This is a genomic window from Bacillus sp. BR3(2024) (assembly GCF_039134555.1).
Classification (GTDB): Bacteria; Bacillota; Bacilli; order Bacillales; family Bacillaceae_G; genus Bacillus_A; species Bacillus_A cereus.
In genome coordinates, this window is the sequence record NZ_CP152433.1 from 1,832,186 (window position 1) to 1,947,528 (window position 115,343).

Consider the following 115,343-nt stretch of genomic DNA (forward strand, 5'->3'; position numbering starts at 1 on the left):
TATAATGAATTTAAGCAAAAGTTGCAGCAACAGTTTGCAGCCAAACCAGAAAAAGTAGAAGTGCGATATAAGCAGTCCATGGATGGGACGATGCAAGATATAAAGAAAGTATTAAATGAAATAAATTGGCCAAAAGGTGCAAAGCGTGTGTCTTATCAAGTAGCGCCTTATAGTGCATTGGCGGGTTATTCATTAGCGACAATTACATTTACGTATTAAGCAATGGGAAAAAGCACCTGTAAAAGGTGCTTTTTTTATTTATTGATTGATTATTTTTGAATATTAAGAATTATGTGATAAAATAAAGTGATAAGGATGTGAATGTGGAATGAACTTGTTCGAAAGCGATATTTTTACATTGATATATACTTGTTTAGTAATCGGACTTATCGTTTTGTTTTTCATATCATTTGCTTTGTTTATTAGAAGAGTATTACAAAGCAGTGCTGCAAAGAAACACCACGTGATTAATATGAACCAGAAGCTAGATCGAATCATTGAATTGCTTGAAAAAGATAAGAAATAGCGATAGAAGAGGTATGAAAAGGGGAATGAGAATGGCGAATTATATAAAAGAATTACGTGAAAAAGTAGGACATGATTATGTTTTCTTAAACTTTGCCGGTGGTTGTGTATTTAATAAAGAAGGAGAAGTATTACTGCAAAAAAGAGGAGACTTTAACGCTTGGGGCTTTCCAGGTGGTGCAATGGAGATAGGAGAATCAGCTGCGGAAACTGCAATCCGGGAAATAAAAGAAGAAACCGGGTATGATGTAGAAATAAATGAGCTTATTGGAGTGTATACAAAATATTTTCAATCATATCCAAATGGAGACAAGGCCCAGTCAATTGTGATCTTCTTTTCATTCTCAATAGTTGGAGGTGACAAAAAAGTAGATGGTGATGAAACGTTGGATTTGAAGTTTTTCCCGTTAGACGACATGCCACCGTTATTTTGTAAACAACATGAAGATTGCTTGCAAGATTTATTGGAGAAAAGAGTAGGGGTATATCGTTAACATATAAAAAAGAAGCTAAATGAAGATTAGCTTCTTTTTTATGTTTTATTTATTTCCACCAATCATCAAACATTGACGCTGGTACTTGTCTTTTATGCTCACTCACTGTGTAACGTTTTTCAATTTTCTCTGCAACGTCAGCTGGAACTGCTTTACCTTCTAAATAATCATCTAATTGATCATAAGTAATACCTAACTCTGTTTCGTCAGCTTGACCTGGTTTTTCATCTAATAAATCAGCTGTTGGCATTTTTAAGTAAAGTCGCTCGTCTGCACCTAACTCTTGTAATAATGCACGTCCTTGGCGCTTCGTTAATCCCGTTAATGGTAATAAATCTGCACCACCATCTCCGAATTTTGTAAAGAACCCTGTTACAGCTTCTGCAGCGTGATCTGTTCCGATAACAAGTAACCCTTTTTGTCCACCAATTGCATATTGAGTAACCATACGGATACGTGCTTTCACGTTACCTTTATTAAAATCTGTTAATGACTCACCCAATAAGTTTTCATATTGATTTGAAAAAGCATCAACAGTTGAAGCAATATCAAATGCAACAGATTGATCTGCTTGAATGAATTGTAATGCTAATTGTGCATCATCTTCATCTTTTTGTACTTTATAAGGAAGACGCACGGCGATAAACGTTACATTACCACCTTCGTTACGAATTTCTTCAACTGCAAGTTGTGCTAAGCGTCCTGCTAATGTAGAGTCTTGGCCGCCGCTAATACCAAGTACAAATCCTTTTGCGCCTGTTTTTTTTACATAATCCTTTAAGAAATCAACTCGTTTACGAATTTCAACTTTTGGATCAATTACAGGCTGAACATGTAATGCTTTCATAATCTGTTCTTGTAATGTCATTATGTTTTCCTCCTATTCATATTAAAGCGGTAAATAAGTTTATATGTATAATGGTACATACTTCTATCCTTTATTATTTCGCAAAACTAACGAATATACAATAGGATGTGTGTATGAATATGAATGTAGTCATTATAAATAAAGTACTACGTATAAGCAATTTTTTTAAACCTTTCAAAAATGTAAGGTTTTTGTCATTTGAATCGATGGAAGGTATCTCCGCACTTTACTAATATAAAAACATAGATAGTAGAAGGGCGGAGAAGTAATATGAACATTAGAGAACTAGCATATCGGAATGTAACCCGAAATAGACGGACATACTCAGCCTATTTTTTGAGTAGTGCATTTGCAATTATGGCCTTTTTTGTGTATTCATTTTTTGCGTTTCATCCGGCATTAAGTGCAGGAGAATTAGGTCAGTACGTATTCGTAAGTATGTCTTTTGCACAGTCTATTATTTACTTATTTACATTCTTCTTTATTTTATATTCGATGGGAATGTTTTTAAAAACGAGAAAGCGTGAACTAGGAATTTTAATGATGCTAGGTATGACGAAATATCAATTAAAGCGTCTTATCTTTTTTGAAAATATTATGATTGGAATAGGGGCAATTATTTTTGGTATTCTTTCAGGTATGTTATTTTCAGGGGTATTACTATTTGTCGCTCCGATGATATTGAAACTAGATATCTCCTTATCCTATTACATACCGATGAAAGCAATTGTTGTAACGGGTATTATGTTTTTTATTTTATTTATGATCATATCATTGTTTAGTGCAGGAATGATTCGTAAAAATAAAATTATGAAGTTGTTTAGAGGATCAGCAGAGGCGAAACCGGAACCGAAAGCATCAATCATTTCTTCAATATTAGCAGTAGTATTGCTTAGTGCTGGCTATGTAGGAGCTCTTCTATCGCATGGCGCAATGGTATTTATTATGATGATTCCTGTTACAACGGTAGTTATTATTGGGACGTATTTGTTGTACAAGCAGCTGAGTGTCTTTATTATTCGATTATGTAAAAAAAGTAAACGTTTCTATTGGACACAGACTAATATTATTACGTTATCAGATTTAGCGTATCGCATGAGAGATAACGCAAGAATGTTCTTTATTGTAACCATTATTTCTACTGTAGCATTTTCCGCAATAGGGACATTAGTCGGCTTCGCATCCATGACGAAAGGGATAATGGAGAGACCAATTGCGTTTCATTACCATTCTAAGCAAGGGAATAGTAACGAATCACAACATATACAAATGATTGACAAAGGATTAAAGAAACATAATATAGCAGCTTCAAAAACTAATATTTCGACAAAGAAAACGGAGGAACAGTCGTTAAGAAGCGCCACTTTTATAAAAGAATCAGATTATAAGGAATATGCAAAGTTAACAGGAGAACCATTTAATACTGTAGCAAATAAAGAGGTTGTATTTTTGTCAGCTGATATACCAGGGCCAGCGATGAAAGAAAGAAAAGAAATTACTTTACCCAATATGAATGAAAGTTTAAAGGTGAAAAAAGTTACTTCATCTTCATTGGGGAAAATATTAAGAGGAAATGTTTATGTAATCTCTAATAATCGATATGATTCATTACAAGATGGATTTATAGAGACAAAAGATTATATGTATAAAACTGAAAGAACGAAAGATGAGATTGAAATTGGTAAAGAGCTTACTCATCAAATTAAACCGTATCAAGAACAGTCAACGTTTAGTGCGGAAGAGTACGAACAAAACCAAAGTTTACAAATTGCAGGACCGATTTTATTTGTAGGTTTCTTTATTGGTATAGTATTTTTCGTTTGCGCAGGAAGTTTCCTTTACTTCCGTTTATTCTCCGATTTGGAGGATGATGTTCGCTTGTTCGAAATGATTCGAAAAGTTGGATTGACGAGTAGGGAATTATCGAAGGTAGTTACAATTCGATTGGCGCTTTTATTCTTCGTTCCAATTGGTGTTGCAACATTACATGGGGCAGTAGCCTTAACGGCGTTAGGGCAAATGTTTGAGTACTCATTGTTTAAAGAAAATACAGTTGTATTAAGTATTTTCATAGGTATTCAAGTTGTATACTTCTTACTTATAAGATCCCGTTATGTAAAACAATTGAAAGAGAGATTACGTATGCATTAAATGTGTTTTTTTAACTCGAGTACAAAATTTTCTAAAAAGAGGCAAGTATTGCCAAAAAGTGATAAAATGGAAAAAGCGAGGTGAAAAAAATTAATAGAGAGAAAGGGGGGAGAAATATGAAAGCAACAGGAGTTATTCGAAAAGTAGACGAATTAGGACGAATTGTTATCCCTAAAGAATTACGCGATGTATTGGGAATACAAATCAAATCACCGCTTGAAATTTTTGTAGAAGCAGATAAAATCATTTTACAAAAATATCAACCTTACAATGCTTGCCAAATCACAGGTGATGTTTCAGAGCAGAACATATCATTAGCAAATGGAAATATTACTGTTGGGATAGAGGGAGCGGAATATTTAGTAAAAGAAATAGAAAAGTTTTTAAACAAGAGTGAGGTTTAGTCTTAATTTATATTATTTTTCAAATTACATATCATTCTTTTAAAAGACTGTAAGAGGACCATTAATTGGTCCTTTTATTTTGGTTATTAGTTGAATGACCCAGGCTGTTATTTCCTATAAATCATAGGGGAAATACAAAAGTAGTATAGAGTTAGTAAATGATGTTGAGAAATATTTGAAAAGAAGGAAAACAAAAAGAATAAAACGAATGTTACATTTACACGTATTCAAAAGTGGTCTGAAATGAAAATAATACATTTTCAGGAGGGATTACGATGAGTAGTACAGTGAATAAACAAAAAGGTATACAATTGATTCCATTTACCGTAAATAAGGTTGTAGAACAAGTAAATGAAATTCCACCAGGTGTACAACTGATTCACGCTCCGCAAGTATGGGGAAAGAGTGTGAAGGGGCAAGATGTAGTCGTTGCCGTATTAGATACAGGGTGTGATACTAATCATATAGATTTAAAAGATCGTATTATCGGCGGAAGAAATTTCACAAAAGATTATGAAGCTGATCCAAATGTGTATCTTGATAATAACGGACATGGTACTCATGTCGCGGGGACGATTGCAGCAACTGAAAATGGTGTCGGTGTATTAGGAGTTGCACCACTTGCTAAAATGTTAGTATTAAAAGTTTTAGCGGGAGATGGTTCTGGAAGTTACGAGCAAATTATTGAGGCAATTCATTATGCTGTAAATTGGAGAGGGCCGAATCAAGAGAAAGTGAGAATTATTTCAATGTCACTTGGTGGTCCGCAAGATGTTCCAGAATTACATGAAGCAATTCAAAATGCGGTAAAGCAGGATGTTCTCGTCGTATGTGCTGCTGGGAATAATGGAGATTGTAATGATAATACAGAGGAACTAGATTACCCAGGTGCTTACTCGGAAGTAATTGAAGTCGGCGCTGTCAATTTAGAACGGAAAATCACATGTTTTAGTAATTCAAATCAAGAAATTGATCTAGTAGCGCCAGGTGATGAAATATTATCTACGTATCCAGATGGGAAATATGCAGTGTTAAGTGGAACTTCCATGGCGACGCCGCATGTTGCTGGAGCGCTTGCCTTGCTCATTAAACAGTGTGAGAAAGAATACGGTCGAAAGTTATCAGAGCCGGAAATATATGCACAACTTATTAAAAGAACTGTACCTTTAGGGTATGAACGTACATCCGAAGGTAATGGATTATTAGATTTATTAAAAGAATAGAGAATACTAAAAAAACATTTCATATTCATATGAAATGTTTTTTTAGTATGGTTCTGTCGTATATAATACTTCCCTATTTAAAGAGTCTTATTTTTGTTGAATACTTTTTCTTTGTTTTATTTTTTGTGACAGGAATTTTGTTTGTATTAATGATGAGGCACTTACAAAACATATCTAGTGCAGCAAGAGGAACAGGAGCCGCGCTTGCAAATGCTTCTATGTATATTGGTCAAATGATTGGTGCGGCAATAGCAGGAATGTTATTTGCAGTATCTCACAATTTTATACTTATAGGTAGTTTTACTGCTTTACTATATATAGGAGCTTTATTTTTGTTTAGAAAAAGTGAAAAACTTACTGAAAGTAGTGAAACAGGAATTGCATCATAAAGCTTGTATAAATATTTCGCAAATCAGAATTAATAAGAGTGTGAATACATGAATGTGCTTTTAATTAAAGTAGTTACTAAAAGTATAGAAATAGTAGAAGAAATGTATTGTAACAAAGTTATGAGGAATCAAAAAATAAAAATCCCTATAAAGATAGGGATTTATATATCGGCATATAGTTCCTTGGAAAAGGATATACTTAGTTTAGCATATCGGACTACTTATATTTGTGAAATAGATGTGAAAGTAATGTGAAAAATGCCGAAGGAAAAAACTATTTAAATAGAGGGCAATTTAGATGGGGATATGGATTTTACATAAATGTTGTGTTATATTTCTACTTATCTGTTAATAATTACATATTTTAATTTTATTGGGGATAAAAGGGAGAGGTTTAAATGCAATGGTATTTGAAAGCTCTAAAGAATTATGGGAATTTTAGTGGTAGAGCTACGCGAAAAGAGTACTGGATTTTTAGTTTATCCAATATCGTAATTTTTTGGCTACTGTTATTTTTATCATCATTTTCAGAGGTGTTAGTTGCTATTATTGCGTTGCTATTTATGTTAGTAATGATTATACCAAGTTTTTCGGTTGGTGCACGACGATTACATGATATTGGGAAAACGGGATGGTGGCAACTATTAAATTTTGTACCGTTTGGTAGCGTTGTTTTACTTGTATTTTTTATCATTGAAAGTGAAGAAAATGACAATCAATACGGACCAAATCCGCATTCAGATTTAAAAGAAGCGATTTAATAAACTTATTTAGTTTGTAGCATTACTAGTTCAATTATTTTATCTATTATTAAAATGGTTTGCGTGGGCTAATATTATTAGGTTGATCTTTAGGTCTAGATGATTTTTGAAACTGTAAAAATGGAAAGATAAAGGCAGAGAGAATATAGCATGGAAAGAAAAAAAAATCTAAATAAAAAGCACTGTTTTAGCTAATGTAGCTAAAACAGTGCTTTTCTCTTTGATTGAACAGTTGCAGCATTTTCATCATGTATACCTGCATCTTTAATAATTCGTTGTTTTGCTTTATTTAATAGATGGTTTACTGCTTCACCAAAATAGTTAGCTTCGCTTTTTGTGCGGGCTTCTCGTAAACATTTATAGTTTTCTAGCAGTTCCTCTTTTTCGGAGTTTGTTAAGAAATCTTCTATTTTCTTTTTTGTCATACGAAACACCCTTTCTCCTGACAAACGACGCAATAGAAAATATTTATTTCTCATTATAACAATAATTTTAAAAGAAAGTATACACTAACGTCGCAATAATTTGTCAATTTCTTGAATCTTCTCATCAGCTTTCCCAATTTGCGTATTTTTAGCCTGTTCGCCACCAAGAGCTTGATGTAGTAAAAAAGTTTGACCGGAAATAGCAGTTACAATGGATACTTTTATAATTTCTTTTATCGCGGTGACATCGAATAAAACGAGCCCAAGAAGTGCGGCTAGGCTACCAGTAAAAATATCAGTTAAAAATCCAAAATGAAAAAATGTTTTCAAACGGCGTGGAAGCAATAACTTACCTTGGTTATTGATTAGATGGGAAACGAAGCCGGTAATGCCACCAACGAGAACAGCGGTTAGCCATTGATACATTTCCATCGAATCCACTCCTTTTAGTGAATAAGATTCGATTATTTTATATTGATTCCTTTTAATATTTCATATAAGCATATTGAGAAAGTTTGTTTGGGTATATTTTGTATTCAATTTAATTATAACAGAAAATTTCGAAAGGTTTCAGTCTATTATATGAATCATTTTTACAATAATATGAATGCAGAAAGGGGTGCGTGATATGAAGATAGATTATCGAATAAGAAGTGTAGATGGTTATACAAAAACTATAGGGGAATTAGTAAGCATGCTGGAGCATACGAGGGCTGTAACATTAGGCGAAGTAAAAAATTTATCAGTTGAGCAATTAGATTTAATTATGCAGAGCAGCGGAAATTCAATTGGCGCCTTATTAAAGCATATAGCAGCTATTGAAAAAGTTCATCAGCTTATTTCATTTCAAAATCGTGACTTTACAAAAGAAGAATTAGAAATATGGGAAGATGCACTGTATTTAGGGGAAGCAGGTAGAGCGATCCGTGGTCATGAAATACAGTATTATGTACAACTTCTACAAAGTGTTCGAGAAGAATCTCTGAAGTATTTAAGTGAACAAAGTGATGAGTGGCTCATGTCAGAAAGAAAGTGGCCTAACGGTGTAATATATAACCAGCACTATCTTTGGTATCATGTGCTAGAAGATGAAATTAGTCACCGAGGACAAATTAGAATGCTCAAAAGAAAGTTGTTTGAAAATTACGTTAAATAATGTAGCTTTTTATAGGAGAATTCCATATAATGAGAGTAATTAAAAGAAGAACGGGGTGATGTATTATGGCGAAAATAACTTATATGAATAATAAACCAAATACAAAGGTGGATGGAAAGGGCGAGACTATATAAGTGAGCGCACGATCCTTCCGCTTAGCTTACACTAGGGAGGATATCAATTTGAATCAAAATATTTTAGAATCGTTCGGCTGGGATTCTTTTTTTGAGGAACAAGCTGTTGAGAACTTTGAAGTAGGACGAATTTTACTCGAGCATAAGCATATATATCGAATTATTTGTAATGATGGTGAGTATATGGCAGAACTGTCTGGGAAGTTTCGGCATGAAGCAGTTACGAAAGGCGATTATCCAGCAGTTGGTGATTGGGTGTATATAAAGAAAATAGAAGATGAAAAGAAAGCGATTATTCATCGTATTTTCCAGCGAAGAAGCTCTTTCTCAAGACAAGAGGCTGGAACAAGAACAGAAGAACAGATTATAGCAGCAAATGTAGATTATTTATTTTTAGTGAATGCACTTAATCATGATTTTAATGTTAGAAGGATGGAACGTTATTTATTATTAGCGTATGAAAGTGGCGCTATGCCAGTTATTGTTTTAACAAAGAGTAGTATATGTAATGATATAGAACAAAAAATTGTAGAAACGGAAGCTATAGCAATTGGTGTTCCTATTTTTGTTGTTGATAGTTTAGAGCATACAGGTATTGATTCGTTGAAACAATTCGTTTCTTCAGGGAAAACAATTGCTTTAGTTGGGTCATCAGGGGTAGGAAAGTCAACTTTGTTAAATGCGCTAATAGGAATTGAGGTAGCAAAAACGGGAGATATACGTGAGGAGGATAGTAGGGGAAGGCATACGACAACGCATCGAGAGTTATTTCAATTGCCAAGTGGCGCTCTCGTAATTGATACTCCCGGTATGAGGGAATTGCAACTTTGGGAAGGAAGCGAAGCGATTCAAACAACATTCTCTGATATTGAAGAACTTGCGACAACATGCCGTTTCCGTGATTGTAAGCATGAGAATGAACCAGGGTGCGCGGTGTATAGTGCAATTGAAAACGGACTTATTACGATAGATCGTTTGAAAAGCTATAAAAAATTACAAAGAGAACTGGCGTATTTTATAAGAAAACAAGATGCAATCCTTGCCAGAGCAGAGCGTGATAAGTGGAAAAAGCTTTCTAAACAACATAAAAAAATGTAAAAACCAAAGGGTGCCCCTTTGGTTTTTTCTATTTGTAAATTTTATAATAATATTATTTATATATATAGACAAAGGGAAATTAATTGTTTAAACTTTACAAAGTATTCATCATAATAGGTTATGAAAATAATAATTAGGGATTGGGAAATATTCATAATTAACTCAATTTAACTTTTAAATTTGAAAATTAGGAGGTTCATAATGGGTAAACTATTAAATTTGTTTCGTGATATGAAAGTAGCAAAAAAGCTATTAATTTCATTCTTTGTAATTTTAATTGCGGCTGTGTCTATTATCGGAGGCATGTCTTATCAAACAGCCAAAAAGAATTTTGAATCGCAAATTAAGAGTAGTGCCAACGACAATATAAAAATACTGGATAATTTAATCAATCAAATGATTGATGCAAAATTTAATGATGTGAATAATTTTGCACGGGTGATTCAGGGGAATATGTATCAAGGAGATAATCAGGATGAATTAAGAAAAATGTTATCTCAATATATAAATTTAAATAAAGATATTGAACAAGTATATGTTGCCGGAAATGATAAAAAATTTGTACAAGAACCAAATATACAAATGGCAGCAGACTATGATCCAACAGAGCGTTCTTGGTATAAAGATGCGGTTGCAAAACAAGGTGGTATTGTTGTTACTGAGCCATATAAGGCAAAAGGAAATGGACATATTGTCGTAACAATCGCAAAACAAACAGAAGATAAAAATGGAGTTGTTGCGCTAGATTTAAGTTTAGATAATTTATTAAAAACATCAAAGTTAATTAATATTGGTAAAAAAGGATATGCCTTCATTTTAGATGGAAAGCAAAAAATAATTGCTCATCCACAAGAAAAATCAGGGGAAAAAGCGGCTGATTCTTGGGCAAAGAAAATTTATGAAGATAATCACGGTGCTTTTTCATATTCTTATGGCGGTAGTGAAAAGAATATGGTATTTGCTACAAATGTAAAAACAGGTTGGAAAATTGGTGGGACGATGTACTCAAGTGAAGTAATTGAAGCTGCTCAACCTGTATTTTATAATATGTTAATTGTTATGCTTATCTCATTAGTAGTAGGCGGGGCACTTATTTATTTTGTAACACTTTCAATTACGAAGCCTTTAAAGAGATTAGTTGTTACCTCTAAAGAAATAAGCGAAGGGGATTTAACGCAAACAATTGAAATTCATTCTAATGATGAAATCGGCCAACTTGCTAAAGGCTTTAATGAGATGACGAATTCGTTACGGACGTTAATTGGAAGAATTAACGATTCAGCTGGGCATGTTGCAGCGGCATCAGAAGAGCTAACTGCAAGTGTAAGGCAAGCGAGTGAAGCGACTGAGCAAATCACAATCGCAATGGATGAAATATCAAGTGGGGCAACGACGCAAACAACAAGCGTAGAAAATGGCGCTATGTTACTGTTTGATGTAACGGAAGGAATTCAACATGTAGCAAATAGTTCATCATCTATTAATACGGCTTCTGCACATACTCGTGAAAAAGCAGAAGATGGTGGGAAACTAGTAGGAAGAACAGTAAACCAGATGCAGTCTATTGCAGAATCGGTTTCACAATCAGATGCAGTTATACAATTACTAAATAATAAATCAAAACAAATTGGTGATATTTTAGAAGTAATTCAAAATATTGCAGATCAAACAAACCTTCTAGCTCTAAATGCGGCGATTGAAGCCGCAAGAGCCGGTGAGCATGGAAGAGGTTTCGCAATTGTTGCAGATGAAGTGCGTAAATTGGCAGAGCAGTCTAGCGTATCTTCTAGTGAAATTAGTAAATTAATATGTGAAATACAAGATGATATGGGTAAGACAGTCAAATCTATGAATCATGTAAATGAGGAAGTTCAATCTGGACTTGTTATCGCAAATGAAACGAAGCAAAACTTTGCTGAAATCTTACAATCTACAAATGAAATAGCTAATCAAATTAAGACGATGGTTGAAACGGCTAATGGAATGTCAAAAGGGGCAAATGAAGTATCTATTTCGGTAGGACAAATTGCAATGACAGCACAAAATAATGCGACAAGCACACAAAATGTTGCGGCTTCAGCTGAAGAACAGCTAGCTTCGATGGAGGAAATTGGATCTGCAGCAGGCACGTTATCTCAAATGGCTGAAGAGTTGCAAGGACTAATTGACAGATTTAAAGTCTAATAGAGAACAGACTATCCCCTAGTAGCATTATGCCAATAGAGGGTAGTCTGTTTTATTGTGTAAAATCAAATGGAGATGTAAACTTCCTTTATGACGTTTAAAATGGTATTTTGCATAATGTTTGTCGAAAAATAGAGGTATTTGTTAGCTTTGTGTATAATTATTAACGTATAGAATACAAATAAAAGGAGAGTATTATGGGAGTGTATTGGGGGACAAAAAGACATTCTTGGCTTAGTTACGTCTCATTTTGGCTAAGTATTTCATTTTTTATTGTTTTTCTAATTGAAGTGTTTATATTAAAAACACTTTCGAATAGCTCGGTGCAAATTGTTAAATATTTTTATTTTATATTTGTACCAGTAAATATTTTTCTTAGTTTAAAGTTACTATTTAAGAAGAATGAAAAGAAAGCGTTACCTATTTTTAGTTTCATTGTCTCATTATTATTTGCAATTTTAATAATCGTATTAGTTTTAGCAGCTATAGGGAAGGTCTTTTGAGGGGAGTGGTATAAGTCACTCTCCTTTTTTATTTGTGGTAGTCTTACTATATATAAAAGTGTGAATGCTGTGAGCTAATAAAAGCAGAGAGTAGACAATATTTGCATGGATTAAAGTCTGTCGTTATTTGAACTTGTAAGAGTGTATGGAGTAATGAGGTAATATACATAATAATGGAGATAGAATTAGTTATTTTATAAGTATGTATGAAGCAAATGAATACGGTAAGAACGTTGATATATGGTACAATAGCTATGGATAGTGATAGAGATAAAGGGTATATAAAATACTCATCGTTTTTTAGTAAGAGAGGGGTTATCTTATGCTATACGAGGATTTGGAGACATTATTTCAAACAGCTCCGAAAGAAGATAGAGGCGGATGGAAATATATAATCCAAGAACAAAATAATACATTTAAAATTGTTGATGAAATACTGAAAAATCAAATGAGTGTCGAATTATATTTTAATGAATACGATGAGGTGAAAATCACTTTATATAAAGATGGAATTCCCATTACGACTATGCAAAGAATTGCGATTTCAAAAGTTGAATTAGACGAAGATGAAGAAGGTATTCAATTTGTTTTAGAGCGCATGCCTAGTCGAATGATTCGGTTGCAGTTAAAGCCATATTTAGCATTAGAAATGGGACCGTACTGGGAAGTATGTGATGATTGTGAATGAGCATAAAAAAGCATCCAATAACATGGATGCTTTTTTATGTTTTTTGAAGTTGTTTAAACGCAATGATTGGCAGTATAACAATACTTACCCATCCGATGATAGGATATAGAATGTGAAGTAAGTCACTGTAACCGATGTAGCTAAAGCAATAACTAATTAGTAAAATGAAGAAAATAATATTGTTATTTTTCCACCCAGTAATAGATTGCATCTGTTTTGTCATTCCGAACACATTACCAACTAAAGTTGTGAAAACTTCACCGAAAATAATGAGAACGAAAAAGAAGTGAAAAGTTGCATTAAATCTTCTTATGACTTCAGCCATTGGGATGTTATATTGGTAAAATTGATCGACTGATAAGATTGCTAAATGGCTGCATAATAAAATTAAAGAAAGTCCAGCACCACCCAAAATCCCACCCCAAAAAATAGCTTTTCGATCTCTTACTTCACTGGCTAATGGGACGAGAACACTTTGGGCGAGAGAAAGATTTAAGGCGACATATGTAATAGGGCTAGTAATCCATTTCATATTCCAGTTCTCTGCAGGAATAGTGTTATTAATGGAAGGTGTACCGTGAAAAAAGGTTGTAATAGCAAGTCCGATAATAAAAATCATCATAATAGGTACGACAAGTGTATTTACTTCAAAAACACCTTGTAATCCGCGGCTACTTATAATAAGACAAGCGATAACTGTAATAAGAATACCGAGTTGTCTTGGTAAGCGAAGTTGCTCTTCAAATACTGCACCAGCCCCTGATAACATAACGCTCGTTACGCCGAATAAAACGAGTAATAATAATGTGTTTACAACATTCCCAAATACATCCCCAAATAAATATTTGTTAAATTCTTGCGCTGAAAATGCCCCGATTTGTGATGAAAGTAACATCATCTTTGTGCCAAGCCAAATAAAAAAAAATCCACTTACACATATGCCAATTGTCCCGTATAATCCATTCACTGTGAAAAATTCAACAATTTCTCGTCCAGTAGCAAATCCAGCTCCAACGACAGTTCCGATATAAGTAGCGGCTACTTTCTTTGCTACTTGCCATTGTTGATTGTCCATGTTATCCCTCTTTCTACTATGATGAGCTTGATGTACTATTATGCATATGTATGAGCTTGGACAATTAGACGTATGAAGTGCTTGAAAAAATACATGAATTTAATGATATTAGGGAAGCATTAAAGGTGTTAAAACTTTGTTACATATAAGCCAATTGTTCGAAAGGAAAGGGAATGTATGGTAAAATGTAATTAGGTTATTAAAAGATAAACATTACAAAATGATAAGAGGAGTGATTGTATGAGTACGAAAACAAATGTTGTTGAAGTATTAAACAAGCAGGTAGCAAACTGGAATGTGTTATATGTTAAACTACATAATTATCACTGGTATGTGACAGGGCCACACTTCTTTACATTACATGAGAAATTTGAAGAGTTTTATAATGAGGCTGGAACGTATATTGATGAGTTAGCAGAACGTATTTTAGCTTTAGAAGGTAAACCATTAGCGACAATGAAAGAATATCTCGCAACATCTAGTGTCAGCGAAGGGACAAGCAAAGAATCTGCAGAAGAAATGGTGCAAACATTAGTGAATGATTATTCTGCACTTATTCAAGAATTAAAAGAAGGTATGGAAGTTGCAGGTGAAGCTGGCGATGAAACATCAGCTGACATGCTGTTAGCAATTCATACAACATTAGAACAGCATGTATGGATGCTAAGTGCATTCTTAAAATAACGATAAATATAATAGAAACCCATTGAAAAATTATTTCAATGGGTTTTTTTATGATTTTTCAGTTTTCTTTTATGCTATAATATAGTAAAAAGGAGGCGATGCGATGTTTCGCTTTTTCAGAACTGGAAAAGAAGAGCGGGAAATTACGAAAGATGAATTAGAACAAGCGATGGCTCAGTTTTTAGAAACGAATGCTAATATCGTTTATACAGTATTAGTAAATGAAGATTATACAGTAAATTATGATTTGTTAAAACCGTATTTACCTGCATTTCCAACAAATGATTTTCTCATAACGAAGGAAACGCTTGAGGTATTTGAACATACAGCAGAAAATTTAAGCCTAGTGAAAGAAATTGATGTCGTACAAAAAGCAGTAGACCAATACGTAACAGAAAAAGAAATGTTCCCAATTGTTGAAGGTAGCGAAGATCGCCTCATATGCGGAATGAAGCTAGGACCTTACTTAAATCGTAGCTTAAAAAGAGACTTATATATTTCAGAAAAACATTATTTAGTTTCAAGTAAACCAGATAGAAAAAAACAAAAGAGCGGGTAGATGTAATGAAAACAACAATACATATATTGTTGTCTTTTTTTGTTTGTTAAAATATTGATTTTTCAGTCTATTATTATTTATACTAAATGTATTGGACAGGGAAGAGTAACTATTAAGCATCATTTTGAGAATAAGGTATTGTTAGCGTGGGTTATACAAAGTGGTATAAAGATTCGCAAAAAATATTATAAAAGGTTTCGGGGGAATTGGTACATGAAAAATAGCATGACTTACATTCAATTATTAAATGAAACGTTACGTTGTTATGCAAATAAAGGAAGTTTTGAAGCGTACAATTATATAATGGAAAACGCTACAGGTGTAATAGGGAATGAGGCGCAAATATATAATTTTAAGTATGCACTCGCAAGTGCATCGGGACTTGAAAAAGAAGCATTACATTTAATGAGAGAGGCCATTATAGAAAAGGGATTCTGGTATGGAAATGAGTATTTAATTTCCGACGAAGATTTAAAATCACTACATAAATTTGAAGAATTTCATACAATGGTGCAATTATGTAAAGAAAGAGAAGAATTAGCACATAAAAAGGAAAGACCAGATTTGAAATATATATACAGCAAGAAAGAAGGAAATCTACTACTTACATTGCACGGTGACCAAGAAAATATTCAAATAGTAGAGCCATATTGGAAATCAGTTTTGACACAAGATTACACGTTAGCTTTACCACAGTCTTCACAAATTCAGTTTTCAGATGGATTTGTTTGGGATGATATAGAGAGAGGGAAAGAAGAATTAAAAGGGCATTACAATAAGTTTATAGAAAACCATACAGTAGAAAATGTAATCATTGGTGGTTTTTCTGCAGGGGCAAGAGTAGCTTTATATACGATTTTGCAAAAAGATATAGAGGTTGATGGTTTTGTTTTTATGGCACCATGGCTTCCCGAGATTGAAGAATGGGATGAGTTGCTAAGAGTGCTGCAGGATAAACATATAAAAGGATATATAGTATGCGGGGATCAAGATGAAGATTGTTTCGAATCCACGCAGCAATTTGTACAACTATTAAGAGAGAAGAATATAGAACATAAGTATAAAGTTGTGCCTGACTTAGATCATGATTATCCTATTAACTTTGAAGAGCTATTAAAAGAAGCTATTGAATATATAGGAAATGAAAACAATAAGTAGTAAGAAAAAGAGATGCATCATATGTGATGCATCTCTTTTTAGAATTATAAATTAAAAGCATTTGCTAATAAGCGATAAGAATTTAATTTATGTTCAAATTGATGAGTAATCGTGACAATCATAAATTCGTCAGTATTGTATGCTTTGCTTAAGTTTATTATTTTTTCTTTTACAGAAGACGGATCACCAACAATCATACGTTGACGATTTTCTTTTATACGGAATAAATCATAAGCGCTGTATGAATAATTTTGAGCAGTTTCAATAGAAGGTGTACCAGTAGTTCGTTTTCCTTGCTCTAATAATAAGATTGATAAATCTAAACTAGAAGCAATTTTTTCCGCTTCTTCATTTGTTTCTCCGCATATAACAAAAATGGCAACGATTGAATTAGGCTTATCTCCTAAAAATGAAGGCTGATATTGTTCTTGGTAAGCCCTCATAACTTCAGGGCCTCCGAAGCCATTAATAAATTGCGCAAATGCGAAAGAAGCTCCGTTGTTTGCAGCAATTTTAGCGCTCTCTCCGCTAGAACCGAGCATCCACATTTTAGGAGACGTTGGGATAACTGGAGTGGCTTTTAAGTTTGCATAGTGATGGTTTTCTGGTACTTGATCATGTAAGTACATTGCAACATCTGCAATTTGTTCTGGATATTGATCAAGTGAGACCATTTTCCCTTCTTGAAGTGCGCGAGTTGCTATTGGCATACCACCAGGAGCTCTACCAACACCGAGATCGATACGATTTGGATACAGTGCTTCTAAAACGCGGAAATTCTCAGCGACTTTATATGGGCTATAATGCGGTAACATAACACCACCTGAACCGACTCTAATACGGTCCGTTTTCGCGGCAATATGAGAAATAAGTATTTCTGGACTTGAACCAGCTAAGCTTACGGAATTATGATGTTCGGATACCCAAAAACGTGTGAATCCGAGTTTTTCAACTTCTTGTGCAAGCGTAACTGTATGTGAAAAAGCTTGGGCTGCTGTGCTACCATCTGAAATAGGTGATTGGTCTAATACACTTAACTTGATCATAGAATATACCTCTCAATCTTAATGTACATCCTATTATATATTTACTTATGAAAAATGCGTAGTGAAATGCTCAAAATGAAAAGTGGATAATCTTATTTCCGCTTTTAACGAGAAAATCCGCGTTCATAATGATTCATTTCGACCAGATTTAAAATATATTCATAGTTGTCAATTTCACATTTTAGCTGTTCACGTTCTTTTTCAGATAGTGTCATATTGCTAAGTTTTTTACATAAGTTTTGTTTCTTTAATTCTAAATGCTTTTTTGTAGCGTGATAATCATAAGTATGTTTCATTTTTTAGTCACTCCTTCGTTGCGGTTGTTATATTATACGAGGCATAAAGAAATATGAAATCTGTCTCTTATGTACTTTTAGTGAATATTCAAATTGCAATGGTGTTATGTTTATGGGGATCTATGAATAAAATGCACTAAACCACTAACGTCTATTTGATGAAGTAAGGGGTGGAATTGTGCAGAAAGATATAATGTATAACACTGAAATGGATGAAGCGTTAAAAGTTATAGATAAAGGATTGAAGAAGACGATAAGTCCAAAACAAATCATTATTGTGGGAGCTGGTATGGCTGGATTAGTTTCAGCATCTTTATTAAAGGCTGCAGGACATGATGTGAAAATTTTTGAAGCAAACAACCGGGTAGGTGGCCGTATAGAGACAGTTAGAATGGAAGATACCGGATTATATTTAGATGTTGGAGCAATGAGAATTCCGTATACACATACATTAACGATGGCATATATAAGAAAGTTTGGGCTACAGGTGAGTCCTTTTATTAATAGGAATGAGACGGATATTATCTATGTAAATGGACGGAAAACGACGTTGAAACAATATGAAAAGGATCCGAGTATTTTAAGGTATCCTGTGGAAATGAACGAAGTGGGAAAAACGTCTGAAGAACTATTGTTACTAGCAGTACAGCCGATAATAAATTTTATTAAAAGAAATCCAGAGAAAAATTGGGATGTTGTAGTGAAGGATTTTGGGAGATATTCCACAGGACAATTTTTGAAGTATCATCCTTATCAGTATAATACTTACTTTTCGCCAGTAACAATTGAGATGATCGGTGTTCTATTAGATCTAGAAGGTTTTTTAGAACGGTCGTTTGTAGAGACTTTACGCTTTCTATACATTATGCAAGAGGAGAGCGGATTTTGTGAAATTGTGGGCGGGAATGATAGATTACCAAAGTCATTTTTACCGCAATTAGAAGAAAATATTATATATAATCAAAAATTAATGAAGTTACATCAACACGATAATGGTGTGACAGCTTTCTATCGGAACGAGGAAACTTTTGAATATAGCAGTATTACAGGAGATTTAGTTATTGTTACCATTCCGTTTTCGACAATGCGTTTTGTAGAAGTAGATCCGTTTGATTCTATATCTCATGAAAAATGGAAAGCAATTCGTGAATTACATTATATGCCTGCGACGAAAATAGGAATTCAATTTAAAAGCCGATTTTGGGAAGAACAAGGACAATTAGGTGGCAGAATTATAACAGATTTGCCAATTCGTTATGCCTATTATCCAAGTTATGGAATTGGTGAGAAAGGACCGGCTATGATGTTAGGTAGCTATACATGGTCTTATGACGCATTGTTATGGGATGGTTTATCGAAAGGTGATCGTATTTATTACGCATTACACAACTTAGCAACAATATTAGGTGGTCAAGTGTATGATGAGTTTATATCTGGAATATCAAAAAGCTGGACATTGGATCCGTATGCGCTTGGAGGATTTGCACTTTTTCAAGCAGGTCAAGAATCTGAGCTGCAACCAGCGATTGTCAAACCAGAGGGGAGAATATTCTTCGCTGGAGATCATACAACGCTATATCACGGATGGATTCAAGGTGCGATTGAATCTGGAATTCGTGTAGCGGCGGAAGTGAATGAGTAAAAGGTTTTTAATTCAGAAAATTCTTTACTATATAACTTGAGATGGATATTATTATATATAAAAGAATTATGGGGAGTGTTTACAGTGAATCCGTTATTATTCGATTTTCCTTCTGAATTTTATACTGACAGGCTTTTTATTCGAATGCCGAAACCAGGAGATGGTAAAGTTGTATATGATGCAATTCAGGCTTCAATACAAGAACTGAAACCTTGGATGGTGTTTGCACAAAAAGAGCAAACAGAGCAAGAAATAGAAGAAAGTATTAGAAAATCACATATTCAATTTTTGCAACGTGAGGATTTAAGATTACTAGTATTTTCGAAAGAAACAGGTGAATTTATTGCTTCAGCCGGATTACATCGTATTAATTGGGATATACCTCAATTTGAAATCGGATATTGGATTGATACAAGGTTTAGCGGAAAAGGCTATATGGTAGAGGCTGCGAAAGGTATAACGGATTACGCTTTTTCTGAATTGAAAGCAAACCGTGTAGAAATTCGTTGTGATTCTTTAAATAAGAAGAGTAGAGCGATACCTGAGAAATTAGGCTTTAAGTTAGAAGGTACGTTAGAAAGTGCGAGTGTTGCGGTAGATGGAAATGGATTAAGGGATATGTGTGTATTTGCAATGACGAGAAATACATATAAAAAAGAAGAGCTGTAAAGAAACAGCTCTTCTTTTTGTGTATTATGGTACAGGATGTCCATTAGAGCTTTCGAAAATTGTAAACCATTGTTGACGATCTAAGTTAACGTTTGTAGCAAGAGCGGCCGTTTTTACGCGATCTAATTTACCAGAGCCAACGATTGGCATCATATTAGCTGGATGAGCAAGTAACCAAGCATACATAACCGTATCGATACTAGAAACACCTAGCTCAGTAGCAACTTTTTGCATAGTTTCGCGTACACGTACGGCACGTTCGGATTGACCAGTAAAAATTTCCCCACCAGCAAGAGGTGACCAAATCATTGGATTGATTCGTTTTTCTTGGCATAAATCAATTGTCCCTTTTTCAAAATGCTCAAGCTGCAATGCAGAAACTTCAATTTGGTTCGTAATAAGCGGGAAATCTAAGTACGAACTTAACATATTAAATTGTGAAGGTAAGAAGTTAGATACACCGAAGTGACGAACTTTTCCTTCTTGTTTTAATTGTGAAAAGGCTTTTGCCACTTCATTTGGATCCATAAAAGGATCGGGACGATGAATAAGTAATACGTCAATATAATCTGTATGTAAATTTTTAAGTGATGCTTCTACACTTTGCATAATATGCTCTGCACTAGTATTGTAGTGAGCCACATATCGCTCTGGAAATTTCGGTGATGGGGGAGCGATTCCACACTTTGTAATAATTTGCATGTTTTCTCGTAAGGAAGGCTTTAATTGTAAAGCTTCGCCAAATAACCCTTCACATGTATATGCGCCGTAAATATCAGCGTGATCAAAAGTAGTAATTCCCATATCCATACAATCTTCAATGAAAGAAAGTAATTCTTGTTTCGTCATATTCCATTCTGCTAAACGCCAAAATCCTTGAATAATACGAGAAAATTCTAGCGTTTCGGCCATTTGAACTCGTTCCATGATAAGTACCCCCTTGATGAATGATTATTATTTTGAAAAGGCTTTCTTACTACATATTATTATATAGTTAGAGGGGCGTACAAACAATAAATATGTTTTGCTATAAAAACGATTTTTTCTATCATGCCTTTCGAGAGGACTCCCACCTCTAAACGTAAATGAAGGTGGTGAGGTGAATCGAAAGAAATATTTTATTTTCAAGCAAAAAACAGAAACGTATGTTCCGTTTTTGCTATAATATCCTTAACAGGAGGTGAATAAAATGACAAAGGAAAATCCATCAAACTATAAAACTCTTCAAATCTGGATTAAAAAAGGGCATCGTATGTATTCTTATTTTCAAGAATGTTGTCATAACGCTAAGAACATGTACAACACCACAAACTTTTATATACGCCAGGTGTACACTGGATTAACGCAAGAAAAAGAGTTGCAGCCTTTGCAAAAAGAAGTTCTGGATCATATTCATAAAAATATTGGTAAGATGAATGACACACAACGTCTTGCCTATCAGAAGAAATTGGAAAAAGAGAAATTAAAGCCTAAAGAAGAACAGAAAGAGATTACATGTAATTTGTTTTCAGAACCTAATTTTGAAAAACCTTATGTAGATTACAACTTTCTAGATGCACTATTTAAGGCTATGATTCAAAATGATTATCGAGCTTTGCCTACGCAATGTAGCCAGTCAATCATGAAAGGTTTGTTCCAAAATTGGAAATCTTTTTTTGCTAGTTTAAAAGACTATAAAAAGAATCCAAACAAATATGCTGGACCGCCTAGAATTCTAAAGTATATTCGTTCTTCTGAAAAAGAGATTCTGTATACAAACCAAGATTGCATCATTAAAAACGATAGATTTTTAAAGTTTCCAAAGACGAAATTGCAATTAAATATTGGGAAACTAGGTTTCACTGAGGGTAAACTGAAACAAGTTCGTGTGATTCCAAAATACAATGAATATGTAGTGGAATTGGTAATTGATGTTCCTTCTGAACAACAAATGATTGAAGAGAATGCTCGTTATATGAGTATTGATTTAGGGATTGATAACCTTGCAACCATCGTAACAAACACAGGTATGAAACCTGTCCTTGTTAAGGGCAAACATGTCAAAAGCATAAATCAATATTACAACAAAATGAAGAGTCATTTTACAAGCGTTCTTAGAAATGGAAAACAAATAGAGCGCGGCATATATCGTTCAGCAAATAAAACTTTAATTCATGCAGATGTAAATGCTGCGGCTAACATTTTACGAAAGGTAATCCCAAATGCATGGACAAATGGGATAGAGGGGTTAGGCGTGAAACAGCTCGCTAATGTGTTAACTCCCCTGACGTTAATCGTCCGTTAGGTCGAAACGTTAGAAACCCCCACTTCAAGATTTGCTAAGTGGGGGGGTGTTCATATGCTATAATGTAGAAACATATAGCTAGAAGGAGATGTACGAAATGATTCCAGTAACAATATTAACTGGTTTTCTTGGATCTGGGAAAACGACATTATTAAATCGTATTTTATCAGAAAATCACGGTAAGAAATTAGCGGTGATTGTAAATGAAATAGGGCAAATTGGCATTGATAATCAGTTGATTATGAATGTGGAAGAAGAAATTATGGAAATGACAAATGGCTGTTTATGCTGTACTGTACGTGAAGATTTACTCGTTGCTTTAAAACAGTTACTGGACGTAAAAGCGGAAGGGAAAATGGATTTTGATGGTTTAGTAATTGAAACGACTGGCCTTGCAAATCCAGGCCCGATTATTCAAACATTCTTTTTAGATCCAGTCATTCAATCTGCTTACCAAATTAACGGTGTTGTAACGGTAGTAGATAGTTATCATATACATAAACATTTTGAAAAAGGATTAGAAGCAAAAGAGCAAATTGCGTTTGCTGATGTCGTTTTAGTAAATAAATTAGATTTAATTGAAGAGAATGAGAAAGAAAATCTCTTGCATGAAATTCAAGGAATTAACCCGACTGCAAAGTTAATTGAGGCGACTAACTGTGAGGTAGATATACCATCTTTATTACAAATCCAAACGTTTAAAACGAAAGATACGTTGCAAATTTACCCTCATAAAGAACATAACCACTTAGAAGGTGTGAAATCATTTGTATTACGTGAAGAACGTCCGCTGGATTTACAAAAGCTTAATGAGTGGATGTCAGCTGTCGTTCAAGAGCTAGGGGAATATTTATATCGTTACAAAGGAATTTTATCGATAGATGGAGTAGATAAACGTATCGTTTTCCAAGGTGTACATACGTTATTTGCTGCTTCGTACGATAGAGAGTGGCAAGAGGGAGAAGAGCGAGTAAGTGAAGTAGTTTTTATCGGAAGAGATATTAATAAAGAGTGGTTCCAAGAACATTTCGAGGAGTGTGTGAAATAAGTCTGCGTAAATTGTAGGCTTATTTTTTATGAGCACTCTATTAGATTGTAAAACAGAATTAAATAAGGGAAAGAAACTAAAAATTGATAACTGTATAATAAAAAGCCTGTTTTCACAGGCTTGTATTTTCGTCTATTAGTAACTCCATTACAACACCTACAACTGGACCTTCATCATCAATATCCCCATTTAAGCGGAAACCAAATGATTCATACAGTCCCATTGCAAGTTTGTTGTCTGGATGTAAACTTAAGTAAATTATTTTACATTCAAATTTTTCTTGTAAGAATTGAATGAGTAATCGAAGGAAACGTTTTGCGTATCCTTTTCCTTGATATTGTTGGTCAATCATAAAGCGATCGAGCCATACACTTTTATGTTTTACTGAATACCATCCATACATTGCGTATCCTACAAGTGTTTCGCCATCATATAAACCTACTGACGTTCCGTTTCCTTCATATAATGATTCTGCTAAAGAAAACGCGTTACTTTCAATAAATTGTTGCTGATCTTTTGCGACGTCTAAAGCAACTACTGAACGCCAATTTTTTGCTGTTACTTCACAAATGTGAAGATTCATAATTCCAACTCACCTTCTAAATTAATATAGCTTTCAAGCTAATATGGATAATTTTACTTGTTATTTTGGTCAAGTCAAGGATAAATACATAAAAAGGCAGCTGAATAACAGATTCAGCTGCCTAGAAAATATAATGGATTAGTTTGTTGCTTCTTTCAATGTATTTACGTTTTCTTCCATTAAAGTGAAGTAATCTTTATTATTTTTTGCATCATCTTCAGAAATAGTAGCTAAGTGATTTAAGCGTAAAACTTTTGTACCAGTTTCTTTTTGAATTACGGATGCTACTTTTGGAGTAGAGAACGTTTCGAATAAAATATATTTTAGATTATGTTCTTTTACTGTTTTTGTAATGTCAGCAAGCTGCTTTTGAGATGGTTCATCAGAAGCTGAAATTCCAGCGATAGGAATTTGTTTTAGGCCGTATCGTTGTTCCCAGTAACCATAGGCAGCATGAGAAACTAAAATTTCTTTCGTTTTTGCGTTCGCTACAGCTGCCTTAAATCCATCGTCTAAATCAGTAAATTTAGTTTGAAGTGCTGCAAAGTTTTTTTCGAATTCTTTTTTATGTTCAGGTTGTAATTCTACAAGTGCATTTTTAATTTTTTCTGCTTGTTTCATTGCTAGAGTAGGATCTAACCAAACATGTGGGTCTTTATCGTGATGATGTTCATCTTCTTTATGGCCATCTCCATGATCATGATGCTCTTCTTCAGTAGAAGCACGAAGCTCAATACCTTTAGATGCATTTACAATTTTAACATTTTCTTTTTGTAATGTTTTTTCCATTTTTTCAGCAAATGGTTCTAATTCAGCGCCGTTATAAACAAATAAATCGGCTTTTGCAACTTGTACTGTTTGTTTTTGACTTGGTTCAAATGTATGTGAATCTGCACCAGGTGGGTAAATTGCTTCAACATTTACATAGTCGCCACCAATTTTCTTTGCGAAATCAGCAAGTGGGAAAATCGTTGTATAAACTGTTAGCTTTCCATCTTTCTTGGCATTACTTTCTTTTTTATTTGAGCAGCCAGCGAAAATTAAGGTAAAAATAAGTAAGAATGAAAATATAGTCAATCTTTTAGGCATGAAGTTCTCCTCTTTTCTTTTTTACGGATATATTTTCCCCAATTATAGAAGAAAAATATCATTTTAATACAAAACGGAATAATTACGTTTTAGTTCGCGAACTTAGTATAATACATCTTTAATAAAGTTGCAATAAATAATAATCATTCCGATTTGTTTTTGTTATAAAGTTGTCAAATATAGGTGTATTATTTTTGCAAATGCATGCATATGTGACAACGCTGTTTTCATATATTGAAAAGGAGGTAAAGAGGGGGATGAGCGCTTGGGTTACTTAATGGAAGCTATTTTATTAATATTAGCGGTAGTATTGCCATTATCTTTCGTATTAATTTTTTTAAGAAGATTAATAAGTAATTTAGGGGACGCTACAACAATAACGAAATTACAAGAGAGAGATGAGAAAAAAGAGTGAGTAAAGCACTATGCGTACGCATAGTGTTTTACTTGTGGTAAAATAAGAGCAGGAAACTCCTAAAGGTTGTATTTTACTGAAGGAGAGAAAAGTAAAATAAGAGGTATATGCATATATGAATAAGCGAACAGCGTTAATACTTGGTGCAAGTGGTTTAGTTGGACAAGAGATAACGCGTCTATTACTTGAATCAGATTACTACGATTCGGTTACTATTTTTGTAAGAGAGCCAATGCAATTGCAACATGAGAAGTTACAGCAGAAACAAGTTGATTTTTCGGTATTAGAGGAATATAAAGAGTTCTTTGCTGTGGATGATGTTTTTAGTTGCTTAGGAACAACAATAAAAAAAGCAAAAACAAAAGCAAATTTTAAAAAAGTAGATTATGAATATACGTTACGAGCTGCTTGTTTAGCTGAAAAACAAGGGGTACAAAATTTCCTTGTCGTGTCTTCTATGGGAGCGAATCCTAAATCATTTTTCTTTTATTCACAAGTGAAAGGGAAAATGGAAGAAGAATTGCAAAAGTTAGTAATCGGTGGTATTCACATTTTTAGACCATCATTATTAGTAGGAAATCGACAAGAATTTCGTTTCGGCGAACAAATGGCTGAAAAGTTATCTCGTATTATTCCTTTTATATTTAAAGGGGCTTTCAAAAAGTATAAACCAATTTCAGCTAAAGATGTGGCGAAAGGGATGTATATAACCGCGCTGCGAGAAGAATCGGGTATCCATACTTATAATTCAAATGAAATTACAACGATAGAATAAATAAAACCGAGAAGAATGACTTCTCGGTTTTATTTATTCGTATGAATTTTCCCTGGTGCTCGCTTGTATTGATATGGTTCTTGCAATTCAAAGCCAAGTTCATTGGCCGCTATTCTCGGGAAGTACGGATTGCGAAGTAACTCACGTCCGATGAAAATTAAATCAGCTTCGTTATTATTTAAAATTTGCTCTGCTTGTGACCCAGTCGTAATCAATCCAACTGCACCAGTTGCAATGTTAGCATGCTCTTTAATATGTTTGGCGTATTGTACTTGATAACCGGGATACACATCAATATGTGCTGGTACAACTGCGCCAGAACTACAATCTATTAAATCTATTCCCTGTTCTTTCATCCACTTTGTATACTGAACATAATCTTGAACCGTTAGCCCGTCAGGGTGATAATCATTTGCTGAAATACGAACGAATATTGGTCCGTCCCAAACTTCATTTACAGAGTCGATAATTTCGCGTAAGAAACGATAGCGGTTTTCAGGTGAGCCGCCGTATTTATCCGTTCGTTTATTAGTAAGTGGTGATAGGAATTCATTGATAAGGTAACCGTGAGCGCCATGTAATTCGATAACATCAAATCCGGCTTGTTTTGAACGTAACGCGGCCCTCTGAAAAGCTAATATAGTCTCTTTGATTTGCTGTATATTCATTTCTACTGGTATCTTCATCTTATCATTAAAAGGAATTGCAGAAGGAGCGAAAGCATTCGTATCTAATTCAGCTTTTCTTCCGGCGTGAGCGAGTTGAATGGCAGCTTTTGCGCCGTTATCATGTATAAAAGTAGTCGTTTTATGTAAGCCTTCAATTAGGTTGTCATCCCAAATACCTAAGTCTTTGTTAGAAATTCGTCCTTCAGCTAACACCGCAGTTGCTTCAACCATAACTAAACCTACTTGGCCAGCAGCGCGAGTTCCATAATGAATGAGATGAAAATTCGTAACGCTGCCATCCTCATTCCCCGATGAATACATACACATAGGCGACATAACGATACGATTTTTTAGTGTAACGTTCTTAATTGTATAAGGTGAAAAAAGCTTGGAATTCATCAAATAGCCTCCTTGATTGAATTTTCTTATATTTTACCATTCTCTTTTTTGTTTCTCTAATAAAACGCTTATACGAAAAATTTTGTATATTCGTGTTACAATGACTAATATGAACTGAATTGGAGGATGGCATATGTACCAGGCTTATTATGAAAGCGAAGTAGGTTTGCTTGAAATTACAGCGAATCAAGAAGGAATTACGTCTGTTATATTTGTTGATGAACGACAAGAAGAAAATAAAAATGAAATGATAGAACAATGTATAAATGAGTTAGATGAATATTTTAAAGGGAAAAGAAAAGAGTTTACGGTCCCGCTGTCTGCGGAGGGAACAGCATTTCAAAAAAATGTATGGGATGCACTTTATACTATTCCATACGGCGTAAGTGCTTCATATTTAGATATTGCAGAGAAAGTTGGAAATATAAAAGCTGTACGGGCAATAGGAGGGGCAAATAGTCGGAATCCAATTTCAATAATTGTTCCATGTCACCGTGTAATAGGAAAGAGTGGAAAGCTTGTTGGATATGCTGGTGGTTTATGGAGGAAAGAGTGGTTATTAAAACACGAAGGTATTTTGAAATGACGTATGGATGGGAAGAGGGATTGTTTTGAAATGTATAAATTGTGGGCAACCTTGCGAGGAGGAACAGTTAAATTGTGCAAGTTGTCAGCGAAACTTGGATAATGAACAAGAGGAAGGTAGCTCGTTAATAGATAAAGAACTGGAAGTATATGTAGGGAGACAATATCCGTATTACAAAAGGAAATGGGATCTTGAGAATAAGCGGATTGCTAGGTGGAGCTGGAATGGTTGGGCTGCTATTTTCAATATAGGCTGGCTAGGATATCGTAAGTATTATGTACCAGCTGCTTTATTTATGTTGTTATTAGTAGCGTGTGATGCATTTTCGTATTATATGGGATTTAATGTAGCGTTGCCAATCATTAATATGGTGCCTCTTACGTTTTTATTACTCATTTTTATTCTGTTTGGAATGGGGATTTTTGCAAATGGATTATACTATCAATTTGTGGAAAGACGTATATACCGAATAAAAGCAAGAGAAATAAAAGATAAATCAGTTGAAAACTATCTAATCAATGATAGCGGCGGAACGAGCAAAATGGGAGCGACAATTGTTACTATTTTAGCAGTTGCTAGCATATTTTTTAGCCATTTCTTTTTTCCGACTGATCGAGACGTTATTCAAAAGGTTCGTACAAGCTCGCTTTATGAATATCCTTTCTTTTCAATAGGTGAATCTTTCGAAAATTATTTTCAAAATTCAGGTTGGATATATTATCGTGGAACGGAAGGGTTAGAATTAGTAGAATTCCAAGGGTATAACACCGGAACGCCAAGACAAAAGGTGAAGATTCAATTTGTTGTCGATTATAAATTAGGTGAAGTGGAACCATACTCACTTATGGTTAATGGTGAATCTAAAACTGAAGAAGAGTTTTTGAAGCTGATGGAAGAAATATTTAAAGTTCAAAATCCATTTGATATAGAGGATGGATTACAAGTAAATGCTATTCAAGAAAGCGGCTGGAAAGAAATTTCCGATCGCTTTTTTCTATGTTTGTTAAAATAAATATTTAAAATAATCAGAATTTTTTGTATAATGAAATATATTATATAGGATTTAACTTATACATATAGATTGGGGGAAGGAAGAATGAAGAGAAAGACAACAACAATTGCTGCACTTGCGTTAACGACGAGTGTATTGGTTGCAGGATGTGGGAATGGTGAGAAGGCTTCGACAACGAAGAAAGAATCGAATAAGGGAATGGCCGATAAACAAGTTTTAAATTTGCTAGAAACAGCTGAAATTCCTTCAATGGATACATCTAAATCAACAGATTCTGTATCTTTCCGTGTATTTGTAAATGCAATGGAAGGTTTATATCGTCTAGATAAAGATAATAAACCAACACCAGGTATGGCAAAAGATGTGAAGATTAGTGAAGATAAAAAGACATATACATTTGAATTACGTGATGCGAAATGGTCAAATGGTGATCCAGTTCGAGCACAAGATTTTGTATATGCATGGCAACGTACATTAGATAAAGCATTAGCGGCAGAATATGCATTCATTTTATTTGATGTGAAAAATGCACAGAAAGTAAATAAAGGTGAATTACCAGCAGATCAATTGGGTGTTAAAGCGAAGGATGATAAAACGTTGGTAGTAGAATTAGAGCAACCAGCACCTTATTTTCTTGAGCTTACGTCGTTCCCTACATTTTTCCCATTAAATGAAAAATATGTGAAAGAGCAAGGAGATAAATACGGATTAGAAGCAGATAAATTATTATATAATGGACCATTTACAATGAGTCAATGGAAACATGAACAAAATTATCAGTTGAAGAAAAATCCTAATTATTGGGATAAAGATACTGTAAAATTAGACGAAATTAATGTAAGTATTGTGAAGGAAACAAGCACGGGAGTAAATTTATATGATAGTGATCAAGCAGATCGAGTTATTTTAACTTCTGAATTTGTTGATAAATATAAAAAGAATAAGCCAGATGAATTTAAAACGAAGTTAGATCCACGCATATATTTCTTGCGTTTTAACCAAAAAAATGTAACATTTAAAAACCAAAAAGTACGTGAAGCGATTGATTTAGCATACGATAAAAAAGGAATTGCTGATGTCATTTTAAATGACGGTTCATTGCCAGCATATTTCTTAGTACCTGAAAAATTCACGACAGGTCCGGATGGAAAAGATTTCCGCTCTGTAAATAAAAACTTCCGTGATAGTAAAGATAATGCAGAGAAAGCAAAAAAATTATGGGAAGAAGCGAAGAAAGAGCTTGGTCAAGATACAATTACGGTTGAATTACTAAACGATGATAACGGTAGCCGTAAAAAAGTAGGCGACTTTATTAAGGAAGAACTAGAGAAAAACTTGCCTGGTATTAAAGTAAATTTGAAACAGCAACCATACAAGCAAAAGCTAGATTTAGAAAAGAAATTCCAATACGAATTCTCATTATCTGCATGGAGCCCTGATTATCCGGATCCAATGACTTATATTGATATGTTTGTTACTGGAAGCTCATTTAATGAAATGGATTATTCTAATCCGAAGTATGATGATTTAGTAGCGAAATCAAAAGGAGAGCTATTAAAAGATGATAAAGCACGCTGGAATGCACTTGCGGAAGCTGAAAAAATCTTAATTGGTCAAGACGCAGCAATTTCTCCTACGTACCAACAAAGTACAGCTTATTTAGAGAAGCCGTTTGTAAAAGGCATTGCTAACCATACGTTTGGCGGGGACTTCAGTTATAAATGGGCATATATTACAAAAAAATAGTATAATGAAAGGTGAGTGAATTTTCGCTCATCTTTTATTTGTATAAGGAGGAATTATAGTTGTTAAGGGGAATCAATCATATTTGTTTTTCGGTATCTAATTTAGAAAACTCTATTATGTTTTATGAAAAAGTATTAGAAGGAGAATTATTAGTTAAAGGAAGAAAATTGGCTTATTTTAACATATGTGGAGTATGGATAGCGCTTAATGAAGAGACGCATATTCCGAGAAATGAGATTCATCAATCTTATACGCACATTGCATTTTCTGTTGAACAAGAAGACTTTAAATGTCTAATACAGCGATTAGAAGAAAATGATGTTCATATTTTACAAGGAAGAGAACGTGATGTAAGAGATTGCGAATCTATATACTTTGTTGATCCTGACGGTCATAAATTTGAGTTTCACTCAGGGACACTGCAAGACCGTTTAAATTATTATAGAGATGAGAAACCTCATATGACATTTTATTAGGGAGGGATAGCATTTGCATGCACTTGTAATTGGTGGAACAGGAATGCTAAAGAAAGTTTCTATGTGGCTTTGTGAGAAAGGATTTTATGTTTCTATTATCGGGCGAGATGAAGTGAAATTAGAAAATGTTAAGCGAATGAGTTCTGCACCAGAAAATATTACATGCCTTTCGTTAGATTATCATAATGATGAAGATGTAAAGCTAGCTATTAAAAGTACAATTAAGAAAAATGGCCCAATCACATTAGTTGTTGCATGGGTACACACAAGTGCAAAGCATGCACTATCAAATATTTGTAAAGAACTAGATTTGTCGTCTAAAACATATAGTTTATTTCATATTTTAGGTAGTAAAGCATCACGTATGCCTGCACAAAAAATAGGGAGTACGCGATGTATTTATCATAGAATTATTTTAGGTTTTATTTTAGAAGATACATATGGAAGATGGCTTACTCATGAAGAGATAGCTGATGGAGTTATAAAAGGGATTGAAAGTAAACGAGCGGAGTGGATTGTAGGGAGAGTTGAACCGTGGGAATTACGACCAACATGGTGAGGGGGAGTAAGAAATGAAAACAACTATATATGTAACAAGGCATGGTGAAACAGAGTGGAATGTAGCGAAGCGAATGCAGGGACGGAAAAATTCTGCTTTAACTGAAAATGGTATAGTTCAGGCGAAACAATTAGGGAATCGAATGAAAGATTTACCAATCCATGCGATCTATAGTAGTCCGAGCGAAAGAACACTTCATACGGCAGAGTTAATAAAGGGGGAACGTGATATACCCATTATAGCGGATGAGCATTTCTATGAAATCAACATGGGTATATGGGAAGGACAAACAATCGCGGATATAGAAAAGCAATTTCCAGAAGAAGTACATCTGTTTTGGAATGAGCCACATCTTTTTCAGTCAACATCAGGCGAAAATTTTGAGGCCGTTTATGAAAGAGTAATTGAAGGGATGCAGCTTCTTTTAGAGAAGCATAAAGGACAAAACATATTGATTGTTTCTCATGCGGCAGCAGCAAAATTACTTGTAGGGCATTTCGCGGGAATTGAAATAAAAAATGTGTGGGATGATCCATTTATGCATAGTGCCAGTTTGAGCATAATAGAATTTGAAGAGGGTATTGGTAAAGTGAAACAATTTGCAGATATAAGTCACTTTCAATAAATGTAAAAAAGGCCGCAAAACGGCCTTTTTTGGGTGGTATAAAAACTAGCAGTTACGTTTTTTATACCAGAAGTGATCGAATTTCTTATTTTTGCAAGATGGGAATTTATGTCCGCCTTTGCAATCATTCCATTTGTGTCCGTTATCGTGACAGTCTTTACCATGATCACATGAATCATCGCAAGAGTGACCGTGTCTGTTAGGGAAGAATTCGCATTTTTTACAGAAACTTCGTTTTGTCCAGAAAAATTTCTTTTCAAAGCGTATGCATTTTGTAATGAATGTACAATGTTTTCTGCGAGTACGTTTTGTAACTAATACGCATTCTTTTCTACGCGTTACTTTCGTAACGAACGTCCATTTTTGAACACGTACACGTGTACATTTCGTAACAAATGTCCATTTTTTTACGTGCGTACATTTTGTAACGAACGTACAATGTTTCACTCGAGTACATCTTGTTCTTGGACATTTACCCCCAGTTGTACATTTACATCCAGTTGTACAATGATGATGAGTGAATTTATCATCATCGCATTCAAAAGTACTTGGATCTTGGTGTAAGAAATCCTCCATCCCAGCACTTTTGATTTCTTCAACAGCTTTTCTAATATCACGTTTCATAGAAATCCTCCTTATCATGTATTAAAGTGAAAAGGTATTCTTTTTCCTTAACATGATATGTATGTAGGCATCTTTCTGAACAGGACAAGAGTGTAATTTTATATAAATAGATGATTGCGGATGTATGGACAAGACAAGGCGCATACATTGAATGAAGAGAACTGAGAAGGGATGAGAAAACATGCTGCCTTCATATGATTTTTTTGTTCATCCAATGTACTTAGTGGAATTGAAAAAGGACATTTGGTCAGATAGTCCAGTGCCAGCAAAATTAACTTATGGAAAAAAGAAGTATGATATTGATATCGTATACCGAGGAGCTCATATTCGCGAATTTGAGAAAAAGTCTTATCATGTTATGTTTTATAAGCCTAAAAAATTTCAAGGTGCGAAAGAGTTTCATTTGAATTCGGAGTTTATGGATCCGTCTCTCATACGAAATAAATTATCTTTAGATTTTTTTCATGATATTGGTGTACTTTCGCCAAAATCACAACATGTATTTATAAAAATTAATGGTCAAATTCAAGGTGTGTATTTACAGTTAGAATCGGTTGATGAAAATTTTTTGAAAAATAGAGGATTACCGAGTGGTTCTATTTATTATGCGATAGATGATGATGCGAATTTTTCATTAATGAGTGAACGAGATAAAGATGTTAAGACAGAGCTCTTTGCGGGTTATGAATTTAAATATTCGAATAAAAATAGTGAAGAACAACTGAGTGAATTTGTATTTCAAGCGAATACTTTGACGAGGGAAGCCTATGAAAAAGAAATTGGGAAGTTTCTACATGTAGATAAATATTTACGATGGTTAGCAGGAGTTATTTTTACGCAAAACTTTGATGGTTTCGTTCATAACTATGCACTATATCATAACGATGAAACAAATTTATTTGAAGTTATACCGTGGGATTATGATGCGACTTGGGGGCGAGATGTACAAGGGAGACCACTTAATCATGAATATATTCGCATTCAAGGGTATAATACGTTAAGTGCAAGATTGCTAGACATACCTGTATTTAGAAAGCAGTATCGAAGTATTTTGGAAGAAATATTAGAAAATCAATTCACAGTTTCGTTTATGAGGCCGAAAGTAGAAGGGTTGTGTGAATTGATTCGCCCATATTTACTACAAGATCCATACATGAAAGAAAAATTAGAAACATTTGATCAAGAGGCTGATATGATTTATGAATATATAAATAAAAGAAGAAAGTATATACAAGACCACTTACATGAATTAGATTAAATTTGAAAGAGATTGAAACGTTATCAATCTCTTTTTTTTGTATAATAAAGATGTATCAATAAAAATGAAGTAATATATTTGATAGAGAATGGGGATGCGGATATATGACGATTAAATGGATTGATTGGGTAAAACAAATACAATCTATAGCTCAAGCGGGTTTAACGTATTCTAAGGATGTGCATGATATTGAGCGTTTCCAGCAATTACGAGATATTTCTATTTCAATGATGTCACATTACACGAAAACAGATTGGGAAGTCGTAGAGAAATTATTTGCAAGTGAGACAGGCTATCAAACACCTAAAGTTGATATAAGAGCGGTTGTTTTTCAAAATGAAAAGTTATTATTTGTGAAAGAAAAAAGCGATGGGAAATGGGCATTGCCAGGTGGATGGGCTGATGTCGGTTACACGCCAACCGAAGTTGCAGCAAAAGAAGTTTTCGAAGAGACTGGTTATGAGGTAGATCATTTTAAGTTACTAGCTATATTTGATAAAGAAAAACATCAACCATCTCCATCGGCGACGCATGTATATAAGATTTTCATTGGATGCGAGATTATTGGTGGAGAAAAGAAAACTAGTATTGAAACAGAAGAGGTGGAGTTTTTTGGTGAAAATGAATTGCCTAATTTATCAATTGCTAGAAATACAGAAGACCAAATTAAAGAGATGTTTGCCTACATGAAAGATCCGCAGAAAGAGAAATTAATAGATTAATCCTGCTTGAATTGTACATATTGTTAAAATGAAGATATTGGCAGATTGCAGCCTTTATGTAATAATGGGATGGTATGTGAAGAAAAAAGGAGATAAAAAAGAACATGTTAGCAAACATAATAGATCAGTTATTGCAATTTTTTGCAAGCTTAGGTTACTTTGGAGTAGCTCTTGCTTTAATGATTGAAGTAATCCCGAGTGAAATTGTACTTTCGTATGCTGGCTTTTTAGTAGCGAATGGTAAAATTAGTTTTGTGGGTGCAGTTATCGCCGGAACGATTGGTGGTACTTTAGCGCAAATCTTTTTATACTGGCTTGGATACTACGGAGGGCGTCCGGTTGTAGAGAAATATGGGAAATATCTACTTATTAATAAACATCATTTAGACATAGCGGAAGGTTGGTTTAAGCGTTATGGAGCAGGCGTAATATTTTCTGCGCGCTTTATCCCAGTAGTACGTCATGCGATCTCTATTCCAGCAGGACTAGCTAAGATGCCATTAAAACTATTTACACTTTATACGGTTGTAGCGATCATTCCATGGTCAATTCTATTTATATACTTAGGTGAAAAACTTGGTGGGAATTGGCGACAAATTAAAGAGTATGCATCTGATTACACACATTACATAATTATAGGAGCTGTTCTTTTTATTGCTCTATACTTTGGTTTAAAATATTTCAAAAAGAAAAAAGCAGCGCGTTAAAGTCAATGATTTTTCATTGGCTTTTTTTGTTTGTTTCGGTTCTAAAGAAAAGGAGTTGTCCATAATGTGTAATAATAAAGCGTAGCGGAGGAATGTGATGAAAGGGTCACCGTTTATACGTGGAACGATATTTTTAACGATGGCAACGATGATATCAAAAATGTTAGGGTTTATATATGTTATACCATTTACAGCGATGGTCGGTACGAGTGGTTACGTTCTATACACATATGCATATCGTCCTTATACCATCATGCTCAGTATAGCAACAATGGGATTACCGCTAGCTGTTTCAAAGATGGTATCAAAATATGATCAACTGAATGATTATCATACGGTTAAGAGAGTGTTGAAAAGTGGAATCGTGTTTATGTTTATAATGGGAGTCATTTCGTGTTTTACGTTATATATGCTAGCTCCGCATTTAGCTAAACTTGTCATCGATGGGAATGATCAAACGGGGAATAGTGTAGGAGCGGTTACTACTAATATTCGAATTGTAAGTTTTGCGTTAATACTTGTGCCAGTAATGAGTTTATTAAGGGGCTTCTTTCAAGGATTCCAATCGATGGGGCCTTCTGCATTAAGTGTAGTTGTAGAGCAATTTTTTCGGGTTTTAACCATTTTAATAGGAAGCTTTGTCGTTTTATATGTTTTAAAAGCTTCTGTTTCGCTAGCGGTTGGTATTTCAACGTTCGGTGCATTTATGGGAGCTGTAGGTGGATTAACTGTTTTAAGTGCGTATTATATAAGAAGGAGAAGGCACTTAAAGAAAAAAGAGATGGAAAGTATACCACAAACAACGAAATCTTTTTTCTCATTGTATAAGGAGCTCTTTACATATTCTATTCCTTTTGTTGTGGTGGGCTTAGCAATTCCGTTGTATCAGACGATTGATACATTTACAATTAATAAACTACTTATACAAATAGGGTATATGCAAGGAGAAGCGGAAAAAATTAATGCGATAATTGGTCTTGTTCAAATGGTTGTACTTATCCCGGTATCCGTTGCGACAGCTTTTAGTATGTCTCTCGTACCAGAGATGACGAAAGCTTATACAGCAGGAAATACGAAGCTATTGTACAAACATTTTACGAGAACAAATGTATTAGTAGTAGCAATTACGGTACCGGCGGCAATTGGAATGATGGTGTTAGCCAAACCTGTATATACTCTTTTATTCGGTGCTGGAAATGATCCAGAGATGGGGAGAATCATTTTACAGTATTATGCTCCTGCTTGCATACTATTTTCTCTTTTTACAGTAACGGCTGCTATGCTACAAGGAATCAATCAACAGCAGAAGACGGTGCTAGGACTAGTGATTGGAATTATTGTGAAGATAGTTTTAAATATTGTATTGCTTCCGTATTTCGATTATGTAAGTTTTATCATTTCAACATACGCGGGCTATACGATTTCAGTCGGGTTTAACTTGTGGATGCTTTCTAAATATGTTATAAAGGCAACATAAGCTTTTAAGGCAGAGAGCACTCTGTCTTTTTCTATGTTTATCCCGCTTTAACGGGCAGTGAGACCCTCACCGCACAATTCAGCGAAAGAAAAGAAGTTTGGTTGGGGGCGGATAACCCGTAAAAGCCCGATTTGTAAGGGCTAATAATTAGTGAGGATGAAGCCCCCCACTGATTAAAGTTTCACTTTATAATATTTTTCTTATAAAAACGTTTTCAAAATAATTTTTCTATTGAAATTTAAACGTATGTTTCATATGCTGAGAATGGCGGTTTAAAAACTGTGATTTAAGAGAGGTAGATTCCTACATGTAAAAAGAATCGGGGTGATAGTATGTTAAATATATATTTAACAGACCGAAACGGAAAACTACAAGAGATTGAGGAAATGCAAAAGGGGTGCTGGATTAATGTACTTCATCCAACAGAAGAAGAAATTCAATATCTAGTACAAACTTTAAATGTAGACTTAGATTTCATTAAAGACCCTTTGGATGATGAAGAACGCTCTCGTATTGAAAAGGAAGACAATAATACTTTAATTATCGTGGATATTCCGACAGTTAGACATGATGAAGAAGGAAATTCGATTTATGACACGATTCCAATAGGTATGATTGTGATGCCGGATTGTTTTGTTACAATCTGCTTAGAAGAGAATCCAATTTTTGAACGTTTTATTAATCAACGTATTAAAGAATTTTATACGTTTAAGAAGACGCGCTTTGCACTTCAGCTCTTATATACGATTTCTACTTATTATTTAAGATACTTAAAGCAAATAAATCGAAAAACAATTGATTTAGAGCATCAATTAAATCAGTCAATGAAAAATAAAGAGATTTTCACATTGTTAGGCCTTGAGAAAAGTTTAGTATACTTTACAACGTCATTAAAGGCTAATAAAATTGTAATTCAAAAGTTAATGCGTAATAGTACATTTTTAAAAATGTATGAAGACGATCAAGATTTATTAGAAGATGTATTAATTGAAAATAAACAGGCTATTGAAATGGCGGAAATATATAGTCACATTTTAAGTGGAATGATGAATACTTTTAGCTCCGTTATATCAAATAATTTAAATAGTGTTATGAAACTGTTAACGTCAATTACGATCATTTTATCTTTACCGACGATGGTTTCTAGTTTCTTTGGAATGAACGTAAAGGTTCCGTTTGAAGGGGAAGCCCACGGTTTTGTAATTGTACTCATCATATGTGTAACACTATCTTTCACGTTAGCTTTTGTTTTTTGGAAGAAACGTTACTTTTAACGATAAGAAAGCTGCTCTAGCATAGTTATATAACTACGCTAGAGCAGCTTTTTTGCTATGAAATCTCAAATTTTGAATAGAATATAACTTGTACAATGTAATGTATATAAAGGGTATGTATGCCATATAAACCTTGTTCAATTAATGAAATGGGGTTAAAATTACATATTGTTAATGAAAAGTTGGAGGAAATACATCATGGAATTGTTTCAATTACCGAAAGCATTCCTGCAAATGAATACAATTTTTATCTCCATATTGATCGAAGCACTTCCTTTCGTGCTCATTGGTGTATTTATTTCAGGATTCATTCAAATGTTCGTGACAGAAGATATGGTGGCAAAATGGATGCCGAAGAACCGATTTCTGTCTGTTTTATTAGCTACTTTTTTAGGTATGTTGTTTCCAGGTTGTGAATGTGGAATTGTTCCGATTGTAAGACGATTAATTGGAAAAGGCGTTCCACCATACGCAGGGATTGCATTTATGTTAACTGGACCTATTATTAATCCAGTTGTATTATTTGCTACTTATGTTGCCTTTGGGAGTAGTATGCACATGGTATGGTATCGTTCTATTGTAGCGATTATCGTAGCCATTATCGTTGGAATTATATTATCCTTTATGTTTAAAGAACATCAATTAAGAGATGATCACTTCCCAGAAGTGAATAATAAGCGTCCACTGCGTAAAAAAATGTGGGATGTATGTACACACGCTGTTGAGGAATTCTTCTCAATGGGAAAATATTTAGTACTAGGTGCGTTAATTGCAGCAGCGGTACAAACGTTTGTACAAACTTCAACACTTCTTGCTATTGGACAAGGTCCGTTTTCTTCATCAGCTGTTATGATGGGACTTGCTTATATATTATCACTTTGTTCAGAGGCAGATGCATTTATCGCTTCTTCGTTCCAAAGTACGTTTTCAACAGCTTCACTTGTCGCGTTCCTCGTTTACGGACCGATGGTGGATATTAAAAATATGTTTATGATGCTTGCGACATTTAAAACTAAATTTGTAATTGTTGTTATAGTTACAGTTACTCTTGTTGTTTATGCAAGCTCACTACTCATTTATGCGATGGGGTGGTAGGTTATGTTTCGAGCATATATATTATTAGGTTTTACAATATTAATTGCGCAGCTTCATATTTCCGGTAACATTACGAAGTATATCAATATGAAGTATGCCTATTTATCAACAACAGCAGCAATTATTTTAGGTTTCTTAACGATTATACAAATTATCGTCGTTTTCCAAAAAGAGCACCAAAAGGAAAAAGAGAAAAATGATTGCAGTTGTGACCATAGCCATTGCGGGCATGATCATTCAAAAGATGAGAATACATGGTGGAAAAAAGCATTTTCGTACTCCTTGTTTTGTTTTCCAATTATCTCAGGGTTATTTTTCCCAATTGCGACGTTAGATTCGGATATTGTTAAAGCGAAAGGATTTCACTTTCCTGTTGCACAAGCAGAAAGTAAGGATCCATTTATGACAAGACAATTTCTAAGACCTGATACGAGCATTTATTACGGGAAAGAAGGATACCGTGGTGTAATGGAAAAAGGGAAGAAAGAGTTTGTTACGAAAGACAATATTAATTTGAAAGATGAAGACTTCCTAAAGGGTATGGAAACAATTTATAATTATCCTGGCGAGTTTACTGGGAAAAAATTATCTTTTAAAGGGTTTGTTTTTAGGGATGATTCTTCTAAAAAAGAACAATACTTCTTATTCCGTTTCGGTATTATACATTGCGTAGCAGATTCTGGTGTGTATGGTATGTTAGTGAAAAAGCCAGAAGGCGTAGAGTGGAATAATGATGAATGGATTCAAGTAGAAGGAGAGATAACTACTGAGTTTTATCAGCCGTTTCATGCGAATATTCCTGTATTAGAAGTAACAAAATGGAATAAAGTTGAACAGCCGAAAGAACAATATGTATTTAGAGGAGCCGATTGATAAAATCGGTTCTTTTTTGTGGACTAAAAGTTCTGAATGTTGTTAATATTAAACGTGTAGTTCATTTAGTATAGTGATTATTGAAATATTAGGGATAAATCATTAAAGGGGTGATAACAATGACAGAAGTAAAGGGGAAAACAGCCAATGAGTCAAGGGTGTTCAAAACGAGCCGAGTATTCCCAACAGATTTAAATGATCATAACACGCTATTTGGTGGGAAGATATTAGCGGAGATGGATATGGTTGCTTCTATTTCAGCATCCAGACATTCGAGAAAGGAATGTGTCACAGCATCTATGGACTGGGTCGATTTCTTACATCCTGTTCGTTCTTCAGATTGTGTTAGTTATGAATCTTTCGTAATTTGGACGGGAAGAACTTCGATGGAAGTATTTGTGAAGGTAGTAGCTGAAGATTTAATTTCAGGTGAGAAGCGTATAGCGGCAACGTCATTCGTTACTTTTGTGGCACTTAGTAAGGAAAATAATCCAGTTCCAGTACCGCGTGTTATCCCTGAAACAGAAGAAGAGAAAGAATTACATCGTATTGCTGTGTTACGTGCAGAACAGCGTCATATACGTAAGGCAGAGAGTAAGAAAGTAGCCACATTGTTAACCTTTTGAGATGAATATTTAGCCATTTAAGTTACTATAGCAGTCGGAAATGGTTTTAAAATGAAAAGCGGACACCTAAAAATAGGTGTCCGCTTTTATAGTTTTTTCATCCACATATCATATGACAGTAGCTACTTAGCAGAAGCAAGCAGCACCGACGATGATTAAGAGGATAAATAATACGACTAATAGCGCAAATCCATTACCATGTGCGAAGCCCATTGTTATTTCCTCCTTTTATTTTAAGATACAACATACAATATGCAAATGAGCTATTGTTTGATATGGACATATATCATGCAATGACATATTTTCTTGAATGATAATGTAATAAAAAAGGGAAGATATAGAAATAACAGTAAGTGGAGAAAGGAATTTATCCATGAAGCACTTTTTCGCTATAATCCTTTGTTTAATAGGTGTATTCATTTGGATGAACATCGATGTGGAAATGGGGAAGGAAATGGCTAGTGAATATGAATTAGGACAAGTTCGATTAGGTGAATTTCAATTATATACGAACGGTGAAGAGTTATATAGAAAATTATTTGAGGATATAAACGATGCAGAAAAGTATATATATATCCATTTTTATATTGTAGGAAAAGATGAAATAAGCCAAGAGTTTTTACAGTTATTAGAGAAAAAAGCATCTAGCGGAGTAGAAGTGAAATTGTCAGTCGATCGGATAGGTGGATATAAGCTGAAGAAAAAGGTAATTAGCCGATTAAAGGAAAACGGTGTGAAGTTTACATTTAGTAAAAAACCGAAACTGAAAAATGTGTTCTATTCTTTGCATCAACGGAATCATAGACGTATTGTTACGATAGATGGAAAGGTATCATACGTCGGTGGTTTTAATATCGGAAAGGAGTACCTTGGACAAAATCCAAAGTTTGGGCCATGGCGTGATTATCACGTGCGCATCCATGGTGAGGGTGCAGCGGATATGGAAAGAAAGTTCGCCGAAGATTGGAAAGAAGATACAGGAGAAAAAATGCCTATACATGAAAGTATACCTACATTAGGGAATGTGAAATATCAATATTTATTTTCAAATGGAAAAGGCTTATGGGAAAAGTATGGGGCACTTTTAAAAAAGGCTAAAAAGTCTTTAATTATCGCTACACCATATTTTGTACCAAGTAAAGAAATGGTGAAAGAGTTAAAAGCTGCATTAAATCGTGGTGTTAATGTGAAAATTCTCGTGCCATTTAAAAGTGATGCCATATTGTTAAAACAAGCTGCCTATCCATATTTGAAAGATATGTTACATGCTGGAGCGGAGATTTATCAATATCGAAATGGATTTTTTCATGGGAAAGTAACAATTATTGATGGAGAAATTGTTGATATTGGGACAGCGAATTTTGATAATAGAAGTTTTTATTTAAATTGTGAGTCTAACTGTATCATATATGATAAAACAGTTGTTGATGAAGTATGGAGTCGATTACAGGTAGACTTTCATAAATCAAAACGATTTTCTGAAGAAGATTTTGAGAAAATTAGTAGATGGGATTGGTTTTTAGCGAGAATAGCGAATGTTTTAGCATCATATTTATAGTATATGGACAAAAGAGAAGGGAGGCGCTTTAATGGACTGTATGAAAGAATTAATGAAATATAGTTATATGCTAATATACAAGGTTGGAGAGTATGCTGGAAAGGTCAGAGACGAAGAATTAAAAAATCTATTACAGCACCATTTACCATATATGTTACAAGCATATAATGAACAAGTAAATTTTCAAGAAGGAGAGAATGTGCAGCATATAACCTGTGAAACAATGGAGTTTGATTTGCATGAAATGGGAAAGGAAACAGTTAGTAAATATACAGGGGATATTCATATTGCAACCAGTTATATTGCGCATTTGAAACGATTAGCTTTAAAGTTTGCTCAAGTTGCAGTGGAAGTTGCTAACCCAGAGTTTCGCTCATTTTTGGAAAATTGTTTCCTGAAAATGAACCGTTACGCTTATAGTGTGTGGCAATATGTTATGAAGAAGGAATATAAGATTACACATCTATATGAAAATGAAAAATTTGCATGAGAAACTAAGGCGAAATGGTATGCGCCTTAGTTTTTTTACGTCCATTGAGAGAAAAAACTAGTTTTATTGTGTATCGATTGGAAATGAAATATATAAATTAAAATTAGGTTTTGTTATCGGAAAATTTACAAAAATTTACCGTATATTTACTGTTTTTCAATCTCTCCTTTAAAAATAGAGAGTAATATGAGGTTGTACATATTCTATCACAAGGAGGAAACGCAAATGAACAAATGGGTTAAATCATTAACTGCTATGGCACTTGCAAGTTCTTTATTAATGGTAGGTTGTAGTAAAGGTGAGGACAAGAAGAAAGAAGACGACACAACAACACAACAAGAGGACAAAAAGGATAAAGAAACAAGCGGAACCGAGAAGTCTACTGATTCTAAAGAAAAGAAATAAAGTAATAATAAAGCTTCCTCTTATATATGAGGAAGTTTTTTTGTTGTAAATTGACTGAGATTATTGAAAAATAGAAAGAGAATGAAAGAGGGGGAAAACAAATGAAAGTATGTATATTGGGAGCAACAGGACGAGTAGGTTCAAACATAATTAATTTAGCATTAAAGGATTCAGCTGAAGTGACTGCATTAGCGCGTGATTTAAATAGAATAGAAATACAACATGAAAGGTTAAGAGTGATAGAAGGGAATGTATTGAACGAAAATGATATAAAGAAAGCGATAGAAGGAAGTGATATAGTAATTAGTGCACTTGGAACGGATCAAAATGGAACATTAGCGAAGAGTATGCCACAAATTATAAAGAAAATGGAAGAAGATGGGGTTCGTAGGATCATAACAATAGGAACAGCTGGTATTTTACAAGCAAGAACAGATCTAAATTTATATCGTTTTCAATCAACGGAATCAAAAAGGAAAACGACAACGGCAGCGGAAGATCATTTGGCTGCATATAAGGTACTAAGTAATAGTAATAATTTATGTTGGACAGTTGTTTGTCCGACACATTTAATAGATGGTGAGGCGACAGAGGTATATCGAACTGAAAAAGATATATTGCCAGAGGGTGGATCAAAAATTACAGTGGGTGATACAGCACACTTTGCATGGGATCTATGTAAGAAAAATATATATGAAAATAGTCGAGTAGGTATTGCATATTAAAAAACCATCCCGAAGTCGGGATGGTTAAAAGATGATATAACACAAGAAGATGATAATCATAATGATTTGGAGAATTGCTTTCGCTACTGTACTGCTTAAAAAACCAACTACAGTAGCGACTCCAACTAGAAAAGCATCTTTTGGCGATTTTTTATGTACTAGTTCTGTTATAAATACTGATAAGAACGGTATGATAATAAGTCCGAATGGTGGGAAGAAGAACGAGCCGACAATGATAGAAATCATTCCGACACGTTCGCCCCATTTAGAACTACCGTATTTTTTTAAGAAATATCCATTTGCAATAAAATCAGCAACGAAAATGAAAAGAGTGAAAATGACTTGAATAATCCAAAAAGAAGTTGTTAATTCGCCTCCATTTATACCGAAATGGTAAATCAAATATCCAGCCCAGACAGCTAGTATGCCAGGGATAATTGGATAAATAAAGGCGAGAAATGAAACAACGAAACAGGCAATGATACAAATTGTTAATAAAACAGTCACTTTATAGCTCCTTTTTAATATCTAGTTTATGTACAGCAACTTTTTTGACTTGATGTCCATCAAGTTCTAATACTTTAAATTGAAAACCAGCATATTCAATGGAATAGCCAGCTTCAATATTTAAGTCAACTGCTTGAGAGAGAAGCCATCCTCCGATTGTATCTAAATCACTATCATCAATATGTAGGCCAAACATATCATTTACTTCAGAAATAAGCACCTTTCCATCTAAAACAGTAAGCTTAGGTGTACGCTTTTCAATCATAGGTGATTCATCAGCATCGAATTCATCTTGAATTTCTCCAATGATTTCTTCAAGAATATCTTCCATCGTTAAAAGTCCGGCAGTACCACCATATTCATCCATAACGATTGCCATCTGAACGCGATTTTTTTGAAGGTGGACTAACGTTTTACGAATTGGAACTGTTTCAAATACAGTTAGAACAGGATGTATATAAGATTCAAGTGGTTTATAAATACCTTTCGTTTGATCATGGAATACTTCTTTCGTATTGATCATCCCAATGATATCATCTTTATCTTTTTCAATGATTGGATAGCGTGTATATTTTTCAGTAGCGACGATATCCATATTTTCTTCTAACGTATTTTCAGTAGACAAGCAAATCATTTCGGTACGAGGAACCATAATTTCTTTCGCAACTCGATCATCAAATTCAAAAATGTTATTTACATATTTATATTCGGTTTGGTTTATTTCACCGCTTTTAAAACTTTCACCTAAAATGAGTCGCAATTCCTCTTCAGAATGAGCAAGGTCACTTTCCTTCGCAGGTTCTAATCCGAGTAGTTTTGTGAAAAATATAGCTGTACTATTGAGTAGCCAAATGAATGGATACATAATTTTATCAAATAAAATAAGCGGTCTTGCAAATTTGAGTGTGATTGCTTCTGCTTTTTGAATTGCGAAAGACTTTGGAACTAATTCACCTAATACAACGTGGAAAAATGTAATAACACTAAAAGCAATAACAAAAGATAAAGTGTTAGCCATTGTTCCAGTAATATTAATTTTTTCAAAGAGCGGTCGTAGTATATGTTCCACAGTCGGTTCACCAAGCCAACCAAGCCCTAAAGAAGTGATTGTAATTCCGAGCTGACAAGCTGATAAATAAACATCTAAATTAGATAGGACGCTTCTTGCAGCTAAAGCTTGTTTATTACCTTCATTTGCAAGTTGGTCAATTCGACTTTTTCGTACTTTTACAACAGCGAATTCTGATGCAACGAAAAAGCCAGAAATAAGAATAAGTACAAAGATGAGAAAAATATTTAATATGTCCAAGCGTGTTCTCCATTCCAAGGTCTGGAATAAAGATGTCACCTCCTGCAATTATGTTATACTTTTATAATAAATCCAAATGAAAAGAATAGTCAAAGGAAAAGGGGAAATATTGGTATGTTTCTGTAATAGTTTTTGAATTTGCTGTTATTTTGTCCGCTATACAAAAGGAATAACCCCCTACTTTTAGATTATAGAGGGTTATTTTAAATTAAGGTTTTGGAACACTTCTCGTTAAAGTGTATGACTGTTGCTTGGAGTAGTTTGTGGTCCATAGTGTTTGAAGGAAAGAAAGTATGCTATATGGGATATAGAGTAGTAATAAGCCGATTGTAACAATTATAGGTGAATTTCCGCCAAATTGAACGATAAATTGTAACAGTCCATTTGCATGAAAAACGCATTCCATAAAAACGAATGAAAGAATAATGGAACCTAAAATTGATTTATGATTTGAAGTAAGCGCTAAAAACAATGTGTCTACAAGAAAAGAATCATGTTTTATTTCATATTCATTTGTGTTTTTTAAGAAAGGAATCCATTTTTTTACTGCTTGCATAACGATAATCATGGAAGTACTACATACGATGATAAATGATGAGTAGTAAGGAAGGTTTATAAATTGTGCGATGTATAGAAGTAGTAATAAGACTGAACATTGTAATACTACAGTGCAAAAAGAGTAAGGTATCCATTTCAATACAGTAGTAAACTTTTTAAACGAGTTAGGTACTTTGAAAAATAAATGGCCGATACCCAAACTTATGAAAAATCCGATCGCAAGGGTAAAAGTAAAACGAACAATCGATATAAAATATATTTCCCATATGTAAGGGAATAATGGTGTTGAATGATTAGAAGTATGTATCATTTGGTTTGCTGAGAAAAAGATAGATTCATGCATCCAATCAACCTTTGGAATTGATATAGAAGAAAGCTGTGCGAAGTTTTGAAAAATGCTAATAAATCCATTTTGATAAGAGTAATTGTGTGTAATAAAAAGAGCTGGAATAGGACTTATGGCAAAAATAACAATAACACCAATTATAAATTTACATATATGTGAGCGTAATAAGGACATATAACCACCTGCTCTTAGAATATTCAGAAAATTCTTATTATTATTTTAGCTTTTTTTGAAAGAAGTTACAATATATTTTTCATTTAGTAATTCAGAGAGAAGATTTGATAGCAAAAATATACAAGTGAAGGATTCATGAATAAATTATGACAAGAAAATGAATAATTTTCAGAAAAATAAAATAAATCATTTATTTTTTTCTGAAAATATAATATAGTTATGGCACAGAAAGTATTTTAACATAAGGAGGCTTTTTATGAGGATTAAAGGGAATTACGTGCCGAAAAGGGAAGTTTTACTGTGCTCAAGTTCGATTACGATTGGGGAAGCGTTAGAGCATTTAAATAAAACGGGGTATCGTTGTGTACCAGTTTTAGATGAAAAAAAAGAGAAATTTTTAGGGAATATATATAAAGTAGATATTTTAGAATATAAAGGATCACTTGATGAGAGTGTAATACAATTATTAAACGATAAAGAAGGATTTGTGAGAGAAGATTCATCTTTCTTTAAAGTATTTTTTACAATAAAAAAATTGCCTTATTTATCAGTAGTTGATGAAAAAGGGGTTTTCCTTGGAATTTTAACGCATAAAAAAGTTTTTGAGTTATTAGAGGATGCATGGGGCGTTCACTCTAGTAAATACTCTGTTATGATTGGAACGCAAGACTATAATGGAGCAATCCAAAAATTATCGACAGTTTTAAAGAAATACACTGGTATTCAAAGTTTGATGACTTTTGATAATGATGCCTTATTAGTTCGTAGAATTATGTTTACATTAGGAGAAGAGTTTAACGACGGTGAATTAGAGACATTATTGAAAGATTTAGAAGATCACGGATTTAGAGTTGTGTATGTGGAAGAGATGAAAAATCCACGTGAAGTTGAAACGATAGAGTAACATACAAAAGCCATCTAATTATATTGAAGTGACCCCCGAAAGTTAGACAGGTCGTTTCATTAGGCAGCCTCTAGGGTATGAGCCCGGTATTGTACTGGGCTCATACCCTTTAATTTTGCCTTAATTCTTTTATGGTTATAGTATTCTATATACTTTGCTAATTCTTGTTTGAAATGTGTTATACTTTCAAATTCTTTTCGATACAGAAATTCCGATTTCATGATACCGAAGAAATTTTCAATAACGGCATTGTCATAACAGTTTCCTTTGCGAGACATACTTTGAGTTATGCCACAATTCTTAAGAGAATGACGGTATTGTTTCATTTGATAGTGCCAACCTTGATCAGAGTGAATGAGGAGTTTATCCGGATCGGTTACACAATAAAGTGCTTGGTCCAACATCGTTGAAACAAGGGAATAGGTCGGTTTGGGGCCAATTGTATAAGTGATAATTTCACCATTAAATAAATCCAACATTGGTGATAGGTATAACTTCTCCCCAAATAATTTAAACTCCGTAATATCTGTAACCCACTTTTCATTTGGTTTTTCAGCTTGGAAGTTGCGATTTAAAATATTTGGCGCAATTTTCCCAACTGTCCCTTTGTAAGAGCGATATTTTTTCATACGAACCAGACATTTTAACCCTAATTCTTTCATAAGGCGATACACTTTTTTATGATTTACTTTGTGTCCACGATTCATAAGTTCATCACGAATACGACGATAACCATAACACCCATCGTGTTCATTATAAATAGCTTGAATCAGTTCTTTTACCTCCGCATTTGGATCAGGACGATTAAAACGTTTCATCCAGTAATAGTACGTACTACGTGGAATGTTTGCGAGTTGAAGTAACTCCTTGATAGGAAATTCATGCCTTAACTCGTAGATTACTTGCGCTTTGTCTTGTTTGGTGATTTTTCTTTGTTTTGAACTAAGGCATTCAACTTTTTTAAATATGCATTTTCCATACGTAAACGCTCATTTTCCGCTTGTAAGGCTTCGATTGATCCTTCATCTACTGGTTTTATTTTTTTATCTTTCATGGTTGGACGCCCCTTTTTCTTTAATTGTAGGGCATCCAATCCTCCTGTTTCATAAGCTATTTTCCATTTCCGAAGTGTTTCATAAGACGGTATATTGAAAAGTGCCGCTGTTTCTCTGATAGATGTCCCGTGTTCATTCATATAATAAAGTACATCTAGTTTATACTGGGCTGGGTAGAATGTATAGCACTTTTCAAAGGCCTTTTCACCTGAAGACTCATATCGTCTAATCCACTCACGAAGTACGCTAGGGTTAACTCCTATAGATTTAGCAATTATTTTTCCACTTTCTGTACCATCTAAATATCGTTTCACCGCTTGGATTTTTTCTTTTGAAGAAAATTTAGCCATAAAAAATGCACCTCCAATTGTTAGACTGTGTCTAACAATTGGGGTGCACTTCATATATTAGATGGCTTTTGTATGTTACGTGTATAAAGTTATTTGAAAATAACAATTGAATAATAGGTGAGATTGTAACAATATTTGTGTAAGAGAATAAAAAATGTAGATAATTTCGATTTTCAAAAAAATCAATTTGAAAATATGTTTTTATTTTGCAACTAAATATGTTACTATATGTGTGATAAAAACAAAGAGGTCTGACATCTACACTCCACGTAATAACACTCTAATGATTTAAAAATTCAAAAAAATCAAAATTCAAAATAATAATTGTATTAATGATTAGAGTAAAAATAAGGGGAATGGAGAAATTATGGAGAAAGACACTGCTTTGTAAGGGGCATATTTTATCATCTTGAGCAGAGAGGAGGATGCATAGCATATTGTAAAATATAGAGATAAACAATGAAAAAGTGCTATGCAAATGAAGAGCATGAAGGGACGTTTAAGGCCAGGTGATACGGTAGCAATTGGTTTAATGCTATTTGCATTATTTTTAGGAGCAGGAAATTTAATTTTTCCGCCAGTTTTAGGTCAACAAGCAGGAGAGAATGTTTGGATTGCTACAATAGGATTCCTTGTAACGGGAGTCGGATTACCCCTACTAGCTGTAACAGCTGTCGCGTTTGTAGAGGGGGACTTGAAAGCGCTATCTTCTAGAGTCCACCCTATATTTGCGTTTATTTTCCCATTGATTAGTTATTTAGCAATTGGACCATTTTTCGCGATTCCTCGTACTGGAGCTGTTTCGTTTGAAATGGGTATGAAGCCGTTTTTATCAGAGGCAATGGTTTCAGAGTGGTACATGCTATTTCTTTTCACGATAGTTTTCTTCGGAATAACGTGGTATTTATCATTAAATCCATCTAAATTAGTGGATTGGTTCGGAAAGTTTCTTACACCATTATTAGTATTAATTGTCGCTGTTATTGTCGGAAAGGCAATTATTGATCCAATTGGAGAGCCAGCTGCGCCGTTAGCTGCTTACAAAGAAAATGCTTTCTTTGGTGGATTTATTCAAGGATATTTAACGATGGATGCAATTAGCGCGCTTGTATTCGGAATTGTCGTTGTACAAGTTATCCGCTCTAAAGGGATAAAAGAGAGTAGTCAAATTGCAAAAATAACAGTAGTATCAGGTATTATTGCTGTACTTGGTTTAACGTTAATTTATTTATCACTTGCTTATCTTGGTTCAACAAGTACATCACTTGGTATCTCAGAAAACGGTGGCCTTATTTTAACGAATGTTGTAAATGAGCTATATGGGACGAGTGGTAAAATTTTATTAGGGCTTGTTATTATACTCGCTTGTTTAACAACTTCTGTTGGGTTAACATCTGCGTGTGCAGGTTTCTTTACAAACTTATTCCCAAAACTTTCGCATAAAACGATTGTAACAATGGTATGTGTATTTAGTTTAATTGTATCTAACCTAGGTTTAACACAATTAATCGCAGTAACATTACCTGTGTTAATGATCATTTATCCAGTTGCAATTGTATTAATCGTACTTTCGTATTTCCATAAGTGGATTGGGAAGCGTAATACAATTTATATTGGAGCTATTTTAGGTGCATTGTTAATTAGTTTCTTTAACGGTTTAGAAAGTGCGAAAATTAAAATTGACGCGATTTCTAATGTACTACAAATGTTACCGTTATATAACGAAGGAATCGGATGGTTAATTCCATCATGTATTGGCGGGATTCTCGGTTTCTTCTTCTATAAATCAAATGAATCAAGTGAATTACAAAAGAAAGGTGCTTAGGCACCTTTCTTTTTTTGAAGGGGATTTTTGTATTTTGTCTAAGTAATAATTGGGGGGAATGATAAATGGCTAATTTTGAAGATTTTTTAAATTTGGATTTGAGAATTGGAACTGTAATACATGCAGAGGAATTTAAAGAAGCGAGAGTACCAGCGATTAAACTAGCAATAGATTTTGGAGAAATCGGGATAAAGCAGTCAAGTGCTCAAATTACGAAAAGGTATATTCCAGAAGATTTAATCGGTCAACAAATCGTTGCTGTTGTAAACTTTCCACCAAAGCGTGTAGCTGGATTCAAATCAGAAGTGCTTGTGCTTGGTGGTGTTCCTGAAGCTGATGATGTTGTGTTACTTCAGCCTAATATGGAATTGCCAAATGGAACAAAAATTAGCTAGGGTGAAGGTAGGGGCTAATATGGATATCGGACGAGAATATTTGCAATGTGCGATTTCGAACTTTAAAGCAACAAAGAAACAAGGGGAACGGGCACTTTCTCAATTATCATATGAACAAATACAATGGTCTTCTCATGAAGAAACAAATAGTATAGCGATTATTATTAAGCATCTGCACGGTAATATGCGTTCTAGATGGACGGATTTTTTAACGTCTGATGGTGAAAAAACAGATCGTAATCGAGATGGTGAATTTGAAGGATGCTATCATTCAAAAGAAGAAACCCTTATAGCTTGGCAAGAAGGATGGAAATATGTTTTTAATATGATGAATACTTTAACGCCGGAACACTTATTGAAGACGGTATACATTCGCGGTGAAGCACATACTGTCATGCAAGCAATTGAAAGGCAAATTTCTCATTATGCATTGCATATTGGTCAGATTATTTACATTGGGAAGATGTTAAAAGAAAATGAGTGGGAATGTTTAAGTATTCCGAGAGGTCAGTCTGCGCGTTATGTAGAGAAAAAACGTTCAACATAATAATGAGAAAGAAACCGATAAAAAATAGGAAAAAAGAAAGTCAGCCAAATAATAGATGGTTCTGTAATCATAAGAATACTGCCAAAAATAAGTCCATATATAATAAGAAAGAAATTGAAAAGTGTATTCACAGGGAGAAATCGTGAGATAAACACTTGCTGTCGTTTAAAACAATCACTGTGAAATAAATAAAAGCGGAAGTACCATGTGGCTGTAATAAGGTCTTTCTTTCTCACAATTCTTTTTTTGCATGTATGACAGATAAATGGTGGTTGCATTTCATTACGCTCCATTTTTTATTTTCATAATAATGTGAGACAAAAGTAGGTACAAAGTGTATGTTCCTATATACGCTCCTGCAATAAGGAAAAATGGATTCAGTAAAATTCCATGAATGCTCGTCATGAAAACTAAATCTTGTATTAAAACATCGTATATATTAATGGAAATAATTGTACCAAGTACATATAGTGCCAAGTACGCAGAAATATGTAGCACAATAGAGATTTTTGGTTGCTTAGCGGACAAATAAAAAATGAATGATAGAGCGATTGGTAATATTCCTATTAATAGCTTCAATTCATTTCACCTCATTAACAATATAGCCGAAATTTTAACGGTCTATTCTCTAGGGCTTGTACATAACTTGAAATAGAGAGGTGATAGTATGAATCGGGGCTTTTTTTTTATGAAGTTTACAAATATGCGTAAGTTAGTTTTATTTGTTATTACTACAGTGCTAGCGACTTTTTTTCTTATTAGTCTGATGGTAACCTCTATGAAAGAGACAAAGTCAACGTATTTATATAATTGGTTAAATGAGTTATCGATGAATGGTTACATGTATGTACTTGGAAAAGAGAATCATTATTTTACACAGGAGTATCGAAATTTGAATCAAGATTTTTCAATTTCTTCTTTTCTCTTTTCTATGGCTACAAATATTCGCTTTAATGATGTACGCAGTTTTGTCGGGAAAGAGCTCCCGGGATTTGGTAAGTACGATACAGAAATTGTTATTGCGGGTGAGGGTACAAATTATTCTAACTTACCGATAGAGTCGAGTGTTCCTCTTGAAGAAGTAGTGAAGGAACGGACTAGTGGAACTGGACAAGCACCTAAACAAGATACGAATAAAGAGAAAAAACAGCCGTCCCAAACGACTGGGAAGAGACAAGTTGCGTTTATTTATCATACACATAGCTGGGAATCTTATTTACCTTTACTTAACTTAACGAATGACCCGAATCCGAATAAAGCAACGAGTTCTGTGTCGAATATTTCTATATTAGGAGATCGTTTCCGTGAACAACTAGAAGGTGAAGGGATTGGGGCTACTAACGATAAGAGTGATGTTGGTCAAAAGTTAATAAGTAAAGGTTTAAACAGTAATAGTTCGTATAAAATGTCACGAGAAATTGTGCAGCAAGCTATGGCTGGAAATAAAGATCTTCAATACTTTTTTGATTTGCATCGTGATAGTGCCCGAAAGAATGTAACGACAAAAACAATTGGAGATAAATCATATGCAAAGCTTGCATTTGTAGTAGGGAAAGGAAATAAAAACTATGAAAAAAACTTACAATTAGCGACAGCTTTACATGAGGCGATTAATAAGAAATATCCAGGAGTGAGCCGTGGGGTCATTCAAAAAGGGTTTCAGACAGGAAATGGAATCTATAATCAAGACCTATCAGGACAAGCGATATTAATAGAAGTTGGCGGTGTAGATAATACAGAGGAAGAATTGAATCGATCAATTGATGCACTTGCTAAAGCATTTGGTGAATATTTTTGGCAGGCAGAAAAAGTGAATGGATAAAGTGAAACGTGAATTAGCCAGGACATCTATCGATAATTATTAGCTCACTTCAATCTTGGAAAAACGTAAGTGTAATGCTTGCGTTTTTTCTTTGTAATGATGAGACGTCACAGAATAGACATAATTTGTCGTTGTTATAGTAATATCGAAATTTGTCAATTTATAGTAGGAGATTTACAAAGGGATTTTCAGGAAAGTAGAGAAAATCTTTTTATAAGGAAAACTTTTTATTATGAAACTGGTAGGGTGATTGAAGTGATTAGGGAGATCGAAATAGAAGATGCATCATCATTTTTGCAATTAAGTAAGCAATTAGATGAAGAAACGAAGTTTATGTTATATGAACCAGGAGAAAGAAAAACTACAGCTGAGCAACAAGAAAAAATGATCCATCGCTTTATAGAAAATGAATATGCAACAATATTTGTAGCAGTTGAAGATGAGAGGATAGTAGGTTTTATATTAGTGAATGGAAATAACATTCAAAGAAAGAGGCATGTGGCAACCATTGTAATTGGTATTTTGCAAGAGTATAACGGGCGAGGTATTGGGACGAGATTGTTTAAAGAGGTTGAGAAGTGGGCAAAATTACATGATGTATGGCGTTTAGAATTAACAGTAATGGCCCACAATACAAGAGCTCAGGCACTATATAAAAAAGCTGGATTTGAGAAAGAAGGTGTCAAAAAAGCTGCTCTTATTATCGATGGAAAGGGCATCGATGAGTATGAAATGGCCAAATTATTAAAATAAGAGGTCGTTATATGAAAAAAAGATGGGCACTACTTGGTATTGTAGCTGCAATAATTATTATTGGAGTAGCAGGAATCAATTATAAAATGTATAAGGATAAGCAGGCGCGGGAAGTAAGTGTAAATAGCATATTTCCGAAAGCGAAAGAAACGATTGCTAATATGGATGGGGATATTGCGGTAATTAATAATCCGAATTCAATGCTTGTACTTGTAAATAAAAGTAGGCGTTTACCAGATGGGTATAGACCGCCAGATTTAGTTATTCCGAAAGTGCGCTACTCTAGTGAAGGTGATCAAGAAAAGAAAAAGATGAGAAAAGAGGCAGCGAGGGCGCTTGAGGATATGTTTCAGCAGGCTGACAACGAGCGTATTTTTCTTTTTGCAGTTTCTGGATTTAGATCTTTTGATCGACAAAAAGCATTAAATACGATGTATAAAAAACAAGACGGGGAAGCAAAAACAGCAATGTCTAGCGCGGTTCCTGGCACAAGTGAGCATCAAACTGGACTAGCTATGGATATTACGTCTCAATCTGCTAAATTTCAGTTAGAGACAGTTTTTGGGGAAACGAAAGAAGGTCAGTGGCTTTCTGAAAATGCCCATAAATTTGGTTTTGTGGTTCGATACACAAAAGCGAAAGAAACGATTACGGGCTATCGGTATGAACCATGGCACGTAAGGTATGTGGGAAATCCACAAGCTACATATTTGTATGATAATCAACTGACACTTGAAGAAGTAACAGAGTGAACAATTGAGGGGAGAGACGTACAATGACGATGTTATATAAGAAAAAAGTACATGCATATATTACAAGAGAACAAGAGGGGGTTATGCAATTACTTGTTTTTAAACATCGTGATATACATGAAGCTGGTATTCAAGTGCCAGGGGGAACGGTTGATGAAGGTGAAACGTTAGAAGCTGCTATATTGCGTGAAGTACAGGAAGAATCCGGATTGCGTCATTTATGCATAGAGCGTTTTTTAGCAGATTACATTATACATATGAAAGAAAAACAGGAGTATGAAAAACGCCACTTTTTCCATGTAACTTTACTAACAGATGTAAAGGATACTTGGGAACATATTGTAAGTGCTGGTGAGGAAGATAAAGGATTGGTATTTTGCTACGAATGGGTTGATATTGTAAAATGCCCTGAATTAGCTGGAAAACAAGGTGAGTTTTTACATTTATTAGATGAAGTATACGCACAGTAATGTAAGAGTCTGAAGCGAAGATTAATCCGTTTCAGATTTTTTTTATTTTTCGGGAAATTAAAGGTGTTTAAATAAGGATATTGAATTTCTTTAAAGGGATATTAATTTAGGATGTGTTGAGATGAAAAATTGAAAAAGTAAGGGGTATATGCTAAAAAAGTTCATATAAGGGAGAATATAAATGGAAATTCAGTTTAATCCAATCTTAAAAAAGGAATTAACAATTCAAGATATTCAAAATGAAATGGAATCTGGAAAGCTAACTTCAAAAGAGCTAGTGATGTATTATCTCTATAGAATCGCAAAGTATGATCAAGACGGGCCGAAAATCAATTCAATTTTAGAAATTAATCCAGATGCTATTTTTATTGCAGAAGCGTTAGATTATGAAAGAAAGACAAACGGCGTAAGGGGACCATTGCATGGAATACCTGTTTTGCTTAAGGATAATATTGAAACGAATGACTTCATGCATACAAGTGCAGGTACAATAGCTCTAGAACAAAATATAAGCAGTGAAGATGCATTTCTCGTTACTAAACTGCGAGAAGCAGGGGCAGTGATAATAGGAAAAACGAATATGACAGAATTAGCAAATGCAATGTCTTTTGAAATGAGGGCTGGATATAGTGCAAGAGGTGGTCAAACAATCAATCCATATGGAACGGGCAAGGATCATATGTTTGTTGGCGGATCTAGTACAGGATCTGCAATAGCAGTTGCTGCTAACTTTACAGTAGTATCTGTTGGGACAGAAACCGATGCTTCTATTTTGAGCCCCGCTGTTCAAAATTCTGTAGTAGGTATTAAACCGACTGTCGGTTTAATTAGTCGTAGAGGAATTATTCCATTTACTTATTCGCAAGATACAGCTGGACCATTTGCTAGAACGGTAACCGATGCTGCTATTTTGCTAGGGAGTTTAACTGGAATGGATGAGAAAGATGTAGTTACTCACAAAAGTGACGGTAGGGCATATCGGGATTATACATCTTACCTTGATGCAAATGGTTTAAATGGAGCGAAGATTGGTGTGTTTAACGATGCACCAAAAGATTATTACGAAAATGGTGAGTATGATGAAATCTTGTTTAAGGAAACGATCCAAGTATTACGTAATGAAGGAGCGACAGTAGTAGAAAATATTGATATTCCTTCTTTTCATAGAGAATGGAGCTGGGGAGTTCCGCTTTATGAGCTGAAGCATAGTTTAGATAACTATCTTACTAAATTACCTTCTACTATCCCGGTGCATTCTATTTCGGAGTTAATGGAGTTTAATAAAAACATAGCAGAAAGAGCTTTAAAATATGGACAAACTAAGTTAGAGGGAAGAAAAGATTTTCCTAATACGTTACGAAATCCAGAATATTTAAATGCGAGATTAGAAGATATATATTTTTCTCAAGAACAAGGCATTGATTTTGCATTGGAAAAATATAATCTTGATGCGATACTGTTTCCTTCCTATATAGGTTCTACTATATGTGCGAAAGCGGGTTATCCGTCTATAGCAATACCGGCAGGGTATATGGAAAGCGGGAGGCCTTTTGGAATTACCATTGCAAGCACTGCCTTTAGTGAAGGGATATTAATTAAATTAGCTTATGCTTTTGAACAAGCGACAAAGCATAGAAAAATCCCCAACTTATCATGAATAGAATAAACAAAGAGGACAGGAATCCCTGTCCTCTTTGTTTTAGTGATTAAATTGAAATATCGTTCTGCTCTGTCTTATGATATTTTAATAAACTAAAAGATAAACAAGCGGAACATAAAATAAGAATAGAAGCGATGATATAAATTGTACGAACACCGAACATATCAGTAATAATGCCAATGCTAAGCATAGATAGTCCAGAGGCTGTTGAAAGAAGTGTGCCATGTGCTGTATACATTTTTGATAATAAAGAAGGGGCGACACTTGATTGTAAAACAGTCGTTTGGGAAATATCTCTAATTTGATAACAGGGTCCCATTAGAACACATAGAAAAAGCGCAATAAATCCGCTGCTTGTCATACCATATAAAAATGTAAGAATGCTAAATATAAGAGAGCCAATCGACATAGATCGTATTAAATTGTTTTGAATATAGGAACTCATTTTCCATGCTAATAGACCACCGATTAACGTGCCAACATAATAACTTGTATTAATATATCCCCACCATTCTTCGCCCTTATGAAGGATAGTCGTAACGTATGCCATCGTAATAGCACCAATCCATATTGTTCCTGCGAAAGTTTCGATTAAGTCCATATATGTAACGGTACGGAGAGAAGGATTTTGAAATAGGAGTTTCCAACCTTCCAATAAAACAGTACTTTTGGAAGAGGGAGAATCTGCTATTCTTTCAGTATGTATGGAACGTAATGAAAAATGTAATGCAATGCATCCGAAAATCATTAAAATGTTATTAATCATGAGTGTAGAAGTAGCGCCAATGAGAAGAACGACAATACTCGTAAATGAATAAGCAACGGCTTGCACAATTTGTGTTGAAAAGGAAAAGATACTATTTACTTTTACTAATTTTTCTTTCGGTGTAAGGCGCGGAAGAATACCGTATAATAATGGAGCACTCCACCCGCTACATAATGAAATGACAAAAATAAAAGTTAATAGAGCTATAATGTTTGTGGATAAGACCGGGAACAAAATCATTAATAATAGTAAAAAGACTGTTTTCAACCATTGGAGCGTATATAACAGCGTATAAGATGGAAAACGATTTATCATAAGTGGTGCAGAGATGTTAGCAATTAGATTTGTGATAACTTGTAATAATGGAAAAAGAGCAGTAATAGTAGCTGATTTAGTTGCTATATAAATATGAGTTGTAATAATCATTACATATACGATGTCAGCGAGAGTAATGCATATTTTGGAACCTAAATAGTAGATTAGTGACAGGTTTCTCAATAAGAATATCACCTCTATAAAAAATAGTATTTAGTAATTGTAATAATTGTGATTTAAAAATTAAAATTTTTAAAGAATTTAATTTTTTGTCACTTTTTGAAAGGGATTTTCATGTATAATGAAGAATATATTGATATAGTATTATATTAATGATCATTGTAACAGTGAATATGTACAATAGCTTGTAGCGAACGCCCAAGTGTAAGAAAGGGCGGATAAACCATTCTTTTCTTCATATACATATAGAAAATGAGAAAGAAAGTGAGGGTTGCATATGGCTGCTTGGGTAATTTGGTTTATAATAGCTGGTATTTTATTTATCGCGGAAATGTTGTCGATTACATTTTACATGCTTTGGCTTGGAATTGGAGCTGTTGTCGGAGGTCTTATTGCTTTGTTTGCTCCTGATGCACTACTGTTACAAGTTACTGTTGGTGCAATTGTAAGTTTAACTTTGACATTCTTTACGAAAAGAATTTCAAAAAACTTTCGAGAAGCAAAAGGTTTTACTGATACAGTAGATATGCTTGTTGGTAAAAGAGGGATTGTTATGCAAACGATTACAAATGAAGCGAATGGTATTGTGAAGGTGGATGGAGATACTTGGACAGCTATTGCAGATTCTTCAATTGATGCTGGAGAAAAAGTCGTTGTTATAAAGAGGCATAGTACTATATTACAAGTGAAAAAGGAGAGTGAATAAATATGGTAGCATTAACGTTAACGATTATATTCGCACTAATTGTAGTTACATTTATCGCATTAACAATTAAAATTATTCCTCAGCAAAAAGTTGGGGTTGTTGAAAGATTTGGTAAGTTTCAACGTATAATGCACCCAGGGTTAAATATTTTAATACCAATTGTAGATCGTGTTCGTGTATATCATGACTTACGCATTCAACAAACGAATGTACCACCGCAAAAGGTAATTACGAAAGATAATGTTCAAGTAGAAATTGATACAATTATTTTCTATCAAATTGTTGAACCAGAACTTGCGACATATGGTATTTCAAACTATGAATATGGTGTTCGTAATATTACTTCAGCAACGATGCGTCAAATCATCGGTAAAATGGAACTGGATGAAACGTTATCTGGTCGTGAAAAAATTTCAACAGAAATCCGCTTAGCGCTTGATGAAGCAACAGAAAAATGGGGCGTACGTATTGAACGTGTCGAAGTTGTTGATATTAACCCGCCAAAAGATGTGCAAGCATCAATGGAAAAACAAATGAAGGCTGAGCGTAATAAACGTGCGATTATTTTAGAAGCTGAAGCAGCAAAACAAGATAAAGTTCTTCGCGCTGAAGGAGAAAAGCAAAGTAAAATCTTGATGGCTGAAGGGGATAAAGAAGCACGTATTCGCGAAGCTGAAGGTATAAAAGAAGCAAAAGAATTAGAAGCACAAGGGGAAGCACGAGCAATTGAAGAAATTGCAAAAGCAGAACAAAATCGTATTGAATTGCTTCGTGAAGCGAATTTGGATGAGCGTATACTTGCTTACAAATCATTTGAGTCATTAGCTGAAGTTGCAAAAGGACCAGCAAATAAAGTCTTTATTCCGTCTAATGCAATTGAAACACTTGGTACTCTTGGGGCAATTGGAGAAATATTTAAAGAAAAACAAGCGAAGAAACTACCTTCAAATGATACAGGAAAAGAACAATAAAAGTGGGGAAGAGAAATGGTATACCATTTCTCTTTTTTTGTGCGTATATTCTGAAAAGGTTGTACATATCCATGTATAAAGAAGGTGATGCAGTGAAAAAGTATGCAACTCGAATACATGGGAAGAAGCTGATTTCGTTACTCCTTTTATATGCGCTAATAGTAATTATGATAGCGTCGATTTTGACGTCATTTTTACATACAATGAAATCGAATTATGCAAATCAATGGTTTGGAAAAGTATCGATGCAAGGTTTTGTTCAAATGATAGAAAGTGAGAATCGCTATTACGGATTTGATTATTTTAAGAAGAATAAAAGAGAGTCAGTTGGGAATTTAATGTTCTCTATCGCGACAGATTTGAAAATTAAAGATTTAAGAACATTCGTCGGTAAAGAAGTACCTGGTATGTCAAAGTATTATTCTAATATTATCGTAGCTGGGGAAGGGACAAACTTGACAAATATCCCAAATGAATCTAGTGTACCGATTGAAGAAGTAACGAAAGAACGGGAAATAGCAAAAGATAAAGTTACAGAAGCGGAAAAGAATAATCCGGTTCAGAAAAAGAACGGAGCGAAAAAAGGTGAAAGTGCAGTATATATTTATCATACACATAGCTGGGAATCCTTCTTTCCATTATTACCAGGGGCAACTGATCCATCTAGCCCAGATGTAAATGTGTCTTTACTAGGGAAACGTATGAAAGAGCAACTTGAAGGACAAGGAATTCCGGTAGTTCATGATAAAACGAATATGGGTGATTTATTAGCGAGTAAAAAGTGGGTATGGTATCAGTCATATAAAGCGTCTCATGAATATGTAAAAGAAGCATTAGCACAAAATAATAAAATTGCGTTTCCGATTGATATACACCGTGACGATCAGCGTAAGAAAGTAACAACAAAAGTAATTAACGGAAAATCGTATGCAAGATTATATTTTATAATTGGGATGGAAAATGAAGGCCGTGCTGAAAATGAAAAAATTGCAAGAGCGATCAATAGTTATTTAGATGAAAACTATTACGGATTAAGTAGAGGGATTTTTCCAAAGTATAAAAAAGATGGAAATGGCGTTTATAACCAAGATTTATCGAAAAATGCGATGTTAATTGAAGTTGGTGGTGTTGATAATACGTTAGATGAATTATATAACACAATTGATGTGTTAACAGAAGCGTTTAGTAAATATTATTGGAATGATGCGGAAAAAGTGAATGGATGAGGGACGGGAGACCGTTCCTTTTTTATTTTGGAATCTTAAAATGTGATATAATGGAATTTTATTAATGTTAAATAAAGGGAGAGAGAAACATGCAAATACTACTAATACGCCACGGAGAATCAGAAGCTGATATTTTACATGTGCATGAAGGTCGAGCTGATTTTGAGTTAACTGACAAAGGGAGACAACAAGTACAAAGACTTGTACAGAAAGTGAAAAAAGATTTTGCACCAGATTTCATTTGGGCAAGCACATTAAAACGCGCTCGTGAAACGGGTGAAACATTAGCAGAAGCAATTGGTTGTCCAATTCAATTAGAAGAGGAATTAATGGAGTTTAATAATGGAGTGCAAGCAGGCTTATCATTTGAAGAAGCAAAGAAATATCCAGAGCCAAAGTTTCTTCATGATCGTTTTGAAAACGGGGAATCGTTTATTGAGTTTCGAATGAGAATAGAAGGAATCTTTTCTAAAATCTTGACAGAGAATACATATGACCGAATTGCAATTGTTGCCCATGGGGGCGTAATTAATAGTCTATTACGTGCATTTTTCAAAATGCCAATTTCAATGGACTACTATTTCAAAATGGGAGATACGGGAATAAGTTTAATTGAAATTGAGGGTGAACAAAAAACGGTGCATTTCATTAATGATACGAATCATTTGGACGGGATGTAAAGACTTATGTACAAAGTTGTATTTTTCGATGTTGACGGTACGTTATTAAGTGAGATTGATAGAAGCATGCACGAAAGTACAAAAGAAGCGGTACAAAGATTAATAGATAAAGGAATTCACGTAGTTGTTACAACTGGAAGACCATATAGTTTATGCTCACAATTTAAGGAACTAGGTATAAATACGTTTATTTCAGCAAATGGTGCACATATAAAATGTGGGAAAGAAGTTATACATAAATCAGTACTTTCAAGCGAAATCGTTCATGATATTTCAAATTTTGCTGAATTACATGGTCACAGTGTTTCTTACTTTACAGAAGAATTTGCAATGAATAATATTGCTTCCAAAGATGAACGTGTCATGCGAGCGTTAAATGAAACCTTACATTTAGAGCAGTATCCTGACAAAGTTAGAAACTTATCAGATGAGATGTATTGCATATGTCTGTATGCTGATGATACAGAAGCTCAAAAATTCATTGAAAGATATCCAGCACTTACGTTTGAGCGTTTTCATGGTTACGTTATAAATGTATTGGAAGATAGTAAAGTATCGAAGCTAACTGCAATTCAAAAAGTATTGGAACATTTAAACATTAGTAAATTAGAAGCCATTGCTTTTGGCGATGGTGGAAATGATATTGAGATGTTGCAGTATGTAGGATTAGGAGTTGCGATGGGAAATGGTGGAGAGGAGTTGAAGAGAAGGGCTGATTTCGTTACAACGAAGGCGAGTGAAGGCGGAATTTCTTATGCCTTAAAGAAGTTGCGCATTATTTAAAACTAATAGTTAGTCAGTGTGAAAAATCCTGTTTTATTAATGGCTTTTGTTAATATGTATACTGTTTTAGGGAATTATTTGAGCTCTCCTACTTACAATTTAACTGCAGAACAAATCCTTTATTTTCGCTTAACAGGGCTGTTTGGTATGTTGCTGTCACCACTTGCAGGTCGTTTAACAAAGAGGTTTGAAGTAAGGAAAGTTCTTCAAGGAGGATTGTTGATTGCTATTTTTAGTCTAAGTTCAATGGGCTTTGTTTCGTATCTATCTCTACTTGTAATGATGAGTGTCTGTTTTGTAATAGGTATTGCTATATCCGTTCCGTCTTTAGTTTCTCTTGTAGGTCAATTAGGAGGGAAAATTAGGAATGATACTTTTTATTGGTTTTGTAGCTTCTCTATTTATAATTAATGAATGAGTGGAAAATCACTCAAATAAAGGAATGCGAGGATCTTTCATATGCTCGCATAATAAAATATGAATTTGTCCACGATGATGATAAAAGTGTGCAACGATTTCAAGTAACCATTCAAAGCGCGAATAAGAAATACCCCAATAGGCAGTCATAACTTCTGCTAATTCTATTTGGGAGTAGGAAAGAAATGTTTTAGAGAGAAGGTTGTAACCTTCAATCATCGTTTGTTGCATGTGAGCAACTGTTAGGGGGGTACGTTCTATATAAAAGGTATGTAATTCTTTTTCTGGAATACCATTTAAAATGAGTAAATCAGCATGACAAATAAGAGAAAGATGTGCACACATTTCAAATAATGATCGTTTTGAGTGAATCGGTTGTATTTTTAAATCGTTTTCACTATATTGGTTAAGCATATCAATAGAAGTATCAATAGCAACTTTTAGTTGATGCAATGCAGATTGAACAAACATTGTAATTCTCCTCGTCTCCGTATATAATAGTTTCTTGAGGATATTATATCATACTCAAAATTCCGAAAATTCTAGTAGTTTGACTAGCATAATGAAAAGTATTATATTGTAAAAGGTCATATGAAACGTGAAATAGAATGGAATGCAATTATTGAGTTAGGAGTTAGACCAATGAGTTTGAAATATGGAAGAGATACAATTGTAGAAATTGACTTAAATGCTGTAAAACATAATGTAAAAGAATTTAAAAAACATGTAAATGATGAAGAAATTAAGATGATGGCTGCTGTAAAAGCGAATGGGTATGGCCATGGGGCAGTTGAAGTTGCCAAAGCTGCAATTGAAGCAGGAATACATCAACTTGCAGTTGCATTTGTAGATGAAGCAATAGAATTAAGAGAAGCAGGAATTACTGTGCCGATTTTAATTTTAGGATACACACCAGTAGCGGCTGTAGAAGATGTAATTCAATATGACGTTATGATGACTGTTTATAGAGTAGAAGATTTACATGGTATAAATGAAATTGCAAACCGTCTTCAAAAGAAAGTACAAATTCAAGTGAAAATTGATACAGGAATGAGTCGTATCGGTTTACAAGAAGAAGAAGTTAAACCATTTTTAGAAGAATTAAACCGTATGGAGTATGTAGAGGTAGTAGGGATATTTACGCATTACTCTACGGCAGATGAAATCGATAAATCATATACGAATATGCAAACAAGTTTATTTGAAAAAGCTGTTAATACAGCGAAAGAATTAGGAATTCAAATACCATATATTCATAGTTCAAATAGTGCGGGATCAATGGAATTAAGTAACACATTTCAAAATATGGTACGCGTTGGAATAGGAGTGTACGGTATGTATCCGTCAAAAGAAGTGGATCATTCAGTCGTTTCTTTACAGCCTGCGTTGTCGTTAAAATCAAAAGTAGCTCATATTAAACATGCGAAGAAGAATCGTGGTGTAAGTTATGGGAATACGTATGTAACAACTGGTGAAGAATGGATTGCGACTGTACCAATTGGTTATGCTGATGGTTATAATCGTCAATTATCTAATAAAGGCTATGCGTTAATTAACGGGGTTCGAGTACCTGTTATTGGCCGTGTTTGTATGGATCAGTTAATGTTGGATGTTTCAAAAGCGATGCCAGTACAAGTAGGAGACGAAGTAGTATTCTACGGTAAACAAGGTGAAGAAAATATCGCAGTAGAAGAAATAGCGGATATGTTAGGTACAATAAACTATGAAGTTACATGTATGCTAGATAGAAGAATTCCGCGTGTCTATAAAGAAAATGACGAAACAACTGCAGTTGTAAATATATTAAGAAAAAACTGAATCATTTCGATTCAGTTTTTTTTATTTTTTTTATTCATATCAAATGCGAATATACCCTCGTTATGTAATACGGAGTAAACTTTGTGAAACACACTTTTTAGTTCATCTAAATTAAACTATCACCGGCAGAGATGACGTAGTGGAATTGCTCATTTATATTGAAATAGCGAGCATCAGCGACGATAAAGGTTGCATCTGGTGCATTTTTACGTGCATACTCAATCATTTAAGTAGAACCATCTATACCAGTTACTACAAAATTATTATCAAGTAGTTTCCTAGTAAGATGACCAGTCCCGTAACAAAGATCTAATATACGAGAGTAGAGAAGAGCATCTTGTAAAACGAGGCTGGGTAGGAGGATTCAACAAAATGTCCCCAATGTTCATTATAGATGTTTGCTAAAATATCATAATTAGAATAAATTGTTTTTTTAGCATATATATTCACCTAAATATTCATTAAATTATAATAGTCATGCCTCGTTTTAATTTCAAAACCACATTGTGTATATAGTTTTAAAGCGTGGATATTTTTCGTTTCGACGTCTAATTCAATTGTTGAAACTCCTTCTGTAATAAGGGTATGTACTATATTACAAAGAATATCTTTTCCGTATCCTTTACCTTGATAAGAAGGATGAACGGCGAATCCTGATAGTGTAGTAGATTGCTCTTGTTTAGAAACTGTAATTGTTCCTATCACTTTTTCAGCAATAAGGGCACTGTAAACTTGATGGGAAGATGAATTCATCATTTTTTGTAACCATGCAGTCGTATTTTCTACTGAATCACCAAAAGCTTTACTAGAAATTTTAATAAGATCAAGAAGTGATTCTGAAGTTGCAAGAGTAAGCTGTATATTATTATCTGTTGTTTTTTGAATTTCGTTTGTTTTGCACTCCATACTATATTCACTATATAAATATGGTAACTTCATATGTTTTACAAATTCATTCCCAGAAATAGAATCCCCATTAATAATAAGAAGAGCTTCATCTGTCTCTCTATTTTGTATTTCTTTCATTGCAGTTTGTAAAAGGATAGTTCCGAAACGTTGTTTTCTAAAATGAGGATGTACAAAGCCTATTAGTTCAAGCTTTGTTGGTCTTTCGAAATCATACATATTTAAAGCGCCAATTAATTGAGTACCGTTATAAAGAAGAAAATCGTTTATATAATCTTCATTTCGATTTTTTAAAAAGTTGATATGTAAATCTGAAGAGTAATCAAGATTGTCTTGTTGCCCACAAATATAAGCCAAATCCTTCATTTGCTGTATTTCACTTTCTGTTACAGAACGCTTTTTCTGAATATCCATTGTATACTCCCTCTCATTCGTATTTAAAAATAGGATGGGTGACTTAACCATTTTTTTAATTCCACATTACCTTGCACAGATAACAGTCGGTATAAATAACGATAAGGCTGTCTATATTCTTCTAAGTGAGGAATAGACATAATTGTTTCGTAACCACTTTTAAAGGCATGTGCTTCTTTTTCGGTAAGTACATATTCTAGTCCGATAAAATCAAGTTCTCGCGGAGCAACAGCGTAAGCTTCACTATCTACTAAACCCGTAATAGTTGTACCGTCAGATAAAAATTGAGTAGGATCCATATCAATTAAGACGAGTGTAGATTCCTTTGGTACGGACAGGGAAGAAAGTTGTGATTCAAAGGTAGGGAATGCATTTTTTATGCTTTCATCATCGGAATAAAACATATTCACAAGCTCTTTACTCACGTTTAAAATATGTGATTGGAATTCATCTAGTGGAACTTGGAACGTGCCTGACGGATTTCCTATGAAATCGGCTTTAAATTTATGTATTTCTGCAAGTCCTTTTCCTAGGCTGAATAAAATAGAATCTGGTTGCTCGATAAAAGATTGAACTGTGTTACCTACTAACTTTTCGACCACCACAAATTCACGGCTATTTAAAACATGTTTTTCTAATATTGTTGGGATAGGAAGATTCGTATGTTCTTGCAGCAATGTATGTACAGTTTCTAAATGATGGACGTTCCTTGGATCAATTCCAAATAGATTTTTACATCCCCACCAAAAATCATTATTTGGTTCTTCATTCATTTTAGAAGCACGAACGATAACTTCTGTATCTTCTGTTTGAACGAGAAAAACATCACTTGCATGATCTTCATAACCTGGGTGCAAGGCTTGAACGGATAGAATAGGTGAATTGAATAGTTGTTGTAACATGAAAAGACTCCTTTTTCTGTAAATTCCATAAATTCATTATATAACAGATGATGTGTTATGAGGATAAAGATAAAAAGATAGACAGCATACTTACATTTATAGTGAAAACTCATTAAAAATATTATATTTCTCTATTTTTGTATGAATTGTCTAAAAATAATGGTGGTAATACTTGAATGTAAGACTCGTATCTTTAAATCTATGAAGAGTAAAAGTAAAATTAAGCATTCATTTATAAGATTGTGAATCACAATAATGTAGACTATAGAAAATATTTCTCAATAATAAAATGAAGAGAAAAGCATGAAGAAGTAGAATGCATTCATTTATAATAGACTTAAATTAATTAATATAATTAATTGTTAATTTTGTTATATTAATTGGATAGGAGAGAATGTTATGGCAAATGTACTCGTAATAAATTTCCCTGGGGAAGGTCATATTAATCCGACTTTAGCTATTGTAAGTGAGTTAATTCAGCGAGGGGAAACAGTTGTTTCTTATTGTATTGAAGATTATAGAAAGAAGGTTGAAGCAACAGGTGCGGAATTCCGAGTGTTTGAGAATTTTCTCTCTCAAATTAATATTATGGAACGAGTAAATGAAGGTGGGAGCCCTTTGACGATGCTATCTCATATGATTGAAGCATCAGAGCGTATTGTTACTCAAATTGTAGAAGAAACAAAAGAGGAAAAATATGATTATTTAATATATGATAATCATTTTCCAGTAGGACGTATTATAGCGAATATTTTACAATTACCAAGCGTTTCATCCTGTACAACGTTTGCTGTTAATCAGTACATTAATTTTCATGATGGGCAAGAATCGAGACAAGTAGATGAAATGGATCCATTATATCAATCTTGTTTAGCGGGAATGGAAAGATGGAATAAGCAGTATGGAATGAAATGTAATAGTATGTATGATATTATGAACCATCCTGGTGATATTACGATTGTATATACTTCAAAAAAATATCAGCCACGTTCAGAGGTATTTGATGAATCGTATAAATTTGTAGGTCCATCAATTGCTACTCGAAAAGAAGTGGGGAGTTTTCCTACCGAAGATTTAAAAAATAAAAAAGTGATTTTCATTTCTATGGGAACAGTTTTTAATGAACAACCTGCTTTGTATGAAAAATGTTTTGAAGCGTTTAAAGATGTAGATGCGACAGTCGTATTAGTCGTTGGCAAGAAGATAAATATAAGTCAATTTGAAAATATCCCGAAAAACTTTAAATTGTATAATTATGTCCCGCAATTAGAAGTTTTACAGCATGCTGATGTATTCGTGACACATGGTGGTATGAATAGTTCGAGTGAAGCGTTATATTACGGTGTTCCATTAGTTGTAATTCCGGTAACAGGAGATCAGCCATTCGTTGCAAAACGATTGACTGAAGTAGGGGCAGGCATAACACTTAATCGTAACGAGTTAACTTCTGAATTGTTACGTGAGACTGTAAAGAAAGTAATGGATGATGTGACGTTTAAGGAAAATAGTCGTAAAGTGGGAGAGTCGCTTAGAAATGCTGGTGGATATCAAAGGGCAGTTGAGGAAATATTCAAATTAAAAATGAAGCCGTACGTAAAGATTAAATAGATGTTAAAAACACACTTACTTTTAATTTGTAAGTGTGTTTTTAGTATTACGCGTTACATGTATTACATAAAAATAGCGATAAAGGTGAAACTTTTCTGTATATAAATCGATACCTTTGAATTAGTAGTAAAATTACGTTAAAATAATACTAAGAAAATATATAAGTTTTGGGGGTAATGAATGAAGAAAGTATTTGAATACGTATTATTAACAATTGGCTCAATTATAGTAGCAGGTTCATTAGAGCTTATTTTAGCACCTAATGGATTAGTAGATGGCGGGGTAACGGCTATTGCTATTATGGCAAATAAAGTCGCAGGATTGCCGCTTTATGGTGTGTTCTTAGGAATTAATATCCCAATTTTATTATTTACTGCAAAAGTAATGGGAAAGAAGTTTTTTATCCGTACATCTTATGCGAATGTAGTTACAACACTCGGATTAATTTATTTAAAACCATTTCCAGCAATTACGACTTCTGAGTTATTAATTGTACTTTATGGTGGAGTACTGTTTGGAATTGGTGTTGGGATTGTTGTTAAAATGGGTGGAGCAATTGACGGTTCGGAAATGTTGGCAGTTTGGATGAATAAACACTTTAATGTACCGATTAGTACATTTTTACTTGCAGTAAATGCAGTTATTTTCATTTTTGTTGCCATTTTATTTTCAATCGAACAAGCGATGTTCTCGTTAGCAATTTTCTATATTGTTACGAAGATGATTGATTTTATACTAGATGGTATTAATCAAGGTAAGAGCGTTATGATTATTTCTGGTAAGAATAAAGAAATAGGCGATTTACTTATGAAAGAATTGCAACTATCTGTTACGTATCTACATGGAGAAGGTGGTTTTTTAGGGGAGCATAAGAGAATCATTTATTGCATTACAAACCGATTCATTTATCCGAAAATGAAAGATCTCGTTCTCTCTGTAGATCCAACGGCTATAATTGAAGCTTCCTATTCAACAGAAACGACTGGTGTGAAACGTCCGGGAAGGAAAGCTAGGTCAGGTGAATAACTAGAAGAAGGCTGTCCAAAAAGTTATTTTGGAACAGCCTTCTTTTTTATTTTGTTGAATTGTTAACATGTTACAAGTTAAACCCACTGTTAACAAGTTTCCTTGCAACTAGGAAACCAAGCATCTTTCAATAATATAGCCAACGTTTCAATTTTATTTTCCGGAATACTACCAAAGCCGAGTAATACGTATGATTCCTTACGTAAATCATTCACGAAATCATATGGAGAAAGTGGGTATAATTTAACGCTTTGTTTTTTAGCGGATTCAATCAGTTCATTTTCATTCATACTGTTATTTACACATAAAACAATATGAAGTCCGGACTGTTCGCCAAGAATTTGAACATTAGCCCCCATTTCTTTCATAATGGATTTTACTAATGCATGATGTTTTCTTTTATAAAGTGTACGACTTCGATTAAGGTGACGTTCCCAATTCCCATTTTGTATAAAGTTAGCAAAAGCAAGTTGTTGTATTGTAGCGACTGTTTGTTTGAAAATTCCATGCAGTTCTTGGTATATCTTTAAAAGGTGTGGTGGTAAAACAACATATCCCATTCGTAAAGAAGGTAAAAAAGATTTTGAGAAAGTTCCCATATAAATAACGCGTTCATTTGAATCAAGACTTTGTAAAGAAGGAATCGGCTTACCAGCGTAGCGAAACTCTCCGTCATAGTCATCTTCAATAATGTATCCATTGCAATCATTAGCCCACTTTAACAATTCTAATCTTCTAGATAAAGGCATAATAATCCCGAGTGGAAATTGGTGTGATGGTGTAACGTATGCGACATTGGAATTTGTATTGTATAAACTAGAAATATCAATCCCTTTTTCATCCAATGGTATGGGATGAATTTGTCTATCACAGCTTTTAATAATTGCGTGTATACGGTGAAATCCAGGGTTTTCAATGCCGTATTCTTTTGTAGGGCCAAGCAGTTGAAGCAGTAGCCAGAGAAGTGGCTGTGTTCCGGCGCCGATCACAATTTGATCAGGTGAAGAATGTACACCGCGAGAATGATATAAATATGTTGATATATGCTCTCGAAGAGCGAATTCACCTTGAGGATCTTCTTTGGCAAATAGTGCATTTTCGTATGTAAGTATGGATTCTTGTAATGCTCGTTTCCAATTTGTAATCGGAAATGCATTTTGATCAATAAGCCCTTGGCTACAATCATATTCAAATTTTTCTTCTATCAAATTGTTCGTCTTCTTTGCTGCATTTCGTTTTTTATTTGGGATAATGTCAATATCGAAATTTGCTACAAAAATACCACGTTTCGGTTTACTTTCTGCATAACCTTCAGCTAATAACTGTTGATAAGCTGATTCAACAGTAATGCGGCTAATATTAAGTTGTGATGCTAAATTTCTGTGTGAGGGTAGACGTGTGCCAACAGAAATAGTCCCTTGTATAATTTCAGCTTTTATATATTCGTAAATTTGCAAGTAAATAGGTGTGTTACTTTGTAATTGCAATGGGATAGTAAAATCCATATAAAACTCTCCTTTAAAACTGGCCTTATAAAAAACACTTAAACTGCCACTTAAGTAAAGGGCAGTTGCTTTCTATAATAATGATATAACATTTAGAAAATTATTTAAATAGTTAAGGGAGAGTTAAAAATGAATGTTAAAGAAGTAGTAACAGAAGAGCAATTACATGAAGTATTACCTGTTTTACAGCAATTAAGAACGAAACTTTCAAAAGAGGAAACAAGCTCTTTATTTCGAAATATGAAAGAAGAAAATTATAAACTATTTTCGCTGCGTAATGAGGATGATGAAGTTGTTAGCCTTGCAGGTGTAGCAATTTGTACGAACTTTTATAATAAGAAACACGTTTTCGTATATGACCTTGTAACAGCAGAAGCACATCGTTCAAAAAGACATGGGAAAGTATTACTTTCGTATATAGAGAACTGGGGAAAGGAAAACGAATGTGAGTCTATCGTCCTCACGTCAGCATTTTCAAGAATTGATGCTCATCGTTTTTATGAAAGAGAAGGGTATGATAAGGTGAGTTATTCTTTTCATAAAGAATTATAAAAAATAAGAAGAAGTTGTCCCGCAAAAGTTGGGAACAGCTTCTTCTTATTTTTTAAGTTATTATTAAACCGTAAATAGGTTGTAAGTTATGGTATATGTATTTGAAAAGGTTATATAGTGTATTTTGTCGAATTGTTTTAATTTAATAAAGAGAATGATTGGAGCGCTTATACTTGAAAAAAATAAAGAAACTATCAATCCCTAATGATGCTAGAGTTATCGTCATATCTGATATTCATGGAGAATTAAATCTTTTAAAAGAAGCACTACATAAAGTTAACTTTAAAGATGAAGATTATTTAATTATTAATGGAGATCTTTGCGAGAAAGGACGAGATAGCGTAGGCGTAGTAAACTACGTTATGAATCTTGTAAAGAACAATTCAAAGGTTCACGTTGTTGAAGGGAATTGTGAAGTTTTAGTTGAGGCTCTTCTAAATGAAAATCCTGATTTTATTAATTATTTATGTATGAGAAAGCACTCGATTTTTAATGAATGGCTAGAGCAATTAGGTTTTTCAGTTCATGAGGGCACTTCAATTCGTGAAGTGAAAGAAGCATTGTTAAGTGAATTTTCACAAGAACTATATTGGCTAACAGACTTGCCAACAGCGATTGAAACAGAAGATTATATTTTTGTGCATGCCGGTCTAGAAGATAGAGTAGATTGGAAAGAAACAGAGCGCAAAAATGCGATAGCAATGCCACAGTTTTTTAATAAATCACATAAAGCAAATAAGTATGTAATAGTTGGTCATTGGCCTGTCGTGAACTATTCTGAAGAAGCACCGTCTAACAATCCAGTTATTGATAAGGAGAAAAAATCATTGCAATTGATGGAGGAAATGCAATTAAAGAAGCAGGGCAATTAAACGTATTTATTATTCAGAGGAAACAAACGGGCGATACGTTTTCTTATACATATGTAGACTATTTTCCGGAGTATGAAGTAATAGCGGATTTTAATGCGAATTCAGAAATGCAGGGCGGAGTGACATATCCGTATTATTACATAGAGCCTATCGAGAAGATGCAAGATTACACCGTATGTAAACAAAAGGAAACGAATAATTTACTCACTGTAAAAAATGAATATATGAAACAACTTGAGTCAGGTGAATATACAGTGAAAACCGATATTTCTTGTGCGCAAATAAGCGTTAGGAAGGGAGATATCGTTTCTCTCATTGATGATAGCTGTTCAGGATATGATTTAATTAAAAAAGATGGTGTAGAGGGTTGGATAGGGAAAGGGATTTTAGTTGAGATAGAAAAAGTGAAAAATAAAACATTAAGCTGAAATAGGAGGGATATAACCTCCTATTTTTTTAAAGGAGTAGATTGCTTGCTGTCTTTAATAAGTAAATAAATCGTACTCGGCAGAATGATAAGCGTCATTCCTAAAAGAATTGCTAGTATAGCATAACCTCTATAGGGAGCAGAAACGATAAAAGGAAGTATCGCTAAAAAAATACCTGCTATCATCATTGAAATACTACTAATATTTGAAGCTCTTTTTTCAAGGTGCTTATCATTCCATTCTAATGAAACGGTTGATTTAGTCGTATCAATTTTGGAACTGAAATAACCTATTAATATAAATAAAAGCCCTAATGCTAAAAATATGAAATGATCAAGAGGAAGTGAAAAGCCAAGAGCAATGAGGGCGATGACAATATCGACAAAAAATAAGAATAGTAACATTGTGTTGCCGATCCAATGGAGAAATTTCTGGTTATTCGCTACTTTAGATAAAGCTAAAAATACAAAGAATAAGAAGGAACATATAATTATATTTACGATTACAAAAGTGCTTTTATCCATTGTTGATGTAGGCGTTCCATTGAAGTCCCATTTCGTAACAATATTTGATGGTAAGAAGAAATATAGAATAATATTTGTCGTAATAATAGTGAGAAATAAAGCAATACTAAATCGATTATTCACTAAATCACCAGCTTTCTAAATCAATAATTGGTATCTAATAACAAAATTATACAATATAATAAATGATATTAGTTTTGATTTTTCTGAAAAAATATTATAATTATATATGAAATAAAGAGGAATGCAGGAGGGAATTATGCAAAACGTTATATTAAAGGGGAAGAAAGTTACAATTCGTACAATAGAAGAATCAGATATAAAAACATTATGGAATATCGTATTTAAAGAAGAAAGCCCAGAATGGAAGAAATGGGATGCGCCATATTTCCCGTTCTCAATGCAAGAATACTCTTCCTATAAAGAGAAGGTGCAAACTCGTTTGCAAGAAGAACCACTGTCAAATTTAATTATAGAAAATAACGGTCAAATTATAGGGACGGTCGGATTTTATTGGGAGCATAAACCGACGCGTTGGCTGGAGATGGGAATTGTTATTTATAATCCAACTTACTGGAATGGTGGATACGGTACAGAAGCGTTAACGTTATATCGAGATTTATTATTTGAAAAGATGGAAATTGGTAGAGTAGGGCTCACGACTTGGTCTGGTAATGAACGAATGATGAAAGTAGCGGAGAAAATAGGAATGAGCTTAGAAGGTAGAATGCGAAAGTGTCGTTATTATAACGGAACATACTATGATTCTATTCGAATGGGCATGATTCGTGAAGAATGGGAAGCGCTATGTGTAACGAAGGGGTGAGAAAGATTGTACGCTATTATTGCTACATTTGATCGTGTGTTTACTCATAAAATTACAGAACTGCAAAATGAATTAACAAATGTAATTGGAACAAATCAATTAGCTGGAGTAGAACCTCATATAACGATTGCGGATTATAATGAGTTAGATGTTCATTTGTATACGGAGAAACTAGGGGAGTTTGTAGCCATTCAAGGAAATATAGACGCAGTAACTTTTCCTTCTGTTGGAATTTTTCCTACTAATGGAACGGTCTTTCTAGCGCCGACCGTTACCGATGAATTGTTAAAACTTCATTATTCTTATCATGATTATTTTAAAACTTTTCATGACAACCCAAATTCATATTACGTACCGGGAAAATGGGTTCCGCATTGTACAATTGCAAATAGATTACATACAAAGCAGTTTTTAAGTGTAATGGAATATATTTATGGAAAGTTTAATTTTGCAACAGCTTCAATTGAGAAATTAAAATTAATTAAGGTGAATTATGAAAATGGTTTTGCCGTTTCTTCTAGTATATTAGCAGAATATAATTTAAAGAGAATGGAGACATCGAGATGACATATATAATTAGAGAAATGAAGCAAGAAGACATTCACGCTGTACAATCAGTAGCAAAAATAGCTTGGCATGATACATATGAAGGCATTATTCCGAGAGAAATTCAAGATAGTTTTTTAGACGAGGCATATTCTGATGAAAAAATGAAATATCGTCTTAAAAATACGCATTTATTCGTTGCGGAAGAAGAGGGTGAAGTAATAGGGTTTGCGAACTTTTCACCTGTTAGACTACAAAACGAAGCGGAATTAGGTGCGATTTATTTGTTACCAGATCAGCAAGGAAAAGGGATCGGAAGTGCTTTATTACAAAAAGGAATTAAAGCATTAAATGGGATACGGAAATTGTACATACATGTAGAAGCAGCAAATGAAAAAGGAAAACGCTTTTATGAAGCGAAAGGTTTTGCTGAATTAGAGCAATTTGAAGAAGACTTTGAAGGACATATGATGCAGACAGTAAGGATGGTTTTATACGTATAAGGAGAACTAGTAATGAAAATTTTTGATTTTAGTGAAAAAGTAGGAAAGCACCTATCAGTATTTCAATCTAATTTCATCATGTCGAAAATATTAAACCATCGAGGAAATATACATATCGGTGCTATGCATTTACACGAGAATGGAATCATCGGTAATCATGAAGCAGTTGTATCTCAACTGCTTCTTATTGTGGACGGGACAGGATATGTATGTGGAGTAAATAAAGAAAAGATAAAGATAGAGGCGGGACAAGCTGTGTTTTGGGAAAAGGGAGAGCTCCATGAAACAAGTACAGAACACGGATTAACGGCAATTGTTATGGAAGCGGAGAATCTTGAACAAGCGATAGTAATGCCTATTATTCAAGGGGAGTTGTGAAAAATGATAATTAAGGCGAATCAAGAAGATACCAATGAAATATTAAAATATGCGGCTCAATCGCTTTTTGAAGGGACGAGAGGCAATTGTCAATTAAGTACCAAGAAAGCAATTGAGATTACAAAGCCGATTGTAGAAAAAGGAGCATACTATTTAATTATTAAAGAAGAAAATAAAGTAATGGGATGGATATTAATAGGGGAAAATACAGACTATTTTTCTCGTGAAAAACTTGGATTTATATATGAATTGTACGTTTTCCCAGAATATCGCGGGAGAGGATTATCGCGAGAACTGATGGAAGCTGGTATTAAGGAATTAAAGGAGAAGTATTTAGAAATTCGGTTGAATGTATTTGCTGGGAATTTTGCAAAAGAGATGTACGAAGAGTTTGGGTTTGTTGAAAGGCAGGTAATTATGACTTTGAAGTGAGTATTATATTCTGAATGGGAGAAAACAATGATTTAGTGGCTACTTTATCGCTGGAATTTAAAGTGAATAAGTCCTTATAAATATATAAAATAGATGGTTTGCCTTTATTTTATAGTAGATTTATAGAGTGTGCTTAAAAAACAAATAAATTAGTATTATACAATATATCGTTATTATAGTAAAAGAGAAATTTTGGAAAAATATCATTTTTTTGTTTAGAAATTTTTAAATTATTGATATAATCAATTTGTAGAATTGATTATTGGTTAATTTTACTATTTTTAAATTTTAAGGGGGATTTAATAATGGCAGGACAAATTCGTATGTCACCAGAGGAGCTTAAATCGAAAGCGACTCGATATGGACAAGGTGCAAATCAAATTGAGGACATTTTACGTCAACTACAAAACTTACAAAATGAATTAAGAGGAGAATGGGAAGGTCGTGCTTTCGAAGGTTTTGACCAACAGTTCAATCAATTAAAGCCAAAAGTACAAAACTTCGCACAGCTATTACAAGAAATTAATATGCAGCTTAATAAAACTGCAGAAGCTGTTGCTAGACATGACGAAGATCTTTCTCGTAATTTCGGTCTACAATAAGACAGATAAAAAGAAATATATAATTTAGCCATGCAACCATACGTTGTATGGCTAAATTACTTTAAAACTAGAGTAAGATACGAAGTCTTTCATTAGATAGACTCGCAGTCGCAGGAGTGATAAGTAGTGAAAAAGTTCAAATGGAGCATCTTGTTGTTTATTATTTTAGCTCTTGTACTATCGACAGGGGTCTCCTATTTAGCATTAAATCAAAATGTTAAGAAAGCTAATGAGAATACTACACCAAAAATGACAGTTGCGTTGGTAAATGAAGATCAGGGCACTGTATTTGAGGGCAATAAAATAGCGTTTGGAGATCAATTTGTTAAAAATGTAAATAAAAATACGAAACAAGAATGGTACGTAGTTAGTCGCGGGGTAGCGGAAAATGGATTGAAAAATAATAATTACAATATGATGATTGTTATTCCAAATGATTTTTCTAGGAAGGCAGTTGCGATTGATTCAGAGATTCCAGAGAAATTAACGTTAAACTACAAAGTAAATGCAACTGGGAATAAGGATTTGAAAGCTGAGGCAGAAAATACAGCTTCTGTTATTTTAGAAGATTTCAATAAGCAAATAATCGACGTTTATTTTGCGAGTATTATCGGTAAGTTACAAGGTGCACAAGATAATATAGGTAAAATAATTGAAAAAGGAAACGTTCAAACAACTATGTATAAAAAAGATATACATAGTCCGTTAGCAAATTACACAAATCAATTTAAAACAGTACAGGATTATACAGGTGTTTCTGTTAATAGTTTCAAAGGATTTCAGGATGTTTTAAAAGGTTTCGGTCAAGCGTTAGATGAAGGGAATAAATCTAACAGTACGTATTTAGATGGTTTTAATAACTTTCAAAAAATGCAAACTGATAACAATTTGTTAGCGAATAATTACACAAATCAATTCAATCAATATATGAATGATATGAATACAGGCGATGCTTTAAAGCAATTAAGTGCATTGGAATCCGCTAATAAAATTATTTCAAATCAATTTACGTTTTCAGAGAAAGAACCGAATATTTTAACTGATGCTGCAGCGATTCAAAAATATTTAGCAGATGTAAAAAAACAAGTATCTGAATATGATACAGAACTTGCAGGAAAGTTAGAAAGTGATATTCAAGAGACGGTAATTAAGAAGTTAAAGCAATCTATGTCGAATGATGGAAAGCAAGAAATCTTCATAAATACATTAATGAAACAACCAGATGCTCGAATAAAGAAACAAATCGAGAATTTAATTGCGAAATTACCTAGTTTAAACATGGAAGAAATCGGTCAAAGTGATTTGCCAGATACAACGAAATTACAACTGCAAAATGTAATTCAATTTACAAAAAAATATAATAAAGAAAATAATTTTTATTATGATCCTGTAAATAAAATATCTTTAGGAAACGCAATTAAAGAAGTAAAGGATAGACTTTATACAGAGGGAATTACATTTAGTGATACTGCTAAAGTAATTAAAATGGAATCTCCGCAAATTTTGAAGATAAAGATTCCAGAAGAATTTAAACTAGATGGGAGTACAGGATTCTTACATATTGATGATGTGGATCGTACAAGTGATTTTCTTCAAAGCGAAGCAGGAGAAATTACAATAGCTCCTCGTAATGAAGGGGATATAAAGATTGATCTGCATGTGAAGTTAAAAGATCCAAACATCAATATAGATGTTTTCTCTCCTGTAATGTGGCAGTGGGAATTGAGCGGGACTCATAAAAAAGAAACTAGTCCTGAAAAAGAAAAACCTAACAAAGAAGATAAAGGAACACAAACGGAAAATAGCAAAGTGGAAAATGTGGTTCATAAATCACAGTATGGCATAATGCCGTTAGTACACAATGCTAAAACGCCTATTATTCAAAAAACAGAACAGAGTAATAATGGTGACAGTGTCAAGCCTGATGCAGGAGGAAAACCTGATACGGGAGGAAATCCAGACACAGGAGGAAAACCTGATACGGGAGGAAATCCAGACACAGGAGGAAAACCTGATACAGGAGGAAAACCTGATACAGGAGGAAAACCTGATACGGGAGGAAAACCTGATACAGGAGGAAAACCTGATACGGGAGGAAAACCTGATACAGGAGGAAAACCTGATACAGGAGGAAATCCAGACACAGGAGGGAAACCTGATACAGGAGGAAATCCAGACACAGGAGGGAAACCTGATACAGGAGGAAATCCAGACACAGGAGGGAAACCTGATACAGGAGGAAATCCAGACACAGGAGGGAAACCTGATACAGGAGGAAATCCAGACACGGGAGGAAACCCTGATACAGGAGAGAAACCTGATACAGGAGAAAAACCTGATACAGGAGAGAAGCCAGACACTGGGACAGATAACGGTAGCAATTCAAAAATTATTGAAAGTACAACGAATCAAGTTATACATCAAAAAACAGAAAAAATAACAGATATTACTTCCAGTGTATTAATAAAAGAAGCAGTAGATACAGTCGAAAGTTATCAAGGTTTAATGAGCCTTTACGAAATGTATTATGGGATTGATTTAAGAACGAAAGATGTAGGTCCTAAGTTAGAAGAGGGAAGTTTAGATGCAATTGCGACGGATCAGTCTTTGTACTACGTATTAAATAAACAAAGTTTAATTGATTTAATTTCAAATCTTGTTTCATCAAGTATTACTACAGAAATAAAGCAAGATATGTCAGGTTTAAAACAAAAAATAAACTCTTATCAACAATCTATTACTAGTGCGGATCAAAATTCTATGCTACTAGCGGAGAAATTAAATGGAACGACGCAACAAGCAACTAGTATGAATGAAAATTTAGGAGAGTATGTAAAAGGTTTAGCGAAATGGCGTGAGAATAGCTTAAAGCTAGCTGAAGAGCAGCAAGTATTAACAACAAATCATGCTGGTGAGCAAACAGCTATTTTATCGTTAGATTCTGGTATTAAATCATTAATGATGCAAAGTCAGTCATTGGTCGAAAGTTCGAAGCATAGTTTAGCAACTTCAGACGATGTATATAAAACATTTGATCAAATCAATGGACAAGCAAAAGAAATTCAAGACAGCGGAACGACAATTGTTTCAAAAGCTGATTTATTACTAAACGACTTTACGAAGAAAATGGAAGATGATAAATCATTCTCCAAAAACTTTACGAAAATTTTAGCGAATAGTCGTATTGGAGATCGTCAAAATGAAATGCTATATGACTTTTTAGCTAGTCCAGTTCAAAAGCAAAATGATGGAGTAATTGTAGCAGGTAATGCTTTTACACCATACTTAATTGTATTAACTTGTTTCATTGTTGCATTATTTACAGCATACGCAATTGCGAATCAAGAAAAGAAACGAATGCAATCAGATCATTTTGAAGAGAAATTCTCATTAATTGATATGAATGTACCAACTACAGTAGTAGCTTTCGGTATATCAATTGTGGAAGGGATTAGTATAGGTATCATTTCTGGGCGTCTTTTAAAGTTCGGTCAGGATCAAAGTTTACTATGGATTGCGTTCATCACATTTATTATGATGGCGTTTGTATTGGTCTCAACCTACTTATTACGACAAATAAAAATGGTAGGTATGTTTATACTATTAGTATTTTTAAGCATGTACCTATTTTTAACTGAGGCAGTTGGAAGTAAAGTAGATCAAATGTCCTCTGTCGGAAAGATACGTCAATTCTCACCGCTTCAGTATATAGAAAGTTTTCTAAATGATTTTATTAGTGGTAAAGATACTGGGAAAGTTATTTTTGTCGTATTGTTTGTAATTGCCATTATTGGATTGGTTAGTAATCTATTTGTATGGCATAAGAAATGGGAGGAAAAAGAAGTAAATGATCAAACAATGGAGCATAGTGGCTAAGTTATCATTTCTCTCTATCCTTTTACTGTTTGTCGCGCTACCGATAAGGAGCGCGGCTGACAGTTATCTTGGTGATGATGGGAAGATTAAGTTTAAAGTGGATCGACTTGAAGAAAGCGACCAAGAAAAAAATAAAAAGGAACATAAGGAAACAGAATTAGATAAAGCATCGATTGAGTTATTTAACAAAGATATAGAAGAAGAAATTGAGAAAAAGAAAAAGAAAGAACAAAAAGATATGGAAGCTTTGCGAGATTCTCTTTTTATAAAACAAAAAGAGAATAATAGTGTTAAAGATACGAAAAATAGTTTGTTTAGCAGTGAATACATTGTCAGAAAAAGTGCAGATGAAGTAGCAAGTAATGAAACAATGAATGAAGAGCCAATTAGTATAACAATAATATTATTATTTGGCGGTGGCATTCTACTTATTTGCATCGGTATTTATACGGTTCTTCGTAAAAGTTGGAGGTAAAGCGATGGCAATACAAACACATATCAATGTGACAGTAGATTTTAGTAAATGGAATGGAAATACATATGATTTGCGTATTCCGAATCATCAATCTATTAAATATTTATTAAAAAACTTATTAGATACGCTAAAGATTGATAATCATGAAGGTTCACATTTTGTGATTAAAGTGAAAAATAAGTCAATTGTTTTAACAGATAATGATCGTTTAATTGATCACCAAATAACAGATGGAGATATTTTGCAAGTTTTATAAAGAATATTTTTTACTTTTAGTTATTTGAAAATAAGTTATTACGGGTTATAAAGAAAAGGAGAAGAGGATAAACATGGCGGAAAAAATAATTCAAATTGATGCAATGAACTATCAATTTCAAATAGAAAAAGAAAATTGGAAATTGGAGATGACCAAATCTCAAACACGTATAAAAGACTTCCGTCAATTCGATATAATTACGGGCGTATCATCTGAATTTGTACCATTAACAATAGAAGAAACGGATGATATGTTTACGTTTCTATATCAAGTAGATAAAAAATTATATAAGTGGGACGATCTTAGCCGTTTTAGAAGAAATGAGAAATTAAGACTACTTCGGAATGTTGCGCAGTTTCGTAAATATTTAAATAAACGAATCACGTTCTTTTTACATCCAGACAATATAGTTTTTAATGCTAATTTAATACCAAGTATTATACATAGAGGAATTCGAGATATTGTTCCACCAACCCCATTATTAGAAGAGCAGTTTTTAACACAATATAAGTGTCTAATTATTGCTTTATTCTCCCAAAAACATAACTTTGATGATTTGTATGCTGGGTTACTAAAAGATGCAAAAGAAACAACATTTGAACAGACCGTTGCTCAAATGGAAAGCTTAGATGCATTACTGCAGTTTCTTGATGACAGCTTTGAGAAGGAACAAACAAAAACAGAAAAAAATATGCAGTTAGTACCTAAAAAAAGCTATAAATCATTTAAATACTTAGCTTTTTCCTTCATAGCGGCGACAGTTATTTTAGCTGCTCCTTTAATATATTTCACTTTTATAAAATTTCCTTATCAAAATAAATTGTTAGAAGCAAATGCAAGTTTCATAGCAACTGATTATGACAAAGTCATTACGCAATTGAATGAGGAGGAGTTTGAATCATTACCGATTGCATCTAAATATGAGTTAGCATTTGCATACATTACAGCTGAAAAACTAGGTGAAGCTCAAAAGAAATCTATTATGAAAAACATTAGTTTGAAAAGTGATGAAAAGTATTTGCTGTATTGGATGTATAACGGAAAAGGTAATTTTGATAAATCATTAGATTTAGCTAAGACACTTGATGATCCTCAGCTTATTATGTACGGCCTTGTTAAACAAATTGAATCACTGAAAAATAATCCAGATTTATCAGGGGAAGAACGTGATCAAAAGTTAAAAACATATGAGCAACAATTAGATGAATATAAAAAGAAATATGGCAATTCATCAAGCGATAAAAATTTGTCGGACACAGAGAAAAAAGAGTAAGCACTTGATGAGACAGTTGAAAAGGAGCAGTGAACACGGATGGAGCAACTATTAGTATTGACTTATGGAGACAAAATATATAAGTGCACATTACATCCAAATGAGCAATCAATAGTGTCGATTGGAAAAGAGTGGACAAATGATATTACGAATCCAAGTTTAGAACAAGAAGTAGAGTTAAAGTGGAATAATGAAGTAAATGCTTGGATGGTACAGAATCAATTAATAGAATTTAATAAGGAAATTGAGATTGGGAAAACAAGAGATGTGAGCTTGAAAATCTTTATATCTATTGTTGGCACAACTAGAGTGTTTGATATCGGAACGAAACATTCTCTTACAGTGAGTCAAAACGATTACGATGATATTTCTATTACCGGGACTAGTGTAGATTTAATGCTATCTCGCGAAACGTTGTACGATTCTTTTAAAGTGAACGTGTATGGCGGGGATGTATTTCATAATTATACGAAGTTAAAAGATAGCGTTATATTAGAATCAGGAGACGTATTATATTTTGATGGTATTTTATTGGAGATTGGTAGTGAAGACATTCAAGTACTTTCTTCAGAAGATAAAGTGAAATCTGCGTTACCTATTTTAGTAGAATCAGAAACAAATTATCAAAGTGGTTATCCAGACTATCATCGTTCACCACGTATTATTTACCGTGAACCAGAAGAGAAAATGACAATTGCAAAGCCTTCAAGTATGCCATCAAAACCAACGGAGCATTTAGCAAGAATCATTGCACCTTCACTTGTCATGATTGTCGTAACCGTATTACTTGCTATTTTCATGAAATATGGAATGTTTATTATCGCATCGATTGCGATGACATTAGTAACAATCATTGTTTCTGTCACATCGTATATAAAAAATTTAAAGCAATATAAAGTCGATATTGTTGAACGAGATAAAAGCTATAGAGAGTATATAAAACAAAAAACGAAAGATTTACATGCAGAAAGTGAAAAACAGCGTCACGCATTACATTATCACAATCCAAATGTAGAAGTAATACGTAATATGGCAGTTCAAGTAAATCCTCGAATTTATGAAAAAACAATGTTACATCATGATTTCTTAACATTTAGCGTTGGAACAGGACAAGCTAATACGAGTTTTGAAATTCAATTTAATGAAGAAGAATTTAGTCAAACGAAAGATGAATTAATTGATATAGCACGTGAACTAAGACAGCGTTATCTATCGTTGGAAGATGTACCAGTTGTAACAGATTTAATGAATGGACCAGTCGGTTATATTGGTCAACGCTCTTTAGTGTTAGAGCAATTACAATTATTAGTTGCACAAACGGCTTTATTCCATAGTTATTATGACTTGCAGTTTATTACTATTTTTCCGGAAGAAGAAAAAGAAAAATGGGATTGGATGCGCTGGTTACCTCATGGAAGTGTTCGCGATATAAATGTACGTGGATTTGTATACCATGATCGTAGCCGTGATCAAGTGTTAAATAGTTTGTATCAAATATTGAAAGAACGAAAATTAAAACTAGATGAAAAAAGTTCTACTAATGAAAAAATGTACTTTGCACCGCACTATGTCGTTCTCATTACAGATGAAAAACTAATATTAGACCATGTTGTTATGGAATTCTTTAATGATGACCCGAGTCAATTAGGTGTATCGCTTGTATTTGTACAAGATGTTATGCAAAGTTTACCGGAGCATGTGAAAACGGTAATAGATATAAGAGATGCAAAACAAGGGAACATCATCTTAGAGCAAGGAGAACTTGTTAACCGTCAATTTAAGCTAAATCATGTGCCAAAAGGATTCAATTTAGAAGATATTTCACGGGCATTAGCACCATTAAATCATTTGCAAAACTTAAAAAATAGTATTCCAGAAAGCGTAACATTTTTAGAAATGTACGGCGTTGAAAAAGTAAAAGAACTGAATATCACAAGTCGTTGGGAGAAAAATGCAGCGCATAAATCTTTAGCTGTACCACTTGGATTACGTGGGAAAGAAGATATCGTAAACTTAAACTTACACGAAAAAGCACACGGACCACACGGATTAATAGCAGGTACAACAGGTTCAGGTAAATCGGAAATTATACAATCGTATATATTATCTCTAGCAGTCAATTTCCACCCGTACGAAGTAGCCTTTTTACTAATTGACTATAAAGGCGGCGGAATGGCGAATTTATTCAAAAACTTACCGCATTTATTAGGAACAATTACGAACTTAGATGGAGCGCAAAGTATGAGAGCGCTCGCATCAATTAAAGCTGAATTACAGAAAAGACAACGATTATTTGGTGAAAATGATGTAAACCATATTAATCAGTATCAAAAACTGTATAAAGAAGGCTTAGTAAGTGAGCCGATGCCGCATCTATTTTTAATTAGTGATGAATTCGCGGAATTGAAGTCAGAACAACCAGAATTTATGAAAGAGTTAGTTTCAACAGCGCGTATCGGTCGTTCACTCGGGATCCATTTAATATTAGCTACGCAAAAACCGAGTGGTGTTGTAGATGATCAAATTTGGAGTAACTCGAAATTCAAACTAGCATTAAAAGTTCAAAATACGTCAGATAGTAATGAAATCTTAAAAACGCCAGATGCTGCTGAAATTACATTACCAGGACGTGCTTACTTACAAGTTGGGAATAATGAAATTTATGAACTATTCCAATCAGCTTGGAGCGGAGCAGACTATGTAGAAAATAAAGAGGATAAAGAACATTTAGATGCAACAATCTATGCAATAAATGATCTAGGACAATATGAAATATTAAGTGAAGATTTAAGTGGACTTGGTAGCAGTAAAGAAGTAATAAGCGTACCATCTGAACTGGATGCTGTTATTGACTACATTCACGATTACGCAGAAATAAATGAAATTGAAGCGTTAGCTAGACCGTGGTTACCACCACTTCCAGAAAGCGTATATTTACAAGACTTACATGCAATTCAGTTCAAAGAAGCATGGACGAAAGAAAAGAAACCATTACAAGCAACAATTGGTCTACTAGATCAGCCTGAATTACAATCACAAACACCATTAACATTAGATATTAGTAAAGACGGACACGTAGCGGTCTTCTCAAGCCCAGGCTACGGAAAATCAACATTCTTACAATCAGTCATTATGGATGTAGCTCGTCAGCATAGTCCGGAGCATTTGCATGTGTATTTAGTGGACCTTGGAACAAATGGTCTTCTACCTTTGAAAGGATTACCTCATGTAGCGGATACGATTACGATTGATGAATCTGAAAAATGTTTAAAGTTTGTTGAAAGATTAACTCAAGAAATGAAAAATCGTAAACGATTATTAAGTGAATATGACGTTGCAAATATTGAAATGTATGAAAAGGCAAGCGGGAAAGAAATACCACATATTATTATTGCAATCGACAATTATGATGCAGTAAAAGAAGCGAAGTTCTATGAAAGCTTTGAAATGCTAATTATGCAAATTGTCCGAGATGGTGCAAGTTTAGGAATTCATACCTTAATTAGTGCAGGGCGACAAAATGCACTTAGAATTCAATTGTACAATAATATTAAAATCCAAACTTGCCTATATATGATTGATCAAAGTGAAGTAGCTAGTATTGTAGGGAGATCTGATATAAAAGTGGAAGAAACAGCAGGAAGAGCGTTAATAAAACTAGAATCTCCTACATTATTCCAGGTTGCATTACCTACGAAAGCAGAAGATGAATTACAGCAAATTCAATTATTACAACAAGAAGCAAATGATATGGATCGAGAATGGGATGGAGAACGTCCGAAGGCAATTCCAATGATGCCAGAAGTGATTGATATTGCTACTTATCGTAAAAATAAAGACGTTACAAAAGCTCTACAAGCAGCAAGAATTCCAATGGGGCTTGATTTTGCAAACGTAGAAGTTGTAGCTCATGATATTGCAGTGAATGATCATTTAATGATTTATAGTGTAGATGATAGTATGAGAAAACAAATTGTATCTAGCATCCTATCTCAATTGAATAAAGATTATTTTGAAAGTGTGACGTTGGTGGATACAGCAGAGTATAGTTTCGTTCAATATAAAGACGATGTGACGCACTACATTGTAGACGAAAATGAAATCAATATGCATGCGAAGTATTGGATGGAAGTAATTCGTGAACGAGCTTTTGAATTAGCACAAGCAAGACAAGAAGGTAGAGAAATTCCTGCATTCACAAAACAACTCATTATCATGACAAATGTTGAAGAGTTTAGTAAATTTGTTTATTTAGAAATGGAGGATGCAGCGACTTTAATTGATTTATCTCGTACAGTAGGTATTTACTTTGTATTAGCAGGTCACCACGACTACATGGACCGAAATCGTGAAGCTCTACCTATGAAAATGAGAAGTAAACTAACAGCAGCAATTATCGCAATGCCATTAAATGATCAAAGTATCTTCAATATAAAATATATAAGCAACGAAGCACCATTAGGTAAAGATGAAGTGTATTACTATCAAAAAGGGAACATAATGAAACTAAAAATGCCTAGAGTAACTAACGAGGTGACAGTATGAAATTAAAAAAGAAAGCTAAGGTGATGATAGTCGTGTCAATAGTGGCAAGTTTATTAAGTGGATGTGGTTTTGGAGAAAAGCAAATAGATTATAAGCCATTTGTCAAAGCTTTGGATGAAGGTGACATGAGAAAGGTTATGTCTGCGAGTGATGATGGGTATGCGTATGTGAAGGAACGGGTTATTGATTTTACGACAGAAAAAAATGGTGATGACAGAATTCATAATACACTATATCAAACTACTGAAGGTATATATAATTTGAAAGAAAAATTGTTATATGGAATAACGTCTCAAAAAATAACAAGTAAAACAAAAGATATAAAGGATAGGCATAAGGATATTAATTATAAAGAAGAAGAAAAATATAATACCAACTTTATGTATAAAAACGGAAAACTTCAAGGTTCGGATTCAAATTTAGATATTTCTCCTGTGAAATTGATATTTAATAGATTACAAGGTGTAGGGAATTTAAAACTGAAAGCAGATGGTAATAGAAAAAAATTTAATGAACCAAATTCAGTTGGATTTACTTTAACAGAAGCACAATTTCAAGAAATAATTAATGATAAATTAAAATTGCAATATAATAAATTTGAAAATGCATCAATTGTACTTAACTTTAACGATTCAATAGACAATGAAAAACACCCAATGCAAATAACAGAATTAACAATTTCAATTGACTATGAGAAGAAAAATGATGAAGGTAAAATGTTAACGCATAGTCAACAAATATATGTTTATTTTAGTAGTAAAAAAGATAACAATCAGGAAGCTAAGAAAGAGTTTGTAAATTATGAAAAACAATATAAAAATAAGTAATTAAATGGGAAGGTGAAGTGGTTTGACGAAAGGTGTGGAAAAGACAGAAAATTATAGATTGAGTTCGGATTGGGGGAAATTGAAACTAGCAGGAGAAGATATATATAGTTTCAATAACAGCGAAGAGCCATATAATAAAACAGGAGAAAACGGCAGGGAATTAAACATAAATACTTTAGAAGAAAAATTTGGTGCAACACTTATAGAAGTTGAAGTGGATAAAGATACAGGATTTGCAGCTTATGCCTTTAAGGATAATAAAACAGGAGAAGTTGTTATTTCGTATGTTGGAACGGAAGCTGGAAAAGACAATAATAGTGATGTAGTAGTGGATGCGGAGATAGGTGGTCATAATTTAACCAATGCAAATAAATTAGTGTTTAATGATTGGGAACATGAGTTAGAAGTAAAACAATATGATCAAGGAGAGGCATTTTACGAAAAAGTGAAACAATATGCTGATGGTAAAACCATTAGTATAACAGGACATTCTTTGGGCGGAGGTATTGCAAATACAGTAGCATTAAGGCATCAAGAAGACGATATTGATGTTTTGGCGCTAAATCCAGCACCAGTTTTAAATCGAGATGTAGATAAGTTTGGTAATGGCTTTGATATGAAAAATGTTCGGAATATCATTAATCAGAATGATCCACTACATATTGGGATAAAGGCAGCAGACTTCACACTTCCGGGAAGAATGTATAAAATTCCGAATCAAGCTGGTCACTCATATGCTTTTACAGTGAAGGATTATGATGAGAATGGACATCTAATATGGATTGATAAACTAGCAAGTGATAATGATACAGGGTGGGATATTATTCCGGGGATTCTGGAGCTTTCCCAATCTACTGGTGCAATATATACAGGAACTATAAATGACGTATTTCATAGAAAAGTTTCTATCCAGGAAGAAAAAATAGCTGGAAATGCAATTAATTTGATACTAAGCGTAACGCCAATTTCTACTATTTTAGGTGGGATATTATGGTACTCGGACGTTATGCAAGGTAGCAAGGAGCTTGAAAAGCTAAAAGATATAGTTCAAGAAGGTTTTTCAAGATTAAATACAAAGTATGAAAGGCTAAAATCCCAAATTACAGCAGAAGAAATTCAATTTAGCCTAATGGCTACAGTTGAAATAAAAGGAGCGGTAGATATCGCTGTAGAATGGATTGAAACAACTTTAGCGAAATGTAAGGAAAAAGTTTTAGAAGTATTAGAGTCTGTATTTAATACTGCTATAAATTTTTTAGCTGGAAGTGTTGTAGTATATTTAGCTACAAGTGAAATTTTAGATATTGCAAAAGAAGTTGCAGCTTCTTACGTGCAAGATTTACTAGATTTGTTTAAAGGAGATTTTGTAGTTGATACAAATGTAGCTACAATTGTATCTGAACATATATTAAGTCATCGTCACTCATTGTTAAATCTCTTTATGAATGATAACAGTAGGGGGATAAACCGTTCTTTATTAGGTGAAATTGCTAAAGATGTGAAGGAGTTATCGAAAGATTTAAAACAATTAAATGACGATGTTTCAGAAGCGGTATTTTCTATGTTTGCAAAAGACGAAGAATTAGGAGCAGTTTCATATTATTAAAACTCCAAGTTTATAAATTTAAAAGAGAGGGGTATGAAGGTGGATTTACATACGATAATGTCAAGAGTTCATAGTACATTTCCAGCTAGTGGTGGACGAGAACAAATTATAAACGTTGTAGTGCAATTGGAAAAAGCAGCTACATCTTTAACGGGAGATATTAGAAGGTTAGAGAGTAGTATTGATAGTACATTACAAGGAAAAACACGTGAGGCATTTATTGATCGTATCCGTCAATTAGAGAAAAAAAGACAAAAAATAGAAGAGAAAATTAGCGTACTAAAAGGGACAGTGAATTAATATGAAAGACTATATGGATAAAGTATTACCTTTAGGCAGTGTTGTAAGATTGGGTCTTAAAGAAGAGGAAGATGTGGAGTATGTAATCACTACGAGAGGTTTATTACTTGATGAAAACACATTCTATGATTATGGTGGAGTGTTGCATCCAGTGGGTTTAACCGAAGAGACGTATAAATTATTTAACCACACGGATATTGCAGAGGTTAAATTTGAAGGGTATCGAAATAAAATTGAAGGTCAATTCGCAGCTAAGTTTAAAATGTGGCGGAATGAGTTTGTTGAAAAAGTAATTGAAAAAAATAAAAAGCAACAACAAGCACAAGAGTTAGAAATAAAGGGAAAAAAATAAATTTAAAAGGAAATAAGCTTTCCTCTTCCAAAATGGAAAGAGGAAAGCTTATTTTGATTGAATAAGGGTGTCAGTATGAAGTTAAAGAAGAAAGCTAAGATGATAATAGTTCTGTCAATAGTAGCAAATTTATTAAGTGGATGTGGTTTTGGGGAGACGAAGATAGAGTATGAGAGATTAGTAAAGGCATTGGATGAAGGTGATATGAAGACGGTTATGTCTGCGAGTGATGAAGGGTATGCGTATGTGAAAGAAGAGGTTAGGGATAGTACTTTTATTGAGGATAATAATAAGCAAATAGGAGTAGTTTATCAAACAACGCAAGGTATTTATAGCATTAAAGATAATATTCTTTTTGGTGAGACACAAAAGAAAGTCAATACTCCAGTTGAGGATGAAAAACATAGTGACAACCCACAATATAAAGAAGAATTTGTATTCAAGTCAGATATAAGATACGAAAATGGACAGCTAGAAGCTTCAAATCGAGGGAAAGATATGTCTAATATAAAATTAATGCTCAATAGAGTGCAAGGAATAAATGAATTGAAACCAAATGTGAATAAAAAAAGCTTCAGCCAACCAACTACGATAAGCTATAATTTATCAGAAACTCAATTTAAAGAGATATTTAATGGGAATTTAGAATTAGAGTATGAGAAGTTTAGTTATGCAACACTACTAATTGAATTTAATTCTGCTAAGGATACAAAGGAAAATCCGATGAAAATAACAGAGATAACAATTTCGATAGGCTATAAACAAAGAAATGAAGAAAATAATATGATTGGGCATGATCAAGAAATAACAACATATTTACGTAATAAAGAAGAAAATAATCGGAAATCAAAAAAGGATTACTTACAATATGAAAAGAAATTTAAAGAAAGCCATTAATATATATAGAAGGTGAAATGTCAGGGTGTGGAATATAAAAGAAGATTTAAATGAATTTAAAAGTACTTGCAACAATCGCTTAAGACCCGATTGGGCTACAGGGTTTATGTTTGGAACGATGTTTTTTATTTCATTAATAATGTTTTTTCTTATTGGAGGGTTAATAAGGTTTGGTTGGAGTTATTACCCGACTCTCTTTGATAAAATAATTGTTAGCCTTGAGTTAGTGCTTTATAGTCTTCAAGTAATTTTTTTAATTATTTATCTGTTTCCTAAGATGCCATTTAAATTTCAGAAACTACAAACACTTGTGGTACTGTTATATGCGTTTCAGCTAGGTACTATTACATTTACAATGTTGATAATCCCGGGAATGTCAAATTATTCAATTGATCAAATTACATTAATGTATGTTGGGTTATTATTTTTAGGTGCAGTCATATTACATATTTTAGCGACTATTGATACTTTTAGACAGGCAAGTAAAGGGGCATTTAATACGGGAGAAGAATCCCCTTCATTTTTTAGTAAAACAAAGAGGATTGCAATTAAGTGTGCTGTAATTTATGTGTTAACTCTTCTCATTTTAATTTATGTGCATAATGATTATACACTGAAGATTTTTGGATTGTATGCGGGAGGAACTTTAATCATGTACGCGGTAGCCGTAGGCGCAGCAGAGTTCCAATTATTAGCCTATTGTAGATTTAAATTTCCATCATTTTATATTTCATGGGAGGAACACGAAAGGGAACGTCAGAAAAGACTAAAGCTTTATGAAGAAAAGGAAAAAAAGCAAGCCAAAGAAATAAAATAAGTCTTGCTTTCTGAAAATTCGAACGGAATATATAAACAATTAAGGATTGTATAAAAATCGATGCTATTAAAAATTAAAGTATCTTCAACATAATCTGTATGAGTTAATAAATACCGGTAAGTAAAGGTGAACTATATTACTATCAAAATGGGAATGTAATGAACCTAAAAATGCCTAGAGAAATCAACGGGGTGTCAGTATGAAGTTAAAGAAGAAAGCTAGGATGATGATAGTTCTGTTAATAGTATCAAGTTTATTAAGTGGATGTGGTTTTGGGGAGACGAAGATAGAGTATGAGCCATTTGTCAAAGCTTTGGATGAAGGTGACATGAAAAAGGTTATGTCCGCTAGTGATGATGGATATGCGTATGTGAAACAAAGAGGTATATATAGTACATATGAGCAAAAGGAAGATGGAGAGCACAGTAAAACAATCTATCAAACTTCGAAAGGCATATATAATACGAAAGATAAAAGTTTATATGGAAATACAACACAAGAAATTACCTCGGAAGTAGATAATAAAAATTATAAAGAAGAAGTTAATTATAGTACAAATATTAGTTATGAGAATGGACAGGTACAAAGTACGGATTCAAGTCTGGATGTTTCATACGTAAACTTAATTGTTGATCGTTTAAAAGGAATAGGGAAACTAAAGATGAAGCCCGGAGATGATATAAAAAAGTTTGATCAACCTAGTACAGTTGGATATAAACTAAATGAATCAGAGTTTCAGAGTATTGTTAATGATAAGTTGAAAATACAATATGATGAATATGATGGTGGATCGATTGTACTGCATATAGATTCTAAAGATGGTTCAGAGCAGATATTGGAGGTAAGTATTGTAATAAATTATAAGAAGCGAAATGATGAAGGTAAGTTAGTAGAATATATATCACAAATACACACATCTTTTGATAGTCACCAAGGTAATAACCAAGATGCGAAACAGGAATATATTGATTTTAAAGCAAAGTATAATGAGACGCAGTAATATTTAGAAGGGCATTTGTACGGAAAGATAATAGCGACATAAGTGTGATAAATGTTTCATAAATATGTCTATTTGTAGTGGAAAGAAATTGAGTATAAATATGTAGCCCCAGTTGCTGGAGTAGATGCAACTGGGGCGTTTATCTGTCTAAATTTAGCTTGAATACATGACATGTTTTAGTTAGGGGCACGGCTTTACAAGTAGTTTCTTCATAATAACGGTGTGGGTTTTTTGTGTAATCAACTTTTATTGCTAAGTTACAACTATTTTCGTTTATAGAGTATCTCTTATTATCGATACATCGTCCACATTCCAATGTCTTTAAATCCTAGTCGTTTATAAATTCGTCCAGCAGCTGGATTGTTATAAAATAAACAAAGTGTTCGGCCTTCTTTCGTAAAGTCTTGGATCATTTTTTGTAATATGAGTGAAGCGTAACCATTTCCGCGATAATTCGGGTGTGTACATACACCAACTACCATAGCAGATAATGAATTTTCAGCGGAAGTAGAGGCGGATGCGATGATCACGCCATCTTTTTCAATATAGTATGTGCGTCCTGTATTTGTTTCGATAGCCTGCCTTAATATTTTCTCTGATTCATTGGTAGTCGGAAATTCAGCGATGTCACTTCGTAATTTCATAATTCGTTCTATATCATCGAGTGAGGCAAGTTTAATTGTTTCATGAATTGGTGTGCTAGGTAAGTTGTTGTCATTTAGACATTCGCAAAAATACATTTCATTTTTAGTACCTAGTTGTATATTTGAAGCAGTTTCAAATTGTTCTACGATAGTTGACTTACCAGAGAGTTTAAGCGGCTTATATGTGGAAAGAAGTGCCTCATAATCAGTGGTAATAAATTCTTCTTTACTATAGGGTATAAATGAATCGTGGAATCGGAGTAGAATTGATTTTAATGTTCCATTCTCTTTAAATACTCCCCATAATTCTTGAAAATCTGTGTCATAACCGAAAGCTTCAATATCTCCAATAATAAACAAGTTAAGGGCTGCTTCTTCTTTTAGATAAGCGAATACTTGTTCATGATCTTTCTTTGTTAATTTTCGCATCATAACGAATCGACCTCTTTTTTTATTTTTCTAAATATTACAACTTAAGTTTTTTGAAATCAATATAAAATTTTATGTTTAGTTCACAAACTTTCGGAAAAACTAGGAAAGATATGACAAAGGAGGTTATGAACGGTGGATCATCCAATTCAAGGGTTAATGAAAGCAGCAATGGAAAATTTAAAAGAAATGGTCGATGTAAATACGATTGTTGGAGAGCCTGTTCAAACGGCTGACGGTGGTGTAGTGTTAACGGTTTCTAAAGTAGCGTTCGGTTTTGGAGCAGGAGGTTCTGATTTCCAAACGAATGATGGACAAAGAGCGAACGGTAACCCTGCATTTGGTGGCGGTAGCGCGGGTGGTGTTTCGATTACACCAGTAGCATTTCTTGTGGTGAATAAAGATGGAGTAAATATTCTACATCTACAAAATGCGACACATTTAGCAGAAAAAATGATTGAATTAGCTCCACAAACAATTGATAAAATTCAATCGATGTTCCAAAAAGAAGAAAAGAAAGAGGGAAATCATCATCCTCAAAACCCTGATGAAATCCTTTAAAAACGCCTGCTTATGAGCAGGCGTTTTTTCTTGTAATCACTATGTAATAAAACACATGAAATTGTAAATAGTTTTTGAAGTTTTTTCTATGTTTCTAAAATTTTTCATGTTAAAATATGCTATAGAATTGAAACATATAAAACGAAGGTGGCTAGGTGCTTTGTCTGGAGGATCTGACCAAGTAAAGAATATGATATATATTAATGGTAATCGTCGAGGTCATTGTTTTATTACATCAGGAATTACGTTTAAAGAGTTTGCGAGTAACATCCCTTCACCGCTTCATCAAGTGTTGCTTTTAAAGCACAACTTTGAATGGACGGATTTTCATTATCATACTTTATTTGAATATGTTGAGGAAGAAAATATACATAAGTTAATTCAAGCAGAGATTGATGAATTTGATGAATTTTGTTGGGTAGATTTTGATGATGCAAGCGATTTAGATGAATTAGAGCCGAAAGAAATTGCAGAATTATTATATTTGGCTCACAAAAAAGAACCACTTGCAAGAACATTCTTTCCGTTACTGAAAAATCGATTTGTTTATTTTTCACATGATGACGGATGGTACAACAAAGTGTATTATCGTAGAATTGCTGATTTTGTAGGAATGTTAAGTAAAGTCATTCCGTATAAACTCGGTGCTTTCGGTAAGAAACGTTTTTCTTTCTTCCAAAAATCAAAAATTTTCCCAGCGATTTCAAAAGAATTGATTATGGGACTTATTCCACTAATGGAAGATGGTCTTTACATAGATTTAGCAGGGAAGATTGAGTCAAGAAGAGGTCTTGAAATTCCGGTATATGTAGTTGGTTCGTATGAAAGTACGGATGAGGTGTTAGATAATATCGATGAATTGAAAGAGGAAGCAACAGAAACAGGTTGGCTCATTTTTGATAAGAAAGAACAAGAGTGGCAATGGGTTGTTGACTAAGAAAACTTGGCGTATGAAGTCAAGTTTTCTTGTCATTTGAAAGGAGTACAAATGAAGAAATATTATACAATTGTGGGTATTATAAGTATTATTCTCGTGGCAATATTACTTATAACTTGTCCAAAAGAATCAGATTTTAAAGTGTATGTACAGGATAAGTATGCGTTGAATTGTAATGAGAGTAGTTTTGAATGCACGCAAAATGTAGATGGTAAAAAAGAAAAACTACAATTTGAAAGTACAGATGCACGAAATGGTGTATTCTTTATGACTGTAAAGCAAACATTTAAAACAGAAGCTGGTGTTTCAAAAGAATATAGCGGAGTAGGAATGTTTGGTACATTTCTTTTTGTTTCAGAGAAGACTTTCTAGTAATAGAAGGTCTTTTTTTTATGCTTATGTTCATATAGATGAAGTAAGACAAGCATAGGAGGGGTATTGATGAAGAACACATGTATTGTTTGTGGCGGTGAGGAGTTTTTTTCCTCAACGTTATATGCACGTACGAAACAAGATTGGGCATATGCACCAAACATGTATCGATTTGAAAAAGTATTTATTGAGCATCGAGATGAAGAAAATTATCCAGTGTTTCAAGAAATTACAGCGAAACATTGTTGTGGATGCGGTCATATTATGTTGTATCATGAATGAACACACCAAGTATGACTTGGTGTGTTTTTTTAAAACGCTGACAAAGCAAGCGGATAAAGTAAAGTAAATAAAACAGAAAAACTACCAAAACCAATGGCTGTATATCCAAGTGTTCTTGCTCCGAAATTGACAGCTAATAGGCCAACTAAAATTGCTAGGGAGCCGAGCGTAACTGGATAAAAAGCAATGGAGAATAACGAAAGAAATAAAGCGACATAGCCTACCATTGCACCGGTATTTGTACCTTCTATCTCATTTGCAATTTCTTTACGCTTATGTCTAATTGGAATGCCAGCTGGTGATATTTCAGCTGCATACTCTTCGTTTTTTTCACCACTTTTAAAATGATGATTTCTCTTTCTTCGCATGTACATCCCTCTCTTTCAATTGGGTGTATCTATAGTATCTTTCAAAATGAGAAGAGCATGAGTATGAGTTAAACCCAAGTAAAGCAAAAATTGGAGAATACGCATTCCATCGTTAACATATCCATCTCCTATTGAAGATAAAGTGTGGGATTTTTTCCACTAGGACTGATTATCAGCCAGCAACAATTGGATTTTTATGAGCAGTTCTCTCCCATTAACTGATCCGCATCCATTGAATTTTGAGGTAGGTGTCTTACTGCAAGCGGGATAAAACAGGAATTTTGGAAAATGATGTAGAATGAAATGAGTGATAAAGCGTGAAGGTAGGGGAATGTATGACGAAATTTAATTGGCATGAATCAGCAGAAAAGAAATGGGATAGTAGTGCGGAGTTTTGGAATCAAAATAGTCAAGAGATGTGGGACAGCGGGAGTAGGAGTACAATTATTCCGTTTTTTGAACAGTATGTGAAGAAAGACGCACAAGTGCTCGATGTTGGATGCGGTGATGGGTACGGTACATATAAATTAAGTCGCGCAGGCTATAAAGCAGTGGGAGTAGATTTATCGGAAGTGATGATTCAAAAAGGTAAGGAGCGCGGAGAAGGACCAAATTTATCTTTTATAAAAGGAGATCTTTCTGCATTACCATTTGAAAATGAGCAATTTGAATCAATTATGGCAATTAATTCTTTAGAATGGACGGAAGAGCCATTACGAGCATTAAATGAAATAAAGCGTGTGTTAAAGAAAGATGGATATGCATGTATTGCAATTTTAGGACCGACAGCAAAGCCACGAGAGAACAGTTATCCTCGCTTGTACGGAAAAGACGTTGTTTGTAATACAATGATGCCTTGGGAATTTGAACAGTTAGCGAAAGAACAAGGTTTTGAAGTTGTAGATGGCATCGGCGTATATAAGCGCGGAGTAAATGAGAAGATGTTAGGTCAACTACCTACAGAGTTGCAACAATCGTTAACATTCTTATGGGTATTTATGTTAAAAAACGTATAAAGAAATGAAAGAATTTTTAGGAGGTAAATAAGTGCAGAAAATACAAAAAACTGATACAATATCATCAGAACCAATTAAAGGGGGACTAGGGTATATGACAACTACTACAACAGTGAAATCCGATATTGAAATCGCACAAGAAGCGAGTATGAAGAAGATTCAAGAAATTGCAGCTGATTTAAATATTTTAGAAGATGAATTAGAGCCATACGGTCATTATAAAGGTAAGTTATCTCTTGATATTTTTAAGCGCTTACAAGATGAGAAAGACGGTAAAGTTGTTTTAGTAACAGCAATTAACCCAACTCCAGCTGGAGAAGGTAAATCAACAGTAACAGTTGGTTTAGGTCAAGCTTTTAACAAAATTGGTAAGAAAACAGTAATTGCACTTCGTGAACCATCTCTTGGACCAACGATGGGATTAAAAGGCGGAGCAGCAGGTGGCGGTTTTTCACAAGTCGTACCAATGGAAGACATTAACCTTCACTTTACTGGAGATATCCATGCGATCACAACTGCCAATAACGCATTAGCAGCGTTTATTGATAATCATATCCAACAAGGAAACACACTTGGAATTGATACACGTAAAATCGTTTGGAAACGCTGTGTTGACTTAAATGATCGTGCCCTTCGTAACGTAGTAATTGGTCTTGGTGGACCTGTACAAGGTGTACCACGTGAAGACGGTTTTGACATTACAGTAGCATCTGAAATTATGGCCGTGTTCTGCCTTGCAACAGATATTCAAGACTTAAAAGCGCGTCTATCTCGCATCGTAGTTGCTTATAACTTTGCAAATCAACCTGTAACGGTTAAAGACTTAGGTGTAGAAGGTGCTTTGACACTATTATTAAAAGACGCATTAAAACCGAACTTAGTACAAACGTTAGAAAATACACCAGCTATTATTCATGGCGGACCATTTGCGAATATTGCTCACGGTTGTAACAGTGTTATCGCTACGACAATGGCAGCAAAATTAGGTGATTATGTTATTACAGAAGCTGGATTCGGTGCTGATTTAGGCGCTGAGAAGTTTTTAGATATTAAAGCTCGTGCAGCTGGCATTAAACCAGAAGCAGTTGTTATTGTTGCGACGATTCGTGCGCTTAAAATGCATGGCGGCGTTGCAAAAGATCAATTAAAAGAAGAAAATGTAGATGCATTAGCAAAAGGTATGGAAAACTTACAGAAGCATGTTGAAACAATTCAAAGCTTCGGTGTGCCTTTCGTAATTGCAATTAATAAATTCATTACAGATACAGATGCAGAAGTTACATACTTACAAGAGTGGTGTAATGAGCGTGGCTATGCAGTATCCTTAACAGAAGTTTGGGAGAAAGGTGGCCAAGGCGGAGTTGACCTTGCTGAAAAAGTACTAAAAGAAATCGAAAAAGGTGAAAACAACTACGCACCACTTTATGAATTAGAATTACCATTAGAAGAAAAAATTCGTACAATTGCTCAAAAAGTATATGGCGCAAAAGATATTGAATTTGCTCCGAAAGCACGTAAGCAATTAGCTCAATATGAAGGAGAAGGTTGGAGTAATCTACCAGTTTGTATGGCGAAAACACAATACTCTCTTTCTGACGATGCAACAAAATTAGGTCGTCCATCTGACTTTATCGTTACAATTCGTGAGTTAAAACCATCGATCGGTGCAGGCTTTATCGTTGCGTTAACAGGTACAATGTTAACAATGCCAGGTCTTCCAAAACAGCCAGCAGCACTTCAAATGGATGTAAATGAAGATGGAAAAGCAGTAGGTTTATTCTAAAAGGTTGTAATTCATCTCGTTTATCTGTAAACTATATATACATCAAGTGGCGCCTTTCCATCGAAAGGCGCCTGTTTTTTGGAGGAAATTATGTTTGATCCAACTGCTTTTGACAATTTAAAAGTAATCGTAGAAGGTGCTGTGTATGATTTTGATCTACATGGAGATATTCTTGTAACAGATCGAAAAGATATGATGGATCTTGCTTCATTAAGTCGTATATATCATATCTCATTTCAATTAACAGAACCGTTTGAACCATTAGTAGAAGCAACATTTTCATTATCTGTGGATGCAAAGAACTTGTCTGGTGAAATACTAGAAGTGCCTCAGTTTACACCAGGTTGTGAGATGAAGCTAGCATTTTCATTCCCGTTAGAACAACCAGAAGTAAAATGTGAAGAAATTGAAACATTAATGCGTTCTATATGGGGAAAAGAAAGAATGATTATGCAGAAAGTTTCATACGAATATAATAAGCAAGCGATTTCATATCATAATAAGGTAGAGGTTCTATTTCAAAAAGCGATTACAGAAGACCATGTTGATGATTTAATAGCTGTTATTTCACACATGATAGAAACGGTGCGAACAATACAGCATTTTCTTCAAAAATAGAGATAAAGGAGAAAAACAAATGATAAAAGATATGCAACCATTTTTACAACAAGCTTGGGAGAAGGCTGGTTTTAAAGAGTTAACTGAAATTCAAAAACAAGCGATTCCAACTATTTTAGAAGGACAAGACGTTATAGCTGAATCTCCAACTGGAACAGGAAAAACATTAGCGTACTTATTACCACTTTTACATAAAATTAATCCTGAAGTAAAACAGCCACAAGTTGTTGTTTTAGCGCCAACACGTGAACTTGTAATGCAAATTCATGAAGAGGTTCAAAAGTTTACAGCAGGAACTGAAATTTCAGGTGCATCTTTAATTGGTGGTGCAGATATTAAGCGCCAAGTTGAAAAATTAAAGAAACACCCAAGAGTAATTGTCGGTTCACCAGGCCGTATTTTAGAATTAATTCGTATGAAAAAGCTAAAAATGCATGAAGTAAAAACAATTGTATTTGATGAGTTTGATCAAATTGTAAAGCAAAAAATGATGGGCGCAGTGCAAGATGTAATTAAATCAACGATGCGCGATCGTCAATTAGTATTCTTCTCGGCGACAATGACAAAAGCGGCAGAAGATGCGGCACGTGATTTAGCAGTGGAACCACAATTAGTACGTGTAACACGTGCAGAATCAAAAAGCTTAGTTGAGCATACGTATATCATTTGTGAGCGACGCGAAAAAAATGATTACGTAAGAAGAATTATGCATATGGGCGATGTAAAAGCAGTTGCTTTCTTAAACGATCCATTCCGTTTAGATGAAATTACTGAGAAATTGAAATTCCGTAAAATGAAAGCGGCGGCTCTTCATGCAGAAGCAAGTAAACAAGAGCGTGAAGCGACAATGCGTGCTTTCCGCGGAGGGAAATTAGAAATTCTACTTGCTACTGATATTGCAGCGCGCGGTATCGATATTGACGATTTAACACATGTAATTCATCTAGAGTTACCAGACACAGTAGACCAATATATTCACCGCTCAGGCCGTACTGGACGTATGGGCAAAGAAGGAACTGTCGTATCTCTTGTAACACCACAAGAAGAGCGCAAATTACTGCAATTTGCGAAAAAACTAGGCATCGTATTTACGAAGCAAGAAATGTTCAAAGGATCATTTGTAGAAACGAAACCGAAAGCACCAAAGAAAAAGAAACCAGCATTTACTGGGAAGAAAAAGCCTAGATAAATGATGGAGAAGGCGTAACTATTTGTAGTTACGTCTTTTTTGTTTGTAAACAAGTGATAATGGGAATTGTATTAGTGTTTTTAATGTGCCTATCATATATATGCTTCTACTGGGAGTATCGAAAAAAGGGTAGTTTATTTATTTGGTTTATACGAGGAAATAATATAAAAAAGTCGAATATTAAACTGACACGAAATAATAAAAAGAAGGTACACATATGGATAGGAAATTAGGAATGTTTTTGAATACAAAATATATTGAAGTAAACGAAGGAATACAAAAAGCAAGGGAATGGGATTTAGAATATATTCAATTATATGCTATGAATCCGACTTTCAACTTAGCTAACATTTCAAAGGTACAATGGAACACTTTAAAAGAAAACTTATCTTTTAATGAGATTCAAGTCCCGTCATTAGCAATTAGCTTCGGAGAAAGTGGAATAATAGGAACTGAAGCTGAATGTGTAATATAGAGTTTTAAATATATTACTGATAAAGGGTTAGGGTTAGGAGCTAACGTAGTAACAGCCCATATTGGGAAAATCCCTGATGATGAAAATAGTGAGTACTATGATAAAATGCTACGTGTTTGTAATGAAATAGGGGACTTAGCGTTCAGATTTGGAGGATTCTTCGCCATTGAGACGGGATCTGAAAAAGCAATAGTATTAAAACGATTTTTAGAAACTGCAAACTCGAAAGGACTAGCTGTTAACTTTGACCCAGCAAATTTAATAAGTGATGTAAATGAAAATCCGGGAGAAGGTTTATTACTATTAAAAGATTATATAGTACAAACTCATATTAAAGATTGTAAAGAAGTGAAAAGTGATCGTTCAACTAAGTATATAGAAGTCGCAGCAGGGAATGGTGAAGTAGATTTCGATATATTCTTCAAAGTATTAGATAAAATTGGATTCGCCGGATATAACATGATTGAAAGAAATGATTATTTTGATGAACTGGATGGGATGAGTCAGTCGATAAATTTTGCAAAGAAGTACATACCAACTCAAAAGGAATAACGATAGTATTTGTAGAAAGCTACATAGAATATAAAAACCATTAGGGGGAAATGTAATGATCCATAAAGTAGGACAAATTATGTTATATGTAAATAATCAAGATGAGGCAGTAAATTTTTGGACGGAAAAGGTAGGGTTTCATGTAGTAGCAGAGGAAGATAACAAACAAGGAATGAGATGGATTGAAATTGCTCCGACTAACGGTGCAGAAACGAGCATTATATTACATAATAAAGAAGTTATTTCTAAAATGAGCCCAGAATTGAATCTTGGTACACCGTCCTTAATGTTCTTCTCAGAAAATCTTGATCAATTATATACAGATTTAACAAATAAAAATGTTACTGTTGGAGAAATGGTAACTATGCCTTCTGGTAAAGTGTTTAACTTTGCTGATAGCGAAGGGAATTATTTTGCGGTTATGGAGAAGAACCAATAATAATATTGCTATGTGAAAATCCCCCTCAAATATATTTGAGGAGGATTAAATTTTTGAAGTGGATTTTTCATTAGAGAGTTGTTTAATAAAAAATACTCCTTTTTCAATCGCTGTCTCAATATAGCCAACGATTTGGTCAAACGTAAATACCTGTAAGTCTTCATGCAAATGTTGCTTTGGATACAACATATCTTCAAAAAGATACTTTCGAAAAGCTAAAACGTTTTCTTTAGAAACCTCTTCAATATCCACAATGTGAGCCTCTTGATTGAGAAGAGAGAAAAGCTGTTGTTCTTGATCGTAATGATGAAGCAACTTTGCATTTAACAATTTAAAATCGTTATAGTACAGGGGTGCGATAGTTTCGTCATTCTCTATTCTATTTTTTAGCCAAGGTAGAAAAAATCCACTTAGCCAATTATCATCGGCAATGAGGTGGGTATAATAGCCTAAAATAAATGGGGAATCTATATGTGATTCATATTTATGAAAAAATGAATCATAATCTATTCTTCTCGTATAGTTCTTCGTTGTACCGGCATAAAAATGTGAGGTTCCTTTTTCTTTTTTTGAATGAACAGCATCAGGGGCTACAGCTCCAAGTAAGAAAGAAGTCTTATCGTGAATTGATAGTTTTTTAGCAATACCACTAGCGATAATAACATGCATAATTCGTGATCCCATGAATGCCACCTCTGTTTCCATTATTCATTTCAGGAAGAGGACTAAACAGTTAGTATTACTTTCCCTGTACTTTTTCTACTTTCGACCCATTCATGTGCTTTCCCTGCATTTTGAAGTGGAAAAGATTTCGTAGCCTTAATTTGTAAACGTCCGTCACGCAAATAACGGAAAACTTCATTTGCAGTTTCTTGGAGCAGTTCAGGACGCTTTTTTCGTGTGGTTCCAAAGCTAAAACCGAGTATAGAGCGACAACTTGCATGTAAATATTTCGTTTGAAAGTTACCAATTTCACCGCTAGCATTACCGAAATGAACGAGGCGACCGTAATAAGCAAGGCAGTTTAAACTTCTTTCAGAAACAGTTCCAGAAATAGAGTCCAAAATGATATTCACTCCTTCTCCGTTTGTCAGCCCATTGACTTTCTCTACAAAATCTTCAGCTTGATGACAAATTACATAATCAGCTCCAGCATCTAAAGCGATTTTTCTTTTCGTTTCACTTCCGACAGTACCGATAACTATCCTAGCCCCTAATAGTTTTGCAAGTTGAATTGCTGTAGTACCAATCCCGCCAGCAGCTGCATGAATGAGTACAGATTCACCTTTTTGAATCCTTGCAACATTAGCGAGTAAATTATAGCTTGTAAAAGATACGATCGGACAAGCAGCTGCAGTTTGAAAGTCGACTTCATGGGGTAAAACGAAAGTAAGATTTTCATTTGCAACAACGTATTCTGCGTAAGATCCATTTTGAGGAAAAGCAATGACACGTTGTCCAGGGTGAATATTTTTCACATGAGAACCGACACGTTCTACAATACCAGTGGCATCTATACCTGGAATAAAAGGTAGTGCTTTATTTCCTTTTTTGCCATAACGTGATTTAATATCAGCGAAATTTACACTAGTAGCAACTACGCGAATTAAAACTTGATCTTCTGAAATAGCCGGTATATCAAAATCTGTATATTTCATCACTTCAGGACCACCGAACGACGTTACAACGATAGCTTTCATTATATGTCCTCCTAAATTTGACTATATAAATTATTTTAAATCTTTATCAGAAATTGGAAAATTATATAATAGTTATGTGTGGTTATAAGTGAAGCTTATGAACTCAGTGGATCATTATATTAATTTATATAAAAAACTTTTTCGGAAAAATCGAACGAAATATGAATTACCTGCCAATATATAGTGTAAGACAAAGGAGGGCTGGAATATGAAGGGTGAAATAGATTACGCACATTTAATTCAATTAACTTTATCAGGCAATAAAGAAGCGTATAGCGAATTGTATGATGTAACGATTCAAGAAGTATATAAAACAGCACATTTTTTAATTGAAGATAAAACGGATGTAGATGATGTCGTTCAAGAAGTATACATACAGCTATATGAATCGCTTCGTAAATATGATAGCGAGAAGCCATTTCGCCCTTGGCTAATTGGGCTTGCGATTAAACAAATTCATTCTTATAGAAGAAAGAGATGGATGCGACTACGAATTATAAAAAAAGCAGAAGAGCAAAGAAAGCCAGTGCAAATTGATTTTTCTAACGATGTTGTAAGTAAAATATCAAACCAAAAACTAATCGAACTCATTCATAAATTACCGTATAAATTGAAACAAGTTATTATCTTAAGATACTTACACGATTATTCACAAGAAGAAGTAGCACAAATATTACATATTCCAATCGGTACAGTGAAATCTAGAATTCATGCGGCATTAAAGAAACTACGTCAAAAAGAGCAAGTAGAAGAAATTTTTTTAGGAGAGGTAGGGAATGTGAAATGAGTTTAGATTGTAGAGTTAGGGAATCTATACAAGAAGAAGCAAAGGGTATTGTTGCCCCGCCGGATTTAAAAGAAAAAGTAATCGTGCAAATAAAAATGAAGCACGGCGGGAGTAAGAGGAAGAAACGCCTTATCGCAGGAGTACTTGCAGCAGCTCTTTTAATCCCGACGACAGGTTTTGCGTACCAATCTATTATGGCGGATGGTATATATGGATCTTTTGAGAATTTAAAAAAACATGCCGGAGCAATGACATTAGAAACGTACATGCGTTTTAATGCAAAATTATCAGAAGCGAAAGATGAAATGGGTGCGAAGGAATATGAAGAGTTTACAAAAGAACTGAAAAAATTAACTAATGCAAAGCTTGCGTACGGAGATTCGAATGGTAATATAGATTATGATGGATTATCACCAGCAAAAAGAGAAGAAATGAAAAAGGTAAGTATGGGCCTTCAACCATACTTTGATAAATTAAATGGTCATAAATCTAGTAAAGAAGTATTAACGCAAGAAGAGTTTGATCGCTATATGGAAGCTTTAATGACACATGAAATAGTACGAGTGAAGACAAAATCAACTGGTGCAATAAAAATAGAAGAAGTACCTGAGGCGTACAAAGAAAGATTTATTAAAGCAGAGCAGTTTATGGAGTATGTAAATGAAAAGGTGCGATAAGTAAAAAGCTCAAAGCTTTAGCTTCGAGCTTTTTTTATTGAAAGAAAATAAAGTATTCAATTATACTTTTTCATCGTTGCATGATCCTTTTGTATAAAACAATCTAAAAGGGAATAACCAGCTATTAAACTAATAATCGTAACAAAAGTTGTATTTATTAGAATAATATTAACTAAATAAGGTAGGTATTCGGCAAGTGGTGAAAAGAGTAGTGCTGGGGAAAAGGAAATGAATAGTGTAGGCACTGTAATAGCAATAAATTTATCCGGTTGAAAGCTCCAGTTTTGTTTACTCGTTTCGCGATTAATAGATTGAAGGAATCGTAATAAAATGCCAACTATAAGAGGGAAGAGTGTAAAGTAGAATAATCTTGGATAAACGTTAAAGTTCACTTGTGCATCTGTATCTAAATAAAATTGAATTTTTACTCCTACAAATAATAATAAGACGATAAATAATGTGAAGCAGAGGTATAGCATCACTTTTTGCATTATATTCCACCATCCTTTACTCAAAATATATTCAAAAAAAGAAGAGATATACAATAACTACTGTTGTATATCTCTTCTTTTACTGTTAGTTAATAGTGGAGTTTGCTTTTTCTTGCTTCGTGAAATAATCAATAATGCCCATTGCGCTAATTTCTATATCTAAATGTAAAATATTATAAACGGAATGATCTGATGGAACGTTTAACTTTGTAAGATGAGAAGAGATTTTATCCATTAACAAAGTTTGTAAAGCTTTAGTCGCTTCATCGAAATCATTATACTTGTCAAAGACTTCCTTACCAGTCTGAACGAAAATAGGTAGCCAATGTTCCAATTGATTGTATACTTCTGTAACATGAGAGGATGCGCCGTAATGACCGAAATAAATAGTATCTACATTCATGCTTTGAATGTGATTTTTAGAAGCAATCATCGCATCTGGTTGGAATTGTGAAGGGGACGTTGATGGTAGATATAACTCTACATCAACGTCTGCGAGTTCTCTATAATAAATTCCAATTGTATCGCCAGTAAAAATCCCGTTTGTTAATGAATCGTGAATGCTAATATGGTGCTTCGCATGTCCTGGTGTATCATAAAATGTAAGGGTGCGGTCTTTTGCAATTTTTAACGTATCACCATGTTGTACAATATGAACACGTTCTTCTTCAATTGGAAGAATTGGGTCAAAGAGTTTATCGAAATCTTCTTTGTAGACAGCTTTTGCACCTAAAATGAGTTTTGTTGGATCAATCATATGACGAGCACCACGAGAATGCACATATAACGTAGCATTTGGGCACTTTTCCATCATTAAACCAGCTGCGCCAGCGTGATCTAAATGCACATGTGTAACGATAATGTTTTTAACATCGTTTAAATCAATATGTAATTGTTGTAAGCCGTCTAAAATATACGGAAGAGAAGGGGCTGCACAAGTTTCAATTAAAGTAATATCGTCACCTAATAAAACGTACGTACCTGTTCGTTCATTATGCTGTAAATCGAAATCATCAATAAGATATAGGTGAGAAGATAATTGCTCTACTTTTTTCATAGTTACCACTCCTTATATACTGCATGTTTTTATTATACGCTAAAATAGAAAAAAGGCAGAAAACGAAGCTCGTCTTCTGCCTTTTTGTAATATTATTATTTCGTTTGTTGTTTATTAATAGACATAATGAACAGTCCAACAATCCCGCCTACTAATGGAAGCATAATCTCTCCTGCTAAATTAAAGTAGGAGCTTAAGAATAAACCATTTACATCGATTACCCAGCCAGTAACATACAATAACATCATATATAGTACGAAATAAAACTCGCGATTTGAAATCGTTTCATGTTGTGCAGTTTTCATAATGAACACCATCCTTTTCTTTTATAATGGAATATAAACTGTCACATTTTGTTCACATTTCAATTGTAAAACTTTCCATCATAAAAGTCTAGTAGTTTGTGTCGAATTTTCGAACAGAAATAAAGCGCTATCATTGCAACTTATAAGTACGTAATAAGAGCTGTATATTCACGAATGTAGTATAGTATAAACATAGAATGATAGTGAAGAGAGGGGCAAAGACAATGACAGTTTATGATTTTTCAGCTAAAACAATTACAGGTGAAGAAAAATCGTTAAAAGATTACAAAGGAAAAGCACTTCTTATTGTCAATGTAGCTAGCAAATGTGGTTTCACACCACAATATAAAGGATTACAAGAGGTATATGATAAATATAAAGACCAAGGACTCGAAATACTCGGATTTCCTTGTAACCAATTCGGGGGACAAGAACCAGGTACAGAAGCGGACATTACTAGTTTTTGTGAATTAAACTACGGTGTAAACTTCCCGATGTTTGCAAAGGTGGATGTGAAAGGTGATAAGGCTCATCCTTTATATACATACATGACAGAACAAGCACCAGGTTTACTCGGTATGAAAGCAGTGAAATGGAATTTTACGAAGTTTTTAATCGGAAAAGACGGGAAAGTAGTAGGGCGTTTTGCGCCGCAGACGAAGCCGGTAGATTTAGAAGTTGAGATTGAGAAGGTGCTTGGTGAATAATTAGGAGTTTCACTTTATTAAAAAACGTCTCAAAGAACAATGTAGTTCTTTGAGACGTTTTTTAATAAACTCACATTTTCAAGATTAAATAACTGTATCAAAGCCATCTGATTTAGGTAGAGAAGCTGCTTTTTTCATAAGCACTTCCCATAAGTGTACAGATTTCTTCCATTCTTCTGCAGCCTGCTCCTGTTTATACATAGCGTTCTCATAACTGGCAGTAAGTTGTTGCATATCGGCCGAGTTGTAAAGTGTATCGATATGGAGAGCGTATTCTCGGAATGTTTGACTTTCACTCCGTGGTATGCCAATTCTCGCAAATTGTTTTAAAAGTGCACCGTAAGCTTTTTGATAAACAGCATCATTTTTTCGGTATTTATAGAAATGAATAATAAGAAATGTCATCCATTTCATTCTAGTGGTGAAGAGAATGTATCCTATAATACTAATTAGTATCGTAGAGAGGAATACGTACCACCAAGAAAAACTAGTTTTAGAATTTGTGACCTTTTTAGTAGAAGCTTCTTCTGTATTTTCTATTAAACTTTTAAGTTTTGCTTCATTATTTCGTTGTTGTATTTGCTCGTTATTAGAATTATTTGCTTCGCTATTTTGTGAAATAGGAGCAGGCGTATTATTTATAAAATTATAGGGATTAGTAAATCCTTTTGTCGGTTCGAATGGAATCCATCCGTATCCTGGGAAATATACTTCGACCCAAGAGTGTGCGTTATCGTTCGTGATTGTATAAACATCTGCACCTTCTGCAGAGGCAAGTGTATTGTCAAGAGTTCCTTCTGTATAGCCTTTTACCCAGCGAGCAGGAATCCCGGCAGAACGAAGTAGTACAATCATAGACGTCGAAAAATTATTACAGTAGCCACTTTTTGTATCGAAAAGGAATTGATCTACATAATCTTGGCTTTTGGCAGGGAATAAGACATTCGTTGATTCGTATGTAAAAGAGTTGTCTGTGAAGTAATTTTCAATAGCTAATACTTTATCATATCGGTTGTCTTTATCATTTGTAAGATTGACAGCCAAGTCTTTTACGCGCTGTGGTAATGACTCGGGAAGTTGTGTGTACTTTGTCATAAAATAAGGGTTTGTTTCTTGACCTTCATTTGTTTTTACAGCTTTCAAGTTTTCTATGGAAAACTCAGGGATCTCATATGTTACTTTATACGAATGTAAAGTAGTAGAAGAGTCTTCATTCATTGTATAAATTTTTTCTGAAAACGGGTCAACACTGTATGATACATCAGAAGAAGCCTCAACTGATACTAATCCTGCTGGATAGGTAAGGTGAGGGTAACTTTTTTGCATGGTAATTGTTGCCTCAGTCGTTTCCGTTTTTGTATTTTGTTCGTACCAGCTTACGACGTCGTTTTTATTTTTAAAAGAAATCTTTTTCGGATTTTCAGAAATTTCCCAGCCTTTTCCTGTATAGAAATCTTTTGTTTCTACTCTCCAATAGTGTTTGTTTTGCGTTCGTGCTGTGAAAACAATTGTAGGATCCGCCTTAAAAGGACCACCTAATCGCGAGTCATCTAAACCATACCCAATTGTAGAAACTTTTTGTTCTTTACTTGCTTCAGATGTGTTGAATTTTAAAAAATCCATTGGGTTTGGCCATTGAGGGCCAAATTTTGGAGCAAAGTATGCGATGGTTACTAATAATACAATAAATATTGTAAGTGGTCTAAGTAATTTTGAGATTTCCCTAGCATAATTTTGTAAGTGTTCACGCTCTTTTATTCGTTCTACTTGAAGAAGACTAAGCATAAAAAATCCGATGACAACAGTTCGAATAATAGCGTAGTTTGCATTGTATAAATGTAAGTTATGAAAAGTTGCGATATAAATAATAGTCAATACAAGAAATAGAAACCCACGTTTTTTATGAATAATCCAAAATGAAGTGAAAGAACTCAAAAACCAAAATGAGAGAAAAAATAAAACCGTCGGAAAAACTGGAGAAATATCTAGTAAATTCCCTTGGAAAAATAGGGAGGAATTTCGAGACATATCAGAAAAGAATGTTGTTAGCCAAGATGGATTTATAAAAGCATTTTTATAATATAGGGAATGAATGATAAATAGGACTGTGACAATTTTTATTGGAATCTGCCACCTCGTCTGAAAAAAAGAGAGAGCGAAGCAAATTCCTATAAATGTTACGAAAATATCTAATCTACCTACATTTGTAATGCCTATAAGAGGTCTTAGCCATTCTAGTAAAAGAAGAAATACACATGCATGCATAAAGAATCTGTTCGTATCCCACTTGTATTTTGTTTGTAATGTTATCATTTGCTCACCTCAAAAAACACGTTTGTATACCGGTTTTCATAAACCGTGTTTACAAATATTTGTCGTTTTTTTAGAGTTTCTATTATACTGATTTCTCGGTGTGAAAGTTGATTCGCTTTTTCTTTCACGACAAAAACCATACATTTTCTATTTTTTATAGCAGCACAATCAGCCGCCTTTTGAATATCGGGAGAAAGATTACTGGTCACGAGTATAACCGTGACGGGCTCATAAATTTTTCTTAGTTCCATGTCTACACTCTGGGAGAGCGGGAATACACTGTCTGCTTGCACTTTTGCTAAATGACAAAGGATTTGTTGTAACTGCGTATCTCCATTGTCTAAAGGGAAGATAGTTTGTTCTTTTCCGATAGACACGAATGATGCTGGTGAATTTTGTTTCAAGACAGCCCTTACGATAGAGGCAGTAAATGTGACGACTGATTCGAATAGAGGAGACTCGGTTCTGTCTATGAATATCATGACATTATGGCTGCGCTGCTGTTCAAACTCTTTTGTCATAATATTGTTTGTTCGTGCAGTTGCTTTCCAATCAATCCATGAAAAGCGATCACCAGGTTTATAGTCTCTGACACCGACAGAGATTGTAGAGTCTTTTGCTGAATTTATATTTGCTGAAAGCGCTCCTTGTTCGAAATGATTTTCCAATTGTTGATATGCTATATCTACATACTGGGGATAGACTAAAAATGTATCTGGAACTGAAAAAGTTACTTCTTTCTCTATCATGCCGAATAAATCGCCGGTTTTGACACGAACGCTTGAAAAAGTGTGCTCGCCTCTAGGGATTGTGTCAATAACATATTGAAACGAAATATTTCGTTTCAATCCTGGGAAGAGTACTACCTTATTCATCTTTGTTTGTTTACAACTTATAAATTGTGGTGGCAGTTCATCTTCTATAACTAAATAAAGTAAGGGAAAAGGAAATTTTCTGTTTATTGTAATCGTGCTTACAAATTGTTCTCCAACTACATATCCATTCTGGTTTGTTATTCGCTTTACTTCAGCGTCCCGTAAAGCGTAGAAGGGGAGTAGTAGCGAATAAAGAGCAATGGGAATTATGCTGTAAAACAAAAACCAACTGACAAACCCGCCTTGAAACATAGCGTATATAAATGTTAAGACTAGGCATAAAGGGAGTAGCAATAACTTGATAACGTGATATAGCGCTCGCAGCATTCGTTTTATCAAGGGTTCATCGTCCTTTGAGTAGGCACGGTAGTTCGTGCAACGATTTTTCCGATAACTTGTTCTCCTGTTATTCCTTCAAATTTTGCTTCCATTTTTAGAATGAGTCTATGTGCTAAAACGTAAGGAGCTAAAAATTTAACATCGTCTGGAATAACATAATTCCTGCCATGGATAAATGCATAAGCTTGTGAAGCTTTCATTAAAGCAATCGAGCCACGTGGACTTGCACCTAACTGTATAGAACTGTACGTACGAGTCTGATTAACAAGCTTTACAATGTAATGCTTAATTGCTTTGTCCATACTTACTACCCGTACGCTTTGTTGTAAATAAATTAATTCTTCTATTGTAGTAATGGTCTGTAATTGAGAGAGTGGATTTGTTTTTTCCATCCGGTTTAAAATTTCAAATTCTTCCTCTGGTGTAGGATATCCCATTTTTAGTTTCAATAAGAAACGATCGAGCTGAGCTTCTGGTAGAGAATATGTTCCTTCATATTCGACCGGATTTTGTGTAGCCATGACAAAGAACGGTTTTGGTAAAGGTCTTGTAATGCCATCTATTGTAATATTGCCTTCTTCCATACATTCAAGTAAAGCAGATTGTGTCTTTGGAGATGTACGATTAATTTCATCAGCAAGTACAAAATTCCCCATAATTGGTCCAGGCTTGAACTCAAATTGGAGCTCTTTCGGATTATAAATAGAAACTCCTGTTACATCTGACGGCAATAAATCAGGTGTAAATTGAATTCGCTTATAATCAGCATCAATGGATTTAGAAAGAGCACGTACTAGCATTGTTTTCCCGACACCAGGAACATCTTCTAATAGCACATGACCTTCAGCTAAGAGAGCTGTCAAAGCTAAGATTGTTTCTTTTCGTTTTCCGACCATTATTTTTTTAATATTATTGATTATTTTTTCTACAGTGGGATGTAATGAATCAAGCTGGGGCATCGTAATCCTCCTAATGTTATTATCGTTTTCTAATCAATTTAGTGGACATATTTCTAATTCTATATGTAGATAGTAAAACTTCTACCTTAAATTCTGAGAATATTCAGATTATTTATTTCGATTACATCTAGTATAATTGTTTCCGTAACTAAGGGCAATACAGTAAATAATGATTTGTAGTTTTATGTAAAATAAGACTCGATATAAAATAATAACATTGGGAAAAATATTTTTACATACAATTTATACTCTTTTCCTTATGGCAGTTTTGAAATAATATCAAAACTCTTTTTCTTTTGCAAAATAGTCGATACCTCAAAATACCATTCTCCTAATAATTAAGATTAACCATAATCTTCACAACGGAACACAAGATTTTCTCACAAACTTATTTTCTACTGAATTTTTGACAATCTCTTGAACTGTGCGAAATGTCACATCTGTATTTTACAACCTCTCTTATAGTAAGGGTATGTAAGAGAGACGTATTAAAGGAGTGAACAGTATGAAGAAAAAACCTTCAGCACTAATGAGACGTTTAAAATATTTTTCACCAATAGATCGTTATAACGATAATCATACACAAGAAACATATGAAGATCGCGAATGGGAAAATGTGTACAGAAAGCGTTGGCAGCATGATAAAGTAATTCGTTCTACACACGGCGTGAACTGTACTGGTTCATGTAGCTGGAATATATATGTGAAAGATGGAATTGTGACGTGGGAAGGGCAAGAGCTTAACTATCCAACGACAGGTCCTGATATGCCAGATTTTGAACCGCGAGGCTGCCCACGTGGAGCAAGTTTTTCTTGGTACATTTATAGTCCACTTCGTGTGAAATATCCGTATGTACGTGGTGTTCTTTGGAGTATGTGGCAAGAGGAACTACAAAATAACGAGTCACCACTAGATGCTTGGAAAAGTATTGTGGAAAACCCTGAAAAAGCACGTAAGTATAAGCAGGCGCGTGGTAAAGGTGGATTCATTCGTGTGAATTGGGATGAAGTGTTACAACTCGTTTCAGCTTCATTATTATATACAGTAATGAAATACGGGCCAGATCGAAATGTTGGCTTTTCACCAATTCCAGCTATGTCGATGTTAAGTCATGCTGCAGGCAGCCGCTTTATGCAACTTATGGGTGGACCAATGCTTAGTTTCTATGATTGGTACGCAGATTTACCACCAGCTTCTCCGCAAATTTGGGGCGATCAAACAGATGTACCAGAAAGTAGTGACTGGTATAACTCTGGTTACATTATGACATGGGGTTCAAATGTACCGATGACGAGAACACCAGATGCTCACTTTTTAGCAGAGGTTCGATATAAAGGAACGAAAGTCGTTTCTGTCAGTCCTGACTTCGCTGAATCTACAAAGTTTGCGGATGATTGGATTAGTGTGAAACAAGGTACAGATGGTGCACTTGCGATGGCAATGGGGCATGTGATCTTACAAGAATTTTACGTAGATAATCAAGTGGAATATTTCACAAAGTATGCGAAGCAATATACTGATTTTCCTTTCTTTGTCACATTGAAACAAAAAGGAGATCAATTCGTTGCTGATCGTTTCTTAAACGCTGCTGATATTGGACGCGAAACGAAGTTAGGAGAATGGAAACCTGTTCTTTGGAACGAGAACACGAATGATTTTGCAACACCTCATGGCACAATGGGCTCACGTTGGGATAACG

At 34.0% G+C, this 115,343-nt stretch carries 124 protein-coding genes and 4 pseudogenes (2 of these 128 running past the window's edge); 93 read left to right on the plus strand and 35 right to left on the minus strand.

Going from position 1 to position 115,343, the window contains the following annotated elements; translation table 11 throughout:
• From V7S45_RS09490 to V7S45_RS09500, 3 genes are all read left to right on the plus strand, one after another.
• A protein-coding gene (locus V7S45_RS09490) for a transglutaminase domain-containing protein (protein ID WP_000520862.1) crosses the window boundary here: on the plus strand, positions 1-219 show its end. The gene continues 942 nt to the left of window position 1, outside the view; 219 of the gene's 1,161 nt are visible here — the last part of the coding sequence; the start codon falls outside the window, past its left edge; the stop codon is at positions 217-219.
• Between the two features lie 109 nt (positions 220-328).
• Positions 329-526 (plus strand): DUF4083 domain-containing protein, encoded by a 198-nt coding sequence (locus V7S45_RS09495; RefSeq protein ID WP_017673210.1) that lies wholly within the window; start codon positions 329-331, stop codon positions 524-526.
• 31 nt (positions 527-557) lie between these two features.
• Positions 558-1,019: an NUDIX domain-containing protein gene (locus V7S45_RS09500; RefSeq protein ID WP_025690296.1), complete on the plus strand. Its 462-nt coding sequence runs from the start codon at positions 558-560 to the stop codon at positions 1,017-1,019.
• Positions 1,020-1,068: 49 nt separating this feature from the next.
• Here the strand turns inward: V7S45_RS09500 and nadE are convergent, their stop codons facing one another.
• A complete protein-coding gene (nadE, locus tag V7S45_RS09505) occupies positions 1,069-1,887 on the minus strand; it encodes an ammonia-dependent NAD(+) synthetase (protein ID WP_000174904.1) in 819 nt (272 codons plus the stop codon).
• 270 nt (positions 1,888-2,157) lie between these two features.
• On the opposite strand from nadE, the gene V7S45_RS09510 reads away from it, so the two are divergent.
• The 6 genes and pseudogenes from V7S45_RS09510 to V7S45_RS09535 all read left to right on the plus strand — a co-directional run bounded on the left by V7S45_RS09510 (position 2,158) and on the right by V7S45_RS09535 (position 6,815).
• Entirely contained in the window at positions 2,158-4,038 is a 1,881-nt protein-coding gene (locus tag V7S45_RS09510; RefSeq protein WP_025690299.1) for an FtsX-like permease family protein, read from the plus strand.
• A gap of 116 nt (positions 4,039-4,154) precedes the next feature.
• Positions 4,155-4,442 carry an AbrB/MazE/SpoVT family DNA-binding domain-containing protein gene (locus V7S45_RS09515; protein WP_000648324.1) on the plus strand — a complete coding sequence of 96 codons (288 nt, stop codon included), beginning with the start codon at positions 4,155-4,157 and terminating at the stop codon, positions 4,440-4,442.
• Between the two features lie 275 nt (positions 4,443-4,717).
• Complete coding sequence (locus tag V7S45_RS09520) at positions 4,718-5,665, plus strand: serine protease (RefSeq protein ID WP_000099761.1); 948 nt, start codon at positions 4,718-4,720, stop codon at positions 5,663-5,665.
• Between the two features lie 41 nt (positions 5,666-5,706).
• Positions 5,707-6,054: pseudogene (locus V7S45_RS09525) on the plus strand (MFS transporter); the annotation flags it as partial.
• Positions 6,055-6,102: 48 nt separating this feature from the next.
• Positions 6,103-6,309, plus strand: coding sequence for a hypothetical protein (locus tag V7S45_RS09530; RefSeq protein ID WP_001101741.1), 207 nt, complete (start codon positions 6,103-6,105; stop codon positions 6,307-6,309).
• 143 nt (positions 6,310-6,452) lie between these two features.
• Complete coding sequence (locus tag V7S45_RS09535) at positions 6,453-6,815, plus strand: DUF805 domain-containing protein (RefSeq protein ID WP_001198796.1); 363 nt, start codon at positions 6,453-6,455, stop codon at positions 6,813-6,815.
• A gap of 200 nt (positions 6,816-7,015) precedes the next feature.
• On the opposite strand, the gene V7S45_RS09540 is transcribed toward V7S45_RS09535, so the two are convergent.
• The gene (locus V7S45_RS09540; RefSeq protein WP_000162602.1) at positions 7,016-7,240 is read right to left on the minus strand and encodes a hypothetical protein; all 225 of its coding nucleotides are present in this window, start codon (positions 7,238-7,240) and stop codon (positions 7,016-7,018) included.
• A gap of 84 nt (positions 7,241-7,324) precedes the next feature.
• Positions 7,325-7,672 carry a DUF4257 domain-containing protein gene (locus V7S45_RS09545; protein ID WP_000426317.1) on the minus strand — a complete coding sequence of 116 codons (348 nt, stop codon included), beginning with the start codon at positions 7,670-7,672 and terminating at the stop codon, positions 7,325-7,327.
• A 196-nt stretch (positions 7,673-7,868) separates the two neighbouring features.
• Between V7S45_RS09545 and V7S45_RS09550 the strand changes: the two genes are divergently transcribed.
• From V7S45_RS09550 to V7S45_RS09570, 5 genes are all read left to right on the plus strand, one after another.
• The gene (locus V7S45_RS09550) at positions 7,869-8,396 is read left to right on the plus strand and encodes a DinB family protein (RefSeq protein WP_000687342.1); all 528 of its coding nucleotides are present in this window, start codon (positions 7,869-7,871) and stop codon (positions 8,394-8,396) included.
• Between the two features lie 182 nt (positions 8,397-8,578).
• On the plus strand, positions 8,579-9,628 hold the full coding sequence (rsgA, locus tag V7S45_RS09555; protein ID WP_001073050.1) for a ribosome small subunit-dependent GTPase A: 1,050 nt from the start codon (positions 8,579-8,581) through the stop codon (positions 9,626-9,628).
• Positions 9,629-9,829: 201 nt separating this feature from the next.
• Positions 9,830-11,812: a methyl-accepting chemotaxis protein gene (locus V7S45_RS09560; RefSeq protein ID WP_000517284.1), complete on the plus strand. Its 1,983-nt coding sequence runs from the start codon at positions 9,830-9,832 to the stop codon at positions 11,810-11,812.
• Between the two features lie 197 nt (positions 11,813-12,009).
• Positions 12,010-12,315: a hypothetical protein gene (locus tag V7S45_RS09565; RefSeq protein ID WP_000539569.1), complete on the plus strand. Its 306-nt coding sequence runs from the start codon at positions 12,010-12,012 to the stop codon at positions 12,313-12,315.
• 322 nt (positions 12,316-12,637) lie between these two features.
• Positions 12,638-13,003, plus strand: coding sequence for a DUF3979 family protein (locus tag V7S45_RS09570; RefSeq protein WP_000965068.1), 366 nt, complete (start codon positions 12,638-12,640; stop codon positions 13,001-13,003).
• Positions 13,004-13,037: 34 nt separating this feature from the next.
• On the opposite strand, the gene V7S45_RS09575 is transcribed toward V7S45_RS09570, so the two are convergent.
• Positions 13,038-14,078, minus strand: a complete 1,041-nt coding sequence (locus V7S45_RS09575; RefSeq protein ID WP_000370205.1) for a GerAB/ArcD/ProY family transporter — start codon at positions 14,076-14,078, stop codon at positions 13,038-13,040.
• 240 nt (positions 14,079-14,318) lie between these two features.
• Here V7S45_RS09575 and V7S45_RS09580 point away from each other — a divergent pair, with 240 nt between their 5' ends.
• The 3 genes from V7S45_RS09580 to V7S45_RS09590 all read left to right on the plus strand — a co-directional run bounded on the left by V7S45_RS09580 (position 14,319) and on the right by V7S45_RS09590 (position 16,479).
• On the plus strand, positions 14,319-14,762 hold the full coding sequence (locus V7S45_RS09580) for a Dps family protein (RefSeq protein ID WP_000105199.1): 444 nt from the start codon (positions 14,319-14,321) through the stop codon (positions 14,760-14,762).
• A gap of 103 nt (positions 14,763-14,865) precedes the next feature.
• Positions 14,866-15,321, plus strand: a complete 456-nt coding sequence (locus tag V7S45_RS09585) for a DUF3939 domain-containing protein (protein WP_000488210.1) — start codon at positions 14,866-14,868, stop codon at positions 15,319-15,321.
• A gap of 213 nt (positions 15,322-15,534) precedes the next feature.
• Positions 15,535-16,479 (plus strand): alpha/beta hydrolase, encoded by a 945-nt coding sequence (locus V7S45_RS09590; RefSeq protein ID WP_025687608.1) that lies wholly within the window; start codon positions 15,535-15,537, stop codon positions 16,477-16,479.
• Positions 16,480-16,523: 44 nt separating this feature from the next.
• Here the strand turns inward: V7S45_RS09590 and V7S45_RS09595 are convergent, their stop codons facing one another.
• Both V7S45_RS09595 and V7S45_RS09600 read right to left on the minus strand, forming a co-directional pair.
• Complete coding sequence (locus V7S45_RS09595; protein WP_342761758.1) at positions 16,524-17,525, minus strand: LLM class flavin-dependent oxidoreductase; 1,002 nt, start codon at positions 17,523-17,525, stop codon at positions 16,524-16,526.
• 104 nt (positions 17,526-17,629) lie between these two features.
• On the minus strand, positions 17,630-17,821 hold the full coding sequence (locus V7S45_RS09600) for a DUF3896 domain-containing protein (RefSeq protein ID WP_000683366.1): 192 nt from the start codon (positions 17,819-17,821) through the stop codon (positions 17,630-17,632).
• A gap of 178 nt (positions 17,822-17,999) precedes the next feature.
• Here V7S45_RS09600 and V7S45_RS09605 point away from each other — a divergent pair, with 178 nt between their 5' ends.
• Both V7S45_RS09605 and V7S45_RS09610 read left to right on the plus strand, forming a co-directional pair.
• Entirely contained in the window at positions 18,000-19,463 is a 1,464-nt protein-coding gene (locus tag V7S45_RS09605) for a flavin monoamine oxidase family protein (RefSeq protein WP_025687611.1), read from the plus strand.
• An 84-nt stretch (positions 19,464-19,547) separates the two neighbouring features.
• The gene (locus tag V7S45_RS09610; RefSeq protein WP_001068745.1) at positions 19,548-20,132 is read left to right on the plus strand and encodes a GNAT family N-acetyltransferase; all 585 of its coding nucleotides are present in this window, start codon (positions 19,548-19,550) and stop codon (positions 20,130-20,132) included.
• A 24-nt stretch (positions 20,133-20,156) separates the two neighbouring features.
• Here the strand turns inward: V7S45_RS09610 and V7S45_RS09615 are convergent, their stop codons facing one another.
• Positions 20,157-21,059, minus strand: coding sequence for an aldo/keto reductase (locus V7S45_RS09615; RefSeq protein WP_025687612.1), 903 nt, complete (start codon positions 21,057-21,059; stop codon positions 20,157-20,159).
• A gap of 262 nt (positions 21,060-21,321) precedes the next feature.
• On the opposite strand from V7S45_RS09615, the gene V7S45_RS09620 reads away from it, so the two are divergent.
• Both V7S45_RS09620 and V7S45_RS09625 read left to right on the plus strand, forming a co-directional pair.
• Positions 21,322-22,416 (plus strand): transposase, encoded by a 1,095-nt coding sequence (locus V7S45_RS09620; RefSeq protein WP_342761759.1) that lies wholly within the window; start codon positions 21,322-21,324, stop codon positions 22,414-22,416.
• A 97-nt stretch (positions 22,417-22,513) separates the two neighbouring features.
• Entirely contained in the window at positions 22,514-23,464 is a 951-nt protein-coding gene (locus V7S45_RS09625) for a GTP-binding protein (protein ID WP_000613422.1), read from the plus strand.
• 112 nt (positions 23,465-23,576) lie between these two features.
• Here the strand turns inward: V7S45_RS09625 and V7S45_RS09630 are convergent, their stop codons facing one another.
• Together V7S45_RS09630 and V7S45_RS09635 are read right to left on the minus strand one after the other, a co-directional pair.
• On the minus strand, positions 23,577-24,047 hold the full coding sequence (locus V7S45_RS09630; protein ID WP_001048677.1) for a GNAT family N-acetyltransferase: 471 nt from the start codon (positions 24,045-24,047) through the stop codon (positions 23,577-23,579).
• A 138-nt stretch (positions 24,048-24,185) separates the two neighbouring features.
• The gene (locus V7S45_RS09635) at positions 24,186-25,136 is read right to left on the minus strand and encodes a metal ABC transporter substrate-binding protein (protein ID WP_001126148.1); all 951 of its coding nucleotides are present in this window, start codon (positions 25,134-25,136) and stop codon (positions 24,186-24,188) included.
• A gap of 265 nt (positions 25,137-25,401) precedes the next feature.
• Here V7S45_RS09635 and V7S45_RS09640 point away from each other — a divergent pair, with 265 nt between their 5' ends.
• Together V7S45_RS09640 and V7S45_RS09645 are read left to right on the plus strand one after the other, a co-directional pair.
• On the plus strand, positions 25,402-25,551 hold the full coding sequence (locus V7S45_RS09640) for a hypothetical protein (protein ID WP_000540932.1): 150 nt from the start codon (positions 25,402-25,404) through the stop codon (positions 25,549-25,551).
• Positions 25,552-25,666: 115 nt separating this feature from the next.
• Complete coding sequence (locus V7S45_RS09645; RefSeq protein ID WP_001042735.1) at positions 25,667-26,326, plus strand: oxidoreductase; 660 nt, start codon at positions 25,667-25,669, stop codon at positions 26,324-26,326.
• 29 nt (positions 26,327-26,355) lie between these two features.
• On the opposite strand, the gene namA is transcribed toward V7S45_RS09645, so the two are convergent.
• The gene (namA, locus tag V7S45_RS09650) at positions 26,356-27,393 is read right to left on the minus strand and encodes an NADPH dehydrogenase NamA (protein WP_025687615.1); all 1,038 of its coding nucleotides are present in this window, start codon (positions 27,391-27,393) and stop codon (positions 26,356-26,358) included.
• A gap of 133 nt (positions 27,394-27,526) precedes the next feature.
• Between namA and V7S45_RS09655 the strand changes: the two genes are divergently transcribed.
• From V7S45_RS09655 to V7S45_RS09680, 6 genes are all read left to right on the plus strand, one after another.
• Positions 27,527-27,979: a methylated-DNA--[protein]-cysteine S-methyltransferase gene (locus V7S45_RS09655; RefSeq protein WP_000283912.1), complete on the plus strand. Its 453-nt coding sequence runs from the start codon at positions 27,527-27,529 to the stop codon at positions 27,977-27,979.
• Positions 27,980-28,004: 25 nt separating this feature from the next.
• Positions 28,005-28,991 (plus strand): DUF2628 domain-containing protein, encoded by a 987-nt coding sequence (locus V7S45_RS09660; protein WP_002164561.1) that lies wholly within the window; start codon positions 28,005-28,007, stop codon positions 28,989-28,991.
• Positions 28,992-29,075: 84 nt separating this feature from the next.
• Entirely contained in the window at positions 29,076-30,737 is a 1,662-nt protein-coding gene (locus V7S45_RS09665; RefSeq protein WP_025687478.1) for a peptide ABC transporter substrate-binding protein, read from the plus strand.
• Between the two features lie 59 nt (positions 30,738-30,796).
• On the plus strand, positions 30,797-31,213 hold the full coding sequence (fosB, locus tag V7S45_RS09670; RefSeq protein ID WP_000943769.1) for a FosBx1 family fosfomycin resistance bacillithiol transferase: 417 nt from the start codon (positions 30,797-30,799) through the stop codon (positions 31,211-31,213).
• 13 nt (positions 31,214-31,226) lie between these two features.
• The gene (locus V7S45_RS09675) at positions 31,227-31,772 is read left to right on the plus strand and encodes a short-chain dehydrogenase (protein ID WP_000543118.1); all 546 of its coding nucleotides are present in this window, start codon (positions 31,227-31,229) and stop codon (positions 31,770-31,772) included.
• A gap of 13 nt (positions 31,773-31,785) precedes the next feature.
• Positions 31,786-32,397 (plus strand): phosphoserine phosphatase 1, encoded by a 612-nt coding sequence (locus V7S45_RS09680; protein WP_025687477.1) that lies wholly within the window; start codon positions 31,786-31,788, stop codon positions 32,395-32,397.
• A gap of 45 nt (positions 32,398-32,442) precedes the next feature.
• Here the strand turns inward: V7S45_RS09680 and exsB are convergent, their stop codons facing one another.
• The gene (exsB, locus tag V7S45_RS09685) at positions 32,443-33,021 is read right to left on the minus strand and encodes an exosporium protein ExsB (RefSeq protein ID WP_025687476.1); all 579 of its coding nucleotides are present in this window, start codon (positions 33,019-33,021) and stop codon (positions 32,443-32,445) included.
• Positions 33,022-33,202: 181 nt separating this feature from the next.
• On the opposite strand from exsB, the gene cotH reads away from it, so the two are divergent.
• The 8 genes from cotH to V7S45_RS09725 all read left to right on the plus strand — a co-directional run bounded on the left by cotH (position 33,203) and on the right by V7S45_RS09725 (position 41,053).
• Complete coding sequence (cotH, locus tag V7S45_RS09690; protein ID WP_000938001.1) at positions 33,203-34,279, plus strand: spore coat protein CotH; 1,077 nt, start codon at positions 33,203-33,205, stop codon at positions 34,277-34,279.
• A 104-nt stretch (positions 34,280-34,383) separates the two neighbouring features.
• Positions 34,384-35,001 (plus strand): NUDIX hydrolase, encoded by a 618-nt coding sequence (locus V7S45_RS09695; RefSeq protein WP_342761760.1) that lies wholly within the window; start codon positions 34,384-34,386, stop codon positions 34,999-35,001.
• Between the two features lie 104 nt (positions 35,002-35,105).
• The gene (locus V7S45_RS09700; protein ID WP_000880691.1) at positions 35,106-35,708 is read left to right on the plus strand and encodes a DedA family protein; all 603 of its coding nucleotides are present in this window, start codon (positions 35,106-35,108) and stop codon (positions 35,706-35,708) included.
• A 97-nt stretch (positions 35,709-35,805) separates the two neighbouring features.
• A complete protein-coding gene (locus V7S45_RS09705; protein WP_000678845.1) occupies positions 35,806-37,185 on the plus strand; it encodes a polysaccharide biosynthesis protein in 1,380 nt (459 codons plus the stop codon).
• 332 nt (positions 37,186-37,517) lie between these two features.
• Positions 37,518-38,459, plus strand: a complete 942-nt coding sequence (locus tag V7S45_RS09710) for a magnesium transporter CorA family protein (RefSeq protein ID WP_000932389.1) — start codon at positions 37,518-37,520, stop codon at positions 38,457-38,459.
• A gap of 198 nt (positions 38,460-38,657) precedes the next feature.
• Positions 38,658-39,554, plus strand: coding sequence for a permease (locus tag V7S45_RS09715; protein WP_000418716.1), 897 nt, complete (start codon positions 38,658-38,660; stop codon positions 39,552-39,554).
• A gap of 3 nt (positions 39,555-39,557) precedes the next feature.
• Positions 39,558-40,427 carry a TIGR03943 family protein gene (locus V7S45_RS09720; RefSeq protein ID WP_025687474.1) on the plus strand — a complete coding sequence of 290 codons (870 nt, stop codon included), beginning with the start codon at positions 39,558-39,560 and terminating at the stop codon, positions 40,425-40,427.
• Positions 40,428-40,546: 119 nt separating this feature from the next.
• Positions 40,547-41,053 carry an acyl-CoA thioesterase gene (locus tag V7S45_RS09725; RefSeq protein ID WP_000141164.1) on the plus strand — a complete coding sequence of 169 codons (507 nt, stop codon included), beginning with the start codon at positions 40,547-40,549 and terminating at the stop codon, positions 41,051-41,053.
• Between the two features lie 126 nt (positions 41,054-41,179).
• Here the strand turns inward: V7S45_RS09725 and V7S45_RS09730 are convergent, their stop codons facing one another.
• Positions 41,180-41,266 (minus strand): YjcZ family sporulation protein, encoded by an 87-nt coding sequence (locus V7S45_RS09730; RefSeq protein WP_000505094.1) that lies wholly within the window; start codon positions 41,264-41,266, stop codon positions 41,180-41,182.
• Positions 41,267-41,426: 160 nt separating this feature from the next.
• Between V7S45_RS09730 and cls the strand changes: the two genes are divergently transcribed.
• The 4 genes from cls to V7S45_RS09750 all read left to right on the plus strand — a co-directional run bounded on the left by cls (position 41,427) and on the right by V7S45_RS09750 (position 44,231).
• Positions 41,427-42,611, plus strand: a complete 1,185-nt coding sequence (gene cls / locus V7S45_RS09735; RefSeq protein ID WP_002023919.1) for a cardiolipin synthase — start codon at positions 41,427-41,429, stop codon at positions 42,609-42,611.
• Positions 42,612-42,642: 31 nt separating this feature from the next.
• Positions 42,643-43,101: a spore coat protein gene (locus tag V7S45_RS09740; protein ID WP_000340527.1), complete on the plus strand. Its 459-nt coding sequence runs from the start codon at positions 42,643-42,645 to the stop codon at positions 43,099-43,101.
• Between the two features lie 225 nt (positions 43,102-43,326).
• Positions 43,327-43,506, plus strand: coding sequence for a hypothetical protein (locus tag V7S45_RS09745; RefSeq protein ID WP_001045960.1), 180 nt, complete (start codon positions 43,327-43,329; stop codon positions 43,504-43,506).
• Positions 43,507-43,607: 101 nt separating this feature from the next.
• Positions 43,608-44,231 carry an SDR family oxidoreductase gene (locus V7S45_RS09750; RefSeq protein WP_000861645.1) on the plus strand — a complete coding sequence of 208 codons (624 nt, stop codon included), beginning with the start codon at positions 43,608-43,610 and terminating at the stop codon, positions 44,229-44,231.
• 24 nt (positions 44,232-44,255) lie between these two features.
• On the opposite strand, the gene V7S45_RS09755 is transcribed toward V7S45_RS09750, so the two are convergent.
• From V7S45_RS09755 to V7S45_RS09765, 3 genes are all read right to left on the minus strand, one after another.
• On the minus strand, positions 44,256-44,738 hold the full coding sequence (locus V7S45_RS09755) for a DUF456 family protein (protein WP_000217339.1): 483 nt from the start codon (positions 44,736-44,738) through the stop codon (positions 44,256-44,258).
• Position 44,739: 1 nt separating this feature from the next.
• Complete coding sequence (locus tag V7S45_RS09760) at positions 44,740-46,047, minus strand: hemolysin family protein (RefSeq protein ID WP_342761761.1); 1,308 nt, start codon at positions 46,045-46,047, stop codon at positions 44,740-44,742.
• 208 nt (positions 46,048-46,255) lie between these two features.
• Positions 46,256-47,125 (minus strand): hypothetical protein, encoded by an 870-nt coding sequence (locus tag V7S45_RS09765; protein WP_000055268.1) that lies wholly within the window; start codon positions 47,123-47,125, stop codon positions 46,256-46,258.
• Between the two features lie 256 nt (positions 47,126-47,381).
• Here V7S45_RS09765 and cbpA point away from each other — a divergent pair, with 256 nt between their 5' ends.
• Entirely contained in the window at positions 47,382-48,029 is a 648-nt protein-coding gene (gene cbpA / locus V7S45_RS09770; RefSeq protein ID WP_001220526.1) for a cyclic di-AMP binding protein CbpA, read from the plus strand.
• A gap of 59 nt (positions 48,030-48,088) precedes the next feature.
• Here cbpA and V7S45_RS09775 read toward each other — a convergent pair.
• Positions 48,089-49,434, minus strand: a protein-coding gene (locus tag V7S45_RS09775) for an IS3-like element ISBth10 family transposase (RefSeq protein WP_085963707.1) whose coding sequence is annotated in 2 segments (ribosomal slippage) — positions 48,089-48,993 and positions 48,993-49,434 — 1,347 coding nt in all. Because the reading frame shifts where the segments join, the coding sequence is not laid out codon by codon here.
• 472 nt (positions 49,435-49,906) lie between these two features.
• Here V7S45_RS09775 and brnQ point away from each other — a divergent pair.
• From brnQ to V7S45_RS09790, 3 genes are all read left to right on the plus strand, one after another.
• Entirely contained in the window at positions 49,907-51,259 is a 1,353-nt protein-coding gene (gene brnQ, locus V7S45_RS09780; RefSeq protein WP_001999653.1) for a branched-chain amino acid transport system II carrier protein, read from the plus strand.
• A 65-nt stretch (positions 51,260-51,324) separates the two neighbouring features.
• Positions 51,325-51,654, plus strand: a complete 330-nt coding sequence (csaA, locus tag V7S45_RS09785) for a chaperone CsaA (protein ID WP_001263013.1) — start codon at positions 51,325-51,327, stop codon at positions 51,652-51,654.
• Positions 51,635-52,201 (plus strand): DUF1572 family protein, encoded by a 567-nt coding sequence (locus V7S45_RS09790; RefSeq protein WP_025687892.1) that lies wholly within the window; start codon positions 51,635-51,637, stop codon positions 52,199-52,201. The genes csaA and V7S45_RS09790 overlap by 20 nt, the downstream gene beginning before the upstream one ends.
• On the opposite strand, the gene V7S45_RS09795 is transcribed toward V7S45_RS09790, so the two are convergent.
• Positions 52,174-52,479 (minus strand): permease, encoded by a 306-nt coding sequence (locus V7S45_RS09795; RefSeq protein WP_257116005.1) that lies wholly within the window; start codon positions 52,477-52,479, stop codon positions 52,174-52,176. The two genes, V7S45_RS09790 and V7S45_RS09795, sit on opposite strands and share 28 nt — an antisense overlap.
• A 4-nt stretch (positions 52,480-52,483) precedes the next feature.
• Positions 52,484-52,780, minus strand: coding sequence for a hypothetical protein (locus V7S45_RS09800; RefSeq protein WP_000770738.1), 297 nt, complete (start codon positions 52,778-52,780; stop codon positions 52,484-52,486).
• A gap of 88 nt (positions 52,781-52,868) precedes the next feature.
• On the opposite strand from V7S45_RS09800, the gene V7S45_RS09805 reads away from it, so the two are divergent.
• The 5 genes from V7S45_RS09805 to V7S45_RS09825 all read left to right on the plus strand — a co-directional run bounded on the left by V7S45_RS09805 (position 52,869) and on the right by V7S45_RS09825 (position 57,655).
• The gene (locus V7S45_RS09805) at positions 52,869-54,023 is read left to right on the plus strand and encodes a stage II sporulation protein P (RefSeq protein ID WP_001079278.1); all 1,155 of its coding nucleotides are present in this window, start codon (positions 52,869-52,871) and stop codon (positions 54,021-54,023) included.
• A gap of 255 nt (positions 54,024-54,278) precedes the next feature.
• Positions 54,279-54,776, plus strand: a complete 498-nt coding sequence (locus V7S45_RS09810; protein WP_000617576.1) for a GNAT family N-acetyltransferase — start codon at positions 54,279-54,281, stop codon at positions 54,774-54,776.
• A gap of 11 nt (positions 54,777-54,787) precedes the next feature.
• Complete coding sequence (locus V7S45_RS09815; protein ID WP_000747647.1) at positions 54,788-55,528, plus strand: M15 family metallopeptidase; 741 nt, start codon at positions 54,788-54,790, stop codon at positions 55,526-55,528.
• Between the two features lie 23 nt (positions 55,529-55,551).
• The gene (locus tag V7S45_RS09820; protein WP_025687893.1) at positions 55,552-55,998 is read left to right on the plus strand and encodes an NUDIX domain-containing protein; all 447 of its coding nucleotides are present in this window, start codon (positions 55,552-55,554) and stop codon (positions 55,996-55,998) included.
• 181 nt (positions 55,999-56,179) lie between these two features.
• Positions 56,180-57,655, plus strand: a complete 1,476-nt coding sequence (locus V7S45_RS09825) for an amidase family protein (RefSeq protein ID WP_257116008.1) — start codon at positions 56,180-56,182, stop codon at positions 57,653-57,655.
• 49 nt (positions 57,656-57,704) lie between these two features.
• On the opposite strand, the gene V7S45_RS09830 is transcribed toward V7S45_RS09825, so the two are convergent.
• Positions 57,705-58,922, minus strand: a complete 1,218-nt coding sequence (locus V7S45_RS09830; RefSeq protein WP_025687895.1) for an MFS transporter — start codon at positions 58,920-58,922, stop codon at positions 57,705-57,707.
• 274 nt (positions 58,923-59,196) lie between these two features.
• Between V7S45_RS09830 and V7S45_RS09835 the strand changes: the two genes are divergently transcribed.
• From V7S45_RS09835 to V7S45_RS09860, 6 genes are all read left to right on the plus strand, one after another.
• On the plus strand, positions 59,197-59,625 hold the full coding sequence (locus tag V7S45_RS09835) for an NfeD family protein (RefSeq protein ID WP_025687738.1): 429 nt from the start codon (positions 59,197-59,199) through the stop codon (positions 59,623-59,625).
• A 2-nt stretch (positions 59,626-59,627) separates the two neighbouring features.
• Positions 59,628-60,596: an SPFH domain-containing protein gene (locus V7S45_RS09840; protein WP_000226252.1), complete on the plus strand. Its 969-nt coding sequence runs from the start codon at positions 59,628-59,630 to the stop codon at positions 60,594-60,596.
• A 71-nt stretch (positions 60,597-60,667) separates the two neighbouring features.
• Positions 60,668-61,822 carry a stage II sporulation protein P gene (locus tag V7S45_RS09845; protein ID WP_002025676.1) on the plus strand — a complete coding sequence of 385 codons (1,155 nt, stop codon included), beginning with the start codon at positions 60,668-60,670 and terminating at the stop codon, positions 61,820-61,822.
• A gap of 89 nt (positions 61,823-61,911) precedes the next feature.
• Positions 61,912-62,502, plus strand: a complete 591-nt coding sequence (locus V7S45_RS09850; RefSeq protein WP_001166435.1) for a histidine phosphatase family protein — start codon at positions 61,912-61,914, stop codon at positions 62,500-62,502.
• A gap of 6 nt (positions 62,503-62,508) precedes the next feature.
• A complete protein-coding gene (locus V7S45_RS09855; protein ID WP_025687739.1) occupies positions 62,509-63,285 on the plus strand; it encodes a Cof-type HAD-IIB family hydrolase in 777 nt (258 codons plus the stop codon).
• Positions 63,286-63,324: 39 nt separating this feature from the next.
• Positions 63,325-63,696, plus strand: coding sequence for a multidrug transporter (locus V7S45_RS09860; protein ID WP_002183492.1), 372 nt, complete (start codon positions 63,325-63,327; stop codon positions 63,694-63,696).
• Positions 63,697-63,711: 15 nt separating this feature from the next.
• Here V7S45_RS09860 and V7S45_RS09865 read toward each other — a convergent pair whose 3' ends face one another.
• A complete protein-coding gene (locus V7S45_RS09865) occupies positions 63,712-64,173 on the minus strand; it encodes a hypothetical protein (RefSeq protein ID WP_025687741.1) in 462 nt (153 codons plus the stop codon).
• Positions 64,174-64,344: 171 nt separating this feature from the next.
• Between V7S45_RS09865 and alr the strand changes: the two genes are divergently transcribed.
• Positions 64,345-65,520, plus strand: a complete 1,176-nt coding sequence (gene alr, locus V7S45_RS09870) for an alanine racemase (RefSeq protein WP_002182683.1) — start codon at positions 64,345-64,347, stop codon at positions 65,518-65,520.
• Positions 65,521-65,552: 32 nt separating this feature from the next.
• Here alr and V7S45_RS09875 read toward each other — a convergent pair.
• From V7S45_RS09875 to V7S45_RS09885, 3 genes and pseudogenes are all read right to left on the minus strand, one after another.
• A pseudogene (locus tag V7S45_RS09875) lies at positions 65,553-65,964 on the minus strand (class I SAM-dependent methyltransferase); the annotation flags it as partial.
• Between the two features lie 6 nt (positions 65,965-65,970).
• Complete coding sequence (locus V7S45_RS09880) at positions 65,971-66,840, minus strand: GNAT family N-acetyltransferase (RefSeq protein ID WP_000354421.1); 870 nt, start codon at positions 66,838-66,840, stop codon at positions 65,971-65,973.
• Positions 66,841-66,863: 23 nt separating this feature from the next.
• Entirely contained in the window at positions 66,864-67,742 is an 879-nt protein-coding gene (locus V7S45_RS09885) for a nitrate reductase (protein ID WP_000941374.1), read from the minus strand.
• A gap of 399 nt (positions 67,743-68,141) precedes the next feature.
• Between V7S45_RS09885 and V7S45_RS09890 the strand changes: the two genes are divergently transcribed.
• On the plus strand, positions 68,142-69,350 hold the full coding sequence (locus V7S45_RS09890) for a macrolide family glycosyltransferase (RefSeq protein WP_025688747.1): 1,209 nt from the start codon (positions 68,142-68,144) through the stop codon (positions 69,348-69,350).
• Positions 69,351-69,530: 180 nt separating this feature from the next.
• Positions 69,531-70,376, plus strand: a complete 846-nt coding sequence (locus tag V7S45_RS09895; protein ID WP_000755126.1) for a YitT family protein — start codon at positions 69,531-69,533, stop codon at positions 70,374-70,376.
• Between the two features lie 89 nt (positions 70,377-70,465).
• On the opposite strand, the gene V7S45_RS09900 is transcribed toward V7S45_RS09895, so the two are convergent.
• Positions 70,466-71,881, minus strand: coding sequence for a PLP-dependent aminotransferase family protein (locus V7S45_RS09900; protein WP_000348028.1), 1,416 nt, complete (start codon positions 71,879-71,881; stop codon positions 70,466-70,468).
• 129 nt (positions 71,882-72,010) lie between these two features.
• On the opposite strand from V7S45_RS09900, the gene V7S45_RS09905 reads away from it, so the two are divergent.
• Together V7S45_RS09905 and V7S45_RS09910 are read left to right on the plus strand one after the other, a co-directional pair.
• Complete coding sequence (locus V7S45_RS09905) at positions 72,011-72,433, plus strand: GNAT family N-acetyltransferase (protein WP_001101116.1); 423 nt, start codon at positions 72,011-72,013, stop codon at positions 72,431-72,433.
• Between the two features lie 173 nt (positions 72,434-72,606).
• Positions 72,607-73,733, plus strand: a pseudogene (locus tag V7S45_RS09910) (metallophosphoesterase).
• 20 nt (positions 73,734-73,753) lie between these two features.
• Here V7S45_RS09910 and V7S45_RS09915 read toward each other — a convergent pair.
• On the minus strand, positions 73,754-74,380 hold the full coding sequence (locus V7S45_RS09915; protein ID WP_088345897.1) for a DUF1648 domain-containing protein: 627 nt from the start codon (positions 74,378-74,380) through the stop codon (positions 73,754-73,756).
• Positions 74,381-74,516: 136 nt separating this feature from the next.
• Here V7S45_RS09915 and V7S45_RS09920 point away from each other — a divergent pair, with 136 nt between their 5' ends.
• The 18 genes from V7S45_RS09920 (at position 74,517) to V7S45_RS10005 (ending at position 93,768) form a co-directional block, all read left to right on the plus strand.
• Positions 74,517-75,083, plus strand: coding sequence for a GNAT family protein (locus V7S45_RS09920; RefSeq protein WP_001181784.1), 567 nt, complete (start codon positions 74,517-74,519; stop codon positions 75,081-75,083).
• A 6-nt stretch (positions 75,084-75,089) separates the two neighbouring features.
• On the plus strand, positions 75,090-75,650 hold the full coding sequence (locus V7S45_RS09925) for a 2'-5' RNA ligase family protein (RefSeq protein WP_025689883.1): 561 nt from the start codon (positions 75,090-75,092) through the stop codon (positions 75,648-75,650).
• Positions 75,647-76,132, plus strand: coding sequence for a GNAT family N-acetyltransferase (locus tag V7S45_RS09930; RefSeq protein WP_000221048.1), 486 nt, complete (start codon positions 75,647-75,649; stop codon positions 76,130-76,132). The genes V7S45_RS09925 and V7S45_RS09930 overlap by 4 nt, the downstream gene beginning before the upstream one ends.
• A 12-nt stretch (positions 76,133-76,144) precedes the next feature.
• The gene (locus V7S45_RS09935; protein WP_000688074.1) at positions 76,145-76,510 is read left to right on the plus strand and encodes a cupin; all 366 of its coding nucleotides are present in this window, start codon (positions 76,145-76,147) and stop codon (positions 76,508-76,510) included.
• A gap of 3 nt (positions 76,511-76,513) precedes the next feature.
• Positions 76,514-76,942, plus strand: coding sequence for a GNAT family N-acetyltransferase (locus V7S45_RS09940; RefSeq protein ID WP_025689880.1), 429 nt, complete (start codon positions 76,514-76,516; stop codon positions 76,940-76,942).
• Positions 76,943-77,247: 305 nt separating this feature from the next.
• Positions 77,248-77,544: a WXG100 family type VII secretion target gene (locus tag V7S45_RS09945; protein WP_000918601.1), complete on the plus strand. Its 297-nt coding sequence runs from the start codon at positions 77,248-77,250 to the stop codon at positions 77,542-77,544.
• Positions 77,545-77,670: 126 nt separating this feature from the next.
• The gene (gene esaA / locus V7S45_RS09950) at positions 77,671-81,420 is read left to right on the plus strand and encodes a type VII secretion protein EsaA (protein WP_342761762.1); all 3,750 of its coding nucleotides are present in this window, start codon (positions 77,671-77,673) and stop codon (positions 81,418-81,420) included.
• Complete coding sequence (gene essA, locus V7S45_RS09955) at positions 81,392-81,895, plus strand: type VII secretion protein EssA (RefSeq protein ID WP_000595653.1); 504 nt, start codon at positions 81,392-81,394, stop codon at positions 81,893-81,895. The genes esaA and essA overlap by 29 nt, the downstream gene beginning before the upstream one ends.
• A gap of 4 nt (positions 81,896-81,899) precedes the next feature.
• The gene (locus tag V7S45_RS09960; protein ID WP_001007571.1) at positions 81,900-82,151 is read left to right on the plus strand and encodes an EsaB/YukD family protein; all 252 of its coding nucleotides are present in this window, start codon (positions 81,900-81,902) and stop codon (positions 82,149-82,151) included.
• 73 nt (positions 82,152-82,224) lie between these two features.
• Positions 82,225-83,424, plus strand: a complete 1,200-nt coding sequence (gene essB, locus V7S45_RS09965; protein WP_025687484.1) for a type VII secretion protein EssB — start codon at positions 82,225-82,227, stop codon at positions 83,422-83,424.
• A 39-nt stretch (positions 83,425-83,463) separates the two neighbouring features.
• On the plus strand, positions 83,464-87,969 hold the full coding sequence (essC, locus tag V7S45_RS09970; RefSeq protein WP_025687483.1) for a type VII secretion protein EssC: 4,506 nt from the start codon (positions 83,464-83,466) through the stop codon (positions 87,967-87,969).
• Positions 87,966-88,796 carry a DUF3952 domain-containing protein gene (locus V7S45_RS09975; protein WP_000768472.1) on the plus strand — a complete coding sequence of 277 codons (831 nt, stop codon included), beginning with the start codon at positions 87,966-87,968 and terminating at the stop codon, positions 88,794-88,796. The genes essC and V7S45_RS09975 overlap by 4 nt, the downstream gene beginning before the upstream one ends.
• 22 nt (positions 88,797-88,818) lie before the next feature.
• The gene (locus V7S45_RS09980; RefSeq protein WP_342761763.1) at positions 88,819-90,402 is read left to right on the plus strand and encodes a lipase; all 1,584 of its coding nucleotides are present in this window, start codon (positions 88,819-88,821) and stop codon (positions 90,400-90,402) included.
• A 39-nt stretch (positions 90,403-90,441) separates the two neighbouring features.
• The gene (locus V7S45_RS09985) at positions 90,442-90,702 is read left to right on the plus strand and encodes a hypothetical protein (protein WP_025687481.1); all 261 of its coding nucleotides are present in this window, start codon (positions 90,442-90,444) and stop codon (positions 90,700-90,702) included.
• Between the two features lies 1 nt (position 90,703).
• The gene (locus tag V7S45_RS09990; protein ID WP_000656383.1) at positions 90,704-91,054 is read left to right on the plus strand and encodes a DUF4176 domain-containing protein; all 351 of its coding nucleotides are present in this window, start codon (positions 90,704-90,706) and stop codon (positions 91,052-91,054) included.
• A gap of 75 nt (positions 91,055-91,129) precedes the next feature.
• Positions 91,130-91,951: a DUF3952 domain-containing protein gene (locus V7S45_RS09995; RefSeq protein WP_157797741.1), complete on the plus strand. Its 822-nt coding sequence runs from the start codon at positions 91,130-91,132 to the stop codon at positions 91,949-91,951.
• Between the two features lie 25 nt (positions 91,952-91,976).
• Positions 91,977-92,768: a hypothetical protein gene (locus V7S45_RS10000; protein WP_342761764.1), complete on the plus strand. Its 792-nt coding sequence runs from the start codon at positions 91,977-91,979 to the stop codon at positions 92,766-92,768.
• 199 nt (positions 92,769-92,967) lie between these two features.
• Complete coding sequence (locus V7S45_RS10005) at positions 92,968-93,768, plus strand: DUF3952 domain-containing protein (protein WP_025688262.1); 801 nt, start codon at positions 92,968-92,970, stop codon at positions 93,766-93,768.
• Positions 93,769-94,058: 290 nt separating this feature from the next.
• On the opposite strand, the gene V7S45_RS10010 is transcribed toward V7S45_RS10005, so the two are convergent.
• Positions 94,059-94,844 carry a GNAT family N-acetyltransferase gene (locus V7S45_RS10010; protein WP_000984760.1) on the minus strand — a complete coding sequence of 262 codons (786 nt, stop codon included), beginning with the start codon at positions 94,842-94,844 and terminating at the stop codon, positions 94,059-94,061.
• A gap of 132 nt (positions 94,845-94,976) precedes the next feature.
• On the opposite strand from V7S45_RS10010, the gene ytfJ reads away from it, so the two are divergent.
• The 4 genes from ytfJ to V7S45_RS10030 all read left to right on the plus strand — a co-directional run bounded on the left by ytfJ (position 94,977) and on the right by V7S45_RS10030 (position 96,993).
• Complete coding sequence (gene ytfJ / locus V7S45_RS10015) at positions 94,977-95,402, plus strand: GerW family sporulation protein (RefSeq protein WP_000349991.1); 426 nt, start codon at positions 94,977-94,979, stop codon at positions 95,400-95,402.
• Between the two features lie 160 nt (positions 95,403-95,562).
• Positions 95,563-96,339: an oxalate:formate antiporter gene (locus V7S45_RS10020; protein ID WP_000014087.1), complete on the plus strand. Its 777-nt coding sequence runs from the start codon at positions 95,563-95,565 to the stop codon at positions 96,337-96,339.
• A gap of 51 nt (positions 96,340-96,390) precedes the next feature.
• Entirely contained in the window at positions 96,391-96,711 is a 321-nt protein-coding gene (locus tag V7S45_RS10025; protein ID WP_000761174.1) for a hypothetical protein, read from the plus strand.
• Positions 96,712-96,780: 69 nt separating this feature from the next.
• Positions 96,781-96,993 carry a hypothetical protein gene (locus V7S45_RS10030; RefSeq protein ID WP_000798747.1) on the plus strand — a complete coding sequence of 71 codons (213 nt, stop codon included), beginning with the start codon at positions 96,781-96,783 and terminating at the stop codon, positions 96,991-96,993.
• A 29-nt stretch (positions 96,994-97,022) separates the two neighbouring features.
• On the opposite strand, the gene V7S45_RS10035 is transcribed toward V7S45_RS10030, so the two are convergent.
• Entirely contained in the window at positions 97,023-97,361 is a 339-nt protein-coding gene (locus V7S45_RS10035) for a hypothetical protein (RefSeq protein WP_001253201.1), read from the minus strand.
• 335 nt (positions 97,362-97,696) lie between these two features.
• Here V7S45_RS10035 and V7S45_RS10040 point away from each other — a divergent pair, with 335 nt between their 5' ends.
• From V7S45_RS10040 to V7S45_RS10065, 6 genes and pseudogenes are all read left to right on the plus strand, one after another.
• Positions 97,697-98,377 (plus strand): class I SAM-dependent methyltransferase, encoded by a 681-nt coding sequence (locus tag V7S45_RS10040; RefSeq protein ID WP_000160025.1) that lies wholly within the window; start codon positions 97,697-97,699, stop codon positions 98,375-98,377.
• Between the two features lie 94 nt (positions 98,378-98,471).
• A complete protein-coding gene (locus V7S45_RS10045) occupies positions 98,472-100,160 on the plus strand; it encodes a formate--tetrahydrofolate ligase (protein WP_014482011.1) in 1,689 nt (562 codons plus the stop codon).
• 90 nt (positions 100,161-100,250) lie between these two features.
• Positions 100,251-100,778: a hypothetical protein gene (locus V7S45_RS10050; RefSeq protein ID WP_000460219.1), complete on the plus strand. Its 528-nt coding sequence runs from the start codon at positions 100,251-100,253 to the stop codon at positions 100,776-100,778.
• A 19-nt stretch (positions 100,779-100,797) separates the two neighbouring features.
• Positions 100,798-101,967, plus strand: a complete 1,170-nt coding sequence (locus V7S45_RS10055) for a DEAD/DEAH box helicase (protein WP_000588613.1) — start codon at positions 100,798-100,800, stop codon at positions 101,965-101,967.
• 217 nt (positions 101,968-102,184) lie between these two features.
• A pseudogene (locus V7S45_RS10060) lies at positions 102,185-102,994 on the plus strand (TIM barrel protein).
• 55 nt (positions 102,995-103,049) lie between these two features.
• On the plus strand, positions 103,050-103,433 hold the full coding sequence (locus V7S45_RS10065; RefSeq protein ID WP_000581478.1) for a VOC family protein: 384 nt from the start codon (positions 103,050-103,052) through the stop codon (positions 103,431-103,433).
• A gap of 45 nt (positions 103,434-103,478) precedes the next feature.
• Here the strand turns inward: V7S45_RS10065 and V7S45_RS10070 are convergent, their stop codons facing one another.
• Together V7S45_RS10070 and V7S45_RS10075 are read right to left on the minus strand one after the other, a co-directional pair.
• Positions 103,479-104,117, minus strand: coding sequence for a zinc dependent phospholipase C family protein (locus V7S45_RS10070; protein ID WP_025688276.1), 639 nt, complete (start codon positions 104,115-104,117; stop codon positions 103,479-103,481).
• Positions 104,118-104,158: 41 nt separating this feature from the next.
• Positions 104,159-105,133, minus strand: coding sequence for a quinone oxidoreductase (locus V7S45_RS10075; protein WP_025688278.1), 975 nt, complete (start codon positions 105,131-105,133; stop codon positions 104,159-104,161).
• A gap of 208 nt (positions 105,134-105,341) precedes the next feature.
• Between V7S45_RS10075 and V7S45_RS10080 the strand changes: the two genes are divergently transcribed.
• Positions 105,342-105,920, plus strand: a complete 579-nt coding sequence (locus V7S45_RS10080; protein WP_000675556.1) for a sigma-70 family RNA polymerase sigma factor — start codon at positions 105,342-105,344, stop codon at positions 105,918-105,920.
• Positions 105,917-106,597 carry a DUF3600 domain-containing protein gene (locus V7S45_RS10085; RefSeq protein ID WP_088345913.1) on the plus strand — a complete coding sequence of 227 codons (681 nt, stop codon included), beginning with the start codon at positions 105,917-105,919 and terminating at the stop codon, positions 106,595-106,597. The genes V7S45_RS10080 and V7S45_RS10085 overlap by 4 nt, the downstream gene beginning before the upstream one ends.
• A gap of 56 nt (positions 106,598-106,653) precedes the next feature.
• On the opposite strand, the gene V7S45_RS10090 is transcribed toward V7S45_RS10085, so the two are convergent.
• From V7S45_RS10090 to V7S45_RS10100, 3 genes are all read right to left on the minus strand, one after another.
• Entirely contained in the window at positions 106,654-107,088 is a 435-nt protein-coding gene (locus V7S45_RS10090; RefSeq protein ID WP_025688285.1) for a hypothetical protein, read from the minus strand.
• Between the two features lie 85 nt (positions 107,089-107,173).
• On the minus strand, positions 107,174-108,145 hold the full coding sequence (locus V7S45_RS10095; RefSeq protein WP_025688287.1) for an MBL fold metallo-hydrolase: 972 nt from the start codon (positions 108,143-108,145) through the stop codon (positions 107,174-107,176).
• 95 nt (positions 108,146-108,240) lie between these two features.
• On the minus strand, positions 108,241-108,450 hold the full coding sequence (locus V7S45_RS10100; RefSeq protein WP_000844984.1) for a DUF3925 domain-containing protein: 210 nt from the start codon (positions 108,448-108,450) through the stop codon (positions 108,241-108,243).
• A 224-nt stretch (positions 108,451-108,674) separates the two neighbouring features.
• On the opposite strand from V7S45_RS10100, the gene bsaA reads away from it, so the two are divergent.
• Positions 108,675-109,157 (plus strand): glutathione peroxidase, encoded by a 483-nt coding sequence (gene bsaA / locus V7S45_RS10105; protein ID WP_000219440.1) that lies wholly within the window; start codon positions 108,675-108,677, stop codon positions 109,155-109,157.
• 84 nt (positions 109,158-109,241) lie between these two features.
• Here the strand turns inward: bsaA and V7S45_RS10110 are convergent, their stop codons facing one another.
• From V7S45_RS10110 to V7S45_RS10120, 3 genes are read right to left on the minus strand one after another with little or no spacing between them, the layout of a single operon-like run.
• Positions 109,242-111,470 carry a transglutaminaseTgpA domain-containing protein gene (locus V7S45_RS10110; RefSeq protein WP_025688291.1) on the minus strand — a complete coding sequence of 743 codons (2,229 nt, stop codon included), beginning with the start codon at positions 111,468-111,470 and terminating at the stop codon, positions 109,242-109,244.
• Positions 111,467-112,681 (minus strand): DUF58 domain-containing protein, encoded by a 1,215-nt coding sequence (locus V7S45_RS10115; protein ID WP_342761912.1) that lies wholly within the window; start codon positions 112,679-112,681, stop codon positions 111,467-111,469. Before V7S45_RS10115 ends, V7S45_RS10110 begins: the two co-directional genes overlap by 4 nt.
• Positions 112,681-113,643: a MoxR family ATPase gene (locus V7S45_RS10120; RefSeq protein ID WP_025688295.1), complete on the minus strand. Its 963-nt coding sequence runs from the start codon at positions 113,641-113,643 to the stop codon at positions 112,681-112,683. The genes V7S45_RS10115 and V7S45_RS10120 overlap by 1 nt, the downstream gene beginning before the upstream one ends.
• Before the next feature lie 505 nt (positions 113,644-114,148).
• Here V7S45_RS10120 and V7S45_RS10125 point away from each other — a divergent pair.
• Positions 114,149-115,343, plus strand: partial view of a nitrate reductase subunit alpha gene (locus V7S45_RS10125; protein WP_025688297.1) — the beginning only. Its footprint extends 2,489 nt past the window's final position; 1,195 of the gene's 3,684 nt are visible here — the first part of the coding sequence; the start codon lies at positions 114,149-114,151; the stop codon falls past the right edge of the window.

Bases quoted from the DNA above. Each gene is read 5' to 3' on its own strand.
- V7S45_RS09975 (WP_000768472.1), top strand. From the start codon at position 87,966: ATGAAATTAAAAAAGAAAGCTAAGGTGATGATAGTCGTGTCAATAGTG.
- V7S45_RS10030 (WP_000798747.1), top strand. From the start codon at position 96,781: ATGAAGAACACATGTATTGTTTGTGGCGGTGAGGAGTTTTTTTCCTCA.
- V7S45_RS09730 (WP_000505094.1), bottom strand. From the start codon at position 41,266: ATGGGCTTCGCACATGGTAATGGATTTGCGCTATTAGTCGTATTATTT.
- V7S45_RS09740 (WP_000340527.1), top strand. From the start codon at position 42,643: ATGGACTGTATGAAAGAATTAATGAAATATAGTTATATGCTAATATAC.
- V7S45_RS09805 (WP_001079278.1), top strand. From the start codon at position 52,869: ATGAATCGGGGCTTTTTTTTTATGAAGTTTACAAATATGCGTAAGTTA.
- namA (WP_025687615.1), bottom strand. From the start codon at position 27,393: ATGAATTCCAAGCTTTTTTCACCTTATACAATTAAGAACGTTACACTA.
- bsaA (WP_000219440.1), top strand. From the start codon at position 108,675: ATGACAGTTTATGATTTTTCAGCTAAAACAATTACAGGTGAAGAAAAA.
- nadE (WP_000174904.1), bottom strand. From the start codon at position 1,887: ATGACATTACAAGAACAGATTATGAAAGCATTACATGTTCAGCCTGTA.
- V7S45_RS09510 (WP_025690299.1), top strand. From the start codon at position 2,158: ATGAACATTAGAGAACTAGCATATCGGAATGTAACCCGAAATAGACGG.
- V7S45_RS09820 (WP_025687893.1), top strand. From the start codon at position 55,552: ATGACGATGTTATATAAGAAAAAAGTACATGCATATATTACAAGAGAA.
- V7S45_RS10005 (WP_025688262.1), top strand. From the start codon at position 92,968: ATGAAGTTAAAGAAGAAAGCTAGGATGATGATAGTTCTGTTAATAGTA.
- V7S45_RS10040 (WP_000160025.1), top strand. From the start codon at position 97,697: ATGACGAAATTTAATTGGCATGAATCAGCAGAAAAGAAATGGGATAGT.
- V7S45_RS09515 (WP_000648324.1), top strand. From the start codon at position 4,155: ATGAAAGCAACAGGAGTTATTCGAAAAGTAGACGAATTAGGACGAATT.
- V7S45_RS09595 (WP_342761758.1), bottom strand. From the start codon at position 17,525: ATGATCAAGTTAAGTGTATTAGACCAATCACCTATTTCAGATGGTAGC.
- V7S45_RS10065 (WP_000581478.1), top strand. From the start codon at position 103,050: ATGATCCATAAAGTAGGACAAATTATGTTATATGTAAATAATCAAGAT.
- V7S45_RS10025 (WP_000761174.1), top strand. From the start codon at position 96,391: ATGAAGAAATATTATACAATTGTGGGTATTATAAGTATTATTCTCGTG.
- V7S45_RS10035 (WP_001253201.1), bottom strand. From the start codon at position 97,361: ATGCGAAGAAAGAGAAATCATCATTTTAAAAGTGGTGAAAAAAACGAA.
- V7S45_RS09935 (WP_000688074.1), top strand. From the start codon at position 76,145: ATGAAAATTTTTGATTTTAGTGAAAAAGTAGGAAAGCACCTATCAGTA.
- V7S45_RS09840 (WP_000226252.1), top strand. From the start codon at position 59,628: ATGGTAGCATTAACGTTAACGATTATATTCGCACTAATTGTAGTTACA.
- essB (WP_025687484.1), top strand. From the start codon at position 82,225: ATGGCGGAAAAAATAATTCAAATTGATGCAATGAACTATCAATTTCAA.
- V7S45_RS09790 (WP_025687892.1), top strand. From the start codon at position 51,635: ATGGAACAAAAATTAGCTAGGGTGAAGGTAGGGGCTAATATGGATATC.
- V7S45_RS09590 (WP_025687608.1), top strand. From the start codon at position 15,535: ATGAAAAATAGCATGACTTACATTCAATTATTAAATGAAACGTTACGT.
- V7S45_RS09495 (WP_017673210.1), top strand. From the start codon at position 329: ATGAACTTGTTCGAAAGCGATATTTTTACATTGATATATACTTGTTTA.
- V7S45_RS10095 (WP_025688287.1), bottom strand. From the start codon at position 108,145: ATGAAAAAAGTAGAGCAATTATCTTCTCACCTATATCTTATTGATGAT.
- V7S45_RS09560 (WP_000517284.1), top strand. From the start codon at position 9,830: ATGGGTAAACTATTAAATTTGTTTCGTGATATGAAAGTAGCAAAAAAG.
- essA (WP_000595653.1), top strand. From the start codon at position 81,392: ATGATCAAACAATGGAGCATAGTGGCTAAGTTATCATTTCTCTCTATC.
- V7S45_RS09890 (WP_025688747.1), top strand. From the start codon at position 68,142: ATGGCAAATGTACTCGTAATAAATTTCCCTGGGGAAGGTCATATTAAT.
- V7S45_RS09765 (WP_000055268.1), bottom strand. From the start codon at position 47,125: ATGTCCTTATTACGCTCACATATATGTAAATTTATAATTGGTGTTATT.
- V7S45_RS10080 (WP_000675556.1), top strand. From the start codon at position 105,342: ATGAAGGGTGAAATAGATTACGCACATTTAATTCAATTAACTTTATCA.
- brnQ (WP_001999653.1), top strand. From the start codon at position 49,907: ATGCAAATGAAGAGCATGAAGGGACGTTTAAGGCCAGGTGATACGGTA.
- V7S45_RS09565 (WP_000539569.1), top strand. From the start codon at position 12,010: ATGGGAGTGTATTGGGGGACAAAAAGACATTCTTGGCTTAGTTACGTC.
- V7S45_RS10085 (WP_088345913.1), top strand. From the start codon at position 105,917: ATGAGTTTAGATTGTAGAGTTAGGGAATCTATACAAGAAGAAGCAAAG.
- V7S45_RS10010 (WP_000984760.1), bottom strand. From the start codon at position 94,844: ATGATGCGAAAATTAACAAAGAAAGATCATGAACAAGTATTCGCTTAT.
- V7S45_RS09995 (WP_157797741.1), top strand. From the start codon at position 91,130: ATGAAGTTAAAGAAGAAAGCTAAGATGATAATAGTTCTGTCAATAGTA.
- V7S45_RS09715 (WP_000418716.1), top strand. From the start codon at position 38,658: ATGGAATTGTTTCAATTACCGAAAGCATTCCTGCAAATGAATACAATT.
- V7S45_RS09695 (WP_342761760.1), top strand. From the start codon at position 34,384: ATGACGATTAAATGGATTGATTGGGTAAAACAAATACAATCTATAGCT.
- V7S45_RS09895 (WP_000755126.1), top strand. From the start codon at position 69,531: ATGAAGAAAGTATTTGAATACGTATTATTAACAATTGGCTCAATTATA.
- V7S45_RS09920 (WP_001181784.1), top strand. From the start codon at position 74,517: ATGCAAAACGTTATATTAAAGGGGAAGAAAGTTACAATTCGTACAATA.
- V7S45_RS09885 (WP_000941374.1), bottom strand. From the start codon at position 67,742: ATGTTACAACAACTATTCAATTCACCTATTCTATCCGTTCAAGCCTTG.
- V7S45_RS10120 (WP_025688295.1), bottom strand. From the start codon at position 113,643: ATGCCCCAGCTTGATTCATTACATCCCACTGTAGAAAAAATAATCAAT.
- V7S45_RS09845 (WP_002025676.1), top strand. From the start codon at position 60,668: ATGTATAAAGAAGGTGATGCAGTGAAAAAGTATGCAACTCGAATACAT.
- V7S45_RS09850 (WP_001166435.1), top strand. From the start codon at position 61,912: ATGCAAATACTACTAATACGCCACGGAGAATCAGAAGCTGATATTTTA.
- V7S45_RS10100 (WP_000844984.1), bottom strand. From the start codon at position 108,450: ATGAAAACTGCACAACATGAAACGATTTCAAATCGCGAGTTTTATTTC.
- V7S45_RS09865 (WP_025687741.1), bottom strand. From the start codon at position 64,173: ATGTTTGTTCAATCTGCATTGCATCAACTAAAAGTTGCTATTGATACT.
- V7S45_RS09710 (WP_000932389.1), top strand. From the start codon at position 37,518: ATGTTAAATATATATTTAACAGACCGAAACGGAAAACTACAAGAGATT.
- essC (WP_025687483.1), top strand. From the start codon at position 83,464: ATGGAGCAACTATTAGTATTGACTTATGGAGACAAAATATATAAGTGC.
- V7S45_RS09575 (WP_000370205.1), bottom strand. From the start codon at position 14,078: ATGGACAATCAACAATGGCAAGTAGCAAAGAAAGTAGCCGCTACTTAT.
- V7S45_RS09645 (WP_001042735.1), top strand. From the start codon at position 25,667: ATGAATAAGCGAACAGCGTTAATACTTGGTGCAAGTGGTTTAGTTGGA.
- V7S45_RS09815 (WP_000747647.1), top strand. From the start codon at position 54,788: ATGAAAAAAAGATGGGCACTACTTGGTATTGTAGCTGCAATAATTATT.
- V7S45_RS09545 (WP_000426317.1), bottom strand. From the start codon at position 7,672: ATGGAAATGTATCAATGGCTAACCGCTGTTCTCGTTGGTGGCATTACC.
- V7S45_RS09535 (WP_001198796.1), top strand. From the start codon at position 6,453: ATGCAATGGTATTTGAAAGCTCTAAAGAATTATGGGAATTTTAGTGGT.
- V7S45_RS10070 (WP_025688276.1), bottom strand. From the start codon at position 104,117: ATGGGATCACGAATTATGCATGTTATTATCGCTAGTGGTATTGCTAAA.
- alr (WP_002182683.1), top strand. From the start codon at position 64,345: ATGAGTTTGAAATATGGAAGAGATACAATTGTAGAAATTGACTTAAAT.
- V7S45_RS09990 (WP_000656383.1), top strand. From the start codon at position 90,704: ATGAAAGACTATATGGATAAAGTATTACCTTTAGGCAGTGTTGTAAGA.
- V7S45_RS09625 (WP_000613422.1), top strand. From the start codon at position 22,514: ATGATTCCAGTAACAATATTAACTGGTTTTCTTGGATCTGGGAAAACG.
- V7S45_RS09835 (WP_025687738.1), top strand. From the start codon at position 59,197: ATGGCTGCTTGGGTAATTTGGTTTATAATAGCTGGTATTTTATTTATC.
- V7S45_RS09900 (WP_000348028.1), bottom strand. From the start codon at position 71,881: ATGGATTTTACTATCCCATTGCAATTACAAAGTAACACACCTATTTAC.
- V7S45_RS09520 (WP_000099761.1), top strand. From the start codon at position 4,718: ATGAGTAGTACAGTGAATAAACAAAAAGGTATACAATTGATTCCATTT.
- V7S45_RS10075 (WP_025688278.1), bottom strand. From the start codon at position 105,133: ATGAAAGCTATCGTTGTAACGTCGTTCGGTGGTCCTGAAGTGATGAAA.
- V7S45_RS09960 (WP_001007571.1), top strand. From the start codon at position 81,900: ATGGCAATACAAACACATATCAATGTGACAGTAGATTTTAGTAAATGG.
- V7S45_RS09855 (WP_025687739.1), top strand. From the start codon at position 62,509: ATGTACAAAGTTGTATTTTTCGATGTTGACGGTACGTTATTAAGTGAG.
- cbpA (WP_001220526.1), top strand. From the start codon at position 47,382: ATGAGGATTAAAGGGAATTACGTGCCGAAAAGGGAAGTTTTACTGTGC.
- V7S45_RS09905 (WP_001101116.1), top strand. From the start codon at position 72,011: ATGAATGTTAAAGAAGTAGTAACAGAAGAGCAATTACATGAAGTATTA.
- cotH (WP_000938001.1), top strand. From the start codon at position 33,203: ATGCTGCCTTCATATGATTTTTTTGTTCATCCAATGTACTTAGTGGAA.
- V7S45_RS10050 (WP_000460219.1), top strand. From the start codon at position 100,251: ATGTTTGATCCAACTGCTTTTGACAATTTAAAAGTAATCGTAGAAGGT.
- V7S45_RS09500 (WP_025690296.1), top strand. From the start codon at position 558: ATGGCGAATTATATAAAAGAATTACGTGAAAAAGTAGGACATGATTAT.
- V7S45_RS09570 (WP_000965068.1), top strand. From the start codon at position 12,638: ATGCTATACGAGGATTTGGAGACATTATTTCAAACAGCTCCGAAAGAA.
- cls (WP_002023919.1), top strand. From the start codon at position 41,427: ATGAAGCACTTTTTCGCTATAATCCTTTGTTTAATAGGTGTATTCATT.
- V7S45_RS09585 (WP_000488210.1), top strand. From the start codon at position 14,866: ATGTTTCGCTTTTTCAGAACTGGAAAAGAAGAGCGGGAAATTACGAAA.
- V7S45_RS09600 (WP_000683366.1), bottom strand. From the start codon at position 17,821: ATGAAACATACTTATGATTATCACGCTACAAAAAAGCATTTAGAATTA.
- V7S45_RS09940 (WP_025689880.1), top strand. From the start codon at position 76,514: ATGATAATTAAGGCGAATCAAGAAGATACCAATGAAATATTAAAATAT.
- V7S45_RS09825 (WP_257116008.1), top strand. From the start codon at position 56,180: ATGGAAATTCAGTTTAATCCAATCTTAAAAAAGGAATTAACAATTCAA.
- V7S45_RS09750 (WP_000861645.1), top strand. From the start codon at position 43,608: ATGAAAGTATGTATATTGGGAGCAACAGGACGAGTAGGTTCAAACATA.
- V7S45_RS09860 (WP_002183492.1), top strand. From the start codon at position 63,325: ATGGCTTTTGTTAATATGTATACTGTTTTAGGGAATTATTTGAGCTCT.
- V7S45_RS09930 (WP_000221048.1), top strand. From the start codon at position 75,647: ATGACATATATAATTAGAGAAATGAAGCAAGAAGACATTCACGCTGTA.
- V7S45_RS09580 (WP_000105199.1), top strand. From the start codon at position 14,319: ATGAGTACGAAAACAAATGTTGTTGAAGTATTAAACAAGCAGGTAGCA.
- V7S45_RS09540 (WP_000162602.1), bottom strand. From the start codon at position 7,240: ATGACAAAAAAGAAAATAGAAGATTTCTTAACAAACTCCGAAAAAGAG.
- V7S45_RS09700 (WP_000880691.1), top strand. From the start codon at position 35,106: ATGTTAGCAAACATAATAGATCAGTTATTGCAATTTTTTGCAAGCTTA.
- V7S45_RS09705 (WP_000678845.1), top strand. From the start codon at position 35,806: ATGAAAGGGTCACCGTTTATACGTGGAACGATATTTTTAACGATGGCA.
- V7S45_RS09615 (WP_025687612.1), bottom strand. From the start codon at position 21,059: ATGGAACGAGTTCAAATGGCCGAAACGCTAGAATTTTCTCGTATTATT.
- V7S45_RS09550 (WP_000687342.1), top strand. From the start codon at position 7,869: ATGAAGATAGATTATCGAATAAGAAGTGTAGATGGTTATACAAAAACT.
- V7S45_RS09530 (WP_001101741.1), top strand. From the start codon at position 6,103: ATGAATGTGCTTTTAATTAAAGTAGTTACTAAAAGTATAGAAATAGTA.
- V7S45_RS10110 (WP_025688291.1), bottom strand. From the start codon at position 111,470: ATGATAACATTACAAACAAAATACAAGTGGGATACGAACAGATTCTTT.
- V7S45_RS09795 (WP_257116005.1), bottom strand. From the start codon at position 52,479: ATGCAACCACCATTTATCTGTCATACATGCAAAAAAAGAATTGTGAGA.
- V7S45_RS09725 (WP_000141164.1), top strand. From the start codon at position 40,547: ATGACAGAAGTAAAGGGGAAAACAGCCAATGAGTCAAGGGTGTTCAAA.
- V7S45_RS10055 (WP_000588613.1), top strand. From the start codon at position 100,798: ATGATAAAAGATATGCAACCATTTTTACAACAAGCTTGGGAGAAGGCT.
- csaA (WP_001263013.1), top strand. From the start codon at position 51,325: ATGGCTAATTTTGAAGATTTTTTAAATTTGGATTTGAGAATTGGAACT.
- V7S45_RS09680 (WP_025687477.1), top strand. From the start codon at position 31,786: ATGAAAACAACTATATATGTAACAAGGCATGGTGAAACAGAGTGGAAT.
- V7S45_RS09630 (WP_001048677.1), bottom strand. From the start codon at position 24,047: ATGAATCTTCACATTTGTGAAGTAACAGCAAAAAATTGGCGTTCAGTA.
- V7S45_RS09655 (WP_000283912.1), top strand. From the start codon at position 27,527: ATGTACCAGGCTTATTATGAAAGCGAAGTAGGTTTGCTTGAAATTACA.
- V7S45_RS09620 (WP_342761759.1), top strand. From the start codon at position 21,322: ATGACAAAGGAAAATCCATCAAACTATAAAACTCTTCAAATCTGGATT.
- V7S45_RS09635 (WP_001126148.1), bottom strand. From the start codon at position 25,136: ATGCCTAAAAGATTGACTATATTTTCATTCTTACTTATTTTTACCTTA.
- V7S45_RS09880 (WP_000354421.1), bottom strand. From the start codon at position 66,840: ATGGATATTCAGAAAAAGCGTTCTGTAACAGAAAGTGAAATACAGCAA.
- V7S45_RS09745 (WP_001045960.1), top strand. From the start codon at position 43,327: ATGAACAAATGGGTTAAATCATTAACTGCTATGGCACTTGCAAGTTCT.
- V7S45_RS10090 (WP_025688285.1), bottom strand. From the start codon at position 107,088: ATGCAAAAAGTGATGCTATACCTCTGCTTCACATTATTTATCGTCTTA.
- V7S45_RS09720 (WP_025687474.1), top strand. From the start codon at position 39,558: ATGTTTCGAGCATATATATTATTAGGTTTTACAATATTAATTGCGCAG.
- exsB (WP_025687476.1), bottom strand. From the start codon at position 33,021: ATGAAACGTGATATTAGAAAAGCTGTTGAAGAAATCAAAAGTGCTGGG.
- V7S45_RS09665 (WP_025687478.1), top strand. From the start codon at position 29,076: ATGAAGAGAAAGACAACAACAATTGCTGCACTTGCGTTAACGACGAGT.
- V7S45_RS09945 (WP_000918601.1), top strand. From the start codon at position 77,248: ATGGCAGGACAAATTCGTATGTCACCAGAGGAGCTTAAATCGAAAGCG.
- V7S45_RS10045 (WP_014482011.1), top strand. From the start codon at position 98,472: ATGACAACTACTACAACAGTGAAATCCGATATTGAAATCGCACAAGAA.